Source organism: Sphingomonas sp. SFZ2018-12, from assembly GCF_022496715.1.
Taxonomy (GTDB): domain Bacteria; phylum Pseudomonadota; class Alphaproteobacteria; order Sphingomonadales; family Sphingomonadaceae; genus Sphingomonas.
This window is the reverse complement of record NZ_WTFM01000001.1, coordinates 966,776-1,082,118: the sequence shown is the minus strand read 5'-3', so window position 1 is coordinate 1,082,118 and position 115,343 is coordinate 966,776. Positions and strand designations below refer to the sequence as shown.

The 115,343-nt window shown below is 61.0% G+C and carries 99 protein-coding genes, 1 tRNA gene and 1 pseudogene (2 of these 101 running past the window's edge); 57 read left to right on the top strand and 44 right to left on the bottom strand.

Annotation, left to right across the window (positions count from 1 at the left end):
- The 3 genes from mrdA to GO308_RS04945 form a co-directional block, all read left to right on the top strand.
- Positions 1–1,152, top strand: the 3' portion of a protein-coding gene (gene mrdA, locus GO308_RS04955) for a penicillin-binding protein 2 (protein WP_066673146.1). The gene continues 828 nt to the left of window position 1, outside the view; 1,152 of the gene's 1,980 nt are visible here — the last part of the coding sequence; its start codon lies beyond the left edge, outside the window; the stop codon is at positions 1,150–1,152.
- A complete protein-coding gene (gene rodA / locus GO308_RS04950) occupies positions 1,149–2,267 on the top strand; it encodes a rod shape-determining protein RodA (RefSeq protein WP_066479228.1) in 1,119 nt (372 codons plus the stop codon). The genes mrdA and rodA overlap by 4 nt, the downstream gene beginning before the upstream one ends.
- Before the next feature lie 115 nt (positions 2,268–2,382).
- Positions 2,383–2,458: transfer RNA gene (locus GO308_RS04945), tRNA-Lys, on the top strand.
- 297 nt (positions 2,459–2,755) lie between these two features.
- Here GO308_RS04945 and GO308_RS04940 read toward each other — a convergent pair.
- Positions 2,756–3,367 (bottom strand): S24 family peptidase, encoded by a 612-nt coding sequence (locus tag GO308_RS04940; protein ID WP_063977047.1) that lies wholly within the window; start codon positions 3,365–3,367, stop codon positions 2,756–2,758.
- 119 nt (positions 3,368–3,486) lie between these two features.
- Between GO308_RS04940 and GO308_RS04935 the strand changes: the two genes are divergently transcribed.
- Positions 3,487–4,611, top strand: coding sequence for an IS110 family transposase (locus GO308_RS04935; RefSeq protein ID WP_240884208.1), 1,125 nt, complete (start codon positions 3,487–3,489; stop codon positions 4,609–4,611).
- Between the two features lie 181 nt (positions 4,612–4,792).
- Here the strand turns inward: GO308_RS04935 and GO308_RS04930 are convergent, their stop codons facing one another.
- The 8 genes from GO308_RS04930 to GO308_RS04895 form a co-directional block, all read right to left on the bottom strand.
- Positions 4,793–6,256: an ADP-ribosylglycohydrolase family protein gene (locus GO308_RS04930; RefSeq protein WP_240884207.1), complete on the bottom strand. Its 1,464-nt coding sequence runs from the start codon at positions 6,254–6,256 to the stop codon at positions 4,793–4,795.
- Between the two features lie 112 nt (positions 6,257–6,368).
- A complete protein-coding gene (locus GO308_RS04925; protein ID WP_240884205.1) occupies positions 6,369–6,929 on the bottom strand; it encodes a hypothetical protein in 561 nt (186 codons plus the stop codon).
- Positions 6,930–6,982: 53 nt separating this feature from the next.
- Positions 6,983–9,967, bottom strand: a complete 2,985-nt coding sequence (locus tag GO308_RS04920; RefSeq protein WP_240884203.1) for a DEAD/DEAH box helicase — start codon at positions 9,965–9,967, stop codon at positions 6,983–6,985.
- The gene (locus GO308_RS04915) at positions 9,964–11,787 is read right to left on the bottom strand and encodes a hypothetical protein (RefSeq protein ID WP_240884201.1); all 1,824 of its coding nucleotides are present in this window, start codon (positions 11,785–11,787) and stop codon (positions 9,964–9,966) included. The genes GO308_RS04920 and GO308_RS04915 overlap by 4 nt, the downstream gene beginning before the upstream one ends.
- Positions 11,784–12,986 (bottom strand): DUF6361 family protein, encoded by a 1,203-nt coding sequence (locus GO308_RS04910; RefSeq protein ID WP_240884199.1) that lies wholly within the window; start codon positions 12,984–12,986, stop codon positions 11,784–11,786. The genes GO308_RS04915 and GO308_RS04910 overlap by 4 nt, the downstream gene beginning before the upstream one ends.
- A 37-nt stretch (positions 12,987–13,023) precedes the next feature.
- A complete protein-coding gene (locus tag GO308_RS04905) occupies positions 13,024–16,185 on the bottom strand; it encodes a UvrD-helicase domain-containing protein (RefSeq protein WP_240884197.1) in 3,162 nt (1,053 codons plus the stop codon).
- A complete protein-coding gene (locus GO308_RS04900; RefSeq protein WP_240884196.1) occupies positions 16,178–18,892 on the bottom strand; it encodes a PD-(D/E)XK nuclease family protein in 2,715 nt (904 codons plus the stop codon). The genes GO308_RS04905 and GO308_RS04900 overlap by 8 nt, the downstream gene beginning before the upstream one ends.
- A 57-nt stretch (positions 18,893–18,949) precedes the next feature.
- Positions 18,950–19,942 carry a WYL domain-containing protein gene (locus GO308_RS04895; RefSeq protein WP_240884194.1) on the bottom strand — a complete coding sequence of 331 codons (993 nt, stop codon included), beginning with the start codon at positions 19,940–19,942 and terminating at the stop codon, positions 18,950–18,952.
- 104 nt (positions 19,943–20,046) lie between these two features.
- Here GO308_RS04895 and GO308_RS04890 point away from each other — a divergent pair, with 104 nt between their 5' ends.
- Positions 20,047–22,122 (top strand): AAA family ATPase, encoded by a 2,076-nt coding sequence (locus tag GO308_RS04890; protein WP_240884192.1) that lies wholly within the window; start codon positions 20,047–20,049, stop codon positions 22,120–22,122.
- Positions 22,123–22,143: 21 nt separating this feature from the next.
- Here the strand turns inward: GO308_RS04890 and GO308_RS04885 are convergent, their stop codons facing one another.
- The 3 genes from GO308_RS04885 to GO308_RS04875 are packed head-to-tail and all read right to left on the bottom strand — an operon-like array spanning position 22,144 to position 23,631.
- A complete protein-coding gene (locus GO308_RS04885) occupies positions 22,144–22,836 on the bottom strand; it encodes a HEPN domain-containing protein (protein WP_240884190.1) in 693 nt (230 codons plus the stop codon).
- Positions 22,837–22,884: 48 nt separating this feature from the next.
- Positions 22,885–23,124: an AlpA family phage regulatory protein gene (locus GO308_RS04880; protein ID WP_237229944.1), complete on the bottom strand. Its 240-nt coding sequence runs from the start codon at positions 23,122–23,124 to the stop codon at positions 22,885–22,887.
- Between the two features lie 45 nt (positions 23,125–23,169).
- A complete protein-coding gene (locus tag GO308_RS04875; protein WP_030089677.1) occupies positions 23,170–23,631 on the bottom strand; it encodes a hypothetical protein in 462 nt (153 codons plus the stop codon).
- Between the two features lie 350 nt (positions 23,632–23,981).
- Between GO308_RS04875 and GO308_RS04870 the strand changes: the two genes are divergently transcribed.
- Genes GO308_RS04870 through GO308_RS04785 form a run of 18 tightly spaced genes read left to right on the top strand, consistent with a single transcriptional unit; the run spans position 23,982 to position 42,065 of the window.
- A complete protein-coding gene (locus tag GO308_RS04870) occupies positions 23,982–24,311 on the top strand; it encodes a hypothetical protein (protein WP_011445803.1) in 330 nt (109 codons plus the stop codon).
- 26 nt (positions 24,312–24,337) lie between these two features.
- Entirely contained in the window at positions 24,338–24,625 is a 288-nt protein-coding gene (gene traL / locus GO308_RS04865) for a type IV conjugative transfer system protein TraL (RefSeq protein ID WP_020819170.1), read from the top strand.
- A gap of 11 nt (positions 24,626–24,636) precedes the next feature.
- Positions 24,637–25,209: a type IV conjugative transfer system protein TraE gene (locus GO308_RS04860; protein WP_067402164.1), complete on the top strand. Its 573-nt coding sequence runs from the start codon at positions 24,637–24,639 to the stop codon at positions 25,207–25,209.
- Positions 25,209–25,967 (top strand): type-F conjugative transfer system secretin TraK, encoded by a 759-nt coding sequence (locus tag GO308_RS04855; protein ID WP_240884188.1) that lies wholly within the window; start codon positions 25,209–25,211, stop codon positions 25,965–25,967. The genes GO308_RS04860 and GO308_RS04855 overlap by 1 nt, the downstream gene beginning before the upstream one ends.
- Positions 25,960–27,300 (top strand): TraB/VirB10 family protein, encoded by a 1,341-nt coding sequence (locus GO308_RS04850; RefSeq protein ID WP_240884186.1) that lies wholly within the window; start codon positions 25,960–25,962, stop codon positions 27,298–27,300. Before GO308_RS04855 ends, GO308_RS04850 begins: the two co-directional genes overlap by 8 nt.
- Positions 27,297–28,211 carry a DsbC family protein gene (locus GO308_RS04845; protein ID WP_240884184.1) on the top strand — a complete coding sequence of 305 codons (915 nt, stop codon included), beginning with the start codon at positions 27,297–27,299 and terminating at the stop codon, positions 28,209–28,211. The genes GO308_RS04850 and GO308_RS04845 overlap by 4 nt, the downstream gene beginning before the upstream one ends.
- A gap of 4 nt (positions 28,212–28,215) precedes the next feature.
- The gene (locus tag GO308_RS04840; protein WP_240884178.1) at positions 28,216–29,025 is read left to right on the top strand and encodes a conjugal transfer protein TraV; all 810 of its coding nucleotides are present in this window, start codon (positions 28,216–28,218) and stop codon (positions 29,023–29,025) included.
- Positions 29,025–31,568, top strand: a complete 2,544-nt coding sequence (gene traC, locus GO308_RS04835; RefSeq protein WP_240884176.1) for a type IV secretion system protein TraC — start codon at positions 29,025–29,027, stop codon at positions 31,566–31,568. The genes GO308_RS04840 and traC overlap by 1 nt, the downstream gene beginning before the upstream one ends.
- A gap of 29 nt (positions 31,569–31,597) precedes the next feature.
- The gene (locus tag GO308_RS04830) at positions 31,598–31,990 is read left to right on the top strand and encodes a hypothetical protein (protein ID WP_240884168.1); all 393 of its coding nucleotides are present in this window, start codon (positions 31,598–31,600) and stop codon (positions 31,988–31,990) included.
- A complete protein-coding gene (locus GO308_RS04825) occupies positions 31,987–32,394 on the top strand; it encodes a type-F conjugative transfer system protein TrbI (RefSeq protein ID WP_240884165.1) in 408 nt (135 codons plus the stop codon). The genes GO308_RS04830 and GO308_RS04825 overlap by 4 nt, the downstream gene beginning before the upstream one ends.
- On the top strand, positions 32,381–32,905 hold the full coding sequence (locus GO308_RS04820; protein WP_240884163.1) for a S26 family signal peptidase: 525 nt from the start codon (positions 32,381–32,383) through the stop codon (positions 32,903–32,905). Before GO308_RS04825 ends, GO308_RS04820 begins: the two co-directional genes overlap by 14 nt.
- Positions 32,902–33,549: a type-F conjugative transfer system protein TraW gene (traW, locus tag GO308_RS04815; protein ID WP_346768996.1), complete on the top strand. Its 648-nt coding sequence runs from the start codon at positions 32,902–32,904 to the stop codon at positions 33,547–33,549. The genes GO308_RS04820 and traW overlap by 4 nt, the downstream gene beginning before the upstream one ends.
- The gene (traU, locus tag GO308_RS04810; RefSeq protein WP_144901124.1) at positions 33,546–34,574 is read left to right on the top strand and encodes a conjugal transfer pilus assembly protein TraU; all 1,029 of its coding nucleotides are present in this window, start codon (positions 33,546–33,548) and stop codon (positions 34,572–34,574) included. Before traW ends, traU begins: the two co-directional genes overlap by 4 nt.
- Positions 34,571–35,335, top strand: coding sequence for a type-F conjugative transfer system pilin assembly protein TrbC (gene trbC, locus GO308_RS04805; RefSeq protein WP_240884161.1), 765 nt, complete (start codon positions 34,571–34,573; stop codon positions 35,333–35,335). The genes traU and trbC overlap by 4 nt, the downstream gene beginning before the upstream one ends.
- A complete protein-coding gene (locus GO308_RS04800; RefSeq protein ID WP_240884153.1) occupies positions 35,332–37,059 on the top strand; it encodes a conjugal transfer protein TraN in 1,728 nt (575 codons plus the stop codon). Before trbC ends, GO308_RS04800 begins: the two co-directional genes overlap by 4 nt.
- Positions 37,040–37,891 carry a conjugal transfer protein TraF gene (locus GO308_RS04795; RefSeq protein WP_240884152.1) on the top strand — a complete coding sequence of 284 codons (852 nt, stop codon included), beginning with the start codon at positions 37,040–37,042 and terminating at the stop codon, positions 37,889–37,891. The genes GO308_RS04800 and GO308_RS04795 overlap by 20 nt, the downstream gene beginning before the upstream one ends.
- A 1-nt stretch (position 37,892) precedes the next feature.
- On the top strand, positions 37,893–39,329 hold the full coding sequence (locus tag GO308_RS04790; RefSeq protein ID WP_240884149.1) for a conjugal transfer protein TraH: 1,437 nt from the start codon (positions 37,893–37,895) through the stop codon (positions 39,327–39,329).
- Positions 39,330–39,362: 33 nt separating this feature from the next.
- Positions 39,363–42,065, top strand: coding sequence for a conjugal transfer protein TraG N-terminal domain-containing protein (locus GO308_RS04785; RefSeq protein WP_240884147.1), 2,703 nt, complete (start codon positions 39,363–39,365; stop codon positions 42,063–42,065).
- A gap of 293 nt (positions 42,066–42,358) precedes the next feature.
- Here the strand turns inward: GO308_RS04785 and GO308_RS04780 are convergent, their stop codons facing one another.
- The 8 genes from GO308_RS04780 to GO308_RS04745 are packed head-to-tail and all read right to left on the bottom strand — an operon-like array spanning position 42,359 to position 57,583.
- Positions 42,359–44,155, bottom strand: coding sequence for an AAA domain-containing protein (locus GO308_RS04780; RefSeq protein WP_240884146.1), 1,797 nt, complete (start codon positions 44,153–44,155; stop codon positions 42,359–42,361).
- 11 nt (positions 44,156–44,166) lie between these two features.
- Entirely contained in the window at positions 44,167–44,883 is a 717-nt protein-coding gene (locus GO308_RS04775) for a hypothetical protein (RefSeq protein WP_240884144.1), read from the bottom strand.
- Positions 44,873–46,876: a BREX-3 system phosphatase PglZ gene (gene pglZ, locus GO308_RS04770; RefSeq protein WP_240884142.1), complete on the bottom strand. Its 2,004-nt coding sequence runs from the start codon at positions 46,874–46,876 to the stop codon at positions 44,873–44,875. Before pglZ ends, GO308_RS04775 begins: the two co-directional genes overlap by 11 nt.
- A complete protein-coding gene (locus GO308_RS04765; RefSeq protein ID WP_240884141.1) occupies positions 46,873–49,686 on the bottom strand; it encodes a helicase-related protein in 2,814 nt (937 codons plus the stop codon). Before GO308_RS04765 ends, pglZ begins: the two co-directional genes overlap by 4 nt.
- Positions 49,683–52,451 (bottom strand): DNA methyltransferase, encoded by a 2,769-nt coding sequence (locus GO308_RS04760; protein WP_240884139.1) that lies wholly within the window; start codon positions 52,449–52,451, stop codon positions 49,683–49,685. The genes GO308_RS04765 and GO308_RS04760 overlap by 4 nt, the downstream gene beginning before the upstream one ends.
- Before the next feature lie 31 nt (positions 52,452–52,482).
- A complete protein-coding gene (locus GO308_RS04755) occupies positions 52,483–56,214 on the bottom strand; it encodes a DUF6079 family protein (RefSeq protein ID WP_240884137.1) in 3,732 nt (1,243 codons plus the stop codon).
- Between the two features lie 21 nt (positions 56,215–56,235).
- On the bottom strand, positions 56,236–56,694 hold the full coding sequence (brxF, locus tag GO308_RS04750) for a BREX-3 system P-loop-containing protein BrxF (RefSeq protein ID WP_240884135.1): 459 nt from the start codon (positions 56,692–56,694) through the stop codon (positions 56,236–56,238).
- On the bottom strand, positions 56,687–57,583 hold the full coding sequence (locus GO308_RS04745) for a WYL domain-containing protein (protein WP_240884134.1): 897 nt from the start codon (positions 57,581–57,583) through the stop codon (positions 56,687–56,689). The genes brxF and GO308_RS04745 overlap by 8 nt, the downstream gene beginning before the upstream one ends.
- Positions 57,584–57,991: 408 nt before the next feature.
- Here GO308_RS04745 and GO308_RS04740 point away from each other — a divergent pair, with 408 nt between their 5' ends.
- The 4 genes from GO308_RS04740 to GO308_RS04725 are packed head-to-tail and all read left to right on the top strand — an operon-like array spanning position 57,992 to position 59,570.
- Complete coding sequence (locus GO308_RS04740; protein WP_007688341.1) at positions 57,992–58,633, top strand: S24 family peptidase; 642 nt, start codon at positions 57,992–57,994, stop codon at positions 58,631–58,633.
- 12 nt (positions 58,634–58,645) lie between these two features.
- Positions 58,646–59,071 carry a hypothetical protein gene (locus GO308_RS04735; RefSeq protein ID WP_081096462.1) on the top strand — a complete coding sequence of 142 codons (426 nt, stop codon included), beginning with the start codon at positions 58,646–58,648 and terminating at the stop codon, positions 59,069–59,071.
- Positions 59,068–59,373: a DUF5818 domain-containing protein gene (locus GO308_RS04730; protein WP_073977409.1), complete on the top strand. Its 306-nt coding sequence runs from the start codon at positions 59,068–59,070 to the stop codon at positions 59,371–59,373. Before GO308_RS04735 ends, GO308_RS04730 begins: the two co-directional genes overlap by 4 nt.
- On the top strand, positions 59,373–59,570 hold the full coding sequence (locus tag GO308_RS04725; protein ID WP_230190499.1) for a hypothetical protein: 198 nt from the start codon (positions 59,373–59,375) through the stop codon (positions 59,568–59,570). Before GO308_RS04730 ends, GO308_RS04725 begins: the two co-directional genes overlap by 1 nt.
- Positions 59,571–59,594: 24 nt before the next feature.
- On the opposite strand, the gene GO308_RS04720 is transcribed toward GO308_RS04725, so the two are convergent.
- From GO308_RS04720 to GO308_RS04705, 4 genes are all read right to left on the bottom strand, one after another.
- Complete coding sequence (locus GO308_RS04720) at positions 59,595–59,834, bottom strand: hypothetical protein (RefSeq protein WP_202084600.1); 240 nt, start codon at positions 59,832–59,834, stop codon at positions 59,595–59,597.
- Between the two features lie 70 nt (positions 59,835–59,904).
- Entirely contained in the window at positions 59,905–62,832 is a 2,928-nt protein-coding gene (gene mobF, locus GO308_RS04715; RefSeq protein ID WP_240884132.1) for a MobF family relaxase, read from the bottom strand.
- Positions 62,833–62,869: 37 nt separating this feature from the next.
- A complete protein-coding gene (locus GO308_RS04710; RefSeq protein ID WP_240884119.1) occupies positions 62,870–65,266 on the bottom strand; it encodes a type IV secretion system DNA-binding domain-containing protein in 2,397 nt (798 codons plus the stop codon).
- Complete coding sequence (locus tag GO308_RS04705; protein ID WP_240884117.1) at positions 65,256–65,588, bottom strand: hypothetical protein; 333 nt, start codon at positions 65,586–65,588, stop codon at positions 65,256–65,258. The genes GO308_RS04710 and GO308_RS04705 overlap by 11 nt, the downstream gene beginning before the upstream one ends.
- 439 nt (positions 65,589–66,027) lie before the next feature.
- Between GO308_RS04705 and GO308_RS04700 the strand changes: the two genes are divergently transcribed.
- Complete coding sequence (locus tag GO308_RS04700) at positions 66,028–66,222, top strand: hypothetical protein (RefSeq protein ID WP_240884115.1); 195 nt, start codon at positions 66,028–66,030, stop codon at positions 66,220–66,222.
- Positions 66,223–66,324: 102 nt separating this feature from the next.
- Here GO308_RS04700 and GO308_RS04695 read toward each other — a convergent pair whose 3' ends face one another.
- Positions 66,325–66,561: a hypothetical protein gene (locus tag GO308_RS04695; RefSeq protein ID WP_007688359.1), complete on the bottom strand. Its 237-nt coding sequence runs from the start codon at positions 66,559–66,561 to the stop codon at positions 66,325–66,327.
- Between the two features lie 323 nt (positions 66,562–66,884).
- On the opposite strand from GO308_RS04695, the gene GO308_RS04690 reads away from it, so the two are divergent.
- On the top strand, positions 66,885–67,115 hold the full coding sequence (locus GO308_RS04690) for a DUF6437 family protein (protein ID WP_231467505.1): 231 nt from the start codon (positions 66,885–66,887) through the stop codon (positions 67,113–67,115).
- 115 nt (positions 67,116–67,230) lie between these two features.
- Here GO308_RS04690 and GO308_RS04685 read toward each other — a convergent pair whose 3' ends face one another.
- From GO308_RS04685 to GO308_RS04655, 7 genes are all read right to left on the bottom strand, one after another.
- The gene (locus GO308_RS04685; RefSeq protein ID WP_240885200.1) at positions 67,231–67,620 is read right to left on the bottom strand and encodes a single-stranded DNA-binding protein; all 390 of its coding nucleotides are present in this window, start codon (positions 67,618–67,620) and stop codon (positions 67,231–67,233) included.
- Positions 67,621–67,979: 359 nt separating this feature from the next.
- Positions 67,980–68,405: a hypothetical protein gene (locus GO308_RS04680; RefSeq protein WP_240884113.1), complete on the bottom strand. Its 426-nt coding sequence runs from the start codon at positions 68,403–68,405 to the stop codon at positions 67,980–67,982.
- A gap of 10 nt (positions 68,406–68,415) precedes the next feature.
- Positions 68,416–68,877, bottom strand: a complete 462-nt coding sequence (locus GO308_RS04675; protein ID WP_240884111.1) for a DUF6878 family protein — start codon at positions 68,875–68,877, stop codon at positions 68,416–68,418.
- 122 nt (positions 68,878–68,999) lie between these two features.
- Positions 69,000–69,953, bottom strand: a complete 954-nt coding sequence (locus tag GO308_RS04670) for a DUF2493 domain-containing protein (RefSeq protein WP_240884110.1) — start codon at positions 69,951–69,953, stop codon at positions 69,000–69,002.
- 302 nt (positions 69,954–70,255) lie between these two features.
- Positions 70,256–70,678 (bottom strand): hypothetical protein, encoded by a 423-nt coding sequence (locus tag GO308_RS04665; protein ID WP_240884108.1) that lies wholly within the window; start codon positions 70,676–70,678, stop codon positions 70,256–70,258.
- 11 nt (positions 70,679–70,689) lie between these two features.
- On the bottom strand, positions 70,690–71,631 hold the full coding sequence (locus tag GO308_RS04660; protein ID WP_240884105.1) for a zincin-like metallopeptidase domain-containing protein: 942 nt from the start codon (positions 71,629–71,631) through the stop codon (positions 70,690–70,692).
- Between the two features lie 167 nt (positions 71,632–71,798).
- The gene (locus GO308_RS04655; protein WP_240884103.1) at positions 71,799–73,787 is read right to left on the bottom strand and encodes a ParB/RepB/Spo0J family partition protein; all 1,989 of its coding nucleotides are present in this window, start codon (positions 73,785–73,787) and stop codon (positions 71,799–71,801) included.
- Between the two features lie 256 nt (positions 73,788–74,043).
- Here GO308_RS04655 and GO308_RS04650 point away from each other — a divergent pair, with 256 nt between their 5' ends.
- Positions 74,044–75,126: a hypothetical protein gene (locus GO308_RS04650; protein WP_240884101.1), complete on the top strand. Its 1,083-nt coding sequence runs from the start codon at positions 74,044–74,046 to the stop codon at positions 75,124–75,126.
- Positions 75,127–75,196: 70 nt separating this feature from the next.
- Here the strand turns inward: GO308_RS04650 and GO308_RS04645 are convergent, their stop codons facing one another.
- The 4 genes from GO308_RS04645 to GO308_RS04630 are packed head-to-tail and all read right to left on the bottom strand — an operon-like array spanning position 75,197 to position 78,313.
- Positions 75,197–76,570, bottom strand: a complete 1,374-nt coding sequence (locus tag GO308_RS04645; protein WP_240884100.1) for a Dyp-type peroxidase — start codon at positions 76,568–76,570, stop codon at positions 75,197–75,199.
- A 3-nt stretch (positions 76,571–76,573) separates the two neighbouring features.
- Positions 76,574–77,185: a hypothetical protein gene (locus GO308_RS04640; protein WP_240884089.1), complete on the bottom strand. Its 612-nt coding sequence runs from the start codon at positions 77,183–77,185 to the stop codon at positions 76,574–76,576.
- A gap of 40 nt (positions 77,186–77,225) precedes the next feature.
- A complete protein-coding gene (locus GO308_RS04635; protein ID WP_240884087.1) occupies positions 77,226–78,182 on the bottom strand; it encodes a catalase family protein in 957 nt (318 codons plus the stop codon).
- The gene (locus GO308_RS04630; RefSeq protein ID WP_240884084.1) at positions 78,146–78,313 is read right to left on the bottom strand and encodes a hypothetical protein; all 168 of its coding nucleotides are present in this window, start codon (positions 78,311–78,313) and stop codon (positions 78,146–78,148) included. The genes GO308_RS04635 and GO308_RS04630 overlap by 37 nt, the downstream gene beginning before the upstream one ends.
- Before the next feature lie 155 nt (positions 78,314–78,468).
- On the opposite strand from GO308_RS04630, the gene GO308_RS04625 reads away from it, so the two are divergent.
- From GO308_RS04625 to GO308_RS04600, 6 genes and pseudogenes are all read left to right on the top strand, one after another.
- Entirely contained in the window at positions 78,469–79,092 is a 624-nt protein-coding gene (locus GO308_RS04625; protein ID WP_050746444.1) for a TetR/AcrR family transcriptional regulator, read from the top strand.
- 65 nt (positions 79,093–79,157) lie between these two features.
- A complete protein-coding gene (locus GO308_RS04620) occupies positions 79,158–79,586 on the top strand; it encodes an acyl-CoA thioesterase (RefSeq protein WP_240885199.1) in 429 nt (142 codons plus the stop codon).
- Positions 79,583–80,449, top strand: coding sequence for a 3-hydroxyacyl-CoA dehydrogenase (locus tag GO308_RS04615; RefSeq protein ID WP_240884083.1), 867 nt, complete (start codon positions 79,583–79,585; stop codon positions 80,447–80,449). The genes GO308_RS04620 and GO308_RS04615 overlap by 4 nt, the downstream gene beginning before the upstream one ends.
- 27 nt (positions 80,450–80,476) lie before the next feature.
- Positions 80,477–82,243 carry an oleate hydratase gene (locus GO308_RS04610; RefSeq protein ID WP_240884074.1) on the top strand — a complete coding sequence of 589 codons (1,767 nt, stop codon included), beginning with the start codon at positions 80,477–80,479 and terminating at the stop codon, positions 82,241–82,243.
- Positions 82,244–82,284: 41 nt separating this feature from the next.
- Positions 82,285–82,530, top strand: a pseudogene (locus tag GO308_RS04605) (YHS domain-containing protein); the annotation flags it as partial.
- A 530-nt stretch (positions 82,531–83,060) separates the two neighbouring features.
- Positions 83,061–83,573, top strand: coding sequence for a hypothetical protein (locus GO308_RS04600; protein WP_240884070.1), 513 nt, complete (start codon positions 83,061–83,063; stop codon positions 83,571–83,573).
- A 65-nt stretch (positions 83,574–83,638) separates the two neighbouring features.
- Here the strand turns inward: GO308_RS04600 and GO308_RS04595 are convergent, their stop codons facing one another.
- The 4 genes from GO308_RS04595 to GO308_RS04580 form a co-directional block, all read right to left on the bottom strand.
- Positions 83,639–84,373, bottom strand: a complete 735-nt coding sequence (locus GO308_RS04595; RefSeq protein WP_240884069.1) for an RES family NAD+ phosphorylase — start codon at positions 84,371–84,373, stop codon at positions 83,639–83,641.
- Positions 84,370–84,783, bottom strand: coding sequence for an MbcA/ParS/Xre antitoxin family protein (locus GO308_RS04590; RefSeq protein WP_240884067.1), 414 nt, complete (start codon positions 84,781–84,783; stop codon positions 84,370–84,372). The genes GO308_RS04595 and GO308_RS04590 overlap by 4 nt, the downstream gene beginning before the upstream one ends.
- Positions 84,784–84,836: 53 nt before the next feature.
- Positions 84,837–89,078 (bottom strand): strawberry notch-like NTP hydrolase domain-containing protein, encoded by a 4,242-nt coding sequence (locus GO308_RS04585; protein WP_240884064.1) that lies wholly within the window; start codon positions 89,076–89,078, stop codon positions 84,837–84,839.
- A 75-nt stretch (positions 89,079–89,153) separates the two neighbouring features.
- A complete protein-coding gene (locus GO308_RS04580) occupies positions 89,154–90,050 on the bottom strand; it encodes a toprim domain-containing protein (protein ID WP_240884063.1) in 897 nt (298 codons plus the stop codon).
- A 125-nt stretch (positions 90,051–90,175) separates the two neighbouring features.
- Between GO308_RS04580 and GO308_RS04575 the strand changes: the two genes are divergently transcribed.
- Complete coding sequence (locus GO308_RS04575; protein ID WP_240884059.1) at positions 90,176–90,832, top strand: transglycosylase SLT domain-containing protein; 657 nt, start codon at positions 90,176–90,178, stop codon at positions 90,830–90,832.
- 87 nt (positions 90,833–90,919) lie between these two features.
- Here the strand turns inward: GO308_RS04575 and GO308_RS04570 are convergent, their stop codons facing one another.
- Positions 90,920–92,191: a site-specific integrase gene (locus tag GO308_RS04570; RefSeq protein ID WP_240884057.1), complete on the bottom strand. Its 1,272-nt coding sequence runs from the start codon at positions 92,189–92,191 to the stop codon at positions 90,920–90,922.
- A 719-nt stretch (positions 92,192–92,910) separates the two neighbouring features.
- Here GO308_RS04570 and GO308_RS04565 point away from each other — a divergent pair.
- From GO308_RS04565 to GO308_RS04540, 6 genes are all read left to right on the top strand, one after another.
- Positions 92,911–94,116 (top strand): hypothetical protein, encoded by a 1,206-nt coding sequence (locus GO308_RS04565; protein ID WP_066532715.1) that lies wholly within the window; start codon positions 92,911–92,913, stop codon positions 94,114–94,116.
- A gap of 128 nt (positions 94,117–94,244) precedes the next feature.
- A complete protein-coding gene (locus tag GO308_RS04560; RefSeq protein WP_240884055.1) occupies positions 94,245–96,317 on the top strand; it encodes a ParB/RepB/Spo0J family partition protein in 2,073 nt (690 codons plus the stop codon).
- Between the two features lie 73 nt (positions 96,318–96,390).
- Complete coding sequence (locus GO308_RS04555; RefSeq protein ID WP_066532709.1) at positions 96,391–96,606, top strand: DUF6117 family protein; 216 nt, start codon at positions 96,391–96,393, stop codon at positions 96,604–96,606.
- A gap of 41 nt (positions 96,607–96,647) precedes the next feature.
- Positions 96,648–100,991 (top strand): strawberry notch-like NTP hydrolase domain-containing protein, encoded by a 4,344-nt coding sequence (locus GO308_RS04550; protein ID WP_240884053.1) that lies wholly within the window; start codon positions 96,648–96,650, stop codon positions 100,989–100,991.
- A gap of 1 nt (position 100,992) precedes the next feature.
- Entirely contained in the window at positions 100,993–102,051 is a 1,059-nt protein-coding gene (locus tag GO308_RS04545; RefSeq protein WP_066531873.1) for a toprim domain-containing protein, read from the top strand.
- Positions 102,052–102,356: 305 nt separating this feature from the next.
- Positions 102,357–103,274 (top strand): DUF2493 domain-containing protein, encoded by a 918-nt coding sequence (locus GO308_RS04540; RefSeq protein WP_066531875.1) that lies wholly within the window; start codon positions 102,357–102,359, stop codon positions 103,272–103,274.
- A gap of 268 nt (positions 103,275–103,542) precedes the next feature.
- Here GO308_RS04540 and GO308_RS04535 read toward each other — a convergent pair whose 3' ends face one another.
- Positions 103,543–104,256 carry a hypothetical protein gene (locus GO308_RS04535; RefSeq protein WP_240884051.1) on the bottom strand — a complete coding sequence of 238 codons (714 nt, stop codon included), beginning with the start codon at positions 104,254–104,256 and terminating at the stop codon, positions 103,543–103,545.
- A gap of 22 nt (positions 104,257–104,278) precedes the next feature.
- A complete protein-coding gene (gene grrM / locus GO308_RS04530; RefSeq protein ID WP_171955286.1) occupies positions 104,279–105,352 on the bottom strand; it encodes a cyclophane-forming radical SAM/SPASM peptide maturase GrrM/OscB in 1,074 nt (357 codons plus the stop codon).
- Between the two features lie 641 nt (positions 105,353–105,993).
- Here grrM and GO308_RS04525 point away from each other — a divergent pair.
- The 3 genes from GO308_RS04525 to GO308_RS04515 all read left to right on the top strand — a co-directional run bounded on the left by GO308_RS04525 (position 105,994) and on the right by GO308_RS04515 (position 107,640).
- Positions 105,994–106,158, top strand: a complete 165-nt coding sequence (locus GO308_RS04525) for a hypothetical protein (RefSeq protein ID WP_156443486.1) — start codon at positions 105,994–105,996, stop codon at positions 106,156–106,158.
- A gap of 144 nt (positions 106,159–106,302) precedes the next feature.
- Complete coding sequence (locus GO308_RS04520; protein ID WP_072379954.1) at positions 106,303–106,707, top strand: hypothetical protein; 405 nt, start codon at positions 106,303–106,305, stop codon at positions 106,705–106,707.
- A gap of 612 nt (positions 106,708–107,319) precedes the next feature.
- Positions 107,320–107,640 carry a DUF736 domain-containing protein gene (locus GO308_RS04515; protein WP_066479338.1) on the top strand — a complete coding sequence of 107 codons (321 nt, stop codon included), beginning with the start codon at positions 107,320–107,322 and terminating at the stop codon, positions 107,638–107,640.
- A 49-nt stretch (positions 107,641–107,689) separates the two neighbouring features.
- Here the strand turns inward: GO308_RS04515 and GO308_RS04510 are convergent, their stop codons facing one another.
- A complete protein-coding gene (locus GO308_RS04510) occupies positions 107,690–107,914 on the bottom strand; it encodes a helix-turn-helix transcriptional regulator (RefSeq protein ID WP_072378565.1) in 225 nt (74 codons plus the stop codon).
- A 220-nt stretch (positions 107,915–108,134) separates the two neighbouring features.
- On the opposite strand from GO308_RS04510, the gene GO308_RS04505 reads away from it, so the two are divergent.
- The 11 genes from GO308_RS04505 to GO308_RS04455 all read left to right on the top strand — a co-directional run.
- The gene (locus GO308_RS04505; protein WP_072378573.1) at positions 108,135–108,401 is read left to right on the top strand and encodes a DUF2285 domain-containing protein; all 267 of its coding nucleotides are present in this window, start codon (positions 108,135–108,137) and stop codon (positions 108,399–108,401) included.
- A 157-nt stretch (positions 108,402–108,558) separates the two neighbouring features.
- On the top strand, positions 108,559–108,852 hold the full coding sequence (locus GO308_RS04500) for a DUF6499 domain-containing protein (protein WP_233999622.1): 294 nt from the start codon (positions 108,559–108,561) through the stop codon (positions 108,850–108,852).
- Positions 108,830–109,333 (top strand): DUF2285 domain-containing protein, encoded by a 504-nt coding sequence (locus GO308_RS04495; RefSeq protein ID WP_072378575.1) that lies wholly within the window; start codon positions 108,830–108,832, stop codon positions 109,331–109,333. Before GO308_RS04500 ends, GO308_RS04495 begins: the two co-directional genes overlap by 23 nt.
- A 130-nt stretch (positions 109,334–109,463) precedes the next feature.
- Positions 109,464–109,736 (top strand): helix-turn-helix domain-containing protein, encoded by a 273-nt coding sequence (locus GO308_RS04490; protein ID WP_066531890.1) that lies wholly within the window; start codon positions 109,464–109,466, stop codon positions 109,734–109,736.
- 8 nt (positions 109,737–109,744) lie between these two features.
- Positions 109,745–110,638, top strand: coding sequence for a replication initiator protein A (locus GO308_RS04485; protein WP_066531892.1), 894 nt, complete (start codon positions 109,745–109,747; stop codon positions 110,636–110,638).
- A gap of 239 nt (positions 110,639–110,877) precedes the next feature.
- Positions 110,878–111,324 (top strand): DUF2840 domain-containing protein, encoded by a 447-nt coding sequence (locus GO308_RS04480; RefSeq protein WP_255357981.1) that lies wholly within the window; start codon positions 110,878–110,880, stop codon positions 111,322–111,324.
- Positions 111,321–111,899 carry a S26 family signal peptidase gene (locus tag GO308_RS04475; protein WP_066531894.1) on the top strand — a complete coding sequence of 193 codons (579 nt, stop codon included), beginning with the start codon at positions 111,321–111,323 and terminating at the stop codon, positions 111,897–111,899. Before GO308_RS04480 ends, GO308_RS04475 begins: the two co-directional genes overlap by 4 nt.
- Positions 111,900–111,903: 4 nt before the next feature.
- Complete coding sequence (locus GO308_RS04470) at positions 111,904–112,233, top strand: DUF736 domain-containing protein (protein WP_066531896.1); 330 nt, start codon at positions 111,904–111,906, stop codon at positions 112,231–112,233.
- 120 nt (positions 112,234–112,353) lie between these two features.
- Positions 112,354–112,938, top strand: a complete 585-nt coding sequence (locus GO308_RS04465) for a lytic transglycosylase domain-containing protein (RefSeq protein WP_233999623.1) — start codon at positions 112,354–112,356, stop codon at positions 112,936–112,938.
- A gap of 247 nt (positions 112,939–113,185) precedes the next feature.
- Positions 113,186–114,931: a DUF3363 domain-containing protein gene (locus tag GO308_RS04460; protein WP_066531898.1), complete on the top strand. Its 1,746-nt coding sequence runs from the start codon at positions 113,186–113,188 to the stop codon at positions 114,929–114,931.
- A 49-nt stretch (positions 114,932–114,980) separates the two neighbouring features.
- Positions 114,981–115,343 carry the 5' portion of an antitoxin Xre-like helix-turn-helix domain-containing protein gene (locus GO308_RS04455; RefSeq protein WP_197426237.1) on the top strand. It continues 105 nt past the right edge of the window, so only the first 363 of its 468 coding nucleotides appear in the window; it begins with the start codon at positions 114,981–114,983; its stop codon lies beyond the right edge, outside the window.

The following is a 115,343-nucleotide window of genomic DNA, read 5'->3' as shown; positions in this document are numbered from 1 at the left end:
TGTCGCACCGGCGGCATCCTGGCGATGGCGTCGATGCCGGCTTATGACCCCAACAGCTTTTCGGACGGGATCAGTCGCGCCGAATGGGGCATGTTGTCGCAGGACGACCATTTGCCGCTGACCAACAAGTCACTGCAGGGCCTGTACCCCCCAGGCTCGACCTTCAAACCGGCGACCGCGCTCGCGGTGCTCGGCGCGGGTATCGATCCCGAGCGCACCGTGTTCTGTCCCGGCGGCTATCAGCTCGGCAATCGCCGTTTCGGCTGCCTGGGGCGGCACGGTTCGGTACGCATGCACGAGGCGATCGCGCGCAGCTGCAACACCTATTTCTATACCATGGGCCGCGAGGTCGGGATCGAGGCGATTGCGGCCGCGGCGCGACGGCTCGGCTTCGGGGCGGAACATGCGCTCCCGGTACCGTCGCAACGTTATGGCACCGTGCCCGACGCCGCGTGGAAGCTGCGCAAATATGATCAGAAATGGGGGGTCGCGGACACGCTCAATACCTCGATCGGCCAGGGCTATGTGCTGGCCAGCCCGTTTCAGCTCGCGCTCGCCTCGGCACGCATCGCATCGGGCAAGATGCTGACGCCGCACCTGATCGTCGCCGACCGGAAAGCCGATGGCCCGCTCGGCGTGCCGGCCGAACATCTGGCCATCATCCGGTCGGGCATGGACGAGGTCGTGAACGGCAACGGCACCGCCGTGCGGTCGCGCCTCCCCTTTCCCGACATCCGCATGGGCGGGAAGACCGGCACCGCGCAGGTCCGCCGCTTGAGCGCCGGCGCGCGCGGCGGATTGAACGTGCCCTGGAAGTATCGTGACCACGGGCTGTTCATCTGCTTCGCCCCGGTCGACAATCCGATCTATGCCGCCGCGGTCGTGATCGAGCATGGCGTCGGCGGATCGCGCGCCGCCGCCCCGGTCGCTCGCGACGTGCTCACCTATCTGTTCGACAAGCAGAAGGCGCTCGACATCCTCGCGCCCCTGGAAGCCGAATGGGGGGGCGACATCGGCGCACGCATGGCCAAGAAACAGGCGGCCTATGACGCGGCCCGGGCCGCCGCGCTGGACCCGGCGGCCGCTGCCGCTGCAGACGCCGCTGCCGGTGCGAGTCCGGCCGCGCCGCGCGTCCCGGGGGCGACACCGTGAACGCGCTAACCTATGTCCCGCGTCCGGTTGCGCAGCTACCCTGGCGCGTCATCCTGCTCGTCCTCGCGATCGGCGGTTTCGGGCTGGTCGTACTCTATTCGGCCGCGGGCGGCAGCATTTCCCCCTGGGCCGGACCGCAGGGGATCAAGTTCGCAATCTTCATGGCGATGGCGCTCGTGCTGTCGCGCGTGCCGGTGCAGTGGTGGTCGATGGGCGCGCTGCCGCTCTACGCCGGGCTGATCCTGCTGCTGGTCATGGTCGAGCTGCTCGGCGCGGTGCGGGGGGGCAGCCAGCGATGGCTCGATCTCGGCTTCATCCGGCTTCAGCCCTCCGAGCTGATGAAGCTCGGCATCGTCCTGGCGCTCGCCAAGTTCTTCGATCTTCAGCCACCCGGCGAGGCGCGCAAGCTCACGCCGATCCTGGCCGCGGGCGCGATGATCGGGTTTCCGGCCGCGCTGGTGATGCTCCAGCCCGACCTCGGCACCGCGCTGATGATCGTGGCCGGCGGGTTGACGGTCATGTTCCTGGCCGGCGTGCCGCTGCGGCTTTTCATCGGCGGGGCACTCGGGCTCGCGCTGGCGGTGCCGCTGGCGGTCAATTTCCTGCTCCACGATTATCAGCGCAAGCGTGTGCTTACCTTCCTCAACCCCGAAAATGATCCGCTCGGCACCGGCTATCACATCAGCCAGTCGAAGATCGCGATCGGATCGGGCGGGTTGTTCGGCAAGGGCTTCCTCAACGGGACGCAGAGCCATCTCGACTATCTGCCCGAAGGACACACCGATTTCGTCTTCGCCACCATGGCGGAGGAATGGGGGCTGATGGGCGGGCTGTTCCTGATCGTCGCGTTCCTCCTCCTGATCCGCTGGGGCGTCGGCGTGGGGATTCAGGCCTCGACCCGATTCATGCGGCTGACCGCGGCCGGGCTGGCGACGACGATCTTCTTCTACATGGCGATCAACATGGCGATGGTGATGGGTCTGGCACCGGTCGTCGGCATCCCGCTTCCGCTGGTCAGCTGGGGCGGATCGGCGCAGATGACGGTCCTGATCTGCCTGGGTATCCTGATGTCGATCGATCGCGAAAACCGCTTGGCGCGCACCCCGCGCTGGTAGGTCGCCCGAGGCCGGCACGATAATCTGATTTCGGGCGTTGCATTGCCGATCACGCAATGCTAACGGCCCGCCTTCCGACGACGGAAGCGGCATCCGCCGCCCCCGACCCCGGCATGGACGCATAGCTCAGTTGGTAGAGCAGCTGACTCTTAATCAGCGGGTCCTAGGTTCGAGCCCTAGTGCGTCCACCACTTTCCCCCCTACTTTTCAATCAGATACTAGGATCGCCGGATCGGGCGATTGAGAGCATTTTTGTGCTAGGTAGCTCTCTAGGTAGCAGCGCGCTAATTCGGCACTGCGGCTACTCAGCCTCCGCACATCAGCGTTCACGGTGAAAGATTCATGGCCTGCGCTTTGTCCGACTGCGCGTGAGCGAGTCGGCGTTTCACCTCTCAGCCAGCGCGACTGCTACCCATCTTGCTCCGCACCAGCATCGCACGCTGGGATGGCCGCTTAGAGCCTCAAGCAGCGCGGTGTCATAATGACAGCTAGGCCACCCGAGCTCCGATCCAGATCACCCGGCCGACAATATCGACGCCTTTGCGCTGGATGCCCTGCCAGCTCGGATATGCAGGGTGGTCGGTAAGAACGGTCAGACGGTTCTTCGTTGGGTCGATCGCTATTCGCCTTACGAAGATTTCAGAAGACCCACGGATGGCGTAAAGGCCTTCTCGCACGCTCTCCTGGAAGCGAACTCGGCTAATCATAACCTCGTCGCCATTACGGAGGGTCGGCTCCATCGCCTCACCAACAATTGGCAAGATTGCGACACCGGCGGGCTGATCACACAGCCGACCGAGCCATGCCGCATCAACCAGCCGCCATTGTGAGCGTGAATCGTTACCTGTCCCGTTCAGCAATGGGACTTTTACTATCGAACGCTGCCCGACTGTCGGCCCCTCCTTTCCACCGAGCATCTCTACGGGCACGTCAAAATGCAATGCCAGCAGCGCTATATCGCTTTGGTCAAGGCGGGCTGGAGACCCTCGTTTAATGAACTGCTGGATGTATGCCGAGTTTCGCCCGAGGAGGCGCGAAATCGATGCGTAGGTCTCTCCTCGCTCGCTGATTAGGCCATCCAACGCCTCCCGCGGCTCCATCCTATCGTCTCCTTCGATTTCCTACCTTTCTATCACACGCCGGAGGAACAATCCTAGTCGGACAGCCCCGACAAGGTCAGTAGGGCAAGCAAAAGAAACAAACGTCGTACGGAAGCACAATGCCACGGCACCTGCGCTACTGGGTCGGCCTCGACGCCGGCCACTTGGAGACTGCGGTCTGCCTCGTCGATGCCGAAGGAAACGTTTTCTTCGAGGCAATGACTGAGACCCGCGCTGCTCCGATAAGGGATATCCTTCGCCGGTTCGGCGTTGAGCCTGTCCAGTCTATTACGATCGAGGCCGGTGTCGGCACTCAGATGGTTCGGGATCTCCGATCGTTCGGTTTTCCCGTTCAAGTCGCCGACGTTCGCAAATCAAGCAAATTCCTGGCGATCCGACGTCAAAAGACAGATGCGAATGATGCCAAAGGTCTCGCTGAGCTTGGCCGACTAGCGCAGTCCTTCGGTCCCCATGTTTTCATCAAACCGGTGGAGCACCAGGACATCCGGATAATGATCAACATCCGTCGAACCCTGCTAAAGCATCGAGCCAGGACGGATGCGCTGCTCCAGTCCATATTCAGATTGCACGGTGCCAGTATCAAGCTCCTGAATGGGCGAGGATCGCTCGCAGCTGAAGTCGCTAACCAACTCAGGCTTTTGAGCACCAACGGCGTGACGATCCGCGTCGATTTGGATCCCCTGGTCAGGATGGGAGAAGATCTGCGCTCTCATATCTGGGATATGGATCGAAAGATGCGCACAATGGCCGCCAGCATCCCGGTTTGCGCCAGATTTCAGACGATTCCTGGCGTTGGGACAATCACAGCGCTGTCATTTTACAGCGCCGTCGGAGACCCGTACCGCTTTAGAAGCAATCGAGATGTCGGGCCTTATCTCGGCCTAACGCCCAATCTGTATCAATCTGGCGCCACCGCGCGCCGCGGCCGGATCAGCCGCTACGGAAACAAGCTGACCAGGTCGCACCTAATCACGGCAGCCACCGTGCTGCTTCGCACAATCAAAACCGAAAGTTCATTGCGTACTTGGGGCCTCCGGCTGGCAACAAAGATCGGATTTCTCAAGGCTCGCGTTGCCGTCGCGAGGAAGCTCGCTGTGATCATGATGGCAATGTGGAAGACGGGCGCCTCGTTTGATCCAGACAAATCGAAACCGCGGTTCCTCCAGCCGGAGGAGGCAGGCTTGGACCCCGTACGTATTTCTGGGACCAAGATCCCGTTGTAGGTAATTGGGCCAAGCCTGCCGTCTGATCCCGCTGCCAGGGGCCTTCTGTAAAGGGTCAAACCTTACGCATTATCCGCTAATTCAGCGATAGGGCATCAAGCATGACACATTATGTGCCCATGGGCACCAATGCGGGCCGAACAGCAACGCCGCCGATCGCTGCCATGTATCGGCCGCGACGTTAGTTTGAGAGCGCGACTGCCGGGAACGCCAGTTTACGCGCGAGAGTCTCAATTTCCTCGCGCCATGCCAGCTTTTCTAGCCATGATCGGCGGATCGACGATGCGCCGTAAATTGCGCCGGCCAACTGCCCGGCAATTGCGGCAGTAGTGTCGGCATCGTCACCGAGGTTGGCTGCCAACAGCACGGCGTCGTCAAAGCTCGTCGCGTTTGCCACGGACCAGATCGCTGCTTCGAGGCTGTGCGCTACGAATCCGCTGCTCGCAATCTGATCGCGTGCTTTCCCGCGCCAGCTACCGGCCATGATTGGACCGACCTCAGGTCCATATTCACCCGAGGGAACCGCCAGAGCATCCTCAAAGCTGGCACCTAGGATAGCCGCCCGCAAGACCAGAGCATACGCTTCACAGGCCTCGAGGCACGCATCTGCAGCGTGCGTGGTCATGCTCTGTCGGCGGGCTACTCGTGTCACTACTGCGGGATCTTGCTGTATCCCCCAGATCGCGACTGGCGCGAGCCTCATTAGTGAGCCGTTGCCTGCCGAGTACGGATCGGTCGAGCCGGCAATCGGGTCGCCCGTTTCCTCGAACCGAGCAAGGGCCTGCCGGGTTGCGATCCCGATATCGAAACAACTTCCCGTGGGACTGAATGCGCCGTTCCTCCACCAATCGACAAAACGCAGTTGTGCTTCTCCCGGCTCAAAAGCCGAGCCCTTGGCCGCGCTGGCGAGGAGAGCTTCTCCGAGCGCCAGGGCCATGGAAGTGTCATCGGTCCATGTCCCCGCATCCAAGCCGAACGGCCCTCCCCCGACCATGTCCGTGATGTGGGCATAGCTGTCGCGCGGCTTGAACTCGAGCGTCGTCCCCACAGCATCTCCGACCGCCAGTCCAACCAAACAGCCATAGGACCGATCGTAGATGCGCTCGATCTCTCGCAGGTGATCTTCTTGTGCCTTCGTCTCAATTGCGCCAGGCCTGACGCAGCGAACGTGAGCGATTGCACTGCTAGCGTCAGCAAGGCCAAGTTCGACTAGCAGCCTCGCTGCCACAGTACCGGCCCGGCCGAGCCCGCCGCGGCAGTGGATGAAAATGCCGTTCCCGTTGATTAGCAAGCCGCGCAACCGAGCTCCGGCCGTCCGCCATCTTTGCTCGAATTCCTCGCCAGGTGCCGTGACGTCGGGGATCGGCAGATGAAACCATTCCATCCCGCGCGCAGCAACCGCAGTCTCCAGATCTGCCACCCCCAGCAGCGCGATCTCGTGCTTCTCAATCAGAGTGACGACTGCAGCAGCCCCCCACCCCCGCACCGCGTCCAGATCGGCCGCAAGGTCACGCTTCCACTCAAAGCCAGCGAGCGCAGGCCCTTGCTTTCCTGGACAGAACGATAGCCCAATCCTACCTCGCGCAGCAGCGAGTGTCGGGATCCTGATGGGGTCGGTAATGCTTGTGCGACAGTTTTCGGTCATTGAGTCCCATTAAAGCAACCATCCGACAAAAATGGTCGCAGTTAACCTTCTCAGAAACGAAGCTCTCCGATCTGGTGATCATGGCCGTCACCAAGTTTCATCCCTTTTCGAGCTAACGCCCACTGCGCTTACCCAGAAGAGGTCGCTTCGTGTCCCAAAGGGCTTGCTCAAGAAGCTCGAGAGTCCATTGATCCATCTGGGGTGAGAAAAACCAAAGCGATACCTTCACGTCCATCGGATAACCCCTCGCCCATTGGTTCAGGCGCATCGCATATGTGTCTACCCCCCCGATAAGACCGAGGTGTTGCGCAAACCTAGATGGAAATGACTTTGAGCTGCCTACATACAGTGAGGCGGGATTCGGTTCATCCAATAGGCGACTGTATCGTAGTTTTCGGCCAGAGTGTTCACAATGCGATGCCCGTTGCTTAAACTTGCCCTTCATTGTGCCGTAACCAGAACCATCTGTCAGCTCAAAGCAGTAAATTACGGCTGATCGTGCACTGCATTTTTTTCGCACACGATCCAAAACTTCTTTCATCCCATCTGGATCAGATAGTGCAGACAAATTAAACTTGAATTGCTCATCACCAATCGGGGCGGATTCTTTCAGATTGCCCATCGCACGAGCGAGATTCGACAATGCCAAAGCCCGACAGGTACTGAACTCCATGACTAAATTCCCTGCAAATTATGTGATAGGACATCAGGCAAATTCTATCGAAGCTATGAAGGCGCCCCCGGCGAGAGATTTAATGCGAGCGCTCGGGCAGCATCATGATCAAGACCAAAATGCTCAATCATGCCCTCGAACAAATGAGGTTCAGGCTGTCCAAGCGCGAGACGGTAACGGACCAGCTCTTCGCGCAGACGCTTGAGTTGGAGCTCGACGCGGCTAAACGGCACTGCAAATGTGACACTGACCGGCTTGTGATTGGTAGGCGACCACCAGCGCTCTAACCCAAGGCCCTCCCTCTTTGCCGCCCTTGCAGCGTCGAAAATTGCCTGAAAAGGGCTGGTCCAGGACTCGGCCGTCAGATTGCCGAATTTGTCAGCAAGAGCCCTCCGGACACCAAGACTTGCGTAGCGTGATACCCGGCCCTCTCGTTGTTCAAAATCGACAGGATCCCGGGGCAAGTCCCAATGAATGACTCGGTCACACCATACGTGAAAATCAAGCCCCTCCTGGCCAACGGATGTCGTTGCCAACACATGCGGCCAAAATGGCGAGTTGAAGCCCTTGCGAAGAGTGTCGGAGCGAAGCTTCTCACTGGCCTTCGACCCTGTATTGCGCCGCTCGGCTCCCATGTACGGTGCCGCAGCATGGACTCGAACTGTCCGCGTCCCACGAGTAGTCCTCCGCTGGACGCGCCCTGGCCGTCCAACAAGACTTTGGTTTAGAATATCGAGAGTTTCAGCATCACCTACCAATCGCGTGACTGCCAAGTGCTCGTCCAACGTTGCCTCGAGGCAACCATCAAGCAATGCCTGACGAAGTGCTTCGGGATACCCACCAGGTATTTTTCTGCGCCTTGCGCCCAAGACCACGGACGCGAAGTAGCGCTGACCGAGATATGGCCGAAGTTGTCGCCAACAGAAGTCGAACGCATCCGGAAGGAGATCTGACAGCTCCTCCTTCTGGTGCGGGTGCCTTCGGATAGTTCTTGCAACAATCATTCCCGGTGTGCCGAGCATCCAGTCGGCTAGACTAAGTATCTCACCCTTCGTGATTGAGCGGCTCACATTTTTGCGCTGCCAACCGCGTGGCTTTACAAGGCGTTTGAGCTGCCAAAGTGCTCCTGTAACCTTATCGCCACCACCGAGAATTCCCTCGATATCGAAGGCCAATCGCCATGGCTTTCGAGCAGGCCCAACTGGTGCAACAACATCAAAACCGTGCTGTTCGAGCCAGGATCTAAGGCCCTTTTGCGCAGCGCGGCGCACATCACTGACTTTAAGATGCCCAGATTTTTCAGGGTCAAAGGCTTCCGACAGTTTTGGGAACGGCATAAACATGGCGATGAGTGGCCATGGCGCTTTGGCATCCGGTCGGAGATAACTTTGCGTTCTAGGCTTGCCCGAAGCTTTGCGCGGACCCGAGCGTAACTCTACCTCGCCGCTCAGCCAAGATGCTACAGCGGGTGGTGTGCCGCGATATCTGCTGAAAAGCAGGGCTTTCCCGAACAGACGCTCACTTGAAGCAAGCTCAGCCCACCTTCCTCCCAACGACCACCAGGGGCGTGTCGGAGCGAGCCAAGGCAGCGTAAGCGCGTCAAGACTGAGCGTAGACGAGCCACTCCCGTTTGGATCGACTAGTGACCTTAATTGCGGGTGAGCCGGGCGATGCTTAGTCGATGCGATAGTTATCGATGGAAGGTCTGACCCCAGCGCTTTGCATATCTGATACTGGAATAGTGTCTCTGCAGGGTATGGAACAGATGACCACAGCGGTTGCACCCAACTGCGCGGAACTCTCTTAGCTTTTTTCGATACATCGACTGCATGGGCCAAATGACGGAATGTGATCAGGTCTCCAGCCTCGACTGCCGCAACATTCTCTCGCCGTTCAAATAGCTCTCCACTGATTGCTGTAGCTCGCTCAGTGCGGGCAATGACCGGGCGTAGGGCGGTCTCCAAGTTTTGCTTTGCAACTGCAACGTCAGCAAGCGCAGCCTCGATATCATCGCGTCTAGAAAGGGCATGATGGTGCGCTTCGATTGCCGCTTCGGCATCTTGTGCCAATCCTGCACCGAACTGACCGTGCAGGAAACGAACCAACTGAATGAAATGACTGTAACGCCCGCCTGGGATTTCACCGTGATCCAGCCGCTGAAGACGGTAGGGCGTCGCAGACAGCAGCAAGATAGCAGGTCGGCTCTCGTGACCGTCAATCAGCGCATCGACCAACTTTCGCTGAACGAAATGCCGCTCCTGTGCTAGCGGCTCCGCTCGCGGCAAGCCAGCTGGCACTATGAGATCAGCGTACCGGTGAAATTCATCCAGGATGAGGATGTCGGGGCGAGTGGCTGGGTGCCTCAGCGCGACAAGCGCGAGCGCAGCGCGGCAACGAAGGACCAACTCGGGAACAGAATTGCCCCAAGACTCAAGCAAATTCTGCAATCCAAGATCGAGCGGCTTTCCTGTCAGAGATGTCAGCTCTCGCAGGGCCACCTCAAACGGACGCTTAAGATGGGGAGGCGCAGGCTCGACGACAGCCGAAAATAACCGCCGCTCACCTTGCTTCTCTCGCTCCAGATCGATCGCGCGTAGCCTCTGCCAAAGCTGCGGCGCGACTTCCTTGAGCAACCCGATGATCAGATCGCGTTCAGCGGCGCGACCAGTCCGCTGACCAGGCTTCCACCCAGGCAAGCTAGTATCCGGCGTGTAAGAGTAGACCCGAAAGGAAGATTCCTGTCGATCTGGCTTCTTGCGCAATGCGAGCGAAAGCCGGTCTTCTGGGCTAGGCCAGTCAGGCTGTAATGCCCTAAGTTTTGTGAGGTTTTGTGATGCGATGTCGAGATTTGGGCAAAGATATACTATGTTCAGAGTGCCATTTTTCCGGCGCTGAAGTTCTGCCGCGATAGCTTTTGCTGATACAGTTTTTCCCAAACCGACCTCATCCGCAATGAGGAAGCGCCTGCTCCCATCGTCACGGATCAGAGCATTCACTGCAGCATCGACCGTCATTTGCTGGAAACGCTCGAGGGTCATTTTGCTTCGCCGATTGCGCAACGGATCGCAGTCCAAAGCTGCTCAATCTGGGCCCATTGCGCTATTGCGGCAGCGTCCCGCTCGTCCTCCGAAGCCTGGGCCAACTCTGCACCGAGAGCCTTCAAGGTATCTTCGAGACGCTCTGCCCGCGTCTCAAATTCACTGGGGTTACGCGCCCATGCAGCTAGAACCTCCTCAATGGCCAAGGGCAGAGCATCGCCTGAACCGGCGAAACCGGACCCTGCCCAGCGCCTATGGCCAGTCCACGTTGTTCCCTCTGCACCAACTATCCCTTCAAGCTGCGCACGAACCCAAGCGCTGGCACCGGCGATGCCGATGTAAGCTGCGGTGGCAGCTCGATCGCGTGCTTCCGCATCGTGTTCGGGGAACGAAACGGACTGCGCCCACGTGCGAGGCGGGCAGTCATTCTGCAGGCGCTCAGCGCGGAAGCAGACTAGAACAGTTTCAAGTTTCAGGGGTAGCCCACCTGGTACGAGCAATACCGATCTTTGGCCAGGTTCCCAACTTGTGACCGCATCCGGCCTCGTCAGCAGCCAAGTCTGGAGTCGATGTTCCGAGAGAAACTGATCAAAGGAGGTGTGACTGTTGAGTGTCAACCCTCCACTGCCCCGGACGATTTCCAAACTAGCCCCAACAATGGTCCTGATAGCATCATCAAGCTCTCGCTCCGCCGCACGCTGCTTTTCTGCGTTAGCATCAAGTTCAATATTCTCGAGCTTAAAGGGCGCAGCATCCTCGATGTACGAAATGAGTGCTTTCGAAACTTCAGGTGGAATGTCGAGCTCAAACAACACCTCGGCATTTGGGCCGTCCATTCCGCGCTTGGTGAGATTTGCACTTCCGATCCAAAGTCGGTTCGTGTTGCCCTTCTGTCGCAGAAGCAATTTCGCGTGAATGCCAGCAGGATCGGCTTCTGAAACATCGTCAATGTCTGTGGATGCGTCCGAAGCCTCGACTGATATCGGAACATCGAAGGTCGGCGGCCGATCAACCAATAGCAAAATGTCAGATCGGGCCCGCAGCTTGATCGCGGAATCGGTGGTCGTCAGTAATGAGTTTTGCGTAGAGCCTACGAACGCGGAGCAGCACGCATCATCAACGAATGGACTAATCGCCACCGTGCGCGTTGCGCCTCGTAAGCCAGTGATGAATGGCTTCAACTCACCTGCTCTGCGCCATTGGATGCCTTGAAGTTTTACGTCCTTAGGTGCGTTCCATCGAACCGACCGCAACTCGTCTTTAAAGTCTGCGATCCAGCCAATGGGGGATAATAGATCTTCTGCCATCGAAGCGATGGACGAAGCGATGCTCGGAGATCGAGAACTACGTGCACCCCCAGCCCGGCCGACCAACAATAATCCTGCCTCTCTATCTTGACCACCAGTCAGGTTGCGACTGCCAAGCCAGAGCCTCCATGTTACGAGCTTTTTGGGCCCCAAATAGCGGATGAGTGCGAGTTTTGGGTGGTAAGACGCCCCACGCGGGGGTTGAACCGGGTGAAGACGGCGGTCTAGCATGTGAAGGACGCCGAAATGGCGCACGGCAGGCTTCAACCGATCCGCTTGAAAGACGATGTCAATGCGCGGCGCTACGTCATTCAACGCGTCAACGAAGCTGAGCGGACCGGCTTCAAGCTCTTGCTCACCTGCCCGGCTCAGCGACAAGATTAAAGCTGCAACAGCAACTAAATCGAGCGAGTAAGTTGCAAAAGCCCCGCGATCGAGCGTTTGGTCACCCGTTGGACGCAGCCCCTCGAACACGGAATATGCCGCTTCGCGTTCAAAACCAGACGCTGTCATCTTGCCCCCAGTTGATCGAGAAAGCCTGTAATCCGATCCCATCGATACGATAATGGGACTGGCTCGCGCGGCCACCAGTTCGCCCGCCTGTCGCCGCCACTTCGAGCGAGCAAGGCTCGCCCCGGCTTTTGGGCCTCCTCTCTCGACCTATAAACATCTTCGAGCACCGAAATTTCGCCCGCACCCTTAGACAACCAAGCCTGGGTTGCCTCGATCAGCGGAATCAGCTTGCTTGCCTCAGGGACATCCACGAGGAGTCCTAGCCGATCTAGTTTGACAGCCTGTTCGCCATGCTGCTGGACAGCATCATCAAGCCATCTGCGCATCGTGGTATTTGCATCTGCACTAGCGTCCTTCATTCTTTGGACGAGCGCAGTATGAATCGCTCGAGAAATCGCCGCCAATGATCCCGCACATGCTGCTCGGCGAAGACTAACCTTTTCGTCTTCGTCGCACAGTGAGAGCACCGAAGGGCTGGTAATTGACGTGGGCGTAGCGCCTCCACGTTCAGCAAGCCGATATAGAAGTGAACGGCGTCCAAGCGCATCTCGCGGAACCGCCCAGGCACGGATAATGCGCCCCGCCTCGTCGTTTTCTTTGTCCAGATCGAATGTAAGCGGTTCAGACTGGTTGCGCCAACGCGATGGCACGGGCGGCGGATCGGAGAAGATGGACTTTGCCTGATCGGGGTCGACCTCAGGACGTCCATGCTTCCCGGTTAGATCCGGCCAACGGCTATGCAGCTCGCCTCGGCCTGGCGCGTCTCTGCCAACCGATAGTGGCCGAACGATCCCCCAAGTGCGCATTGCATTCCAGTAGACGGCGCTTGGCTTTACTACGGGAGAGCGACCCACCCGAAGCACGCGCCCGCCGATGATTCCATTTCCATCGTCGTTACCATAGTGGCGAAGCAGTTTGTGGCCGGTTCGGTCCTCAATGCGATCCAACTCCGACTTCTGAAATGCCTCTCCACCAAACCGCTGCTGTAACTCGAGGTAACTCCAGCAGACAAACCAGATGTATCGCAATTTCGTGTGCTGCACCGATGTCCCGGGGAAAAACCGATCGGCATAGCCAAAATGGATCACGCCAAAGCCTAGTTCATCTCGGGTACCGTCAGGACCAAACTCCGCCAAGGCGAGTTCAGCTGTCCTGCGTTCCTTTTGCGATAGCCATACCCAACCAAGTTGTGGTTCCAACGTCCCCCACTCCAATTCGCGTTAACAAGCCCGGACTTCAGAATCCACGACCGACCGTCAATTCACCAGTCTCTGTCCAGAACACGGCCGCCCCATGCACAACCTTGCCTCCCCTTTGGCTGACGGCGTCGATGTAGGCTGCTAGCTGTGGCCAATAGCTTTCGAAGCGGGCTGCGTGGTCAGCAATCGGGCCACTCTTATGGTCAACAATCATGAACCCATCCGTCCCCTCCGCGATAAGATCGACAATGATGCTCTGACGTCCTCCATCTGGCAGTGCGATGTCGATTGGCTGTTCGATATGCAGGCGCGGATAGCCAAGCTCCGTGAGGATCTGACAAAGTGCTTGAGCCTGTTGTCCGAGAAGCTCGACCTCAGCGCCGGATACTCGGCAATGCTGGCTTACCCTGCCCCGCAGATCGGGTCGGCATAGCAGGATCCGCAATGCCTCGTGGACTGCAGTTCCCTTATCCGTTGCCTGTGCGAGATCCGATCCGGTGAGCCGCACACCCGCTGAAATCGGCCGGGTCTCAATTTGCGAAGGCAGCGGCCGAGTGGTGGCGATTGTCTGGGAGGGACTGATGACCGGGGTAAGCTGGCCGATAGCTCGCCTTTCAATGGCAAACCTGGGTTCGCGGTCACTGCTCGCCAACCAGACTGTGCCTTCCATATCGAATGATGCCGGGATCTCCTTGTCACAGACAGTCATGCGTGACGGGAAGTTCGCCGAACCGACAGTGATCTGATTGCCCTGCAATTTGATGCCACAGGCGTCGTTCAAAAGACGGCGTGCCGTAATCGGCAAGGGCGGCTCGACCTTCTCGTCGTCCTGCGGCCATTCGATGATCAGGCGATCACGCGCACGGGTCAGAGCGACGTAAAGCAATCGGCGCGCTGTTTCTTCACTCTCGGGATAGAGCTCATGGAGAAAGCGGGCCGTCGCCTCTGGCGCAGCAAAATCAGGAGCATAGGCAAGTGTCGCCTGTTCGATCACATGATCGAGGTCGTCGAATCCAGGAAACTTTGTGCTGAATGTCCCAGCACGAGGATCAAGCTTGTGGTCCAGACCGCAGACAACCACGACCGGCCACTCCCGCCCCTTCGAGGCGTGCCAGGTTACAATCTCGATGCCATCGGCCTCCGCGCCAGCGGGATTCGGACGGAGATCCTCACCCTTCAAGCCGACCTTGTTCTCGAGCCACCCAAGGAAAACGTTGGCACTCTGGCCATAGAAACCGGAGGCTTCGCGCATATCCCGGTGTGCATCCAAGAATGCCGCCGCTTCAGCCTCGAAGCGAAGAAGGTCCGCTCTCATTTGGGCGGGATCGTCAAGCCGGTCACACCAGTCTCGCAGCCCGGCAACCTGAATCACCTGATGGACCAGTCTGTCCACCGGCGTCGCAAGCGAGTCAGGCCAAAGTCCTTGCAATGCCATGAGTTCTGGTGTCGCAATCCGACCGTCGCAGGCCAGAGCGCCAAGAGCATCGCCGAGCGGCGTTGCGCCCGGGCCGAGCGTTGCCGTGCAGATCGCTGCATGGTTGTCTGCCGGATCCACGGCGAAGCGAAGCGCGAAGCATGCTGCCTGAACGATCTTGCTTTGCCACCAGCCTCCTTCCGCAACGCGGACCGGCAAGCCCAGGGCCCGCAGCGCGGCCGCATAGCTCGCGCAGTGGCTGTGCGTCGGGCACAGGATGGCAACGTCCCGGGGCTCCAGATCGCGCAAGGCCTTGGAATGCCTGTCGACGATGGTCACCCGATCATCCGTCAGCAGGGACAGGAGACGATCAGCGATGAAATGCTGGGGCTTTCCGCCGGAGCGGGCACCGCGCTTGTTGGCCAGCTCGATGACCTCCAGAGCAGTGTCGTGTCCCGAGGCATTCTGCGCGGCAAGCGCCGTATAGTCCTCACCGAAGAGGCACGGCCCCAGTGCGTTCACAAAATCCATGATGCGCGGATCAGAGCGCCAGTTCCGGTAGAGCGGGCTGGTTTCAAATTGCTGTGTAAGGGCGACAGTCAGTCGCGGATCCGCGCCCTGGAAGCCCATGATCGCCTGCTTGGTGTCGCCAACGATCAATGCGCGTTTGGCCTTGCGGGCCAGCGCCCACAGAAAGGTGAACTGGATCGGGTTGGTGTCCTGGAACTCGTCGACAATGACGCAGTCGACCTCGTCCATGATGGCGCCAAGCACGGCGGGCTTTTCATCGAGTATCCGCGCAGCGTTGGTCACCATGTCGCTAAAGTCGATGACGCCGAGCTCGCGCTTTCGGGTCTCGTAGTCCGTCATCGCCGACTGTGCGCCTTCGACGAGAGCGCGCGCATGCGAAACCGCATCCTCGAGCGGTCCGGGGTGAAAAACCAGGTTGTCAGCCGCCAGCATGACCGCAGATGCAAGATCGTCGTAGCCGTCAGGGGTCGGACTGCCGCGCATCGACAGACGCAGGCCCCGCAGCTTCTGCCACAGCCGCCAGTCTGTACCGCCGGATGCGAGCAGCTGCTGAGCCTGCTTCAGAGCGCGGAAGTTCTCGCGGAATGCTGTCTTGGCGGTGGCACTACCAGCATCGTCAGCGAGCGAGCGAGGAAAGGCCTGAAGCAAGGCATCGACAGTCTTCTGGAGCGCTGCAGCCAAAGCCTCAGATTTGCCGATAGGTGCACCGTATCCGGTCCGGATGGATGCCTCGACAAAGTCGGCCATCGCCGAATCGCTGCCTCGCGGACCGAGCGTTCGCAGCAAGGCGATGACGCCGAGCAACTTCTTGCGGAAGCTGTCCTCTGCGGTTTCGTCGGAGGAGAAGCTTCCTTGATAGCCAAGGGCGGCGAGGTTTCGGGAAAGCTCGCTCAATGCGGGATTTTCTTCGATCGAGCGACGGATCAGCAAGTCCTGCTCGTCTTCAGCGATCAGACGCTGCTGCGGAGATGAACCCGATGCGAAGGCGTGCTCGATCAGCAATCGGCGCCCCAGCCCGTGAATGGTGGAGACATAAGCTCTCTCGACAGCCAGCGCTGCCGACAGATTGCTGTCCGCAATCAGAGCGCCCCGGATCCGCTGCCGCAACTCCCCGGCGGCGGCTTCTGTGAAGGTGACGGCGAGGATCTTCTCTGGGCGAACCTTGCCGTCCCTGACCCATTGGGTGAGGGTTTCCTGGATATGGTGCGTTTTGCCAGCCCCGGCGCCTGCGGGCACAATCGAAAGTTCAGTCATCGAGTTCGTCCGGGAGGATTACAGAAGGAGCGGTATCGTCACGCATGAATGCGGTGATCAACGGACTGTCTTCGAGAGCGTAAGTGCCAAGTGCGGCGGCTTTCTGGAAGAATTTGGCGTCTGCCGTGGTGTTCGTTTCGAGCCGGCCAGCCTTGAGGGCGTCGAATCTCGCCGAAATCAGAGCAAGTGCATTCACGGCGATGTCACCTGCGACGAGTTCGACATCAGTGCTGTCAAACACCTCGATGCCATTGAGAAGGACGTTGCCGTCGTTGAGCGTGTGATAGGCAACCGCCGGCTGTTTGGACCAGCCGTTCAAGGTCTCGCCAATGCGAACGACAGCTTCGTGGCTGCGCTCATCGATCCGAACGGTCATGCGCCGATAGAGATCGACCTGGAGGTCCCAGCCCTTCTGCAAGCGCTGTCTGCGGGTTCCGGAGCTGCTCCTCTTGTAATCGACGACGATCGGCTGCCCATCGGGAAGGCGAAGCAGGCAATCCGCTTTGCCATGTACGGGATGGTCAAACAGAGTTCCGGAGAGCCAGAATTCGTTGCCCACGATCTCGGCGTCGAGGGATTTCAGTACCATCGACCAGTGCTTGGCGGACTTGGTGATTTCCGCCTCCAGCGTGTTGCGTTCGACAGCCCAGGCCGACGTCTGCAGGAACGGCGCAATTGCACGAATGCGTTCCAGAAGAAGCTCGGGCACCTTTTCTTCGATCACTTCGTCGGACGGGTGGTCCTTGCCCGGCGGGAAGAGGCGTTCGAATACCTCGTGGGCGAGAGAGCCGCGCAGCATGACGTCAAGCGCTTCCGGCTGCCAAGAGACGTGCTCGGCGCCGAGTTCAGCCAGGACCCAGGCCAGCGGGCTGATGAGGAGCTTTTCAAGCCGGCTCGGGCTCTGCGCTCTCGGGGTGCCATCATCCTTCTTGCGCAGGCTCAGGAGATCGAGATCAAACTCATAGTGCGTTGGCACTTCGACGGGCTCGAGGGGGTCGAGCACTAGCCGCGGCTTCCAGGCCACCAGCCTGTCCCAAATCGTACCTTCACTATGCGTGAGCGGTACGACCAAAGATTCAGGATCATCTATGCCGGTGATGAGCCGGGAGATGAGTGGCAAACTTGACGAGGCGGAGAGAAAGCTGCCGCTGCGATCGCGTTCTGACAGGAGGAATATGACCTGGTCACTTGCGGCTCCAATCTGCCGCGCGAAAAGGTCGAGCGATGCATCGAGCTGCTTGGCCTGGGACGGGAGCTGCAAGCCGATCGTATTTGTGATCGCCTCAACCTCGCTGTCGAGGAAGAACGGATTCCCCGAAGGCGGGGGCGGATAGGCACCGTCGTTGAAGCCGAGGATGAGAAGTTTGCGAAACTGCCGCTTAGGCATTTCATGCGCCAACATGACCGAGATACCGCCCAGGTAGTAAGGTCCACGTGGGCAAGGCGGTGCCTGGTATGCTGCGGCCAATTGGATCGCCTTTTCAAGTTCCGCTTCGGCGGCATCATTGGCGTTGCCGAGGGCGGCCAAAAGGCGCGAAGCTAGCTGCTTCGCCTCAGCGACGTCGGACGCAAGCAACTCGTCCTCACTGAGCAATCGCAGGAAGGAACGGATTTGCTCCTTGAGCTGACCGTTCGTCGTAGGTGACGCTGACCGGATCAGCGAGAAGAGCGCAGCCTGCTTTCCGTTCAAGTCTTGCACCAACATCGGCTGAAAATCGCCGGCCATGACCGCATTTGCCAAGGCCGATCCAACATCCGGGGACCAGCACAGAACGGGGGAACAGTATAGCGAGGCGAGCGCCATGGCGGGGGCAGGCCGCCGCCTGCACTGCAGGAAATGCAGGAGCGCTTCACTCCCAACATTTCTTCGATCCGGCGCAGCAGGAAGCGATGATGCCGTAAGGCCCGCCTTCGCGAAGGCTTCCGACAGGTAATGCGTATACTCCGGCCCCGATGGCAGGATGATGCCGATCTCGCTCGCCGACAAAGTTCGATCCTCGGCAAGCCAGCGCTGGATGATGGCGGCGGCGGCTTCGCATTCCGTGAGTGCATCGCGGACGGAACAAACCGCGAGGCTGTCGTCCATGGGTACCGTTGGCGCCGACGGATCAAGCAGATGCCTTTGGACATGCCCGGCGAGGATCGATTCAGGCGCTCGGCACGTCTTGGGGGCCGAGACCAGGCGGACGTAATCAATATCGCCCTCGTCCAGCTTGCCGTGGTGACTTTCGAGATGCTCGAGCACAGCGCGCTCGAGAGATGTCAGCTGGGTGCTATTCCGATCCCAGATCACCTGAAGCGACTGCAACGCATCGCCTGCCTCACAGGCGAGGAATGCCTTCAATATCGCCAATTCGGACGGAACGATTGCTGGATTACCAAACCAAAGATCCCGTAGCGCCTCGATATGGGTGCGCGCCCTCTCGCCAGTTGCCAGGGCCTCGGTCGCAATGGATCCAGGCTCGAGGTCCCGCGTGGCCATCATCAGATGGCGCAACATTGCGGCAACAGCCGCGGCTGTCTGTTCGGGGGCGACAGTAAAACTCTCCGCCCATGGGGCATCCTTGCTCTGCGCTTCAAGAACCTCGCGCAGCGGCATCTCGGCACAATGAGGCAAGGCATAGAGGCTCGCCAGGAGCTGCGGACTGAGCGGCATGCAGCTCGCAAATGGCGCGTGGCCGATCCGCAGATGGCAGTTCTCAAACATTCAAACTAATCCCCCGACGACTGTCACACCGCGCCCAACACGCTCTCTGCCCATCAGCTACGACAATTTCGGTCGCAACATTTCCTGAGCCGCCGCGAGCCGCTGCTCCATCGTGTCCTGCAATGCCGCTGGCCCCTCGATCACCAAATCGCCCGCCCATCCAAACAGGTGATTGGCGAGCTCAAAGAGCCCTCCGGATCGAAATCGCACCAGCAGCTCCTCGCCATCATCTTCGAATTGCTGATGCGGGTGGAACCGCCATGCCCGCGCTCGCTCGACCGCATGCGGGCGGACCCGCAGCACAATATCGTGATCTTCCTCTTGCCAGATGCCGAAGCTGCGGGACATCCAGGCGTCGAGATCCCAATCATCCGGTGGGCAACCGACGATCCCGCTATCTCGAACGTTGCTCATGCGATCGAGCCGAAATGTGAATGGGGGATCATCCCGGTCAGGCATTTTGCCAAGCAGATAGGTGATGGGGCCATGGATCAGGCCGTATGGGATGACCCGCCGCCATGCTGGCGCAGCAGCCCAATCTGGCTGATAATCGAAATCCACACAATGGGCGGCAAGGATCGCTGACTGGATCGTTGTCAGATCCTCGGGCGAAGCGATGACGGCTGGCCCTGCCGCAACGCGGGATCGCTGCAACCGGGTGAGCAGATCGAGGTCATTGTCCAGCCGGCGCCGCTCAGCGCTGTCAAAGGCGATCTTGATCTTGGAGAGCAGCTTCTCAAGCGCTTCGGTGTTGGCTGTGCCCTCGATCCGCCCGGCTTCGACCACTGCCTGGAGCGCGGCGACTTCGGCAGCGTTTGGCCTAGCATAGGCCCGGCCCGGGCTATCCTTGATCCTGAATCGTTTGATGCGCCCATCGACGGCTTCGTCCAAGTCGAAATGAATGAGTATGACGTTGCGAAGTCGCTCGACAGTTCGGCGATTCACCCCAAGCAATGCAGCCATCTCATCGAGCGACAAGCCTTCGATGCTTTGCGTCAACGCATGCACGAGTTTGAGTGTACGATCGAGGTTACTGAGGCGCTTTGTCATTACAGCCACTGCTAACTGCCTGTCCTGCAAGCGCAAGTCGCATCACGCACAACCCCCAAGTTATACGACCATATTTGTCGCACCTCTGTGTTTGAAATCTCCACATGGAACCAGAACTCAGGGAGATTGCGCGCAAGATGGCACGTCAAAGGGCAGCACAGGCGGAATTCAGCCAGAGCGAGCAGGGTGAAGCAACGCATTTCGCTCACGCTGCTGCGCGCGTTTTGCAGGCGTTGAGTGTCAATCAGGTCAAGCGGTGCGGCGAGGATCTGATCGACTTGATTGACCGCGAGGTGCCTGTTGCTGCGTTAAACAAGCTCACCAATCGGGAAAAGCCTTCAGTGGCGGAAATGCGGGCTGTCGCTCGGCAATTGGCAGCGAAGCGCGCCGTGCCAACCCAGTTGGACAGCGTGTTTGCATGGGTCGGCGAGCTGTTCGGCCTCGATTCCGCTGAGGTCACCATCCTCAGCATCTTTGCCCGCTGGGGAAAATTTGACTGCTGGCGAGAGCTCGTGCGCCGGGCACCCATCTCATGCAGCAACCTCACCCCGAGTGCTGTCGCCCAACTCTCCGGTCTCGCCGGCAACACCGTCGACCGAAAACTGATGCCCGGTGCACAGCTGTTTTCCTCGCGCCTGCTGCATGACGACCGCGACGGAGAATACAGCCTGAGCCCCCTGCTCAGGCGCCTCATTCGGGTCCACGCGGAAAGCCGGACCGAGATGCTACGCTGGCTCATGCCCGAACCGGAGCGAGGGGGATTGCTCTGGCATGACTTCGAGCACCTCGATCCATTGCGGAGTATCGCTCTCAAAGTCCTCACGAGCAAAGAGCCTGTCAGCATCTTGCTGTTCGGGGAGCCGGGCACCGGCAAAACCGAGTTTGCGCGCACCCTTGCCACAGAGGCCGGAAGCGGCGCGATCTTTGCCGGTTTGAGCGACGATTTCGGCAACGAGCCCGATCGCTCTGAGCGCCTCGATCATCTGATGATCTTGCGGGCGATGTGCCGTCATCACCGCGACAGGGTCATCGTCGTCGATGAAGCCGACGATGTCCTGATGATGAGCGAGCGCAAAGGCAGTTCCAAGCAATGGATTAACCGTCTCGTCGAAGCACCGCAGGTTCCCACGATCTGGATCGTCAACCAGCGTTCGCGATTGGACCCCGCCGTCCTGCGACGCATGACCCTTGCGATCGGCTTCGATCGCCCGCGTCTGGCCGTGCGAGAGCGAGTAGCCCAAAGGTCCGCTGAAGCCGCATCGGTTGACCTCAGCGATGCTGAACTGCGTGATATTGCTTGCCTGAAGGCGCCCCCTGCCGTGGTGGCTGCAGGTATGAAGGCTGCCCATCTTGCCAATGGCGGGGCAGATGTCGCGAAGACTGCGATCCATAGCGTCATGCGCGTTCTGGGACAGTCCTGCACGCCGGAAGCGTCCGGCTGCTCAGTCTACGACCCCAATCTGTCGCGTGCGGACACGGATTTGTCTCGCCTTGCTGAGCGCCTTGCCGCCACCCCAGACCGCGGTTGGAGCCTGCTTCTGTCTGGGCCTTCAGGTACTGGCAAATCCGCTTTTGCAAGGCATCTCGCCCAGGTCATGGGATTGGAGATCGAAGAGCGGCGCTGCTCGGACCTCATGAGCCCCTATGTAGGTGAGACCGAACAGAACATCGCCGAAGCCTTTGCCAGGGCGGCAGAGCGCGGCGCACTGCTGTTGATCGACGAGGTCGACAGCTTCCTGTATCGCCGCGAGGCGGGTCAGAGGAGCTGGGAGGTCAGCCAGGTCAACGAGATGCTGGTGCAGCTCGAACACCTCCGCACTCCCTTCGTCGCGACGACCAATCTGGCCGATAACCTTGATCCGGCGACACAGCGCCGCTTCACGATCCGTTCGACGTTCAATGCCATGACACCCGCTCAGGCCAGCCAGCTTTTCAAAGCCAGATTCGGAATCGACTGGCCTTTGGAGTGGCCCATCCACCATGGCCAAACCCCCGGCGACTTTGCTGTCGTTGCGCACCGCGCAAATCTGCTGGCGGAACGAGATCCTGCTGTCCTGGTGCGCTGGTTGCGTGACGAGATTGAAGCACGCGGCGACCGCGCAAGGGGCACGATGGGGTTTCACATCCACTCGGACACTGCGCCACCCCGACGAGCAGAGCGGTTGGACGAAGCAGCATGAAACCGAGAGAAGCGACCTGCGTCAGTCGACCACAGGATAGTTCGGCATCGGCCACCTGTGTTCCGGGTTATCCATCATCAGATCGATGAAGATTGGCAGCAGGCAACCCAGAATTGAGGCACCATCCCTCACTTGATCGCGATTGACATCGCTGTTCCAGGTTGCGCCGCCATGTACCAATTGGTTCCTCAGGACATAGAGCCGATCGAACAAGATCGAGAGGATCCGCGCGGTGTCATGATCGCGCAAGGCATGCTTGATCGCGGTTCGGCTGCGTTCAAGCTTCTGCTCCCAATCCGCGTGGCCAGCGGCCCCATTCTGGTGCTGCCAGAACGGGTGATAGACATAGTGATTGTCCAGCAACAGCCGTATTTCCTGACTGAACCGCTGCCAAACAGCATCGTAGACCCGGTGGCGCGCGTCGAACTTTACCAAGGTCGAGAAGAATGCCTGGAACAGTCCGCGTTCGCCTTCCGGTGCAGAGCTACTGGCTGAAGCCTCAACATCACCGGCATAGGCCGCGTTGAACCCGATCCAGAGAAGAATGAAGCGGACGTCATGGTCCTGATCCTCAGCTTCCGCACGCCGAAGCCAGGATAGCGCGCGATGAACGCGCAGTGCCAAGGGGGTCTGAAAGCCTTCGCGCAGCGAGCGCTGCTTCTCTTTCAAGGCTTCGGGATGGAGAGAATTGCCAAGGGGGTAACGGTAAACCATTGGCACAGCTTAGCGCTGGAAATCCTAACCGAATAGATCACAGCGACATCAGCTTGGAATTTGGGAGACGGCGCGGATCCATTCATCGATCTCGGCTTCAACCCAAACTGCGCATTTCGGCCCCAGCGATCGCGATCTCGGGAACCGCCCCTCGCTCATACGCTGATAGATGGCGGAGCGGCGCAGTCCGACGCGGGCGATCACTTCCGGCAGGCGCAAAAGCCTCGCCGGCGGCGCTGCTTCGGGCGGTTGAGGCATGTGCATTTCATCTGGTGTTGCATGCGGCATTGTTGATCTCATTTGCTTGGGTTCGGTCCCCTCCGAACTCTCAGGCTACCGCGACAGTGACATCGTGATGTCTCGGCCCACGAAATCATCGATGTGCTTGGCAAGCATTCGTGCCACGAGCTGTGAGGTGCCGTTGGCCCACCGAGGCCGCAGATCCTCAATCCGTCGCCCCAGGGTCCGCTGAAGATGGACTGGGAGGCTGGTGAAGAACTCTTCGAGAAATTCGCCCATCTCGCCATGCATCCACTCGCAAGCGAGCTCTTCTTGCCCGGCAAGAGCAAGGATAATGGTCGCGCGGGGGTGCGCTCCACAGGCGGCGAGCACTAGTGCCGCTTCGTCGAGCCCGATAGGCCGCTCGCCACGCGCTACGCGAAGCAGGGTCTCGCGGTGCATCCCACATTCACTGGCAATCCTGTGGCGGGGTTTGCCGCCGGCATCGATCGCATGGGCGAGCACGCGAGCCAGACTTTGATTAGCCGGTCTGGCAACGGTGGTTGGATGGTGCATGGCTGTCTCCTTGCATCTGCACTGATGCGATTCGCAGGCATATCGCGAAGCATCCCATGTAGGAAAATGAAAAGAACATACATGGAACATCTCGTTTAGAGGCGAATCAGTTCCTCTATCCGAGTCGTCGCCAAATCCCGGCTGCCGTGACGGCGTTAACCGACACAAAAAGACTGAATTTACGTCCTTATCGTCGATTTTATGCGTTGAGCTGGAAAAGATGCGTCCGCATCCTTCCACCTCCAGACGGTATTGCCGCTGAACACTTTCCTACGAACATTTCCTAGATGCATGTGGAACACACAGCGAACGCAAGAACGCTGTGACCACCCCTCCAACCGGAGCTTCACATGCAGTCTCTCACCCTCCCCCGGCGCGCCAGCGTCAAGGGTCTCGGCAAGACCCTCAACATTGCCATCCCGGTCGCAATCGCGGCGCTTGCGGCGAGCGCCGCCTATGCCGGCGCTGACACGACCTTCACCCCTGCCCTCACGAAGTTCACCGACTTTCTGGAAGGCTCGGGCGGCAAGATCATCACGGTTCTCAGCCTCGCTGGCGGCCTGATCGGTCTGGCATCCGGGCGTTTTTCGCTCGGCCAGGTCGCCGTTCCGGTGGGTGTCGGCATCGGTGTCGGCACGGGTGTTCCGATCGTCACCTCGGTTGTGACCGCGGTCATCTGAGCGCGGCAAGGGAAGGCGGCGTCGCCATGGCAGACCCTTACATCATTCCTCGGCGGCTCGATGACCCGGAGCTTATCGGCTTCTGGACCATCGACGAGTTCGCGGGAATGCTGGCCCCCTTCACCTGGGGGATCCTCACCCAGCATATCTTTATCGGCATCATAGTCGCCTTCGGCGCCTGGTTCGCATTGCGAAAGGCAAAAGCAGGACGCGCCAGCTCCTGGGTAGCCCACGCCGCATACTGGTATCTGCCTGCAGGATTTCTGGGCCTCAAGGCAACGCCGCCTTCTCACTGCCGACTACTCGCCGGTTGAGGGGCACTTCCATGTATTCCGACATATCCCACGAACGGCAGCAATCGCTGCTGCGCCAGCGGAACCTCTTTGCGCTCACCAGTGCCGGCCTTGGCCTTGCACTGGTCGTCGCCGGGAGCCTTGCCGCCACCCGCGACCGCGAAGTGGTGCTGGTTCCGACTGTTCCCAAAGCGCTCACCGTGAGCAGTGCCGGGGTCGAGGCCGATTATCTCGAGCTCGTCACCCGCGATGCGGCCCTTGTTCTTCTCAATCGCAGTCCGGAAGGCCTCGATTACTGGATGAATGAGATCCTGAAGCTGGCAGATCCCGCAAGCTATGGCCGCCTCAAGGCCGAGCTCGTCCGGATCGTCGAAGAGCAGCGGGGCTCGGATGTCACCCAGGCATTCGTGATCCGGTCGATGACTGTCGACCCGAAAGGCCTCACCTCGGATGTGACGGGCACGCTCAAGACCTTCGTCGGCGCGCAGGTGATTGCGAGTGACGAACGCCGCTTCCGTTTCAGCTGGACTTACCGCGGCCTGCGCCTGGCGCTCTCCGGGTTTGCCCAGCTCCCCCCACAGGACAAATCGAAGGAGGCCCAGTGATGGCTTACCGAAAAGGGACCCATACACGGGGTCTACTTCTGAGCGCGGCCGCGCTGCTCGCCGTAGCAACTACCCCCGCCCATGCGGCCGACCAGTTCAAACAGGGCGCCGATGGCGCGGCGATCGAATGCAGCGTTTCAGCGCGAGAGCTGACCCGCTTCGCATTGGTCGACGACCAGTTCGCCAGCGTCTCGAAGATCTCGACCGGCACACCCTACAACGACTTTGCAGTGACCAACGAGCCGGTGCGCGGCGACATCTATGTGTCGGTGCCGGAAACTTACGCGGCACGGTCGATCAGCTTTTTCACCACCACGAAGAAGGGCTTCGTCTACAAGGTCGCGTGCCGGGTTGAGCAAATTCCGGCGACCCAGGTCTTCATCACCAACCCCGCCATCGCGAAGAACCGGGCGGCGGATTGGGAAAGCCAGACCCCGATCGAGACCAGCGCCGTCAGGCTCATCCAGGCGATGGCCAATGACCGGACGGTCGACGGTTTCGAGGTCCGCCAATCGACTGCCATACCCGCACGGGTCGGCGATCTCGAAGTCCAGCTCATCGCTGATTATCGCGGCGCCAGCCTCACTGGGAAGGTCGTCCGCATTCACAATCGCGGAGCGAAACCCGTGACGCTCGCCGAACGCGATCTCGCACCGCGCGACACGCTCGCCGTCTCGATCGCCGATCCGAAGCTTGAGCCCGGGGCCAGCACGACGGCCTTTGTTGTCGGCGCAAGCGGGGAGACCGGCAATGACTGATGCAACCCATACGCCAAGCACTGCCCCTTTGCAGGCCGAGAGCGCGGCATCGTCCGAACTTTCCGGGCTCAACGCCCGCACCGCGCGCCGTCAGAAGCTGCTGCTGGGGTCGCTGGGAGCACTCGCCCTCATCGGCGGAAGCTGGTTCATCCTTGGCGGCGACGACAAAGACAAGACCGGCGATCCCAATGCGGCGCAGACGATCGACACGGCAGGCCTGGTCAACCGCGACCTGTCGCAGCGCGAGTTCGTCGCGACCTACGGCAACAGGCTCGATGCGGTCACCCGCGAGCAGAAGGCGCTGAAGGATGGGAGCGTCCCGCGGACGGAGATCGAGGCGCAGCTCGCCGCTCTCAAGGCCGAAAACCAGGCCATGCGGGTCGATGGACAGGCCGCGATCGATGCCATCTCGGCAGAGAACGCCGAGCTCAAGACCCGGCTTGCTGCGCAGCCTGCATCACCGGCACCGGCTGTTCTGCCACCGGCTTATGGGCCGCAGGCAGGCGGCTACGACGCGCGAGCCCGTTCGTCCCAGTCAGGAGCTGCGCCCACAGGGGGTGATCCGCAGGGCGGCATGATCTCGTCGCCTGGCGAGGTGAAGTTGATGAGCTTCAGCTCCGACAAGGCAGCGACCAATGGCCTCCGCGTGGGCCGGCCCGATGCGCCACCGGTCGTCGTCGAGGATTCGCCCGATTATCTGCCGCCCAACTCCTACGCTCCGGCACGCGTAATCGTCGGCGTCGATGCCTCGGCAGGTGTCGCCAGCCAGACCGATCCGCTGCCTGTGGTGCTTCGGATTACCGGCCCTGCTCGTTCGGTGATGCAGAACGGAAGGGTGCTGACCACCCGAATTCAGGGCTGCGTCGTCAACGGCGCGGCACGCGGGGATCTCAGCAGTGAGAAGGTCTATGTGAAGCTCGCCCGCATGACCTGCGATCAGCCTGGCGGCAGGGTCGCAGTGAGCGAGGTCAAAGGCTTCATCAGCTTCGCTGGCAAGTCCGGGGTCCGCGGCCGTGTCGTAAGCCGCGAAGGCAGCCTCGTCAGCCAGGCCCTGCTGGCCGGGATCGTCGGCGGCTTTGGGCGCGGCTTCTCGGCCAATGCCAACAGCGTCTTTTCCGGCGTCACGACCAACCCCGACGGCAGTCGCTCCAAGCTATCGGCCGGCGACATTCTCGGCGGCGGGCTTGGCCAGGGTGCCGCCGATGCGGCCGACACGGTCAGCAAATACCTGATCGAGCGCGCCGAACAGTACCAACCCGTCGTCGAGATGCCGACCGGCATCGATGTCGAGATCGTGTTCCTCGACGGCGTCTACGTGAGGAACTCCCAATGATTGAAAATACTCTCCTCGAGCAGGACAATCGTCGGCGCCGCTGGTTGCGTGCCAGCGCCGGACTGGCGGCCATCATCGCCGTGTCGGCTGCGACGGGGTGGGGTGTGGCAAGCCTTGCTGCCCCCGCTGCCGCTCCGGACACGGCAAAGGTTCGAGAGGCGCTCAAGCTGCGTCTGCCCAAGACGCCGATCGACGCAATCAACTGCAAGGGCCTTGGCGGCCTGTGTGAGGTCGCGTCCAAATCGACGCTCTTCTACGTCGATCGGGCCGCAAAATATCTGGTGATCGGCCGGGTCTACGACATGGAAGCCCGTCAGGATCTGACGGCTGCCCGCTTGCTTGCCCTCAATCCGGACTTGTTGGCAGCGGGGGCAGCGCGGCGCAGCAATCCTGAAACGCAAGCGGAAGGCAGCCCGAGCGCAGCCGCAGCGTCAGCCCGGAACACCCCGCCGCGCCATGTCCCGCTCGGCAATCTTCCCGCCAAAGGCGCGATCACCTGGGGTCCTGCCAACGGTCCGCGTGTCGTCGTCTTTTCGGACTTCCACTGCGGCTATTGCAAGAAGCTCGAGGCCGAATTGAAGGCGATCGGAGCGCGGGTTGAAGAGCGGCCGATCTCGATCTTCGGGGCGGAAAGCCGGCGCGATGCCGAACGGGTGCTGTGCTCGCCGCGGCCTGAGCTGGCGCTGCATATGGCCTATTCGGGTCTCGCGCTCGCCAATCCCAAACCCTGCGACACGAGCGGTCTCGATGCCAACGAGGCCTTCGCGCGAGCCCACGGCTTTGGCGGCACCCCTGTGATCGTGCGCCCCGCCGATGGCGCCGTTCTCGAAGGCTTCCGGCCTGCCGCTGTGCTCCGGGACTTCCTGCGCGCTGGCCCCTCCCTGGCCCCCACCCCTGCTCCCAAAGGATAGACCCATGCTTTTTCCGACACGTCTCCTTGCCTGCGCCTGTCTGGCCGGCCTTGCCAGTGGCTGCGCCACGTTCGGCACAAACGTCGAGGGCGATTTCACCTGCCGCGCGCCGAACGGCGACTGCGCACCGGCTCACGTTATCGATGCCAAGGCGACGGACAATCTGTCGAACGGCACACTGCTCCATGCTGACGCGCGGCAGAGGTCAGGCGTCGTGGATGCCGACACCAGCCGCACAGCGGAACGCACCTTGCGCGTCGTCTTCCCCGCTCATGTCGATGAAGCTGGAACGCTGCATGACGAAGCGGTCGCCTGGACCGTCGTCGAAAATCCACGCTGGGCCACCGAGCTGCGCCGCAAGGCGGGCGAGGGCCAGGGCGGATCCCTGATGCGCCAGGTCCGTCGGCAGCTGAAAGCCGCTCAGATAGCCCCAGCACCGGACGGCGCGGAGGGAAACTTGAGCGTAGCTGACGAGGCGTCGCCCTTCTCGTCTGCACGCGACGACGCGGGTCAGGCTGGCGGCATCTCGGACGCCGATGCCACCAGTCCCTTCAACGAAACTTCAGATGCCTCGCCGCTGGTCCTCCCCTCCACGGCGCGCGAGGCCGTTGCCGGTGCCAAGGCACCGGCGGTCGAGGGGTTCGACACGTTGCCTCCCCCGCGTGATCGAGCCCCTCGGCCTGAGGCGGGGCAGAGCACTCCGGTGTTCCCGAGCGCAGCGGCGATTGAAGCCGCAAAGGCCGCAATCCGCCCGGCAGTCAGAAACGGCGAACAGCCGATCGTCAGCACCTCGCAGCCCAAGGAGCCCAAGTGATGGCCGAACAACTCAAGACCGTCGTCGATCGGCTGCTCAGCGGATTGCTGGGTGATGCCGAGCACGCCGACAAAGCCCGCCCGCAGCTCATGGTCGACATGCTCTCCGACTGGCTCCCCTACCGGGTCTACGATCCGGCAACCCGCCTTTACTTCAACGCACGCTCGAAGGGCTTTGTCCTTTCGGTTACGCCGCTGATCGGAGCCGACGAGCGCACCGGGGAAATCCTAGGTCAGTTCTTCTCGGAAGGCCTGCCAGCGGGCGCCTGCCTGCAGGTGCTCCACCTTGCAAGCCCGCGCATCAGCAGGATCATCGCCCCGTGGTTCGCCCCACGGTACATTCAGGGCGGGGTTTACGAGGCGATTGCCCGGCACCGGGCGCGGCGGCTCTATTCGCTCGTCTGGGAGTCTGGCTCGCCGGATGCGCCCTTCCATGCGCGGCATCACCAGGTGATCGTCTCGGTCGGGGTGCCGACCTCCAAGTCGGTCAGCAACGAGGATCTCAAGCAGACCCGCGAGGGCCTGATGGCGATGCTCAAGTCGCTCAATCTCGGCGTGGTCGAAGTCGGGCCGGAAGCGCTCATCGCTGTAATCGATGATCTGACTTCGCCCACCACCGCTCCGCAGGACGATGCGGTGCCCTACAACCCGAATGATCCAATCGCATCCCAGGCAATCCGCCACGACATCGAACTGGTGGTGGCTGAAGACCGCATGCGGCTCGTGACCGAGCGTTTCCGCCCCACTGGCAAGGTCAATGACGGCGTGCCCGAGATCGGGACCGTCTATCCCGATGCCTTCGATGTCCGGCATTTTGCCGTACGCAACATGCCATCGCGCTGGGCTCCGTGGGAATGCGCGCGGCTGATCGGCGACCTGTTCACCGACAAGCTGCGCTTCCCCTGCCCCGCTGCCACCATGCTGTGTCTCGTCTATCCGGACCAGGAGGCGGCTTCGGCGAAGGCCGGATTCAAGTTCATGCGGACGACCAGCCTCGCCGGGACCCGCAGCGCGCGGTTCCTGCCTCGGATCGGCGAACAGGCCGCCGAGTGGCAGCATGTTCAAGCCGAGCTCCAGGAAGGCCGCCGTCTCGTGCGGGTCTTCTACGGTGTCACGACCTATTCGCCGCTGGGCCAGGGCGACCGCCACGAACGCGCGATCAAATCGATCTACAAGGCGGCGGGCTGGGACCTTACCGACGAGCGCTACCTCCAGATCCAGGGGTTGCTCGCTGCGATGCCGCTCACCCTGGCTGACGGGCTCGGCGCCGATATGGAGCGGCTGAAGCGGTTCAAGACCGTGCTATCGACGACCGCTGCCAATATCGCGCCCATGCAGGGCGAGTATCTCGGCAGCGCCCACCCCCACCTGCTGTTCGTCGGGCGGCGCGGCCAGCCCTTCTTCTGGTCCCCGTTCGAGAACGAGGCCGGCAACCACAATGTCGCGATCTGCGGCAAGTCGGGATCGGGCAAGTCGGTACTGCTCCAGGAGATGTGCGCCGCGCTGCGCGGCGCCGGCGCCCAGGTTGTCGTGATCGACGATGGCCGCAGCTTCGAGCACTCGGTCAAGCTGCAGGGCGGGCGCTTTGTCGAGTTCACAATTGCAGCGGGCTTCTGCCTCAACCCGTTCTCGATGATCGATGCGACCCGCGCCGCCGAAGACGAGGACTACCGCCTCGACTGCTTCGGGATGATCAAGGCCATCGTCGGGCAGATGGCTCGCCACAGCGCGAAGCTGACGGATACCGAGCGCGGATTGATCGACCGGGCGGTCAACCTCGTCTGGGCGGAGCACGGTGCGGCTGCCACAGTCACGACCGTCGGCGAGATGCTTGCCAGTCTCGGCCATGACACTGCTTCCGACATCGCAACCGCGCTCGCCCCCTACATGGCGGGCGGAACCTACGGCGCCTTCTTCGAAGGCCAGGCAAGCCTCGACCTCGATGCGGACTTCACGGTCTTCGAGATGTCTGACCTCGCGAGCCGGGAGGATCTGCGCAGCGTCGTGCTCTCAGCCATCATGTTCATGACCAGTCAAGCCATGACGCGAAGCCCAAGGTCACTGCGCAAGCTTCTGCTGATCGATGAAGCCTGGTCGATGCTCAAGGGCGGCTCGATGGGTGAATTCGTCGAAACCTACGCCCGCACCTGCCGCAAGTATGGCGGCGCGCTGGCGACCGCTACCCAGTCGCTCAACGACTACTACAAGTCCGACGGGGCAACGGCGGCGCTTGAGAACAGCGACTGGATGCTGATCCTCCAGCAGAAGCCGGAGACGATCGCCGATTTCAAGGCGAGCAAGCGCCTCGATATGGACGATCGCACCGAGACGCTGATCCGCAGTCTCAAGCGCTCCGGGAGCGACTATTCCGAGGTGTTCATCAAGGGGCCGGAGACCGAGGCGATCGGGCGGCTCGTGCTCGATGACTATTCGGCAACGCTCTTCTCGAGTTCGCCCCAAACCTTCGCCGCCATCGATGCCGAGATCGCGCGCGGGCACCAGCTCGCCGATGCGATCGAGCGCATCGCTCATCCCAACCGCTGACACCCCATCACCAAAGGATCCCTAATTCCATGCCTCTTACCCAAGTCACCCCGTTCGACCGGACCGACCCGTCCGAAGACGAACAGCCCGTCAGCCAGCCAGTCCAGACCTTGCGCTCGCGCATGGCCGATGGCTGCTACATTCTGCTTCGCGGCTGCCTGTTTCTCGGCTCATCCTACCTGATGGCGCTGGGCCTGCCGCTGCTGTTCTTCCTGCTGTTGTCGGGCGGCAATCCCGATGCCTTCTTCGCCCATGTCGCCAATCTCGGTGACCGCTTTCTGGCGGCCGACCTCGCACGGCGCGTGACATTCCTCGGCCAGTGCAAGCTCGTTCTGATCAGTCTCGCGACGCTAGTCGTCGTGTGGCGCATGCCGCGCTTCATCCGCGACCTCGACCGCGAACTTTCGGGAGAAAAGCTGTGAAGAACATTCTGGCAACATCAAGCCTGCGGGGGCGGCTTTCAGCGATCAATCTCACCGCTGTCGTGGTCGGCGCTGGCATGGTCGGTCAGGTTCTGTGGGGTGTCTGGGCGACGGACAAGCTGCTCACCCTGGAAAAACGCGAGGTCGTCACGGTCCAGCTGAGCCGGATCATGGGCGACCTCATCGAAGCCGAAGCGCGTGCCGGTCGGCCGCCTGAAGAAACCAGACTGCGCGTCCAGGCCTACCTCAAGGCCGTGGAAGCCTCGGTACAGAAGCTCGGACGCGAAGGCCGGACAGTTCTGGTTGCCGAAGCAGTGGTCGCCGGGAGCACGCCGGACCTGACCGGGTCTGTGCGTGCCGACGTCGTGCGCCGCATGGGAGCCCTTCCCAATGCAGCCCGCTGATCTCTTGATCCGCTCAGCTTCGGCGCGCCGGCTCGTGCTTTGGGGCGGGCTCGGCGCCGGGGCACTGGCGCTCTCCTCGCTTGCCGCCTTCGCGCAGGGCCATGCGCTCATGATCAATGTGAGCCCCAGCCTGCCCTACTGGGCCATCTGGGTCACGCGGGGGGCACCCGTGCATCGCGGGGACATCATCCTGTTCGACCCACCCACCTCGCCTTTGTTGGTCAAGCATTTCGGGGCGAAGCCCAAGCCGTTCGGCAAGCGTGTGAGCGGTGTTCCGGGCGACATCATCACCGAGCAAAACCGCATCTACTTCGTCAACGGTGAGGCCGTGGCCAAGGCCAAGCTTGAGAGCCGCCTCGGCGAACCGCTGGCGCTTGGACCTACGGGGCGCGTGCCGCTGGGCTGCTATTTCGTCACCAGCGAACACAAGGATGGCTTTGACAGCCGCTATGCCGCGATCGGTTGGATCTGTGGGCCGCGCATACTCGGGGTCGGGAGGCCAATCCTGTGAGGCTCCGCACTTTGCCGGTTTGCGCCACTGCGCTGGCGCTGGCCATCGCACCACAGGCAATGGCTCGCGATTACGGCCAGCACGGCGCGGTATGGCCGGTCATTGAACCGGACCTGCTTCAGCAGATTCATGCCAGGCTCACCCAGCTTGAGAAGACCGGCGAAACGGCCCGTCTCAACGAAGAGCTGAAGCGACGGACAATCGCCCGGGTCAACCGGCCAGAGCCTGTCGCTGGCGTCACCCTCGCCTCTGCGCTGCGCAGCTGGCGCTTCGATCCGACGATCACCGTCCCGCGCGATGTTGCCGACGACAAGGGCCGGCTCATCATTGCCGCAGGCACGCGGGTCAATCCTTTGGATACCGTGCCGCTGCGCGCACCCCTCGTCTTTCTCGACGGGGACGACCCGGCGCAGCTCGCCTGGGCCACCCGCCGCTTTGCCAGCACCAAGGCGAAGCTCATCCTCGTAGCCGGTGCGCCGCTCGAACTCATGAAGGCCCGTCAGCGGCGCTTCTACTTCGATCAGGGCGGCACGCTGGTGAAACACTTTGGCATTCGCGCGGTGCCCGCAACCGTCGAGCAGCAGGGCCGCGCGCTCATCATCACCGAACAGCCCGTGCCTCTAAAGGAGCGTGCGCCGTCATGAGCAAGAAAAAACGCCTTCTGTCATGGCTTTGCGGAGCACTTCTGCTCACCAGCCTGAGCGTCGTGTCCAGTGCTCCTGCCCAGGCTGCGGCCGGCCCCGGGCGCTGCACTGGCAAGTTCGTCAATCCGATCACGGACATCTGCTGGTCGTGCCTGTTTCCGATCTCGATCGGTGGCCTGAAGATCTGGCCGTCGAGTCGTCCCGATCCCAGCAACCCGGCTCTCCCCGTTTGCCTCTGCGGTTTGCGGCCCGGCATCGCCATGGGGTTCTGGGAGCCGGTCCGGCTTGCCGACGTCAGCATGAAGCCATGGTGCTTCGTCAATCTCGGCGGGATGAAGCTCGATCCGGGCTTCGACATCGGCTTCAAGTCGATGGCGGGGCCATCGGCCGTCGGCGGCGCCACGCAGTACAACTCGCAGTGGCATGTCCACTGGTATGCCTATCCCCTGATATACTGGATGGAGATCGTCGCCGATTTCCTGTGCCTCGAGTCCGGCTCGATCGACATCCTCTACATCACCGAGATTGATCCGCTGTGGCAGGACAGCGAGCTAACCGCGATCATCAATCCCGAGGCGGTCCTCTTCGCCAATCCCTTGGCGCTTGCCGCATGTGCAGCGGACTGCGTGGCGGCAACGGCCAAGCTGCCGACCGATGAGCTGTTCTGGTGCGCGGGCTGCCAGGGCACGATGTATCCGCTGAACGGCAATGTCTCGGCAACGATCGGCCATGTGCAGGCATCGCGGCTCGCGCTCGCCCGCTTCTCCTACAAGCTCCACCGCGAACTCGTCGCTTGGGGGACGATGGGCAGCAAAGGGCTTTGCGGCAAGTACCTGATGCCGGTGATGCGCAAGCAGCAGTACCGCTTCCAGGCCACCAATCCCAATCCGCAGACCAAGGGCCGCTATGCCTGCGCGCCCATTGGTGCCTCCACCACCTTCATGTCGGCAGGCCAGGTCTATCCCGCCATTGGCGAGGACATGGGCTACCTGGTCTGGCGCAAGCGGAATTGCTGTGCGCTATGAACAAACTTCCTCATCTTCTTGTCGTCGCATCGCTTTCCAGCCTTGCTGCTTTGGCTGGCGCCTCGGCGCAGACGGCCGAACCGGACCTCGATCTGGCCGCTATCCGGGCGCGGGCCAGTGCTGGTGCCCCCGATGCCGACGCGCTGTCTGCCAATGCCCGCGCCAGAGCCGAAGCCCTTGCGCGGGAGGCGAGGACCAGCTCCGACGAGGCCGAGGCGCACGCTCGCCGCTACACGCGTGAGGCCGCCGCAAACACGAAGCCTGGTGAGGCCAGCACATTCGATTTTGACCGAATGGTGGCCGACGCCGGCGCCATGACCAGCGAAGGCATGGGCGAGGCGCCGAGGTTCATCGCTTTTGCTTCGCTATCGATGCCGCCTGCAGCGCTGCGTGCGATGATCGACGACGTGACCAAGGCTGGCGGTGTTGTTGCCTTGCGCGGGCTGCCCGGCAACAGCGTAAAGGCTCTAACCACGGCATTGGCCAAAGTTGCCAAGCCTGGCGAGCAGCTGGACGGCGTCGGCATCGACCCGCGGCTGTTCCGCGCCTTCGGGATCGAGGCGGTTCCCACCTACGTCGTCACCAGCAGCGACTTCGATCTATGCGACGGGTTCGACTGCCGGACGCAAGTTCCGCCGCACGACCGGATGAGCGGCAATGTCAGCGCAGCTTACGCGCTCGAGACCTTCGCGCGCGGCGGCGGCCCCGGCGCTTTGCTCGCCGCCCAGCACCTCGCCCGTCTTGAAAGGCAGGTTCCATGAAACGATCGGTCCTATCTTTGGCTGGCGTGGGCGGGCTTCTTCTCGCCCTCGCCGGCCCGCTCTACGCCCAGACCACAACCGATGCTGCCAAGGCCGACGGCAAGGCTTTCGGGCGGGACAAGGCAGCCTCGGCGCAAAGCGCGGCAACGACGAACCCGGATGCAAGCCGCATTCCCAATTTCGGCGGCACGCCAAGCCAGTCGGGTTACTTCGACGATCCTGACCGGATGAGCCGCGAAGCGGCGAGCCAGGCGACGACCAACACTGGCTACAAGGCCATGCGGGATTCGATGGACCGGCGCGCCCGGTTTGCGCCGCAGGATCTCGATGCAACGATCGCGCGCAGCAATGTGATCAGCGATGACCCGCTCGCCTATACGAGCGGAATGGCCATCAGCGGCTCGCAGGGGCGCTGCGTGCCCCTGCCGCCTGCCAGCGGAACCGCGGCGCGTTACATGGCGACCTGCAATGTTGGCTTTACCGCGACACAGGAAACACGGACCTGCCCCGTGACGTTGACCGCACGTGTCGAGCAGCCGCAGGTCTACGGCTACTATTGCGTAGGCGGCAGCGGTGTGGACCCGGCTTCGGTCTACAATTGCAACCGCTACCCAGCGCCGCAATGCACTGTCACGCAGTCCTATCCGATCAATCTGTGCGACCCTTATTTCGGGATCTACTGGGGCTGTAACTCGGGCGATCTGAGGGTCGATCTCGTCAGTTGCACGGCGCCGGTCGATGGCGGCACGCCCTACACGGTGACAGGCGAGAACGTCGTCACGACCACGCGCGATGAAAGCCAGTGTGCTGGTCTTGCGGCTGATACCTCGTGCCAGCAGGACACCGAGACGTGCACGGACAGCGATCCGGTGACCCGCATCGTCGATGGCATCGCCGTGACGCAGCCGTGCTGGGCGTGGAGCCGCAGTTACAGCTGCGCGCAGTTCACCGAGGCACAGGACTGCCAGACACTTGAAGCCACTCCCGGCTGCAAGCTGGTGCGCGAAGACTGCCTCGCGGGCGAGCCCTGCCGCACTTGGGAGCGGGTCTATGATTGCCCGGTTCCAGACCAGCCTGCAACGACCGGCCAGTTCATCTGTGACGGCGACGTCTACTGTATCGATGGCTCGTGCGAGACCATCCAGCGCGAGGCCAACGACGAGTTCAAGGACGCGGCCGTCGCCTTGAACGCGATGAACCAGGCGCGCCGCGAATTCGATCCGGACAACCTCACTCTGTTCAAGGGGACCCGCGAAAGCTGCTCGTCCAAGGTCTTCGGCGTGCTCAACTGCTGCAAGGGCAAGGGTTTCCCGCTTATCCCGGGCATCCAGCTGCTTGTGGCGCTGGGCTGCAGCCGCGAGGAGATGCTGCTGCATCAGAAGGATGCGCAGGGCCTGTGCGCCTACGTCGGCACTTATTGCTCGTCCTCCTTCCTTGGCGTGTGCCTGACCAAGCGCAAGGTCTACTGCTGCTTTGAATCCAAGCTCTCGCGGATCCTGGAGGAACAGGGCCGCCAGCAGCTGAACAAGCCCTGGGGCAAGCCGAAGACCGAGCAATGCCAGGGCTTCACCATCGACGAGTTCGCCCGGCTCGACCTCTCGAAAATGGACTTCAGCGAGGTCTACGCCGAGTTCACCGACGCTGCTCGCCTGCCTGACGAGCTGCAGGCCACCCAGGACATCCAACAGAAGATCGAGGACTACTATGCCCGCGCCCGCCAGTAAGGCCGCGTGGCGGCTGCTCGCCGCCTGCGCGATTGCCAATTCCGTTTGCCAGTTTTCTCCGGCGACCGCCCAGCCCGTCGTAAGCCGTACCGATGCGCCGCCCAGCGCACAATCGGCCGAGCGCCAGGATAGCTTCTATTGCGAGGAGCGGCGGCTCGGATACTGGTTCTACTGCGAGCGGCCCAAGACGCCGGAGCAGAATTCGCCCTCGCCAGCACCTACGTCCAGCGCGACCAGCCAACTTGACGCGATCACGGCGACGTTGCGCGAACTGAAGGCCAAGGCGATCCTCGAGCCGACGCCAGCAAATGTGACGGCCTATATCCGCTTCCAGCGCGCCCAGCTCGACCGGGCATCGCTCTTCAGCGACGTCTGGCAGCGGGCGATCTGGCAGGATCCCGAGCTCGACTACACGCTGCAGCGCCCGGTCTCGACGCTTGGCAAGCGCCAGTGGCAGGATTCGCGAAGCGCGGAACGGAACGCCGCGATGGCCCAGCTTTCCGAGCGTTACGGGCTGTTCTACTTCTTCGCCCAGAGCTGCGGCGCTTGCGAAGTCATGTCGCCGATCGTGCAGAGCGTTGCCTCGACCTGGCATATCGCGGTGCGCGCGATTTCGACCGATGGCGGCCCGTCGCGGCATTTCCCGAACTACACGGTCGAGACCAACCAGCGCAGCCGCATGGGGCTCGAGCCCAAGATCACGCCAGCGGTCGTGCTCTGGGACGCGCGGACCGGCCGCCCCATTCCGATCGGCTACGGCGTCATGAGCGCCGACGAGCTTCAGGACCGGATTTACCTCCTCACATCGAAGGAAGCTGGACGTGACTACTAGGATGAAAAGAGCCGTCGCTGCGCTTCTTGCAGCCGCCCTCCCCTTCGCCCTCCCTCTGTCTGGCGCATCGGCCGACGTCGGCAGTTCGATGGACTCGTTCCTGAACGACGTCGGGGGCGCTGCCAACGTCAACGGACCGACCGCGTTCCAGGGGCAATCTGCCGGCTATTACAGCCTCGGCAATGTCTGGACGCGGTTCCCGCAGAAGACCACCAACATCGCCAATCTACAGCTGCCGCGCGCCCGCGCCGGTTGCGGCGGCATCGACATCTTTGCCGGGTCCTTCAGCTTCATCAACGCGAGCGAGATCGTCGCGATGCTGAAGGCAGTCGCGAACAACGCTGTCGGTTTTGCCTTCAGCCTGGCGATCGACACGGTCTGCCCGGAGTGCTCGAAGATCATGCAGGAGTTCAGCCAGAAGGCTCAGCTCATGAACAACCTCAACATCAACTCCTGCGAAATGGCGCAGGGTCTGGTGGGCGGGATTTGGCCGAAGGGCGACCTTGCCGACAAGGCGATCTGCGAAGCGATCGGCAACTCCGAAGGGATCTTCACCGACTATGCCGCGGCCAAGCATGGGTGCGGCACCCGGGGGCAGCGATCGAGCACGACCGCGCAAGGCTCGGGCAAGTATGACGACGTCAATCCCGGGGTGCCGCGAAACTACACCTGGACGATCCTCAAGAAGTCGGCGTTCTTCTCGCCAGGCGGCCGGTTCGACGAAGAGCTCGCCGAATATGCGATGACGCTGCTCGGCACGATAATTTACGTGCCCCCAAAGGACGATGAGCCGGGCAAGTTCGTGCCAATCGTCGGCGAAGCCTCGTCCACCCTCGTGACTTCGCTGCTGGATGGCACGGCGAATGGCAATGTCCTCATTTTCGACTGCGACGAGCCGGAAAAGTGCCTCAACCCGGGCTTCAAGTCGCTGAGCCTGCCGGCATCGAAAGCGCTGCGGCCGCGCGTGGCTGCGCTCATCGGCGGTATGGTTCAGGCCATCCGGGACGACACCGCGATCAGCGAAGAGCAAAAGGAACTGCTGCAAGTCGCGTCTATCCCGCTCTACAAGATCCTGACCGTCCAGGCGGCCTATGGCCGGGGCATGCCGACCGACGACCGGGAGACCCTGGCCGAGATCGCCAGTGTCGACCTGTTGTTTGCCGTGCTCGACCGGATCGTGAGCGAGGCGGGCCGCTCGATGTCGAGCTTCATCGGGGCCGACGAAGCCAAGATCGCGATGTGGCAGAATCAGGTCAGTGTCGTGCGTCAGGCGCTCGCTGACCGGCAGGCCAACACGCACCTCAAGGTCAATGCGGTGCTGCAGATCATCGAGAAGACGGCGTTCATCGAGAACGTACTGGCCGCCTCGATGTCGCCCGGAATGGCCGCATCGCTGGACTGGTCGCGCGGCGTCCAGAACCGCGCCCTCACCCACTGACCGGACCAACCACATCCAGGCGGGACAACAGACATGGTCGAGATTTTCACGGTCGGCGGCGGGGACTATCTGGTCAACGTCTTCCAGGCGGTCGCCGCCTGGACCGGCAACGGGGGCTACAAGAGCCTGCTCCAGGTGGTGATGGTAATGGGGCTTGGCCTGTCTGCCATCACCCTCGCGTTCAATCAGGACTGGCGCGCCTGGATAAACTGGTTCCTAGGCGCAACGCTCATCTACTCCTGCCTCATGGTGCCGCGGCTCGATGTCCATGTGACCGACCGGCTCAATCCGAGCCTTGCCCCGGCCAATGTCAGCAACGTGCCGCTGGGCTTGGCCTTGATGGCGAGCTTTACCAGCCAGGTCGGCGACTATCTGACGGGCTCGGCAGAAGTGGTGTTCGGCCTGCCTGGGGATCTCAACTATTCGAAAAACGGGATGATCTACGGCGCGCGGCTCTACGATGCGACCCGGTCCTTGCGGATTTCCGATCCGGAGTTTGCTGCCAATCTCGACGAGCATTTCCGGCAATGCGTGTTCTACGACGTGCTGCTCGGCCGCTACTCGATGAAGGAGCTCGCGGAAACAGGCGACATCTGGGCGACGATCGCGCCGGGAAGCCAGGCGCGCGCGCAGCGGTTCCTGACCCGGGATACCGCTTCGGGCCAGGTGAGCTCGAACATCGTGACCTGCCGCGAGGCCTACGACACGCTCAATGCGCAGTGGGCCGGCCTCGTCGATGCGATGGGATCGGTGTTTGGCCGCCAGCTTTACCCCAACCAGACGGCCGCGCTCGCCAAGGCGAAGCTCTTTGCCGACCTGCCGGTGGCCTATCAGTACCTGACCGGCGTCTCGGCCAACGCGACCGAAATCTTCAAGCAGACGCTGACTATCAATGCGATGAGCCAAGCCATGCATTCGATGTCCGGCACCAGCGGCGCGGGCAATGTCGACGTCTACGCGCAGACCCGCGCCGACATTCAGACCGAGCGGACCTATGGCTCGATTGCGAGCAACGCCATGAAGTGGGTCCCACTCCTGAACGTCGTGCTGACCGTGCTGTTCTATGCGCTATTTCCGGTGCTCTTCCCGCTCTTCCTGCTCCCCAAGACGGGACCTGTCGCACTCAAGGGCTACGTGACAGGCTTCTTCTATCTCGCGGCCTGGGGGCCGCTGTTCGTGATCCTCCACATGATGCTGATGTACAAGGGTGCGGCCGACATGAGCGCGGTCACGGGCAGCAACGGCCTCAGCCTGGCGAGCTTTACCGGAATGGCCGACGTCAACAGCGATATCGGTCTGCTGGCCGGCTATCTCATCGCATCGGTGCCGTTCCTGGCAGGCGGTGTGGCCAAGGGCGCCATGGCGATTTCTCACCACGCCACGAGCTACCTCAACCCGAGCCAGAACGCGGCCGAGGAAGCGGCCCGGGAGGCGAGTACCGGCAACGTCTCGCTCGGCAACACCAGCTTCGAAAACTCGAGCGTCCTAACCCGCCAATTCGCACAAGGCACGATCGCGCCGAGCTTCACTTACGGCGCGCCGCAGACGCGGACCTTCAGCGAAACCGGGGCAATGACCACGACCTTTCCGGACGGCAGCTACGACCAGATCCCGACTTCCAACTATCCCTTCACGCCGACGCTGGGCCAGGAGTTCACGGCGCGCCTTTCGACGATGGCATCGCAGGCCCGCGCCAACAGCGAGACTTATGCGAATGTCGCAACGGAATCGACCGCCAGCGCTGTCACGAAGTTCCGCGAGCTGAGAAACCAGTTCAGCCGCGGCGCGTCCTTTGAGAGCGCAACCGGCACCTCGAACTCCGACAGTATCCAGACCGCCTTCAGCGAGGTCGATCAGGCATCGACCAATCTGCAGCGGCAGTTCGGGCTGTCGCGCAGGGCCGCCGATGACATCTCTACCGCCTGGTTCCTGGGTGGCGAGGCGGGCGCCAAAGCGGGCATTTCAAATGGAGTAGCTTCGGCCAACGTCGGCCTGAAGGGCGGTGGGACACGCACATGGACAGACAGCGACATCGGCATCGCGTCCGAAGACCGTTCCCGGATCTTTGGGAGCCTGTCCCAGATGTCTGACAGCCGCAATTGGTCGAGCACCCGCGATGGGTTCGTTCGCTCAGTCAGTACCTCATCAAGCTCGTCGATCTCGAGCACCGCGAGCGGCATGAACGCATCTCTGACAGAAGCCCAGAGCTTCACAATCGAGGCTCGTCGGGCCGAGGAGCTTGCCAATCGTCTCGAGAGTCAGGCGTCTTTCTTCGAAGGAAACAGCGCTGCAGGCAGCCTCAATTTGTCCCAAGCCTACCGCGAATGGGGTCTCGCCGAGATCGAAAGCAACCGCGATTTCTATGGCAATGCGCGGTTCGACGATGTCACTTTCCAGCTCAGCCCGGAAGGCCAAGCATTGCAGGCAAAGTTCATCGAAAGCTATGCCGAGCAGCTTCGCGACGGGATCGACGGTCGCCTCGTACTCGTCCCCGGACAGCCCGTATCCCGTCCGGCAGTCTCTGGCGCAGGATCGGTGCGCCGCCGAGCACAAACCGGCGGCGGAGGTTCCGGTTCAGTACCACGGGTGGGCGCCGGCGGTCTCCATGACGAGGTGCAAAGGGCTCAGGCGGCCGGTGGCCAGAAGATTACCGGCTCTAGGGGACGTCTGGACGCGATCACCAAGGGAGCCCAAGGTGCCAGTGCAGAAGCAGCGGATGATGTGAAGGAGTGGTGACCTGCAACGGTCACCACAGTCCGAAAGACGCGCCAGCCAAGTACGAAAAACCAGCTGCAATGACGACTAGGACCGCTATCGTGAGACTGCGCGCCCAAGGATCGGCCCAGGACTTCTTGATCCGATACTCCATTAGGCGATTGTCACGGATAGCTTCGCTCACTTCCGCAAGCCCCGACCAAGGCGATGCAGCATCAACTCCATCGGGAGTCGGCTTTTCAGGGTTGCGATTTTCCATGGCCTTGCATTCCAATGTTGGAAGAGCTTGGATGAGAACATAACAAGATCGACAGTCAATTTGCAAGTGACGAGAACGTAAATGGACGGGCGAATTTGCCAGCCGTCTGGAAGGATTTGCTCGCGATCTTGTGTAACAGTCCTAAAGCAGGATTGCTGAGATCGTCGCGAACGAAGGGCACGATTACGTGTGCTTTTGCACGAGAAACCGCCACATTGATGAGCCTTTCGCCATCTCGGCCTAGCAAAAAATTTGATGTTCCATCGACCGGATCAAAGATCACGAGGGTCCGCTCGCTTCCTTGCGCTCGGTGGACGGTACTGACTGAAATTTCGGGATGCCTTCGTCTAAGAAAATTGCGGATCAGCGTACGCTGAGCTCGAAAAGGCGTCAGAACCATAATGTCCTCCGCATCGACGTACGAGCCAGCCAGATTATCGATAATGATTTCGATGAGCTTGGCCGACTGAAAGCGGATAAAGCCACCGTAGCTTTGCGAATACGTTGCTGGTTCGGAGACCTGATCGAAGCAAACCCTCGGGATCTCGCGCCCATTCACAAAAAAGGGACTGCGCTGCTTCTTCCAATCCGGATCAGCCATCGCCTTCCGACAGACCTTAAGCTCGCCGCTATAGAATGTCGTGCTTACCGCCTGGCAAATTCCAACTGCCATTCGAGATTGCTCATTCAGCATGGTCGTTGGCGTATGCGCGAACAGATCGAATGCCGTTTTCCCGAGAAGGGCCTTTTCGCCCGCCCCAGCGCTTTGAACGATCGGCGACAGCTGACATGGATCACCAGCAAAGATGGTCTGCTGCCCCATTGCCGGGACCATGAGGGCGGCCGGTCCAATTACCTGGCTCGCCTCGTCGCAGATCACAAAATGCCAAGGTCCTGCGGTGTGTAGGGTGTCGTGCCAAGTGATCGCCGAGGAAATGGTAGTCGCCACAAGTCTGGCTTCGGACGCGACGGCCGAGATATCCGCGCCCAGCTCCTTGCGGAGTGCGCTCAATTTATCCTTCCATCTGATGTGCTCACCGACTTTGCTCTTCGGAGGTTCGGATGCCTCAAGGAGCAGGAATTCCGTACTCTTTTCGGCAATACCTGGTGCGAGCAGGTGTGGACGATTTACAAACTTCCGTGGGTCAAAATAGGCGCCTACCCGTTTGGCAGTTTTCGCGATGGCTGGCTTGTCTATACGCCCAAGCCAATCGTCTATGGAAAGCAGTGCCGTGTCCACGGCGACATTCGTTGGCCCCACCAGGAGAATGCGAGATTTCGGAAATCTCTTGAGCAGGTAGGCGCCCAACGCGCCAATCGTATAGGTCTTGCCAGTTCCCGGCGGACCGATTGTGATTGAGCACCGATATGCCGAGTTCTGGACGGCTTCCACTTGCCTTTGACGGAGGTCTGAGAAGCGATCGCCAAGCGGAAGAATTGGCTGGAGCGGTGCTGTATCTTCTTTCGTCTGGCGCAGTCTTTTGGCTGCCAGCGCGCCCATTTCACCGGCCCACATGTCGATCAGCGGTCCAAGGAAATCGCCCGGAAATAGCCAGATTTGACTTCCGATCGCGGGTATCCCGCCTGCTGCGACCTGAATCACGATCCTGTCGTTATCGCTATCGACAAGCTTGATTATGCCTCCAGCTTCAAGCTCGTCGCCCCACTTGGCCCTGACACCTTCCAAGGCATCATCGACGACAACTCGGCGCTGTCCTTTGACCGACCGCACGCCCAAAACAAGGTAACCGTCGTCCCAATCCGCAGACGCAACTTCGACCCTGCCACCCTTCTGAACGAAGGTTCGTTCCGCTTCCAATGCACCTTGGATTGCAGCACGAGTAATCGCCATCGAACAAAACCTTACACCAATGCGACAATGCGATTGCTGGCGCTGTCTACTCGGATAGCGAACCTTTCATCTTGGCTGAGGTTATAGCCCAGTCGATCGCTGAAACTGAACGGGAATAGCGCAGGGCTCGTCGCCACCGTGTTGATGGACATTCCTCGGCCAGCGTGCCTTAGAGCAGCCTCTACCAACCATAGCTCCAGCTCTGGCGTCAGAGAGATGGGCTTGTGCCTTGCCGTGATGATTTTCCCTTGGTTCATCCGGTTGATCGCGCCCCAGTCGGCCTGAGATTGGAGCACCATGTTTGTCATGCGGCGAGTTCCCTCGCGCTCACCATAGACCTCAGCCATGCGCCGATGCACTTCGGCTGACGAGCATTCGCCCTGTAAGCGCAGCAGTCTGCCAACAATTTCGGCAACCGCTCCGAAAAATGGATATGTCGCAATGGCCATGCCCCAGGTCAGTGCCGCCACCGATGCGCTGGGGTCAGACTTGTAGATTGCCACAGCGCGATCAGATAGCGTTGCGAGTTCCGATCTCGGCTCTAACCAAAGCCGGTTCAACACTGTGCGTGTCTTCTTCTTAGCCGCGATGCCTGTATGGCTTGCGTCGATCAGGTCTCTCAGCTCTTCTAAAGTTTCAAAGCCGGACCGCACACGCAGCGCGGCGCGAGCCCAATCCAACTGGATATACCTGTCAAAACCGATTTGGGGCGAGGTGTCACTTATCATTGCTCGAACTCTTTGGCGTAATGCGGACGAAGGGGACGATGAGCTCTTCAACGGACATTCCGCCATGAGCGACTAGGCGATCCCCTACCCCTGTGAAGGCACCTCTCCCCTTTGGATAAACAGGTAGAAAATCGACGGGGAGTCCCGGTAGGTCAAACTTGAAGGTATCAAGTTCGGCGGGTATCGAGGATGCCAGATCGGCGCTCCGATAGACCCTGACCCGCTCGCCCTTTATTTCGGATAGAACGCCCTGGCTCAGCCGGCCAATCCCTGTCGCATCGACGTTTCCGTGATCCGATGTGAGGAAAATCTCGAAGCCTCGATCGAGCAGCAGCGTCATCAGCTGCTCCACGAAACCGGTATCACACCAATCGTCAATCTGACTGGCGATGCCTCGCTTACCCAGAGTTGCACCGTGAACGATCTCATCGACCATATCGACGACGATTCCGGCGATCTTGATGTTAGGGCTGCTAACCGCATCAGCAACCCGCGACAGGTCCTCGCGCCGCTTGACGCCCTTGAGATAGACGACTTCACTCTTGCGAAGCCCGGCATCTTGCCAGAACTTGGCCCACAATGTCGGCTCTGCGGCTGTGCTTTCTATCGTTCCTGCGAACTCTCGTGGCCTGAGCCCCGAAAACACCGTTTGACGTGAGACCGAAGTTAAACTCGGCAACCACGCAAAGCAGGCTCCTTCATCAATCTCGATGGATGACAACTTCTCCGTCAGGCGCCCACGGATCTTGCACCACTGATCGATCGCCAGTCCGTCGAATAGGAGCAATGCCTGGCGCGCGCTGCTACCGTTGCGGCGATAACTGAGATGCCGGGGGACGTGATGTAGCATGGCCGGCGCTTTTGACGCGGGAAGCGAAGGCAAGTCAGCGAAGTGCCGAATGAGCCAGCCATGGAAACGATCGTCAGCTGATTGCTGAAGCCTCTCAATTTGAGGTGAAACATCATCCCCGAGCGATCCAGGAAGCTCGAAAAACTTGCACAGGAGTTCGCCCATACGCTGCGCAAACGAAAGCCATTCACGATGGTGGGCATCCTCTTCGGGCAGGTCTTCTGCAAGCGCAGTAGCGCTTTCAGCAATAAACTGAGCCTGGCCTTGGACGTCCTTCTTGATGCCGACTTGAACCCACGCAGGCGCGTGCCCCGAAACGGCATCGCCCGCAACCGGCTCAAGACATCCCTCCAAGAACAGGGAGTCTACCACCATGCGAATGTCTGGATGATCGAACGGAATAGCCATTCTGGAATCGGAGCCGTCTTCTTGGTTTTCAGAGGCTACTGACGTGACGCCGAACGATTGCAGGTAGGTCAGCCAGGCCGATTGAGCCGCTTTCAAAGCAAATGCTCTGTCTCCAACCAGTTCCTTGATTGGAAGATGAGACAGCCTCTCCCGTGATTGCAGGATCGCAGCCATCCTGTCGGCGAGAACAGGTGGCAAGCTCCAGCCTCGAAGGTGCAATCGGAGTACCTCACGCCAGAAAGTCACCTCATCGTCGATCAGTACCGGGACGATCTTGAAGACATGCGTCAGAATGAAGTCGCTCGTCGCTGCATCGCCTAATGTCTGAGACGCATAGGCTTTCTGAGCATCAAACAGCTTGTCGTAATAATTTGGATCGATCTGGCGCAACACTGCACTACTGAGCTTGTCGAAGAGATCAGCCAAACCGAGCCTGACGATCCGCGCTTGCCGGATGTAGTCCCAAGGCAAAATGTCGCTCTGATTAGATGAGAGATGTAGGATTAGCGCGGGGCTTGGAGGATCTCTCCCTTCGTCCCATGCGGCCCGATAGGTCTCTTCATAGTATGCCCTGAAGACGATCGGGTCGTCGAATGAGACGAGTTCAAACCCGCGATCACGCAAGGATTGGAGAACGTGCTCATCCAACAGCACGACATCGGGGTCGCAGGCGACCCAGAAACGCGAGAGATCTGCGGGGAACTCCTGCAGGATACGGTCGGTCCAAGCACTCATGGCATAACCAATCCAGGCGCACCGACACGCAACATCAGGACGGCGTTCAAGTCAGGCGAATATGCTTCGGCTGCATCGAGCTGCGCCATGCGCGCATCATGATCGGCGCGTAGGCGCTTGCGGCGGTAATCCCGGACTGTCTGCAGTCCGACCCGACCGATCCCTTGGTGCCGTGCCTCATAGGCATATTTGGCACGTTCACGATCTTCCTGAAGGCGAGCGCGATGTTCCTCCGTTAGCTCGCCAAAGATCCGTTCGCCGTGAGTGAGAGCAGCATTTCTCGAGGCTTCAAAAAGTTCGCTGGCATCACTTGCCTCAGCAATACCGGCGCTTTCGATATGTTCCGTCAAGAGGAGATCCCAAATCCGCTTGGCGGTGGGCAGGAACGTTCGACCTTCATCATTCACGAAGACGGAGAGGAAGCGCCGCCGACTGAAATCATCGGCAGACAGGCTGATCTCCCAAAGCGACCACACTCCCCGCACGCTGTCCGGAAGCCCGGTGATGCGGACGATAGACACAGGCTGACCGGAAACGCATCGTGGCAGCTCGCTGATCAGCGCCCGAGCGCGTGGATCTTCAAGCGTCACCCATTCGGTGTCGGGTCGCGCTTCGGCCGTCGTTGCATCGAAGCAAACACTGGCAGACTCACTCCCATCAGCCCAGCGCACTCGCCATACATCGGCTTCTTTGACTGCCTCTCCACCCCGCGCAGGCAGCCCGGTGGTGATGGCACGCTCGAGCCAGAACTGTGCTGGATGGTCTCTCCATTTGCGAGCATCGTCGGGATCAAGCTGGTGCCCATCCGACAGGAGCTCGCTACTCTTCTGGCCTTCTGCAATCGTTGTTCGAAGCTGTGCTACAAGGGCATCACACTCGCCCTCGATATCTTCCGGGTGCTGCAACCCATGGACGAACAACTCGTCAAAAAGTGGCTCTGCCTCGATGGAATCCATCACGTCGGACGCCTTATCGACGCCGAACTCCTCGGCAATAACCGCGAGCTTCGTTTCCAGGACCTCGCGAACGCGATGCTCGACTGTATCTTCAAGGACGAAGTTAATCGCGCGCACGACATGCGGTTGTCCGATACGATCAACGCGGCCGATGCGCTGCTCGACCCGCATGGGATTCCAAGGCATATCAAAGTTCACGATGACGTGGCAGAATTGAAGGTTCAATCCTTCGCCGCCAGCGTCCGTTGAGATCAGCACGCGAACGTCTCGGGAGAACGACAGTTGAGCCCGGCCGCGCGCTTCGAGATCCATGCTCCCGTTCAACGTGGCGACCGAAAAGCCGCGACTTTCGAGGAATTCTGAGAGCATTGCCTGCGTGGGAACGAACTCGGTGAAGACCAGCACCTTCAGCTCAGGATCGTTCTCTTCCTGTTGAAGCCTGTAGATCAGCTCCAGCAGCGCCTCTGCCTTTGCGTCCGTTCCCTGCGCCTCCGTGGCACGAGCTAAGTCGAGCAGCGTATCGACCTCGGCCTTCTCCATCTCCCAGCCATGGGTCTGGATGGCCAGATCCACCTGGGTTTGCCCGTCCAGCTCAGCCCACTCGTTAACGTCGGCAGTTTCGAACAAGGTTGGCTGTAGCTGAGGCTGGTCCAGCAAGGCTTGGCGTTTTTCGAGAGTCGCCCGAATAGCGGCAGTGCTGGACGTCACGAGCCTTTGCATCAGGATCATCAAGAAGCCGATGTGCCGCTGTTTAGCGGCCAATGCCTGATTGTAGCCGTGGCGGACATAGTCGGTGACGGCCTCGTAGAGCTTCTGCTGGCTCGCATGACGGTCCTGCCATGCCACGGGGTGGAGGCGCGTCATGCGCGGCTTGAAGAGCGGCTTGCCGTCGGCATCGATTGCAGCGCGCTTCTCAGTACGTACGACGAATGGGCGCACTCGCTCGCTGGAAACGCTGCTCTCGTCCGGAAAAGAGTCGCGGTCGAGTAGTTGCATCAGTCGATGGAACTGGTCAGTCTTGCCTTGGTGCGGGGTTGCAGACAGCAGCAGCAGATAGGGCGCTGCTTCTGCGAGCGCTGCGCCCAATTTGTAGCGCGCAACCTGGTCTGTGCTGCCACCCATGCGGTGGGCTTCATCAATTATAACCAGATCCCAGGATGCAGAAATCAGGTCCTCGAAGCGCTCCCGATTGTAGGTGCTGAGCTGATCCAGACTCCAGCCTCGCCGGCCTTCGAGCGGTTTGACGGAGTCGAGCGAGCAGATCACCTGATCATGCAGCCGCCAAAGATTTTCCTCGTCGCTTCGCCATTGGCGGAAGGAAGAAAGCTCGGCTGGCTCGATGTACTGGAGGTGCTCACCGAAATGCAGACGCATTTCAGCTTGCCACTGCCTGATCAGCCCCTTGGGAGCCACGACAAGTATCCGCCGTGCCATTCCCCGAAGTTTCAATTCGCGCAGGACAAGACCGGCCTCGATAGTTTTGCCGAGCCCAACCTCGTCGGCGAACAGATACCGGATCCTGTCGCGGCTCATTGCCCGGTTCAGGGCGTATAGCTGATGCGGCAACGGAACGACGCTTGACTGGATGGGCGCTAGAAGGAGGTTGTCCTCCAGAGCATCCAGCAACTTCGCTGCTGCGGCGGTGTGCAGAATCTGATTGACCGTCGGCTGGACGGCGTCGAGCGCTACAAGATCGGTCGATCGGGCGCGAACGACAGCATCCTTGCCGGGTAGCCAAACCCGATAGGCGGTTGCGCCCCAGATCTCCTCCCGGTCAACGACACGGCAGGGCTCGGCATGTCGTTCATGCCAACACCAATCGCCGATGCCATGTCCACCGCCCACATGGTTCACGCACTAGCCTCCATGCGGGTGAGTGCCTGATCGTACCAGAGAAGCAGCTTCTCGTCCTCCTGCAGCGCTTCTTCAGGGATCTTTTGGGCGATGCCAATAATGGTCTTATAATCCTTTGCCCCCCAGGCCGTCTTGAAGCCTGCGCGGAGCACCTCGAGCCGAAACTCCTTGAGCTTGCGGCCAGCCGCAGACTTGTAGCTCTCGAATTCCTTCAGCAGCGACCGCTCGCGTTTCTGTTCCAGATCCTTCGCCTTGCTCGGGTCGGGCGCATACCAGCGGTCCTTCGCCTTAGCCTTCAGTCGCGGGTCGTCCTTCTCCAGACCACGCAAATCCTTAAAGTTTGTAGACAGATAGCTGTGGATCTGGCTCGGCACGTCGCCGTTGCCATCGTAGCGCAGGAAATTGTCGGCAAGCAGCGCCGAGAGCTCCGGCCTTTCTTCGTGTTTCCGCCAACCGGCACCGATCTGGGTGGTGAACTCAGGATGCACTTCCTGATAAGTCGACGGGCGCTTCCGCAGCAAGTCCATCAACCAGTCAATGGCCGAACGTTCGTCGGAGACGAACAACTCCATCTGTGGCGGCTGCTCAGCTTGAGCACGCTTTCTGTCGTATTCAGCAACCTGCTCCGGCAGGAACACCATGCCGTCACGTTCCGGAAAACGGCTGCGCAGCCCATCGAGGAACTCTTCGGTGGAGAGCGGTACAGGGAAGTCGTGGCGGACGAACCAGGCGACCATCCTGTCGTAGATGCGGCGAGGATCGCGTTCCACGACCATCTCAAGGACGCCGTTCTTGATCTTGGATACCGGTAGCTGACGCAGATGGGTCTGGACGAAATCCCATGCGGATTCTGGCGCGGCACCGTGTTCCGACAGCCTCTTCTCCAACCCGCCGTTCGGCTTGTAAGCGGAGATGACCAAATCCTGCTTGACCGCGTTAGGAGATACCAGCTGCTGAAAGCTTCCCTGCTTCTTATCCAGCGCATTCACTTCGGCAACAACGAAACCAGCTTGCTGGAGGCCAACTTGAATTGAGTTCCACACCGCCGCTCGGCTATTAGAAAATACCACAGTCATCCATCGACCAGGCTTAAGGACGCGGAAATACTCTCGGAATGCCTGAGTCATGAGATGCTGATATTCTGCTACCGCCTTCTCCCTAACTCGATCTACGATTGCTTCAGGGGTGGGATCTGTAGTGACACCATGCCACGACTCAACAAGAACATTCAGATCAGCATAATAAATATTCTCGCCAAATGGCGGGTCTGTAAACACATAGTCTATGCTGTTATCGGAAACAGGCAGAGCAGTCGCTGAACCCGTGGTTACTGCAGCATTTCCCCTTATCGGATGATACTTTTCGAACGCCGAGACCAGCCGCTTGAGCTTGCCATCTAGAATGTACCAAGGACTACATTCTGAGATTTGAGATGCGACGTAGAATACTCCACTAAGATACTGATTAACTTGAGAAAAATGCGTTGGCGTGTATCTTGCAAGAATAGACATTCCCCAGATTGCCTGCTCAACCATAAATATGAGGATAGCTCTAATTCGAGGGTCAGTATGCTCTTGAGCCAGCCGCCAGAGTTCGCTCATGCCGTGTGCTGCACGCGGCAAGTACATATGATGAATAGCCTCGGTGCGCGTCGTCCGCATCCGACCAACTCGAGTCATTTGGCAATCAGGAAGAAAGTTAGTTGGCATTTGAACGGGCAACTGAATTTCAGCAATTCGAGACAGCAGTTCAATGTCCCTCTTGTCGGGCTTTTTCTCGTAGATCTGTTTTCCGATCTTATAGACAATGAGCGATGGGACTCGCTTTGGACGCTGTGCTACCGTACCGTTAGCTGGATCAATGAAACTTTCAAAAACGAGCTCCATCTGCTCCTTTGTGGCTTCAGCTCCACAGTGAGGGCAACCTATCGTCTTGGAGACCTTCTTCGTTTCTACGTCTAACGCGGATTCTGTAAAAACGATCTCGCCAGCGCAGGCATGACAACTAAATGCGTCACTCCAGACGGTATATTGAATCTTCGCCTCGGTTCGTCCGTCGCTATGCAGCGTACGGTACATCCAGCCTATCTTCTGGTCGACTTCCTTAAGCAGCCGACCCCCTTCTTTCTCGAAAACTTCAACATCAAATGGAATATTATAATTTGCTCCAATAAACGTCGCTGCCGGCGAAAGGTCATTTAAGATTACTCGCCTTGCGCCCCACTTGGGCGCGGCCATGCCCGCCTTCTTCCACTCCATCTCCACCTGATGTCGATAGGTGGCCGGGGCCGAACCGCACCACTGTGCGGCCACACCTGTCATCCCCGATCCCGCAAAGCCGTCCAGCACAACGTCCCCCGGTTCCGTAAAGTGTAGGATCGATGGCACGATGGCGAGATGTGGAACTTTTGTGTGGTAGGAGTGAGCTTTGTAAAGCGCATCTGTTTTGCCAACCGACACGTCGATCGCCATTGGCTCGCGCGTGTAGTCCTGGCTTGGGTCGTAAACCTTGCCGTGATGTTTCACGAAATCGACGAGCCAAGGATTAGGGCATGCCGTGTAGTAAGGCGGGTCAGACATCGCGAGGATCGCTTCGTCCGATCCTCGCGGAAAGCCTTCCTGCTGTCTGAACGACGGGTCTTTTAGCTTCTCAGCCAGCAGCCCAAGGAAGTATTCCCGCCGAGCGCCCTCACTTGGGAAGGTCATGCCAAGGCACTCAACCGTTTCGCCCTTCTTCTCGCGGTCCATCTTCAATTGGTCGCTCATCAGTTCGTATCTCCGGAATGGGGGCGCGTGATCACTCGACGACAAAGCGCAGCTTGGTCGTGTCTTTGCCCTTGCAACGGCCGTTTAGGAACGCCTCGAAGCGTTTACGAAGATCCTCCGGCGTCGCGGGCGACCCTCCTTGCAGCAGCGCTTGTCTGATATCCTCACCACTCACGTTGATCTTCTCCAACCCAGACAGCGCCTCCTGAACAGCGGCGACAAACTCAGGCGTCACTGGCTCCGGCAGTGCCTTCGAAGAAATGAAGCCATTGACGATGCCACGGGCAGCAGGCTTGAGAAGATCAAAGTTTTCCTGGATGATTGGGTCATCGAGGTTGTCGAGCAGCGTCTGCCTCCAGCCGTCGATCAGCCGATCAAGTTCATCGTCCATCTGCTTCAGAACATTCGCAGCCGGTAGCAAATCTCCTTGCTCATTCGCAGGCCGGAAGCCGCAGTGCGGGCACACCGGGCTGGCCGATAGATCAGATTCTAGAAGCGATGCGCAGCTTTTGAGCTTGTCCAGCTTCTCTTCAAAGGTCGTGAGCTGGCTGGTCGGCATCAAAGATATACCAGCCAATGCCCGCATCGCGATAAGCCGCGGGTCCTTCCGCAACGCCGACTTCGTGTTCTCTTCTGTGCCCCCAAGGCGCGCCTTGCTGTGCTGTCCTACATAAGCGGAGATGTAATCTTTCTTCAGCTTGGCTAGCGTTTGTCGGTATTCGGCAGCGTGTTGCGAAGCCCCGTCACCAGAGAGCTTTTCGAGAACTTTCTTTCGCGCATCCTGAGCCTGCACAACCCACGCGTGGTCCGCCGTCAAGATCATCTCGGCCTGCGACAGATAGCTGGCAGTGGTGCCAAGCTCAGCGACCAGCTCCAGCATACCTTCAACGGCCTGCAGGACCTCGAGGTTCTTGTTCTGGCTGCTGATATCGTCAGAGCCGACGCGAAGGTTTTTGAGCTTCCCGACCGTGTTGTAGGGTGCCAGGCTTTCCGAGAAGGCCTTGAGCGCATCGAGCTTAGCACGCCAGTCACGGATCTCTTCTTCCCGCAACAGCGGCTGTCCCCAAAAGCTCAACCGACCTGGCATGTCCGTAGCGACGCTGAGTACGCGCCGCGTCAATCTCCCCACCTCCTCCTGGAGCACCTTGACCGGCTCGTCCGAACCTTGCGTTGCCTGCTGCGCAAGACCGGGAGGCAGGCCCAGCATCTCGAAGAGCGAGCGCAGAACGGCGACGTTGATCTCTTTCGGCGCCTCGACATGCTTAAACTGCTTCAGCTCATCGATTGGCCGTTCGGCAAGCAGCGTGATCTTTCCGGAGTCGATCTTGTCGCCCGTGACCGCCAGTACGATGTCGCCAGCGTAAACAAGTCCACCCAACACAGCGACGAGAAGATCAGGCTCAAGCCGGAATTTGATCGGGGCAAAATACTCGACTTCAGCTTCGCCGTTCACGAGCTCAGACCGATTCAGGACTTGGCCATGCCCTTTCGATTTCAGCCGAGCCAAGACCTCCTGCGCATACCGAGACTGGGTTGGATCGATGCGATCTCCGTCGAGCATCTCAAGACCGTCGAGAATTACGACGGCATCCTTCGTTCGATTTCCACCGGCTAAGGCGCGCAGTGCATTTCCGATCAACTGCTTGCGGTTGGCTTCAGTGACCAGCGCCGAGAATGTCGGGTATTCAGGGGCTACTTCGGCAAACTGATTGCTCAGCGCCAAGCCCGAGATAACATTCACGACGTCACGGAAATTGATGCGCTCGTCAGGCCCCAGGCGCGCCTTGTCACGCAGCGAAACACCCTTGGTCCACTCCTGCAGGGTCTTGCTCTTGCCTTGATAGGTGACCTCAAAGGCCGCCATCTGCTTTTCCTGCAGCCACTTGCTCATGTCGCGCAGGGCGTCCTTGGCCTTATCGAGGTACACTGTCTTCGCACCGCCGCTGGCTGTCGAAGCGAGCTCCTGCGCCGCAGCGTAGTAGGAGAGATGCCGCTTGATCGCCTCATCTAGGCCCTTCAAGCGGAAGAAGACCTCATCCCCTTTGGTGTCGTCTCTGAACCGCGGAGGCTCGAATGGCTGGATGAAGTAGATATAAAAATCGCGCTCAGGCTGGGCCGTCGGCCGATCGTTCGGTGCGCCAAAAAAGAGATACCCGCTGCGTTCGACACGGCGTTCCTGCCATTCGATCTGGTATTGCCAGATCTGATGCCCGGTCACGTAGGCCGTGTCGTCGGTCCGCTCCATAAGCTGACGGATCGCGCTGTAGTAAGCACGGTCGAGCGCATCGTCAGACAGAGCCTCCGCACGCTTCTCGATCTGGGCATCATAGTCGACGTCCTTTTTCAGATCGAGGTAGTACTGCTCGGTATCGGCCGCCTTGGAGATAAATTGGCCGTTGACCGTCTTCAACGTCTCCCGCAGCACAGTCTGCACGAGCGAAAGGAGATCTGCTTCTGGCTCGCCCCCCATGTCTTCGATGCCGGGCTGGAACAGGCATAGCGTATCGCGAAGCTCTTCAGCCGTCGGACCGACCGGAACATAAATGTCTCCACCGGTGGTCAGCCTGTGGACAGACAAACCATCGATGATGCGCAAAGCCATCGGCTTGTATGCAGGCCTGGTAAATGCCTTCGAGACACGCTCCGAAAGCACTTCGGAGACTTTCAGGACAGGCCCAATGTTGGGGTCTGCGCGCAGAACCGAGTTGGACGTCACGGTTTCCCAGAACTTGTCATAACCGATCAAGCCCGGCCGATCTTCCGGCACCTGGTCCTTGAGGATGGCCTGGATCTGATCGCGGAGCGTCACAAGAGCACCGCGCTTCTCGGTGAAGACCAAGCGCTCGAAGGTTCCGATGTAATCAGGGTGGACCGGGAAGAGCCTGACATACTCGTCCATGCGCTCATTCATTGAGCCATAGAATTTCGCGAAAGGCGTCAGGTACGAGCGGATTTTGTCCTGCTGGTCTGCGGTCTTCTTGAGAAGACGCTCGGCCACCACGAAACTCACGTCCTGCCGCGCCAGCAAGACCTGGGTGAAGCGATCTTTAACCCGCCGCAAGCTGTCAGCGACGTGCTGGAAACGACTGCTATCGAAGATGGCTTCCTGGACACCTGCTACGAAGCGGAAACGCAGGTGCTTCGCAACTTCGCCAATCTCGCGAAGGAATGAAAGGTCCAGAACGAGGTCGTGATCCTTGCGCGATCTCAGATACTCGAGGAACTCGTCCACGACCAGCAGTACGCCGTGATTGGGATGGACATCGGCGAACGCCGCCATCATCTCCTCGAAAGCAGCCTTGTTGTTGATGACCTTGTCGGCGGCAGGGAAGGAGAAGCTGACCCCCTGCTTGTCGAGGAAAACCTCAAGCTGCTGCGTGATGATGTCGCGCAACGACATCTGGCTGGAAATCTCGATCCGGTGAACCTTGAACTTGCCAGCGATCGCGCTTGCCGCGTCAGCCACCTTGGGGTGGCGGATCATGGACACATAGTCGGCATCTTCAGCGACGAGCGAGAGCACGGACATCAGGTGAGACTTACCGGTGCCATAGTTTCCGACGACCAGGACACCCTTGTGGTCGACAGCCTCGTCGAACGAGAGCTGAGGAATCATCTGCATGGCGATCCGCTCGGCCATGTCATCCGAGATGACATAAGTCGAAACGAGCTTCTTGGCTTCGTCAGGACGATTGGCATCCAGAAGCTGGATAACCGACTCGATGGGCTCAAACTGAATGAGATCGCCATACTGCATGGTCATCTCGGAAATTCCCTTCAACGCTCAATTCAACTCGAATACGACGGCACCATCGATTGGCACCTCGCAGTGTTCACGATGCCCGGTGCGGGCATAGGTCAGTCGGCCCTCTTGAAAACGACCAGGCCATGCCGCCACTATGGGGCGAGCGTGGGCAAGCTTTTTTAAGACATCAACAGGGGCAATGCGAAGATCTTCCTCGAAAAGAATTTCGATATTGTCGAAGATCACGCACTTTTGAGAACCAGTCTCATCGATCAGTTTCCGAAGCAACGGCATAACTTCAGAACTACGCTGAAGCGACGGAATTGGGAGCAGCTTGCGCGACAACTGCGTCCCAACATTGATCAAGGGCATGCCTTCGCTCTCGGCAAGGCGCGACAGGATCTCTGTTTTTCCGCCTGCACTATTCGCGACAACAAGGATCAGCTTACTTTTCAATGTCGCTGCATCTTCAGCAAGCTGTTGCAACCGCTCAAGCATATTGCGGTCCCTCTGGCTGAGACACGCCATCGCCATGCCTTCCCGAACGAATTTCGGCCGCGTTCAAGAGCACAATCTGCTGGTCCTGGGGTCTACGTGCTGCCGGATCGGTGTCTAATCCAAGGCGCTTCAGTGCGTAGTAGAGGAGAGCCCTTCGGACCGGGATGGTCGTCACGCCCCTTTCCATTCCGTAATCGAGCTCGATCGCCTTGCGCTGACCGGCACTCAATTCGGGATGAGGCGCGATCTGGAGCTCAACCTGCTCTTCCCATTCGCTATCGCCCGAAGGCCTAGCATCTGCCGGCTTCGATGAGCGCGTATCGGTGATGCGCGAGAGAACAAAGTCTTTGAAGGCGCTACTTCGTGGGCAATGCGCGCGAGCATGCCACCTGAAGCCGTCAAACACCAAGGCATGAGGTTCGATCCACCGCCAAGCAGGCTCAGGGGAAGACATCGATTGGTAGAAGGCTTCGATCGCCTCGTGCCGCTTGATCGCCGTCACGATGGCCCTCAGAATTTTGGGCGAGACACCCCGGGCGGGAGTCGGGGCACAGGCGAAACTCGGCAAGCCCCCGATCCAGCTATCGTCGGCGGCAATGATTCCATCCGAGAGCGATCTGAGCTGGGAGAGATATTGGGCTGCGTCGGGCTGGTGGAAGACGGGGGTGAACGACGAGCTACGAACGTAAGTCCTGGCGCTCTTGTCGTAGACCATGTTGGCTTCAGCGAGGCCAAGATATCTGTTCAGATCCGTCGAAGCCTGGTTGATCGAAACGCCGAAAACGTCAATCAGGTCACTGCGGTTGACATGCCCTTCCCAGAAGAGCCTGAATTCGATGAATTCGAGGCGGCTCTCCACCCCGCGTCGCAATCCCGAATCGTTGTCCATCCCCAGATCCCCCAAGAAACTGGGCTAAACCAGTTTCTGTATGGGTAAGCGTAGTGGATGCTTGATGGCGACGCAACGAGATTCGGAAAGCTGCTGGCCCCGGTTTGGCTAATCTACCTGCGGCTAACTGTCTCTGAGCTAGCAAGAAATTCCGACACCTTCTGGCAGGTCTTGTGGCGCGGCCTGCGCCCGTCCCGAAGGTCGTGAACGAAGCGAGGATCTGCCACGACGTGCCGACCGAAGGTGCTCGGCGACGTCCTTGTTTGCGCCAGATATGCCTCGATCTGCTCCAGTAGCTCCATCACCATAGACTCGCTTTAAGCTTGCGTTCTTGTTATGTTCTTACTAGGAAGGCTTCCTAGAGTCTAGGATCGATTTTCCTAGGTGCCCGCGATAGGACTGGCAGTCATGGACGACGCACGGAGAGCCCTGGACGAACTGATCCAGCAACGAGGGGTGAATTACTCCTCAGTTTCGCGCCTGTTGGGGCGCAATGCCGCTTACATCCAGCAGTATATTCGGCGCGGCAGCCCGAGGCAGCTGGACGAGCAGGACCGCTCGGTTCTGGCGCGATTTTTCGGGGTCGATGAGAAGGTTCTTGGAGCCCCTGCCCGCCGCTCAGGCCCGGTGGTCGAACTGGTCCATGTGCCTTTGCTCAATGTCGAGGCATCGGCCGGCCATGGCGCTCTGGCCGAAATGGAAGCCAAATCCGCGCAGTTCGGCTTCGACGAGAAGTGGCTTCGCCGACTGACCGCGAGCAAGGCATCGAGCCTCTCGATTATCGCGGTCCATGGGGACTCCATGGAGCCCACCCTCCACGATGGCGACGAGGTTATGGTCGATCTCGGGGATGGCCAGTCGCGGCTGAGAGACGGGATCTATGTCCTGCGGATGGACGACATGTTGAGCGTAAAGCGCATTGCCCTCGAACCGCAGGGCAAGCGGGCGTCGGTTCTGAGCGACAACCCGGCCTATCCAAGCTGGCGCGGCCTCGAGAAACGCACGCTCAATATCGTCGGACGGGTTCTCTGGTTCGGACGGGCGCTCTAAGGTGGTTCTCTGATGCTTGCCCTCCTTGCCGCTTCGATCGTCGCTTCCGGACAGACCTTTACCTGCACACCGACTCATGTCTGGGATGGAGACGGTCCGGTCTGGTGTGCGGAAGGCCCTCACCTGCGGATCGCCGGCATCGCGGCCCGGGAAATGGACGGCACCTGCCGCACCAATCAGCCCTGCCCGAATGCCACGGCAATTGAAGCGCGCGACGCCCTTGTACAGCTGATGGGTGGCGCGAAGGGAACAATTTCGACCGGTCATGTGGTGGTCAGAGGTCCGCGGCTGACATGCCGCTCTGAGGGGTCCGCAGGCGGAAACAGGACCGCTGCCTGGTGCCGTCTGCCGTCAGGTGCCGATCTGTCATGCGCCATGATCAAGACCGGCAAGGTCCTGCGCTGGGATCGCTACTGGAAAGGCCCGGCTTGCCGGTGAGCAGCACCACGCATCTGACCGGCATCGTCGAATGGGCGGCCAACGGACCAGTGCTGCGAACTGACGGTGGCGGGACTTGGGAACTCGACAACACCCGCCAGGTACGGAAATTCATCGGCGCCCGCGTCGAAGTGGTCGGGGAGCGTTCAGGGTTCAACGGATTTGCCTGCGACCAGATATGGCCTGCCGGAAAGCCTCGACCGACTGCATTCAAACTCCGGCTCGAATTCCTTCTTGCCGCAGCCTTCGTCGCCTACGGTCTCTACGCGACGGTTGGCGGGGTCGTCAGCGTGCTTGGCTGATGCTGAGCGACTGGGAGCTCTGGGCCTGCGCCAACCATGTCCTGCAAACCCATGCAGACAAGGCAGCCTTGCACGTCGCCGAACAGATTGGGGCTCTCGCACTTGCTGGCGATGAGGCAGGCATTCGGACATGGCAGGCTATCGCCCAGCGGATTGTCCAACTGAGCTCCAACGCCCAAGATCGACCACTCCAGTAAACCTCATCGACAAGACCTGTAAGTTCATCCGATCGGCGAGAGATCGCCCGGAAACAAACACGACTGCGCGGCCGGGCCGCCCTGGCTGTCGCCTTCGATGGTGAAGCCGCGCATGCGTTCGACCAGATGACGAGCAAGATCGACCCTGGCGCTGCGCTGGGCGCGTGGATCATCGGCATTGAGCCGGACGAGCGTGTGCTCCGGCGCAACAGCCAGCGCGACTTCGAGATGGGTAAGAAGGATATCGTCGGAGATTCGGGGCATGGGCCAATGAGAACAAATAAAGAACTTTACGTCAACCGGTCATGTGCTGACGCATGGGGACAGCGGGACGCTAGATGCCGATTTCGAACGGCTTGGTGATCGACCGGTCAAGCTCTGGCGGCTTGCGTTCCGGTGCAGGAACCACACGATCCTTGGCCTGACCTTTGGCTGCCGCATCGCGGAGGAGATCGACCGTTTCCAGCGCCGAACGTTTCATGCCGGCATTGCGCTCGACCGCCGCTTCGAGCTTGCGAGCATTATCGACATAAAGCGTGAGACCATCGCGCAGCCGTGTAACTGTCACCAGGAACGTCTGCTGGTTGGCCAGATTGCGCTCGCGGCTGTCCATGACCGCAATGCCGCGATCGGAGGTCAGCCCCTGCGCCATATGGGCATTGAGCGCATAGGCAAGATCAAGACGTCGCAGCATCGGGTCGCCCTGCTCCAGCCTGTGCTCTGCGCCCAAGGATGTCTTCACCACGACAGTCTCTTTGTCGACTGCGACAATCCGGGCCTGGTCGGCATTGAGCAGGCCCCGCTGGTGATCGGTCTCGGTCCACCGGATCTTGTCGCCAGTGTAAATGTCGAGGGCGCGAACTTCGAACAGGCGCAGCGGATCCTGCTCACCTTGCGGCCGGATCTGACCGGGACGAAACTCGAACTGGCGGCCACGCTCGTTTTCCAGCGTGACTCGCTCGCGCGCCACATCGGTTCCGACCACCCGGTATTCGCCTGCTGGGAGGCCCTGGGTGCGCTGACGCCGCGCTACATCGACCACCATGCCGGGGGCATAGGTGCTCGCATAGCGCAGCTCCTCGCGGGTTACATTGACGCGGGACATGGTCTGGAGCCGCATGGTGTCAGGACCGAGCTCCCCGCTGGATTTGAGGCCGGTCTGCACAGCCTCGTTCACGGCACTGCGCAAGTTTCGGCCTGAGGCATAGATCGCGGTTGCTTCGCGCTCGGCGGTCGAGAGCGACAGCCAGGCTGCTGCGGCTTCGACAGCAACGTCATTCCCCACCTCGATCACTTGGGGTGCTAAATGGCGCATGGCATCCTCGATGCGCCCCTCTTGCGCTGCCTGTTGTGCATCTCGAAGGCCCTCTGTCCGTGCGCGGAGATTGGTGCTCATTACCGCCGTCTCGATCCCGGCCTGCTGCATCACATCGAACGGCTTTCCGGCATCGACGGCACCCAACTGCTTGCGGTCGCCAATGCTGGCAAAGCGGCCGAGTTCGAGCAGGTTTGCCAGCCGAACCAGCTTTTCCTTGTCGGCATTGCCAACCATCGATGCCTCGTCGAGCAGCACAACACTGCCGCGCATCTCAGCCCGCGCCTCGGCGAGACGGTCCGCATCGGCCCCTTCGAGGAGATCGCGGTGCCGGGCGAGGAACCGCGAGACCGTCATCGAGGGAATACCTGTATCGCGCTCGAGCATCTGGACCAGCGTGTTCTGCACCGCGAGCCCGAGCACGGCTCTGCCCTCCTCGCGCAGGATATCTGCGACAGGTTTGAGGACCGTGCTCTTGCCTGCCCCCGCGACGCCCTGGATCGCGACGATGCGGTTGTTCGAGCCAAGCAGCAAACGCCCTGCCCCTTCCTGTCCGGCGTTCAAGGTTAGGCCGTATTTGATCTGGGACAGGGCCTGCAGACGGGAGCCGGCAAGGTCGGGAGAAACAATCGCCGGCGCAGTCCCGCGCCCGTCTTCGACCGCGGCAATGATGCGCCGTTCGAGGCTTATAGCGTCGCGTGTCGTCAGCAGTTCCCGGTCGGCACCCCTGCCCTTCTCCAGATGTCCCTGTCGCAGCAGCTGGTCGACGCGCTGCTCGATGTCTGCAAGTGAAGTCGGGAGCGCAAAGCCAAGCGCTGCGCGGTAGATCTCGGCCCGGGTGAAAGCCGCCTCCCGCTCGCCCAGATGCCGCACAGCCGAGGCGACTGCATGAATTGCGGCGACCTGCTCGACACTGCGATTACTCAGCCGGGCAGGTATCAGTGGGTCACCTTCGCGCAGGCCAAGGCGCTCGGCAAAGGAGGTTGCAAGGTCCTGAACATTGCGGACAAGCGCGCGCATCGTTGGCCTCAAGCCGGTCACATTGCCAAGATCCTGCACACTGCGAGCATTGGCTCTTGCAATCACCGCGGCGGGATCAAAACCCAGCCTCACGGACGCGTCCTGCCACTGCTGCGTCAGCGCATCGCGATCTTCGATCCGCCCTTTGTCGGCCCGGGTCATCAAGGTTGCAGCATCGAGCACGCCTGGCCCTGAGAAATTCATCTGGGCGGCCGCTTCCAGGATTTCCGCTCGCCGGGAACTGAAGGCATCGCGGACCGCCTTGGGCACACCTACGGCCTCGAAATTGCCATGCTTGCCGAACTCGCCGACCTCGTAGCCGAGCTTCTCGACGCTCAGGCGAAATCGCGCCATCGTCATCGCATTGAGCAAGGTATTGTGCTGCCAGAGCTTGTCATTGCGCAGCGCCCGCCATTTGCCGTCGGCCCCTCTCGTCACATTGGCAATGACGGCATGGAAGTGGGCGTTGGGCTCCTGGTTGCGATTGGTATCGTGCTGGAAGAGCGCGATCGCAAGGTTGCCGGTCTGGACGGTACGCTCCTTTCCGCGAACCTCCATCCGGGTCTCGGCAAGGTTCTTTTCGGCCCAGCGCAGGGTTTCCCGGACGGCCGACGCATAGGCATCGAGGATCCGTTTGTCGCCGCCGACCAGAGAAAGGACCGACCAGCTTTTCGGCATCGAAAAGGTGAGGTCGGTCCCCGCCCGGTGCGCCCGGTTGTCACTGCCGACGCGGCTTCCGTCAGGCAACATCCCCTTGAGGATTGCCTCGAACTGCCGCGCGTCTACGGCCCCTTTGAGCGCGAGCGCCGCAGCGCCCTCCCCTAGCCATTCACCCGAGCGATCGGCATCCGCCCGCGTGTAGTAATTGTCGGCAGCGAAGTAGTTGGCCGCGCCGCCGGCGGTGCGGACATTGGCTACCGACAGCATCGATCGGTCCCCAACGCCAAGGCAGTTGGCGACATGCTCACATCTCCATGTCGCCAAGTTCCGGACCAGTGATCGGCGGAGGCTCGTGCTCCCGCAAACCATCCTCGATCATCAGCTTGCGCGCGGCAGCATCACTCGAGCTTTGGCTCTTCGGGTTATCCGGCTTGCCCTGTTGCAGCCCTTCCGTTCCGGGCGTGCTGGCCTGAGGCGTGCCCTTAGGCGAAGCCGACTGATCCCGCGCCGCTGCGGCTTCGCCTGTCTGGAGAAGTGGGCGGGCGGAAGGTCCAGCCTTTCGCGGCGGAGCATCGGTTCTGGTATTCGACCGGTCCGTCTTGGCCTTGCCCGCCTTGTCTTGCTCGGAACGAGTTGCCGGTTCTCGCTCCTTCGACGTCTTGCCGGGTGTGCGTTCCACTGCTCGCCCAAGATCCTTGGCAGGCGCTTCAGGCTCCTTTTTCGAGGCAGCTCGCGCACCCTGGTCGAAGGCGAGCTCGCCCTGCTTCGGGACGACCGGCTTGCCGGCGCCGTCGTCGTTCGACGAGGGATGCTCACCTCCTGTCGGCGCTGCCTTCTGCTCTGCCTGCTCCGCCGCCGGATGGATCTCCGTGACCCTTGCCTTCGGGCTGTCCTTGACCCTGGCGATGAAGGTTTCCGCCCGCTTGGGTCGGTCGATGGGCTTCAGCTTGACCGGTGCGGCGGGAAAGCCATCAGGGAACTTGATGTACCCCGACAGGCGCGGCAGGTTCATCAGCTGGTCGGGCAGCAAGAGCGGCTCGATGTGCTTGCGCGGGGTGAGGCTGACCGCATCGCGGGCATTGTTGTAGCCATAGGTGTAGCCCTCCTCCATGTCCCTGACCTGGCGATGGCCGATGAAGTCGGAGCACCAGGTGGCGGTCTCGCGGTCGGCGGTTCCAAGGATCAGTTTGGTCCGGGCGAGCGATGCCAGCGTCATCGCCATGTTCTCGCCGTAGACCTCCTTGAGCTTGGCATAAGCGTGAAGGCCAAGGACAATCGCGCCGCCGAAATTGCGCGCTGTCTGCAAGCCTTTCTCGAGGGCCGGCAGGCGGTGCAATGCACCCAGCTCATCGACGAAAAACCAGCACTTGAGATCGCGGGTGCGGGGCATCGTCATCAGCATGTTCATGGCGGTATCGAGCCAGAGCGTGAGCAGCTGCGCGCAGACGCTCATGTCGACATAGCGGGCAGAAATGAACAGGATCGAGCCTTCACTTCGGGCGCTATCGGCCCCGTCCTCGATCCACTGACGCACCGAGAAACGAGGACCGGCAGTGGGCAGCAGCTTGAGCGCCTTGGCGTTGACGTTGAAAACGGCCCGGATCGATTCTGCCATGCGGGCAGCTTCCGGCGCGGTCAGCGGATCGGCGATCGTCCCTCGCATCATGGCATGAACGCGCGACAGGTCTGCGGTCATCAGCTCACGGGCCAAGGCGTCGTTGGTCGCTCTGCCATCGGCCACGAGTTTGAGGCAGAATTCGACGAACAGGGCCCGTGCAGCGATCACCCAGAACTGGGCTTCACCGCCCCCGTCGTGGGGCACGAGGGCGTCCGCAGCGGCCCAGAACTCACCTTCGGAACGGCATTCATCGAAGAGGCTCCACTGGGGGCAGCGCGCATCGAGCGGGTTCAGAATGATGTCGCAATGGGCAGCATGGAAGTGCTCGATAAAGGCCCCGGTCAGATCGAAGACCACACAGCGCTGGCCCTTGGCTCTTGCCTCCGCAATCATGTCGGAGATTGCTACGGTCTTGCCCATACCGGTCGTGCCAATGAGCATCGCATGGCTTTGTTCGAGCCGCCAGGGATAGGAGACCGTGGCGATGTGCGATGGCCGATAGGGAAAGACCCGGGCGATCTCTCGCGGCAGGCTGAGCCGCCATTTCCAGCCCAGCGCGGTATCAAGCTCACGGGTGCGCTCGCGCCGGTTGTGTGCGGTCAATTCGTCGACGAGTTCGGGGAGCGTGACGAGCATCGCGCCGCGCTCATGTTTGCGCTCTTTGGAGCGGTCACCGAACCGCTCGGCGAACCAGTAGAAGACGGCAAAAGCGGGGACCAGCAGGAAACCGGATCGCCACAAGGCTCTGGTCAGAAGCGCCATGAGCTTCTCCCACGCATGGACCACCGGGGGGTAGTGGTCGAGCTGCGCAATCGGAAACTGGATGGTCGCGCCGAAGGCGGTCTCCAAGGTGATCCGTTTGGCAGGATCGAACTCCATGAAGCCGTAGATGGCGGCATAGATCCGCATCCAGACCAGGTAGACTTCGTGATCGGTGAGGCCTGCCGAAATGGTCCACCAGGAGGTCCATGAGATCACAAGCGCGGCAACGATCAACGGGCCCTTGAGACCGGCCGCGAACATGAAGCTGAAGTGTCCGAGCAGCTGGCTGCCGCGCGTGAAATTGACGAGGTTACGCTTCATCGGAAGCTCCATCGCCGCTAGCGGTGGAGAGACCCAGCTCCTTGCATTTGCGCGCGTAAGCCTGGTGCGCCCGACCGCGCAAAGCGTGATCGGGGTGCCCTGCCAACAGCGCATCCACACCGACCATCAGGAACACCGAGCGGCGGGAAATGCGCTCAATGGAAGCGTCGAGCCGCGAGGGAAGCTCGTCCTCTGTGCAGGCATTGGCGAGCAAGGCGCGAACCCACTCGCTCATGCTGATCCCCTTGGCCTTGGCAGCCTTGCGGATCAGCGAGCTGAGCTCGCTGGAGATGTAAACCTGGAGACAGATTGGCCGTGTCATGCACGGACTCCTTGTGGTCAGGAGCCCGATTCACACTGCGAAAGGCAGGATCGAAGCTAAGTCAGATTCAAGAACATGTCAAGAACATCGAGAGCTGCAGAATTCCGCCACTTCCGGCCTGGCCTTGGTCAAATCCACATAACTGCCCTCGCCCCCGTCACTTTTGACGGAGAAGCTGCCATTTCACAAAACTCGATCTATTCCTTTGTGATTGCATATTTTTTCTGCCCACCTTTCCTGCGACCCGTCGCGTAGGGTGTGCCCAACTGTCCCCAACTGCGAGGACAGGAACCGGCTATTGATCCTGTAACGGATGATGCGTTTTGCGATCCCCATTCCCAGGGTCCTCGGCAAGTAGCCGATCTGCGGATCGCGATAGGCACAGACGGGATCGACGCCTATGATGCAGCCAGTATTCCGGGTCGAAAGGAGGCGCTGCATGGGCCAGGTCACATTGAGTGCGACACCGAAGGGCAACGGCTTCCAGGCGACAGTCACTTACCCGAACGGGGTGTCGATCAGTTCTTCCGAGGCTTTCCCGACACAGGCAGAAGCCATTGAGGCCGCAGCGATGAAGGTTCTGAGTATGCCGGAACGGCTCGCCGATCTCGACCGTCCCGATACCCCCGACTGACGCTGGTAACCCGCCTCTCCGTACCGGCCGAGGGATGCCGAAACGGTTTACGAGCAAAAAGAAAGGAGGAAGCCCTGACGGACTTCCTCCCAAACCGGCGGGTCAGAATTCATCGCTGAGACGGCCCGGCACGGTGTCGATGACACGGTCCAGCATGGCCTTGGGCAAGGCACCGTAATCTCCTTCATCGACCGCGATGTATCCTGCCTCGTCATCGGTCAGGACGTACTGTGTGAAGTAGCTGTGAAAGGACCGGGCATGGGCCTGATCCAGGGCTGCAACGAAGGCTGCCTGATCGGCGGCGGGACCAGCAGCGGCAATGTTCAGTGAAGCGTACATGATCTTTCCTCCTGATGTTTGATGCGTCGCATCAGGAGCTGCGAAGGATGTGGGTGACGGGCTGGGTCAGGGACCGCGATAGCGGCCGCGAAGCGGCGATGGGGGCAACGATTTTTGCCGGGCTTGCCCGGTAAAAATGGTGGGGCCCCGTCGTCCTTGACGCAGCCCCAAAGCCCGCATCAGACTTGGTCTTTCTGCGAGAGAGACCTCTCCAACGCCTGCGCAGAAGCGAGACGCCTGCCCCACAAACCATTTTCCTACATGCCCCCGCAGTGCCAAGATCGGGAGCGGAGGGGACCAACGGCCTGCAAGAAGGAAGCACCATGGCCAGGTCCAAACCTACTGCACGCGATGCGCTGAGGAAGCTGCGTGAACAGCGTGCTCAACTCGAGAACGAGGAGGCTCGTCTCCGCGAAGAGGCAGCGACCGAACTCGGAAAGCTGCTGATCGAGTGCGGCGCCGAGACGATCGAACCAGCGCAACTGCGTCAGATCGTGCGAGGAGCAATGGCACTCGGAATCGAGGAAACGCTGAAGCGGATTGCTCCCGCGTAAAGCCCATCCAGCGGCGGCAAGGGGTTCGATGCCCCGCGCCGCCGCATCGCACCCGTACAAAAGAAAAGGCCCCGATGGCGTCTGCCACCGGGGCCTTGTCGTGAGGCAAGGACATTCAGTCCTCATCGATATCGGCAGCACCTTCGTTGCTGCCGGAGCGGCCCTTGGTGAGGAAGTCGACCTTGTCGGCGATGATCTCGCAGCCGTAGCGCTTGGTGCCGCTCTGATCTTCCCACTGGGTGTAGTGGATGCGCCCTTCGACCGTCACGAGCTGGCCCTTGGTGCAGTACTTGGCGACGTTCTGGCCGAGGCCGTTGAAGCAGGTGATCCGGTGGAATTCGCTGTCCTTGGCGGTGTAGCCGTTTTCGTCCTTGTAGGTCTTGCCATCCTTGCGGGCGGGACGGTCGGTCACGACCGAGATCGATGTGATGCTGGTTCCGCCCTGGGTGGTGCGGGTCTCGGGGTCGCGAGCGATGCGGCCAACGAGGATAACGAGATTGGTCATGGGCTTTCTCCTGATCGAGCATTCCGGGTCCATCCCGGCTGCAAAACCCGAGCAGAAGCGCCCCATGGCGAAGCGCACCGAAGGGAAACCCGGAACTGGTTCGGGTGGTGCGGGCAGCCGGGCACGCAGCATCGCGCCGAAAAGTGGGAACCGGTTTTCGGCAACAGCGATGCGTAAAATCGTGCCCGGCAACTCGGCCGGACCTGATCCGGGTTGCGCGTCTCGACGGGGGGTGATTCAGGGACAGGTTTGCATCGAAGCCGGGTGGAGCTGGATGCCTTGAACAGGTCTGCCCTGCCTCGTTTCCCTCCGGTCTTGGCCGGATCATCCACCCCGCCCCTCCACAGGAGAACCCCCTCTTAGATCACGGTACCGACCGCTTGAGCAGGTGGCACGCTCCTGGGCGCAACTGCTTCACCGCGGCCAGGCATATCAATCGTCACCCCTTCAGCGCCGTCGAGAGGGTTGCCGCGGAGCATCCAGGCCTGTGGCGTGATCAAGCGCGCCCAGTCCGCAAAGGAGGGGATCGAGCCCAGGTCTTCGCGTACGTGCTGTTCGCCGACCAGACGCACCGGAACGACCCGGCCATCGGCATTGACGAGGGTCTCGCCGAACAGGGTTTCGAGCATGAATATCCCCTCGGCATGGTGCCGCAGCGCGCGGTGCCGTGGGTCTGCCAAGATTGCCTTCGACTGGTCGAACCACTGGTGCAGAGGGAGATAGTCATCGACCGTGCCGCCCCATTTCCGGACCGACGAGAGGGCGTGGTAGTAACAATGTGCCATGCAGGGTCTCCTAGAGCTCGGTCGAGTGATCATCGGTGGCGATGAAGCGCAGGCTGCAGTCGAGCACGAAGGTCGCTTCAGCAACATCGATCACCAGTTCGCCGCAGGCACCGTCGTTGATCTCCCAGCCAGGATGGTGACGTTCGAGCGCCAGATAGGTCAGCTGCTCGAGAGCTTGCCCGAGTGAGTGCACCTCCGCGGAACCGTCACCATCCGAGTTGCCTGCTTCGTCGTCCAGAATGGTGACATCGGGGCACGCGATCGCGGCACCAGCGGCATCGAGGCACGCGCATTCCTCAACAGCACCGCTGTCGCCGCAGCCGTCAAAGCGGATCTCGACGCGGGCGATTCCGGCTTCCTGCAAGCGCGGGAGAATGACGGTCTTGAGCTGCTGAATCTCTTCGACCACCTGGGTCTGTCGCTCGGCCTGCCGAACGGCAAAGTCGGCCATCACGGCTTCGATATCGATCATGGAATGCCTCCTGGTAACTGAAGCCAACGGCCATTCGCTGGCTCCAAACGACAGGCGCGCGCCTTTCCTCTGACGGACGACGCCAGCGCCGACCCGGCGCTGGCGCGAGGACTGGCATGACCTCAGTCAGTGGCTGCCGAAGTGCTCTTCGGATTGGTGCCAAGGGGCCCGCGCCGATCGACCACGGTGATCCGCCGGGCCTTGGCTTCGATGACCAGACGTTCGAGCACGCCATTGCCCGGAAAGGCGATGACGTAGCGCGGATCGAGGGAGAGCATCCGCTCGTTACGCTTGAAGCCAGCACGAGCGCCCAGCCGCATGTCGAGCGAGAACGTGACCTGCGGGATGCCGCGCCGTTCGGCCCAGCTCGATGCCAGGCGGTCGACGCCCTTGGTGTCGCCACCATGGATGAGCACCATGTCGGGCACGCGGTCGCGGACCTTGTCGAGCGTTGCCCATACGTTGTTGCCGAAGGTCAGTGCATCGTCCTCGTTCGCATGACGGGTGCGCCCGCCAGCGAAAACGACAGGGGTTCCTTCGGGCACCGCCGCACGGCGCTTGGCCTCGGCACGGGCGCGCAGAAAGTCGCGCCCTTCGACGAGCGCAGAAGTCATCATGGCGCTGTGATTGAAGCGCGAACTGGAGACCGGCTTCCAGGAGGAACCAAACTCATTGAGGTACAGGGCTGCTGCGACTTCGCGCATCTCTTCGAGCGCCAGCATCGCGCTTTCGGCGCACTGCGCCCGCTCGACCTGGGTCTCAAGGTCATGGGTGTGAACCTCGGATCCATCGGCCGTAGCAATCAGCGCGCGGACCTCGTCGGTCGCCCGGTCAAGGGCCGTCGATTTGCGTTCCGCCGAGCGGTGAAAGATGTTGACGAAGGCCCAGCCAAGATCCTCGGCGTCGGCTTCAAGAGCGGTCCCGGACACCATGGCGAAAAGATCGGACCAGACTGCTTCGAGGGTTTGGACGACCGCCTCCCGGACCGGGAAATCGCTAGTCGATAGGGGAGCAGGACCGATGGAGAAGCCGGCAAGATCGAGCCCGGCGAGTTGATCGGCGAATGACGTGTGCATGGGATATCCTCCTGACTGACGTGACACCGACGCACCCGGTCATGGCTGCGCCAGCGAGAGCCCGTCAGGGCCAGCTTCAGGCAGGATTTGCGCACCCGTCAGGGGAAACCCGGCTTGGCGGGCTGGCGCGGGCAGGCCTTGAGCCCGAAGGGCCAAGGCCAACACGGGCCCGCCCAAGCCGGGTTGCGCAAGACTGGCGGCTGGTCCAGGGCCTCTTTCGCATGGCGACAGACCATGAGCGGCCGGCAAAGCTCAGTCAGGGATGGCAACCCAAAGCACGGCGCCCTGCCAACTCGTGGAGCTCAAGCTGCGCGCTTGGTGTAGACCCCCTCGCCGTTCGACATGTGCCCGAGGCAATCATAGTCGCCGAACAAGGCATCGAAACGGGATGCGATCTGGGACAGCCAGCGCTGTGCCCGCGGTGAGCGGGCCGTGCGCCAATCGGCGTCCCAATAGGGCCCGTCATCGCGCTCGACGATCCAGACGGCCACAAGCCCGCCGTAGACCGATACGCCAAAATCCGCATAGGCATTGCGCATGAGGATCCGGTCCTCCCGACCGCGCCAGCCGTCATGCGGGATTAGCGACGGGAAGGCTCGGCCGGCCCGCTTCCGCAGGTCTTCGCGCAGCCACTCGTATTCTAATTCCCAGTCGTCGTCGCTTTCGACATCAAGCACCGTGAAAGCAACGATGGCGCCGTTGGGATAGCTGACAGATCTGCCCATGACACCCTCCCTCAGGCCGCAAGCGCAGCGTCGTCGGACCTGTCATCAAACTGCTCGGGACTGACCTTCCCGCCGAGCTTCAGCAGCAGGCTCGCGGCTTCTTCGGCCTTGGCCGCAGCGGTCAGAATGGCGCGGTCGTCGTCCTTCAGAAGCCTGAGCCAATGCTCGATATAGCTCGCATGGCTGTCGAGATGCGTGACCGGCAGCCCCAGCTCGGCGCCCAGCATGGCGCTGGCGAGTTCGGCGACGAGTTCCTCGGCGGCATAGGCCGCTGTGCCGAAGCGGTTCTTGAGGTCCCGGCCCAAGCGGTTGGGATGGCCGGTCCAGTGCGACAGTTCGTGAGCGAGCGTGGCGTAGTAGTGATCGAACCCGCCAAACAGGCTGACCGGCGGCATCGTGACGCGATCCGCAGTCGGTTCGTAATAGGCTTCGCAGCCTTGGTGGCGCAGGTTGACGGGGATGGCAGCAAAGAAGACGTCGAGCTCGGCTTCGCGCCCTTCAGGCTCGACCAGTTCCAACGTTGCGGCAGGATGGAAGCGCTCAGGCAGACCCTCGACCTGATCGGCATTGAAGACCGGATAGGCCTTCAGCACCCGGCGGGCTTCGTCGGTCTTTTCGCCAGTGTCGGGAGCTTCGACCTCCTTTGTGTAGCTCTTGTAGAAGATCGCGATGGTCGACTTCTCGCCTTTGCGGACCTGAGCGCCGAGCGATTTTGCCTGATTGTAGGTCATCCAGAATGGCGAGGCGTAGCCGCACATGTCGGCGACCATCCAAAGCCAGAACACGTTCATGCCTCGGTACGGAATCCCACAGGCCCGCAAGGGCCGGGAGACCGGGACACCGCGCCACGGCTTGATCCATGGCTTCGTGCCTGCTTCCAGACGGGCGATGATTTCCTGGGTGATCCGGGTGGCGGGCGACAAGCCGCCGCTCTGCCCCTTGCGATAGGCCATGATGGTTCTCCTGATTGATGCATCTGGACAGTCGGCGACGGGTTCGCCGGTCAGTGCCACAGGGTCCCGAGCCCCCTCTGCTCTCCTTCCAAAAAGGAAGCGGCCCTCCGGCCTAAGCCGAAGGACCGCTTCTCGAGGTACGAGTGGCCTTGCCTGTCAGGAGGAGGTCAGGCGGCCAGCTCGTGGGGGGTATGAATTTCGCCGTCGACACCAGACTCAGCGTCAGCTGCGTCGATCTCGGCTTCGCCGGCCTCCAGGGTAGTCGAGGCGAACCGCATGACCTCAGGCACCCAGGCCAGAGCCTTTTCACGGACCTCGACCTCGGTGATGTAGGTGCCGGCGAAGACGCGCTCGGCGCTCATCGCGAGGTCACCCTTCTTGACCGAGGCGAAGCGCGAAGAGAGTTCGAGACCGCCAACATCGGTCAGCGCGTCGAGGATCACCTGCTTCGAGACCCGGTCGAAGTAGTTGGCCGCCGTCGGCCGCCACCACTGCGCCATATCGATGCCGATCAGACTGCCGAGATGATCGTGGAATGGCAGTTGGCGCTCACCGGTCATGTTGAGGCTCGCCTCGAGCGACCGGGCGACGACGTAGCCGAGCCAGGCCGCGCGGCTGTCATCGTGCAGCGCCCGAAACAGATCGAAGCGGGACGTTGCATCAGGCCCGGCGCGCCAGCTTTCGTCGAGGCCGGACCTGAGCTCGGCAAGCGCGCTGCTCGTCAGCGCATCCTTGGCTTCGAAGCCGATGATCGGGCCTGCCGGGACAGGCGCGCGCAGTGTGGTCGAAGGGCGCGCCCGCCAGTCGTGGGTATCGGCATCGGCGAGAGTGAAGACCATGATGTCAAGCGCCAGCCCGGGATCGGATGCAACGTGAAGTGCCAGAACATCGCGGCGCTGCATCGCGAGTTCGTCGACCAGACGTTTCGACAAGGTGGTCCGGCGCCTGTCCGAACCTTCTTCGCCTGCAACGACTTCGATCCCGTCATCGGGTTCGGCGGGTTCAGCCTGACGCTCGGCGTAGAACACCGGCTGGAGAACCGGCGTGCCATCGCGGGAGAGCACCAGCACCATTCCTGCATCGGCCTTGAGCTCCGGCGCGATGACGGGCGGGCGGGCACGAATCTCCTGGCATTCGCGTTCGATGGCCTCGATCGCCGCTTCGGCGGCTGCCACAGCCTCCTCGGCACTGTCCTCATCCTCGAGGATCGCCGCATGCTCGTCATAGGAGGCATCGAGTTCGTCGAGCCTCGCCAATTCTGCGTCGGTCAATGGCGCCGGTTCGGCAGGAAGCCGGACCAGCCCTTCGACCAGATCGTGGCTGGCATAGGGATCGAGCGTCGGCTTGACCCAAGCGAGACCCTGCTCGGCGGCGAGGGCTTTGGCCTGCTCTTCCATCTTTGCCGCCGCGAGGCTCTCGAGCAGCGCAACATCGATCCAGGATTCGCTGTCGTCGTTGTCGAACAGCTCGCGCTGGATCCGGCCGCCGGCAGCGATATAGGCGTCTCGACCAACGAGCCGAGCACGCGGATCGCTGCCCCGGACAGTCCCTGCCAGAACCAAGCGCCGGATGCTGTCCGGATTGGGGGCATAGTAGGCCGACGAAACCTGCTCGAAGACGCGGGCCTGGATGTCCTGATCTGAGGTAGCGCCAAAGGCTTTGGCGATGTCGAGCGTGATCTGGCCAGAGGCCAGCGCCTCGAACACGACCGGCGCAAGCGTCGCGAGACGCAGGCGCCCCTCAACGAAACGGACCGTCAAACCGAAGCGGCGGGCAACGTCCTCGACGGTCGCACCGCCTGTTACGAGCGCGGCAAAGGCCTGGACTTCGTCGGCCGGGTTCATGGCGAGGCGGTGGAAGTTTTCCGCAAGGCTGGTCTCAACCGCGGCTTCCGCACTGTCTTCGAGCACGAGGCAGGTGACTTCGTGATCACGAGCGAGGATCTTTTCGTCCACTAGCGCCAGCATCGCACGACGACGGCGCTCGCCCGCTTCCACCTCGAACTTGCCTTTGGCAGCGGGTCTAACGATGAGGTTCTGCAGCAGACCATGCGCAGCAATGCTGGCCTTAAGCTCGGTATCTGCTGCCGGATCACTGTGACGGCGGACATTACGAGGCGACTGAACGAGCTTGTTCAGTGGGATCGATTTGATCATGGGACACACTCCTGACTGTGAGCCAAGTGCATCGACCATCGACGCCCAAGCGGCTCAATCAGGGCAAAGCCCACTCCCCTCTAATGCGTTTGTCGCGGGTCTTTCAGTAGACGATGGCGATCGCTGAGACAACGCGGCACAAAACTCAATCCGCCAACTACAAATCGCCCAATGCCGAGTGCCAAAATTGTTGCTTATTCAGCTACCAATTTGCACTTCAACACGTATCGACAGTCGGGAAGAGCGATGAAACTGCATGCCACTCAGTGACGCCGTATACGTCGGTCGCCCCGACGCTATTAATCTCGAGCCAGATGGCGTAGGCATTGTCGATCTTGACGATGCGCTTTCCGCTGCCGCCAGCGACGCGACCGAGATCACCATTCTGGGTGGCTACTACGATCATGTTTGGCTCCTCGACTTGCTCCGAAAGCTGCCACGGGCGCGGCGGCGGGACTGCCGGGTGCGAATCGCAGTCGGTTCCGACGCGACCATAACCCTACCAAAAGTGTGGGAGCACATGCGCGGGGTCCAGAGGGAGCTGCGACGGATCGGTTACCGCTCGATCGAAATCGCCATTGTTGGACGGTCTCCAGTTCACTTCCACACGAAGCTTTTTCGTTTCCTAAGGACTACCCGCCCCTATTGGTTCATCGGTTCGGCGAATCCCGGCAGCGACCGCCACGAGTTGATGCTGCGACTATCCGGCCCTCACGAGGAACTCTCGAACTATGTTCAGGCGGTCTTCGATGCTGCACAGTCGGTCGATGATCCCGTGGCTCGTCGGCAACGCCCATCTACGATGCGTGACTTCTTCCTGGACGGGGTTCTCTGCCACAAGCCTCCGCACCAGCAGCTCTTCACATTCGAGGCTTACAAGCTGTCGCCCGAAGATCGTCGGCGAATTGACATCCGTATCGGCGATGTAAGTGGAGTAGAACATGCCAGTCCCCGCACGGAGGGCTTTGGGTTCGGTCTGCGCAGCGCGATTGGGATGATGGAAACGGATCCTAGCGAAATGGAGGATGTCGCAAGCCGTGTACGCTTTCGCGACTACGGAATGGATACGCTGTTCGGTCTCTGGATGCCGTCCGCTTACGCCGCGATCATCCAGGCTTCCGTGACGGAACGCGAAACGGCCATCGGGGAGAGGCTCCGTGCGATCGGTCGTCGGCTCGCCGACCCAGCCGGACAGCAGGCGGCCACCCAGGATCCGAAACGCCTGCGCTCAAGCGGTCCGGATGACCGAAGCGTCCTCGCCGATCATGCCTTAGAGGCAGTTTTTGCAGACGTCAGGATTACCGATCGGGCCAGGCGCGACTGGCAAAGATCATGGTGAGGCCGAGCGCAGCGATCCTGATGAATTGCACGTTCATCTTCACAAAGGCCAACGACTGACCGGCGGGTTCCTAACCCCAGCTCCCGGCCGCCAGCCATTTGAGCGCGGACAGGCTTGGCATGAACAGATATTCGCCGCCCTTCATGACATTGAAAGTCTGCACACCGTCGATGCGCTTGCGCGCCGGCGCCTGCGGGATCGTGAACCGGCCATCATCCTCATGCAGGCCAACGATCGGATCGCGCTCTTCGCCAAGGTCGACGAAATTGCCTCGGTTGATCCACTCCTGCTGCATGAACTCGATCGTGTCGTAGGCACGCGCGCTGATGAAGATGAAGAACAGGCCGCGATCGCCGTTGGCATCGTCCTCAGGCCCCACATCCTCGGAATAAACCGGCCCGAAGGTCGAGGAACGGCGAATGATGCGGTGGATGTTGACGTCGGTGAGCAGCGTCAACTCGGAATCGCGGGGATTGAGCCGTCGCATATGGCAGCCGAGCGGCACGACGCGGCCTTTGGGATCGTCCTTGAAGGTGAAGTCGTTGTTGCGCTGCGAATCGGCGCCGAGGTCGGGATCGTCGTGATCGTGCGCCAGCGTCAAGGGTGCGCCGGAGCGCCAGCGCCCGAACATCTTGGCGGCAAGGCGCTCGCGTTCATCCGGCGTGTCGCCATGTGCCTTGAGGAAGGCGTTGAAGCAACCGACCCGGCTGTTATACTTGCGCATTACGACGAAGGTGCCGTTCCTTCCGAGAACCGCAGGCTCGGGCATGCCGAGCGGCTGGCCGTTCTCGCTCTCATAGCCGAGGATGAATTCGCCGGCCTTGATCGGCCGCTCCTCGCCTGGCAGCGGATCAACGCCGCTGCCCTCCACTGCGGGCTGGGAGATCGAATCCCGGAAACCGAACGGGTTTTTCGCGCCGTCTGGCGCGCCGAAGCGATGCTCGCCGAGCAAGGTGACGCCGCTGCTCCGGTCGAGTTCGGTGCGCGCCGTCGCCAGCGCCTTGTCGAGCGCATCATCGTCGACCGCGTAGATGGTCAGCGCGAGATGGCAGTTGTCCGGCTTGAACACCTCTTCCCAGTTTTCAGGCGCGTTGGGCCCGAAGTCGCGAAGCTGCTCCGCGCGTGCGGCCATGCCCTGCTGGAAGGGGAGCGGGAATGTCTTGAGCTGCGCTTCGGGAACGCCGAGCGCCTTCAGCCCCTCGAAGCTGAGTGCGGCCCCGATCCAGAAATCAAGATCCTCGCTCCAGTTGTCGGCAGATGCGATATGGGGCGCGAGCCGGCCGAGAAGATCGCGCGCGCCCTCCGCCTCGTCGAAATGGAGCATGGCGTGGATACCGACATAAGGCTCGGGCCGGCTTCGCAGGATCAGCGCCTGAATGTCGTGCAGATCGAGCGTAACGCTGTCGCGCCGGAAGCGCTCTTTCAGTTTCTGAAGGATCGCCATGGCTCAGCCCACCTTGTCCAGGAATTCGTTGACGGCATGCTCCATCCGCTGAAGGCGGCGCACGTCGACGACGGTCACCTGCGGGTTGGCGACGAACCAGCCGGCAGCGGTGATCTGATGCTCGGCGATGAAATCCTTGACCTTGGGGCTTGCGATGCCAGGCCAACCTTCGACCGAAGCGAAAAGCAGGTCCATCAGGTCGGGGATCTTGGTGGCGAAGTCGTTGATATAGGTGTCCCAGTCGCCGTCATAGGCGGTGGCGAACAGGATGCGTGTGTCGTTGTCGAAGAACACGAACCGCATATTGTGGAGCGTGCCGACTTTCTGCGCGCCATCGAAATTGCCGTTCACCAGCCCGAAGATGCGTTTCAGCCGGTCCGCGCCGCCTGGCTTCAAGTTTGCGATGGCGGTGAGCTCGGAGACATTGCCGGACTGCGCGCCGACGCGACCGGCCGAGCCGGCTGTGCCCTTGAGGTCGGGATTATGCTTCGTCACCATCTGCTCGAGGGCGAGCTTGGCGAGCTGTGGCGCATCGCCAACCACTTCCTCGATGCGGCGGCGGATGGCCTGCAAGCGGGTTTCATCGATCAGCGGGGTTTCTTCGGTCTCGGCCATGGCTGGCCTCCTTTCGTGATTGCGTGTGACGATCGGATCGTCAGTCCGGAATGACGTCGATGCTCGCCGGCTCGGCGCGCGGTTGCGCGTTCATTTCGTGGCGGTAGCGGGTGGATCGTTCATAGGCGGCGATGCGCACCCGCATGATCGATCCGAGCGGCTGATGATCGCGGATACCGTGCCAGGGATTGAACGACAGCACGTCATCGCCATAGACCCGCCGCGCCGGCGAATAGGCGTCCTGCGGCGGGATGCGCAGCGTGGCGATCGGCTGGTGTGGCGACAGCTCTTCGGGCCAGAGCACCGCCGCGTCCTCGACAGGCATCTTGTCGAGATCAGCGCAAAGTTGGGCGCGCAGTTGATACTCAGCACCTTGGTCGCGGAAATGCTCGACAACCAGATCGCGCATGGTGGCATCCTCCACCGTGCCGACGTCCTTGCCGGTGAGCGCGCGGACATTGTCGGAAAGCGGCGCGGCGCTGATCTTGGCGATGTAATCGCCAAAGCGGATCGCCGCCATCGAATGATAGGTTTCGCCCAGCAGATGGTTATTGTCGCGAGCGAGCCCGCGCAGCGTGGCGCCGGGCTCGACGCCGACCGCTTCGACTGCCGCCTCCACGCCGCGCGCGACCCCAGCCATCGCTCGCTGGAGAAAGGCCGGGTTCTGGGCATTCTTCTCCAGAAGGCTGATGAGCTGGCGATATTTACCGATCGTGCCGAAGCTCAAGGTCGGGATGTTGACGAGCAGGAAATCCTGGTTGTGGCCCTTGTCTTCGGGGAGAAGCCGCTCGCCATCGACACCGATCACCTTGATCGCCATGCCACGCGGCGCGGGAATGGTATCCGAGTGGATGTCGCCCGGCGCCGAAGAGAGGCGGATCACCACCGGATAATTGGCGGGTCGGGCGAACAAGCCCTGGCGCAGATGCGAGGGCAGTTCGTGAACGATCAGTTCGCCCTTCAGGAACCCATGGCTTTTGGCATGGGCGTCGCGCACGGCGTGGCGATGACGCTCGAAGGCCCCCGGTTGGTGTTGGCCATGATCTCGAGGATCTCGGCGGTCAGCCGCTCCTCGTCCTCGCCGAGAACCTCCACGTCCGGGGAATAGCCAATGTAGGTTTGAGCCAAGAGCGCTCCTTCACACTGAGATTTCGTTGCCCAGGAACGATTTCGGGTCGAAATCGCCGTTGATTTCGGATATCAGTTGATATCTGGTTTCACTGAGAACGCGGAACCTCCAAAAAGGTTTCGCACGTCTCGCCCGTTGGTTGGAGAACGAACCCATGCCGCTTACGCGCAAGGACACGCAGCGCCAGACGCGGGACCGGCTGATCGCGGCCGCGCATTCCTCGATTATCGAGGAGGGGGTCGCTGCCATGTCGATTCGCAACATCTGCAGCGCTGCAGGGCATTCGCAGGGCGCCTTCTACTCGAACTTCGCCAGCAAGGATGATCTGCTGGTCGAGATCCTGCAAAGCCATATCCAGGACGAGGTCACACTGCTTCGCGACCTGGTCGCGCACTGCTCCGGCGACGATATCGAGGCGACGCTGCAGGTGCTGGCCGCGCGGCTCGCGAAGTTGGCCGACGAGGCACAATGGTCACTGCTCTCGATCGAATTGCAGCTCCATGCCCGGCGCGATCCGGCTTTCGCCGAGCGGCACCGGGAGGGCAAGGCGGCCTGCTATCGGATGTTCGGTGAGCTCGTCGCCGATCTGACGCAACGCTTCGCACTTCGTCCGGCCTTGCCGCCGATGCAGACCGGTATCGGTCTTTACGCGCTCTGGATGGGACTGGCGGTGCAGGGCGATGTCGAAGGCGCCATGCCGCGCGACGAGATGCTCGTCGGCTTCTTCCGCGCCATGGCAGGACTGGGTTCGTCGCATGAGGAGCAGGCGTATTCGTGAGCGGGATCGTGTCAGATCGTCGACGCATCGGCTGCGATGAGCACGGACACCCACTCGTCGGCGAGGTGGATGAGCATCGGCGCTTCCATATCCGCTTCCGCGCCCGGGACGCCGACATCGACGAACTCGGCCATGTCAACAATGCGGTCTGGGTGACCTGGATTCAGGATGCGTCGGTGGCGCATTGGCTGTCGGCCGCGCGGCCGCAGGATCGCGACCGGTTCGTCGCGGTCGTGCTGCGCCATGAGGTCGACTATCGCGGCAATGTCCGGGCGGGAGACGAGGTCAGTGCGATCACCTGGGTCGTCCGAGCGCCGCGGGGTGCCCGCTATGCACGATGTGTCGAATTCCATGCCGAAGACGGCCGGACGATCGTCGCCTCGCTGACCCAATGGGCCCTGGTCGATCGGGAAACCGGCAAGCTGGCCCGCGTCCCGGTGGAGGTGGCGGCTCCGTTTCTAAGTGACGATACCGCGCAGAAGGAAATTGGATGAGCGATATCAGGAAAGTGGCGGTTCTCGGCACGGGAGTCCTCGGGAGCCAGATCGCCTTCCAGACGGCCTATAGCGGCTTCGATGTTGTCGCCTACGACATCAGCGAGGAAGCGCTCGAACAGGCGCGCGCACGGCTGGCGGCGCTCGTCGAAACCTACACGAACGAGGTGTCGGGCGCGGCTGGCGGCAAGGCGGCCGAGGCGCTCAAGCGGATCGCTCTGCTGAGCGATCTCGGCGCGGCCGTCGCGGACGCGGACCTCGTGATCGAGGCGGTTCCGGAGGTTCTTTCGATCAAGCAGGCGCTCTACGAGAAACTGGCGGGGCTCGCGCCGGACAGGACGATCTTCGCCACCAATAGCTCGACCCTGCTGCCGAGCGACCTGAAGGCTTACACCGGCCGACCGGACCGGTTTCTGGCGCTGCACTTCGCCAACAGCATCTGGAAGTTCAACACCGCCGAGGTGATGGGCACGGACGACACCGATCCGGCCGTGTTCGATGCCCTGATCGCCTTCGCCTCCGCCATCGGCATGGTGCCGATCCCGGTGCGCAAGGAGAAAGCGGGTTACGTCCTCAATTCGCTTTTGGTGCCGCTCCTGGACGCGGCCGCCGATCTGGCGGCCGGCGGCTATGCCGAGCCGGAAGATGTCGACAAGGTCTGGCGGATCGCCACCGGCGCGCCGATGGGGCCGTTCCAGATCTACGACATCATCGGATTGAACACCCCCTACAACATCCTCTCGCATGGCGACGAGCATGCTCAGTCGCTCGCCGCCTGGCTGAAGGAAAACTACATCGACAAGGGCAGGCTCGGCATCGCCTCGGGCGAAGGCTTCTACAGCTACAAGCCCTCCGCAGACTGATCCCAACAAGAAGAACAGGAGTTCGCCATGCACTATAGCAGCGGAAACTATGAAGCCTTCGTGCGTCCCCGCAAGCCCGAGGGCGCCGACAAGAAGACGGCCTGGTTTGTAGGTTCGGGGCTGGCGGGGCTTGCCGGCGCGGCCTTCCTGATCCGCGACGGCGGCGTTTCCGGCGACCGCATCACCATCCTTGAAGAGCTGGAAATCCCTGGTGGCGCGCTCGATGGTCTGGACGTGCCCGAAAAGGGCTTCGTCATTCGCGGCGGCCGCGAAATGGAAGAACATTTCGAGTGCCTGTGGGACCTTTATCGCTCTATCCCCTCGCTGGAGATCGAGGACGCCAGCGTGCTCGACGAGTTCTACCGGCTCAACAGGGACGATCCCAACTTTTCGCTCCAGCGCACGACGCAGAACCAGGGCCAGGACGTGCCCGACAAAGCGCTGTTGACGCTAAACGACAAGGCCCAGAAGGACCTGCTCTCGGTCTTCCTCGCGACGCGCGAGGAGATGGAGAACAAGCGTATCAACGAGGTCTTCGGCGAAGACTTCCTCAAAAGCAATTTCTGGCTCTACTGGCGCACCATGTTCGCCTTCGAGGAATGGCATTCCGCGCTGGAGATGAAGCTCTACCTGCACCGCTTCATCCATCATATCGGCAGTCTCGCCGACTTCTCCTCGCTCAAGTTCAACCGCTATAACCAGTATGAATCGATGGTCCTGCCGCTGGTGAAGTGGCTGACCGATCACGGCGTCACGTTCCGCTACGGCGTCGAGGTCACCGATGTCGATTTCGACATCCAGCCCGGCCGCAAGCAAGCGACCCGCATTCACTGGAAAGAGCGCGGCGTCGAAGGCGGCGTCAATCTCGGGCCAGACGATCTCGTCTTCATCACGATCGGCTCGCTGACCGAGAATTCCGACAATGGCGACCACAGGACGCCGGCGAAGCTCAATGAAGGACCGGCGCCGGCCTGGGACCTGTGGCGCCGCATCGCCGCGAAGGATCCGGCCTTCGGCCGCCCCGACGTGTTCGGCGCCCATATCCCGGAGACGAAATGGGCCTCCGCCTCCATCACTGCCCTCGACGCCCGCATTCCGGCCTATGTCGAGAAGATCACCAAGCGGAACCCCTTTACCGGCAAGATCGTCTCCGCCGGTATCGTCACGGTGAAGGACTCGGCGTGGCTGCTGAGCTGGACGGTTCATCGCCAGCCGCATTTCAAGAAGCAGCCCAAAGATCAGATGATCGCCTGGTTCTACGCGCTCTTTGTCGATTGCCCCGGCGACTTCGTGAAGAAGCCGATGCAGGAATGCACCGGTGAGGAGATCACCCAGGAATGGCTCTATCACCTCGGCGTGCCGGTCGAGGACATTCCCGAACTCGCGGCATCCGGCGCCAGCACCGTTCCCACGATGATGCCCTATATTACCGCCTTCTTCATGCCGCGCCAGGCGGGTGACCGGCCGGACGTGGTGCCGGAGGGCGCGGTCAACTTCGCCTTCATCGGCCAGTTCGCGGAATCGAAGCAGCGGGACTGCATCTTCACCACGGAATATTCGGTGAGAACCCCGATGGAGGCCGTCTACACGCTGATGAATGTCGAGCGCGGCGTGCCGGAGGTCTTCAACTCGACCTATGATATTCGTACACTTCTTGCTGCGATCGGTCCGCTGCGGGACGGCAAGGGCATCGATCTTCCCGGACCAGCCTTCCTGCGCAAGCTGCTGATGAAGAAGCTCGAAGGCACAGAGATCGCCAAGCTGCTCGAAGAGTTCCATCTGATCGAGGAGTGAACAAAGGCCGGAAGGCACGCGCGGCGTGTGAAAGGTGATGAATGGCCGACGACGATCAGAAGAGCGAACGCGCCGCCGAGGTGACTGGGGCGCACGGCCATCATCACCATCATGAGCCGGACGGCGAAACGCCGTCCGGTCACGTCGACCATGATCCAGTCTGTGGCATGGTGGTCGATCCCGCCAGGACCGCTCACAAGGCTGAGTATGAAGGCGAGCGTTACGCCTTCTGCTCGGCCGGCTGTAAGGCGAAGTTCGACGCCGACCCCGTGCATTATGCAGCACGGGTAGCGCATGCCGAGCCGCACCATGAGGGTGCTGCTACCTTAGCGCCTTTCGGACTTGTCAGCAGATGATAAAAGACCCGCACTGGCTGCAAGGCAAAGCCTAGATATTGCCCAGCGGCGCTGTGCTTGGCAGGTTTCATCTCCGCATTCATCCGCTTACCCCCTTGAGCGCCATGCTGTTGAAGTTGCCTTGCAAGGTCAAGAGAACATGGCTGATCTCGGTGCGGGTCTTCCCGATGTAAGTTGTGACTATCTGCTTTCTTCGACGGCGATGGAACTTCGTACTGTTGAATCTCCCGAACAACGACAGAAATGGCCCTTGCGGAATTGACTAGGCCATTGCTGGTTGCCTCACATTGGTGCGGATTGCTGTCGAGCTGCTCCAGCAAGTTAGAATGGCGTGTCTGGGTAGGCGCATCCGTTATGGTGCTGGCGTGGAACGGCCTCACTTGGGCGGTAATTGACATCGCCGCTGCGAGACCAAATGTGTCGGTGGACGTGCCGAACAACGAACACTATCCAGTTCCGCGATGTTCTACCTTCATTGCACGAAGAAGCTGCTCAATCGGATCAAGCCGGATATCGTTACCGCTGGGCCAAGCGACACCGCCCTGGGCAATTGGTATGCCACGGTGATGTTCTGGAAGCCGCAGGTGGCTTTGCTGGTTTCTGAGCGTACGCTGCTTCCCGTGCTTTTGCCGCTGGCCCCGGCGGCCACGCTTGCTCCGAGATTCCCCTCACAATTGGCGTTGGTTCTGAAGGAGCATGGCGTCCCTTCTGAATTCATCGCCCAAGAAGTCTGGCGGATGGACAAGGTCCAATACGCAAAAACTGCGAACCGGAGCGTCGTCGGCATCCTCAATGAGTTCGTGAAGCAGGCTGAATTCTGGCTGGCCGCCTATGCATACGAAAAGGGCGATGATGACGACCTCCTGGCAATCTCCGCCAAGCTAGCGGAAACACCATGTAGCCCGCTGTACAAGGGACCGGTTTCGCCAGACAGAGCGCTTCATGAACTCGTGAAGGCTGGTGCACAGGCATGAACGCTCTGGCCGCCAGCTGCGCTCGAAGAACCTACCGCACTCGGCCGGAAACCCAGCTCGTTCGGTCAGGCGGGATCGGGCGGCAAATCGACAATCCGGAAGACAGCGCCCGATCCCGCATCACGAACCAGATCAACCCGCGCGCCATCCCAGTGATAGTCGAGGTGCCGCCCCTGAAGCGGATTTGATGCGCAGTCCGGGTAGAATAGCGCGACGCATTCCCCGCCGGGGTGCCGGATGCTCGGGTAAGCAATCCCGTTCGATCCCGCGCCCCTGAGGTGCCGCGCGAGCGCTTGAGATGCAGCGTAGCTGTCAGGATCGAGCGCCGAATCCGGCTTCCCCGCCACGGTTCGGAGATCATGTAAGTCTACATCGACCGACATGATGATTTCGCGGAACTGCGAGGTCCATCCCGGCGCTTCCCGGGTTCGTGCCATGAAGCGGGCATGGTGGTGGATCGTCTCGAACAGCGCGGTCTCGAACCGGTCCCCAACGTAGAGCACGCCGTAGCTGCCATCGGTAAAGCGACTCGGTCGATCGGTGCTAACGTGGGTGAATGGCGCCATGAGGTAGGAGGCTCCGTTACCGCCGACTCGTCGGTCGACCGGAACGAGGTCGAGATTGCCAATCGTCGCCATGATGCGTGGATTGGTCTTCTGCTCTGCCGAGATCAGCAGCGGCCAGTCCGCGGGATCAGCGATATCCTCGAACAGATCGATCGGCGGAAAGGCGCTGCGGATGATTCTGACAGCGCCCTTCCACTCAACTCGAGAAACGGGGATATCTGCCGCTTCGCTCACCAGCCGCCGCGCTCGGCGTCGAGATAGCGACGCACCCGCATGATGTCGGTAAGCTCGCCTCCCAGCATCACGTCGAGTGCACTGACTCCACCGAACGCGTCGTTGGCTGCCCTGATCCAGGCATACCCGCGGGTCGCCTCCGAGAAGATGATTCGGAGCGCTTTATGAATCCCCATGAGGTTGGAAAGACGCGCTCGCCCATCGCGCGAAATACGCCCAGGGCCTTCAGCCTTCCATCGACGATAGGAGCGCACCGGCATGTCGAGCAGGGTTGCCGCCTGCTCATCGGTCAGTTCCCATTTGGCGAACAGGTTGAGGGCTGCCCGGAACATGGCAGCTGCCTCGTCCTGGGTAACTGGATCGGGCCGGAAGGCGGTAACGGCAGTATCGACGGGTTGCAGAGCCAGCATGGCGTTTCTCCATATGGCATCATATACAGCAACGGATGCCATATGGCAAGAAGCTATGCCGATGCTGCCAGTCTGGCAATCACGCTCGCTGCGCCTTCGATCGGCACGAAAAGCCGGGTCTGGTAGCGGATGATCTCGGTAAAACAGCCTTGGGCCTTGTACCAGTCGAGGCGGGCTACGCTCCAACCAGTGAGCTCAATTCGCTGAGAGCCATTGACCAGGCTGCGTTTGACCATGAGCTGCTCGCGGCCCGCAAATTCCATGGCCCGGCCAGTCGCAAGAACGGTCCGCACGATTTCATCGGCGGACAGCGTCAGCTCGCGCTCGAGACCCAGCGCCCGGCACAGCTCCGGCACAGAATGAACGGGAACCTCGCGGCCGAGGAGCGAACGGCCATCCGCCGCCGAGATGCGGCTCACCCTCACGAAATCCGAAGGGAGCTTGTCCCAGACCGGCAGCAGGAGGCCCGTCGCAAGATACAAGCGCTCGCGCTTGTGGCTCGACCGCGCTTCCTCAACCTCGGCTGCCCAGGCCTCGCGAAAAGCGTCGACGGAAATTGCCTCCCAGCTGCTCTCAGCGAGCTGATCCTCGGTGATGTGCGTGCGCTTCAACGGGCGCAGCAGTTCTAAGCGGGAAACGCGGGTGCCGTCATCAGCAAGAATACTGCGGGCAGGCACGAGCAAGGCAACCCGGCCTGAGCGAGCATTTCGAACCGGCCGTTGCCGCTGCCCAGCGAGGCCGTGAAGCTCCTCGAGCCGCTTCAACGTCAGCGGCTTCAGGGCTCTGGCGATTTCCAGCTCCAGCAGATGGGTAGTCGCGCCCGATGCCGGATCGGTGCGCAGCAGCGTGTCGGACAGGACCGCGAAGTCCTCGACTACGATGGTCTCGAGGCCGAGATCGAGTGTGCCGGCCTGACGGGCGGCATCAATGCGCGCTTCGACCAGCCCGATGAACTCATCGAAGATCGCGTTCTGCAGGGCAATGGGTAGCGCCAGGATACGATTGAGCCAGCGCTGGATCGACGGCAGGTCATCGATCATTGACCCATCGGGCGCTTCGATCTTGAGGCCCGTCAGCTCCTGAAAGCGCCCGAGGCTGACCGCTTCAAGCTTGCCGGTGAACAACAGCCCGAACCAGCGATGGAGCGCCTCCTTGGCGTAGATGCTTTCGAGATTGTCGGCCGGATCGAACAGGTTCTGCCCGCCGGTCTGGCGCTGCCCGCGGGTCAACGCACCGAGACTGTCGAGCCGCCGCGCGATTGTCGAGATGAACCGGCGCTCACCACGTACATCGGTGGTCACTGGTCTGAACAGCGGCGCAGATGCCTGATTGGTACGATTGGTCCGGCCGAGCCCCTGGATTGCGGCGTCAGCTCGCCAACCCGGCTCAAGCAGGAAGTGGACGCGGCGAGACTGGTTCTTCGCAGCCAGATCTGCATGGTAGCTGCGTCCAGTTCCCCCGGCATCGGAGAATACCAGGATGCGCTTGGCGCCGTCCATAAAGGCCTGGGTCTCGGCGACATTGGCGCGCGGCGAGCGGGATTGGAGTTTCTGGCGACCATCGCGGTCGACGATGAGCCGACGGGTGCGACCGGTGACTTCCGCAACCTGGTCAACGCCGAAGCGTTCGATTACAGCATCGAGGGCTGTGGCGATAGGCGGCAAGGCACAGAGCTGCTCGATCATCCGGTCGCGCGCGGCAAGCGCAGAGCGACAGAGCACAGGAGCGCCATGCTCGTCACTCATCGGCTCGGAGCGAGGATTGCCGTTTTCGTCGGTGAACACCGCCATCAGGCGGACAGGAAAGCTCTTGGCGAGATAGTCGATCACGTATTCCCTTGGGGAGAGGTCGATCTCGAGAGCTTCGCGCTCCTCGACAGACAGGTCGGCAAGTCGTCGATCAAGCATCGCTTCTGCCGTCGAAACCAGCTGGACGACCACAGCGTGACCATCAGCAATCGCCGTATCGATCGCGGGCAGCAAGCTGGGGAGCTTCATCGACAGAAGCAGCTGCGCAAAGAAGCGCTGCTTGGTTCCCTCGAAGATCGATAGCGCTGCGGACTTGGCACCAGAGTTGAGCGTCCCTCCGGTTTCGCAGTCGACGATCCGCGTCGCCTCCAGCGCGTCGCGCAGGTTGGCGTGAATGATCGCCCAGGCTTCGGCGTAGGCATCGTAGATCGCGATCTGATCCTCGGTCAGGCAATGCTCGAGGATCTCATATTCGACACCGGCGAATGAAAGGGCCCGGGCTGTGTAGAGTCCGAGCGACTTGAGGTCCCGCGCAACCAATTCCATCGCGGCGATGCCGCCGTCGCGAATGTCGGCAACGAAAGCCTCGCGATTGGCGAAGGCGGTCTCCGGACCCCAGAGCCCGAGGCGCGTCGCATAGGCCAGGTTGTTGACGTCGGACGCACCGGTTGCCGAGGCGTACAGCACGCGCGCCCGGGGCAGGAGGTTCTGCAGACGCACCCCGGCAATGCCTTGCTCCGATCCCTTGACCTTGCCGCGCGATCCTTCACCGCCGGCAGCGTTGGCCATGGCGTGCGCTTCGTCGAACACGATCACGCCGTCGAAATCCTCACCGGCCCAAGCGAGGATCTGGTCAAGGCGCGTTGCGTCGTTTCGACCCGAACGCAAGGTCGGATAGGTCACGAAGAGGATCCCCTCGCGCATCGCGATGGAGGTGCCGAGTTTCCAGGACGCCAGAGGTTGGATGTCGATCGGGAGGCCGCCAAGCGCAGCCCAGTCGCGCCGGGCATCTTCGAGCAACGCCTCGTTCTTCGAAATCCAGATATGGCGGCGTTCGCCGTGCACCCAGCGATCGAGAATGACGCTTGCGACCTGGCGGCCTTTACCAGCGCCGGTGCCGTCCCCAAGAAAATAGCCCAGTCGATAGGTCTGGCCTTCCGCGGATGCCTTGAGAGAACAGCCCTTGTCCTCTGGCTCGAACCGGCCGGGTAAATCGCGCGCATGGGCACTTGCAGCATAGATCAGGGTCTCCGCCTGAGCAGCCGACAACAGTCCCTTGGCAATCAGCCCGTCGGGAAGCTGCGGCACTGCGTCAGCCATCGGAGCAGCGATCGACCCCATGGCGACGGACTCAACAAGCGGCGTCGGATGCTCGGCCGCGCCATCGATTACGATCCTGCTCGGGCGATAGGGCAGATAGTGGCCAACCTGAGGGGCGACCGGCGCAGGGGTTTCAAGCGACTGGTAGGTGAGCGACCCGATGGCGGAGGCTGAAGGAGTGATCCTGGCTGGTGCAGGCAGCGGCCTGCGCGGCACCGCCACCAGGCGAAACGGCGCACGAGCCGGGAGGCTCGATTGCTCGGGAACGGCATCCAAGATGGCGCGATCCGGCAAGGCATCGACAATATCGACCAGCTGGCGAAAGTCGTTTGTGCGGATGGCGACAGGCTCATTGGAGTCTTCCACCTTGTCGAAGACCAACAGCCGCGTGGTAATGCCCGTGCCCTGCCTGACGAACGCGCGTTCGACGGCGGCATTGAGCCTCAGCGAAACTGGCCCTTTCGCCCCGGCCAAAAACCGCACGCAGTCGAACCATTCAGGCATGATCGCGACAAGCCGCCCCCCGGACGCCAGACGGTTCCAGGCCGATCGCAGATGCCTCGCCCCAGTGCGGCCATCGTGGCCCCGCTCGATCCCGTGAGAATAGGGCGGGTTCATCAGCACGACGCTGGGGCTGATGGCCGGATCGAGCAATTCGTCGATCAGCTCGGCATCATGTCCAGTCACGCGGGCATCCGGGAATACCGCAGTCAGGCAGTCGCGGCGTAGCGGTGAAATTTCGTTCAGGACTAGGCGGGCTCCGGCTTTGGCAGCCCAGACCGCGAGCATGCCCGTTCCGGCCGAGGGTTCGAGCACAAGCTCGTCGGTACCCAGCGCGCAAGCCCGGGCAGCGAGCCAGGCGAGGCACGGCGGCGTTGCGAATTGCTGCCATTCGATCTGCTCGTCGCTGCGATTGGTCTGGGTCGGAACTCGGGCATCGAGACCGCAGAAGAATTGTTCCGCCTCGTCGATCGGGCTCGTGGGCTGGATTTGATCTGATGCTTGCAGGTGTTGAACCTGCGCCAGCTCGAGCGCAGCGTGAGCATCACGGACTGACCATGCCCCGAGTGCATCGGTTCCGCCGAAGTGGTCCGTCATGATGCGGTTGATGTCGCTGCGCGAAAGCGCGCTGCCTGCTGCCAATTGCAATGCCATTGCTTTGGCTGCCGTCACGACAAGCGGCGGAGATGGTGGATCGAATGCGAAGGCGAGGGAAGTGTTGGACATGGGAAACCTCCTGACGAGGTCCTGCGTCTCGCAGGCCTCAATCAGCCGAAGGCCCCCTCCCCTCTGGCTCGCTGATCAGGTTTTCCGAGCGAGCCTCGCCTTGAGTTCATCGTTCCAGTCGAAACCGGTCAATGCTGGCGCTCGCGAGTGGATCACACGGCCCGATGCAGAATAAGCCTTTCGCGCACGCTGATCTGCGAGTTCGCCTGCGGGATCATTGTCGATGAACAAGTGGAGTTCGCGCACACTCTCTGGAATCGCGACGAGGCCGAACCGCTCGTTACCGAGCGTTGCCCAGCAAGGGACGCCAAACATCTGCATGGCCGAAAGGGCGCTTTCGATACCTTCGGCAAGGCCCAACCGGCCTGCGGCTGGCCGGGCAAGTCTGACTGCACCACAGCCGAAGCTTCCCAATGCACGCTTCGGCCGATCGAAAGCGGCGAGCTTTGCGCTCGGCGCGTCGAGAAATGTCCTGTGGATCGCGATTATGCCCATGTCAGTCGTGACGGCCGCCAACATTGCAGGGAGGAACTGGACCGCACCACGTGGTCCGAGCGGCGTGCGCTCGAGATAACGGAGCTGATCAGAGGCACGCAGGATCCCGCGCAGCGCGAGGTATCCTTCGGCAGGGCTGTCGGAGATCGCCGTCGCCGAGTGCCACAAACGCCGCGCATTGGAATTGAAGGCCCTATTTTCCTGTTGATCAGCGGCCACGGCACTAGAGCCATCGAACAGGTCACGGCTGCGAACACCCTGGCGGTCCAGTGCCGCTATGACCTCCTCGTTCGAGCATCCCGCGAAGCAATGGAACAGGATCGCTTTGCGACCCAGTGTCACGCTCAGTGAGGGAGTGCGGTCGTCGTGCGCGGGGCAGCAGCACATGCCTTTGCCCCGACCCCATGTACCCTGAAGGCTTTCAACGATCGTGCGGGCGCGGCGTTCGAGTTGATGAACTTTGTCTAACGGGGGCATCGACCTTCTCCGGTTGAGGTGCCCTCCCCGCGCAGCCTCCGCTCTGCACTCGCGCCAATCCAATTTTCCTACATCGCTTGTTCTTTATATGTTCTCACTCGATTCGGCTAGACAAGGATCGAGAAATGACAATGAAAGCTATCTTGGTCGCAGGCTTCGCGATAACCTCTGCTACCTCCGCCAGAGCCCAGGATTTGTCCGCGCCAGCCACAATCGAAGCCCCCGCCAGTCACTCCGAAGGCATCCGAATTGCTGAAACATCGAACGGCTTCCAGCTGGTCGAGCATGGGCTGTGGTCATCCCGTCAGGCGGGCCCGGCATCGGGTTTCATTGTACCACAAAATGGCCGGGTGAACCTGCCATACAGATACGAACCCAAGGCCAAACCTGGCCCCGCCGACTTCAGGCGAGCAAGCTACCTTCCCCACATCTATGCGGCGGAAGCGAAGTACTCATTGCCCGCGGGCCTGCTCGATGCGCTCGTATGGACAGAATCTCGATATAACCCCTTCGCCGTCAGCCCTGCAGGCGCAGCAGGTCTTGGACAGCTGATGCCAGCGACGGCAAAAGAACTCGGGGTCTTCAATCGCTTCGATCCTATGGCCAACATCTTCGGCGCGGCGCGGTATCTGCGGCAGATGCTCGACAGGTTCGGCGTGGTTCACCTCGCGGTGGCTGCCTACAATGCGGGTCCCGGCGCAGTGGAACGCGCAGGCGGCATTCCCCGGAATGGCGAGACGCCCGGATATGTCCAAGAGGTCCTTCGACAATGGCGTTTCTAAAGATCGACCCACGATGGCCATAGCACGGCCCATCATCCTGCGGTTTCTAACTGGGCGGATTTGTAGCGGTTGCGTACCCCAGTGAGATTAGCCGTCTTTGACTTCGACGGGGTACTTGGCTGCAATCTGCATTACCTCCTTACCCCACAGCGCCAACGCCTCCCGTTTCTCGTTGGTATACTGGTGACGGTGATAGACCCCAGCGACGCCAGCCATAGCTGATCCTGACTGGTGATTGAGGACCGCCTCAGAAACCACCAACGGTATGCCAAGACGCTGGAGGCCGGTCGCTACCGTCCGTCGAATATCATGCATGGTGAAGTGTCCGGCCTCGTAGCCGAGCTTCTCGTCCACGCTTGCTCTGATCCGTTTCCAGGCCTTGGATAGTCCGCTGACACTGTTCGTATTGGTGACCTTCGAAGCCAACAGGATCTGGGATTGCTTGTGAGCGTCATCGGGGTCAATCCCAGCCGCCATGAATATCTCGGTGATGACTGCCAGGGCCTGGGCGGATAGCGGCACCACATTCGCTTTGCCGTTTTTCGCTCGGTCGCCTGGAACTGTCCAGACTTTCGCCTTGAAGTCGAACTCATCGCACGCCGCATCAAGCACTTCACCTCTGCGTTGAGCCGTAAGAATAAGCATCTGCACGAGATGGCCGAACGGATAGCCATCCTCAACAGCAGATTGCCACAGCGCAGCAAGCTCACGGTCGCTGAGTACACGGTCGCGAGGCTCATTCCGCTTCGGGCGCCACGCATCCCGGCAGGGGTTGGCTGGCATATGCTCAAGTCTGGTGAGCGCCCACGTGTAGAAGGTCGAAAGATGGCGATACACGATGCGCGCCATCGTCAGGGTTTCCTTGCCCCGCTCGAACGCAATTTTCTCAACGAAGCGGCTCACGTCACTTCGGGTAATGGAGTCCGCGAGCCGGTCTCCAATCTCGGGCTCGATGTATTTTCGGAACACTCGATCGAACTCCCTCGCGCTCCGCTTTTTGCCCTCGATCTGCTGAGCAAGGTACGTCTCGTAGAGTTCCGCGACTGTCCCGACCCCTTTTGATCCCTTTCTCTTTGCCCCCGCCTTTCTGGCGATGCTCTTGCCCTGCTCGACATCGACAAGCAGATCGCGCGCCTTCTTTCGGGCATGGGCCAGTGTAAAGCTTGGCCCATGGCGTCCGATTGTCACATTCAACCATTTGCCCTGAACCCGCTTGCGCAGAATGTACGTCTTGATACCACTGGCACCCATGCGGAGCCTAAGGCCGGGTACGATACCATCGGCGAGCTCAACCTGACCCGCAGTCGGCGCCTTCAGCCCTGCGATCTTCGCATCCGTCAAACCTACTTTGTTCGCCATATGCACCTGCTACCTTAGGTAGCTTTTTGTAGTGGATACTGGCGAACATTTCAAGAACAATGCGGACTATGAATCGCAGATTTCCGCCATTCTTGGACCCATGCGGACGCGCTAGGACCCTCTGATCATGGCTCTTAATCAGCGGGTCCTTGGTTCGAGCCCAAGTGCGTCCACCAAAATTCTCAACGACTTAGTTGCAAATATACACCCCTCCCGAGGGGCTGTCGAGAGCCACGTAATCGCCACGTAATCAACGTGTTTCGTAGCCTGGCGTAGAGGCTTGATTTTCGATGTGCGGGAGGACGTTTCCTCCCTGGTCGAAGCCGCTGCGCGGCTTCTTCACACCCACCTCAGCGGGGACACCCCGCAACGCCCCGAAACGAAGAGCGGGGCTGCTGACGCGCTCTGTCCCGCAGGGCTGCCTGCCCTGCTCCTGAGGGCGCGGTGCCTGACGCATGGGCCCCCGCACGCACTCTGATCCGGCGGACATCGTCCGAAGTGCAGGCCGAGAAAGCCGACAGGCCCCGGCTTTCCGCCTGCGCGAGCGATGACGCGATGCTCCGCCTCGTTCAGGGTGCAGTTTCTTGCTTTGGCGATCTCGCTGGCCGCTCGCGCGGTTGTAAGCGTTGAGGGGGGAGAGTGAGAGTCTGGCGGGCTTCGCCGTGACGGGTTGAGGGTCGAGAGAGAGGCTCCCGGCCAGCCGTCATGGAGATCTTCCCATGGATATGCAGGTTCTCGATACGCGCCGCGACTCAAGCGGCGGTTACAAGGTCGATGTCTCGCGCGGCTCGCGCGTGGGTCGGGTGTCGTCGGAGTGGTTCTCGCGCCCAGATGATGAGAGGTTTCTGTCACTGGGCGATCTGGCCCGATCAGTGCGCGGTCGGTCTGACCGGAGCCGGACGCGCGTGGTCGAGACGGCGCTGATCCATGTCGAAGCAAACCGCAATGATCCGGAACGCCTGGCTCTCATGTTGCCAGGTGCCGAGGCACCGGTGACGCCAACTCACTGGAGCTTTGGGCAACTGGCCAGCCAGGTAGGCGCTCCTGCTGCCTATCTGCGCCAACTTCCGGCGCCGCTGGCCGCGATCAATCTGCAATACGGGCTGACCTCCAACCGAGCCGAGCAGATCAAAACGCTCGAAACAGACGATCCAGTTTCCGGGGGCCGGCTCGAACTGCGCGCCGTGACCGGGCCCGACTATGGCCGGATCTACGACCACGAACTCGTCGAAGCCGTGCAGAAGATCGCTGGCAACGGCACCGGCGACACACGCTGGAAGGTTCCGGGCGTGCTCGACTGGTCGACCGGGGTCTACAACCCTAACGTCGACATCTCGAAGGATACGACCACGCTCTATGCGTCGGATCGCGACGTCTTCCTGTTTCTGGTCGATGATTGCAACCCGATCGAAGCCGGGCGGCTGCCCGACGGATCGCCCGATCTCTACTTCCGCGGGTTCTACTGCTGGAACTCCGAGGTCGGCGCCAAGACGCTCGGCATGGCGAGCTTCTACCTGCGCGCGGTCTGCCAGAACCGGAACCTGTGGGGGGTGGAGGACTTCGAGGAGATCAGCATTCGCCACAGCAAATATGCCGCGAACCGCTTTGCCCATGAAGCCGAACCGGCGCTGCTGAACTTTGCCAATTCCTCGCCGCAGCCGTTCATCAACGGCATCAAGACCGCGCGGGAGCGAATTGTCGCCCGCAGCGACGAAGACCGGCAGGATTTCCTCCGGGCGCGCGGATTCTCCAAGGCTGAAACCGGCCGGATCATCGAGACCGTCCTCGCCGAGGAAGGCCGCCCACCGGAATCGATCTTCGATTTCGTTCAGGGCATCACCGCGCTCGCGCGGTCCAAGCCGCATCAAGACGCCCGGCTCGACATGGAGGGCAAGGCCAAGAAGCTGCTCGACCGGGTGCATTAAGCCAGCAGGGCTCAGCCCGTTACTCATGCGTTGCGCTGCCTTCTCAGAGTGAGAGGGCGGCGCTTCGCTTCGTGACGGGTTCGGGCCTGAGAGAGAGTCTTTCGGGCGGCCCGTCATGGAGAAACCCCATGACCAAGACATTGCCCAAGCTCGTGCTCAGCGCCTCGCGCGACATCCCGTTTTCGCAGCTGGTGCTGAGCCAGAAGAATGTGCGGCGCGTGAAAGCAGGCCTTTCGATCGAGGATCTGGCCGAGGACATTTATCGCCGGACCCTGCTCCAGAGCATCAACGTCCGCCCCTTGCTCGATGCCGACGGCAAGGAAACCGGCATGTTCGAAGTACCGGCCGGTGGCCGCCGTTTCCGAGCGCTCGAATTGCTGGTGAAGACCAAGCGGATGGCGAAGGATCAACCGGTCCCTTGCGTCGTGCGCGAAGCCGGGATTGCCGAAGAGGACTCGCTCGCTGAAAACGTCATGCGCGTCGCGCTGCATCCGCTCGACCAGTTCCGTGCCTTCAGCGCGCTGATCGAAGCGGGCCTGTCCGAGGAAGACATCGCCGCGCGGTTCTTCGTCTCGGTGTCGACCGTACGCCAGCGCCTTCGGCTCGCGTCGGTCTCCCCCACCCTGCTCGAGGTCTATGGCGAGGACGGCATCACGCTCGAACAGCTCATGGCCTTCTCGGTCACCGACAACCATGCGCGCCAGGAGCAGGTCTGGGAACAGGTCAATCAGGGGCACCATGTGCCGGCTTACCACATCCGCCGCTTGCTGACCGAAGATGCGATTTCTGCAAGCGACCGCCGCGTCCGGTTCATTGGCATTGACGCCTACACCGAGGCTGGTGGCTATGTGATGCGCGACCTGTTCTCATCGGACGAGGATGGCTGGTTGCAGGATCCCGCATTGGTCGAATTGCTTGTGAACGAAAAACTCTCGGAACTCGCCCAGGAAATCGGTGCCGAAGGCTGGAAATGGGTCGAGGCCGCCGTCGACCTGCCCTATGGCTGCGAGCGCGGCAAACGCCGGATCGTCGGCACGACCGTTCCGTTGACCAACGACGAGCAGGCACGGCGCGATGTGCTGGTCGAGGAATATGACCGCATTGGCGACGACTACGGCGATGGCAGCGACCTTCCCGACGAAGTCGATGCGCGGCTAACCAAGATCGATGCCGAATTGACCGCCTTGAACAGTCGTCCCACGGTTTACGATCCGGACGACATGGCGCGCGCCGGCGTGTTCATTTCGCTGACCCACGATGGTCGCCTGCGGATCGACCGCGGCTATGTCCGTCCTGAAGATGAACCCGTCGCTGAAGGCCAGAATGACGGTACGAACGGTGCCAACGCAGACGTGTCCGATGGCGCGACAGTCACCGTGGCAGGGCAAGCGGCGCCAATCGGTGGTGACGACGACGAAGATGAGGCGATCAAGCCGCTGCCTGACAGGCTCGTTTCCGAACTCACCGCTGAACGCACGCTCGCGCTGCGCGATGCACTCGCCAACGCTCCGCAGGCGGCGTTCCTCGCCCTTCTCCATGCGCTCGTCCTATCGGCGTTCCGTCCCCACGGGACTCATGGCTGTGTGCGGATCGGCGTCACCCAGGCCTGGCTCGGCAATGTCGCACCGAACTTGCGCGAGAGTGTCTGGAGCCAGTCGATCCAGGCGCGGCAAGAACATTGGGGTGAAAGGCTGCCGGATGAACCACACGCGCTGTGGGACGCCCTCGCCGCTATGCCGCAGGATGAACAGATGGCACTGCTCGCCCACTGTGTCAGCCACGGCGTCAACGCACTGTTTGAGCCGAGCAAGGGCTATGACGGACGCATCTCGGCGCATGGCGTTGCGCAGCGCATTGCAGCGGCTGATGCTCTGGCAGCAGTCGTCGGGCTCGACATGGCCGAGGCTGGCTGGACGCCAACGGTCGACAACTACCTCGGGCGGGTGACCAAACCCCGAATCATCGAAGCGGTCCGCGAAGCCAAGGGCGATGCGACCGCCGCCCTGATCGAACATCTCAAGAAGGGTGACATGGCGCGCGAGGCCGAACGGCTGCTGAGCGGCACTGGCTGGCTGCCTGAACCCCTGCGGTTGCCGGTTATCGAAGCAAATGAAGCTGAAATCGCCGACCTGCCCGATTTCCTCGCGGATGAGGCCGACCAGGCGGACGCCGACGACGCCTTCGCGATCGCTGCCGAATGAACTTCGCTCGCGCGGGGCGGCCTCGGTCGCCCCGCGTGTCTTGTCACCCCCTCACCGAAGAAGGAGCTTTGCCATGGCAATTCCTGACCATGCCCGCGCCAATTTCGAGACGCTGCTGAAAGCGGCACAAGCAGGCGAACTCGCGTTGATGGAATGCACCGAACTTGCCAGCGGCGAAACCCGCTACGTTCTTTGCGCAGTTGGCCGCGACCACGGCGACTACGTGATGACACCGTTCGGGCACCTCGCACCGGACAATCCCTACGAGGCCTACGCTCCGCCCGCCTGATCCGGCCTACACCACCCCAACTTCATTAAAGGAATTCCGACATGACCAACTCGCCTTTGGCGGGTGCCTCCGCGCGCCCGCTTGCCGCTGCTTGCCCGCAGCAAACCGCTACCGCGATCATCACCGCAGCCCATGACCTGCTCGGCCACCTTGCCGCCGGTCGCCGGATCGACACGCCCGCCATTCGCACCGCCATGCAATCCGCCTTTGGCGCAAGCGATGCGACAGGAGCCTGGGACTGGAAGATCGCCTACGAAGCCGTCGAGGTCGCGCAATTGCTGTTCATTCGTCGCTACGGCCCGGCGATCCATGCCAGAACCGCCGATGCGTTCGAACGGCTCACACTGGTCGAACGGATTGCCCGGCTTGCCCCCACGCAAACCCGGCGCAGCGAGGAGATGCAGGCCTACCAGCAATTCTCGACACCGCTGGGACTGGCATGGGTGGCCGGGTTTGCTGCGGGCTTTCTGCCGGGCGAACTGGTGCTCGAACCTTCTGCAGGCACGGGACTGCTGGCCATCCAAGCTGAACTGGCAGGATGCAGATTGGCAATGAACGAAGTCGCCGACGTGCGTGCCGCCCTGCTTGGCAACCTGTTCGCAGGCTCGCCCCTGTCCATGCACGACGCCGCACAGATCCACGACCGGCTCGATGCTGGCGTGGTGCCGAGTTGCATCATCATGAACCCGCCGTTCTCGGCAGCGCTGAATGTTGATTCACGTGTGGCCGATGCAGCCATCCGGCATCTGTCATCAGCAGTGGCGCGGCTTGCCGACGGTGGACGGCTCGTCGCGATCACGGGGGCCAACTGCGCGCCAGATCACAAGGCATGGCGTGATGGTTTCGTCCGGATGCAGGACAACGCCCGGGTCGTGTTCAGCGCGGCGATAGCGGGCAGCGTGTTCGCACCGCACGGCACCTCGGTCGAAACCCGGCTGACCGTTATCGACAAGGTTCCCGCAGACAATCCAGCACAATTTCCGGCATCGCGAGGCATGGCTCCCGATCTTGCGACCTTGCTGCGCTGGTTGGCCGACAGCCTCCCGCCACGTCAGCCCATCTCCGCATCAGCTCTTCAGCCACTGGTAGCTGCCCGCAATTCACAAGCGATCAAAGCCAGCCCAAGGCCTAAACTGGCTACAGCCCCGATCCCTGCAATATGCGGCGTGCCGCTCGACTATGATGTGATCGACTGGTGTCCTCCAACCGACGGCAAGCTCTCCGAATCGCTCTATGAGCCCTACTCGCTCCAATCGATCCGCATCGCTGGCGCTCAGCCACATCCGACGCGCCTCGTCCAATCCGCGGCGATGTCCTCGGTCGCGCCGCCCAAGCCGAGCTATCGCCCGCATCTGCCCGCTGGTCTCGTCGAACAGGGATTACTGTCGGATGCCCAGCTCGAATCGGTCATCTATGCGGGCGAGGCCCATGCCGACCATCTCGCCGGCAGCTGGTCCGTCGATGCAACCTGGGACAGGGTGGAAGCTGCGCCCGATGACTGCGACACGGCCGTCCGGTTCCGCAAGGGCTGGTTCCTCGGCGATGGCACCGGCGCTGGCAAAGGGCGTCAGGTCGCAGGGATTGTGCTCGACAATTGGCTCAAGGGCCGAACGCGCGCGGTCTGGATTTCCAAGTCCGACAAGCTGCTCGAAGATGCGCAGCGCGACTGGAAAGCTCTGGGGCAAGAGCCCTTGCTGGTCACCCCGCTCGCCCGGTTCCGTCAGGGCACACCCATCCGGCTCGAGCAGGGCATTCTTTTTACAACCTATGCCACGCTACGCTCCGACGCGCGCGAAAACCGGGTTTCGCGCGTCCAACAGATCGTCGATTGGCTGGGGACCGACTTCGACGGTGTCATTGTCTTCGACGAAAGCCATGCCATGCAGAATGCCGGTGGCGGCACATCCAAACGGGGCGATTGCGCCCCCTCGCAGCAGGGACGTGCCGGACTGCGCCTGCAGCATGCGCTTCCCAACGCCCGCATCCTCTATATCTCCGCGACGGGCGCGACGACGGTCGAAAACCTAGCCTATGCCCAGCGGCTTGGCCTCTGGGGTGGTGCGGACTTCCCGTTCGACAAGCGCACCGATTTCATCGCAGCCATTGAAGCAGGCGGGGTCGCAGCGATGGAGGTGCTCGCCCGCGACCTGAAAGCCCTCGGCCTCTATGCCGCCCGTTCGTTGTCCTATGAGGGCGTCGAATATGAGCTGATCGAGCACCAGCTCACCCCTGACCAGGTCCGCATCTACGATGCCTATGCCGGAGCGTTTCAGGTCATCCACAATAACCTGGACGCCGCGCTGGAAGCCGCCAACGTCACGAGCAGCGAAGGCACGCTCAACCGCTATGCCAAGTCGGCAGCCCGTTCCGCATTTGAATCCGCCAAGCAGCGCTTCTTCAATCACCTGATCACGGCGATGAAGACGCCAACGCTGATCGCCGAGATCGACCAGGGCCTTGCCGATGGCCACGCCGCCGTGGTGCAGATCGTCTCGACGGGGGAAGCGCTGCTGTCGCGCCGCCTCGCCGATATCGATCCGGGCGAGTGGAACGACGTTCAAATCGACATCACGCCCCGCGAATACGTTCTGGACTATTTGCTCCACAGCTTCCCGACCCAGCTTCATGAAAGCTTCACCGACGGTGATGGCAATCTCGCGTCGCGCCCGGCCTATGACGAAAACGGTAATGTCGTGCAGTGCCGCGAGGCTATTGAACGGCGCGACCGGCTGATCGAGCAACTGGCATCGTTGGAACCGGTGCAATGCGCACTCGATCAGATTGTCCAACGGTTCGGGACAGATATGGTGGCCGAGGTGACCGGCCGTTCGCGCCGGATCGTCCGCAAACTCGATGCCAATGGGGACCGGCTCGCCGTCGAGAACCGGCCAGCCCATGCCAACCTCGCCGAAGCGCAGGCGTTCATGGAGGACCGCAAGCAGATCCTTGTCTTCTCCGATGCCGGTGGCACAGGACGCAGCTACCATGCCGATCTGGGCGCGAGAAACCAGCGGCTCCGCCATCACTATCTCCTGGAAGCAGGCTGGAAGGCCGATGCCGCGATCCAGGGCCTGGGCCGCACCAACCGCACCAATCAGGCGCAGCCGCCGCTATTCCGGCCGGTGGCCACCAATGTCCAGGCCGAGAAACGCTTCCTCTCAACAATCGCGCGGCGGCTCGACACTCTGGGTGCAATCACGCGCGGACAGCGGCAGACCGGTGGTCAGGGGCTGTTCCGCCCCGAGGACAATCTCGAAAGCTCCTATGCCCGCGATGCCCTGCGCCAGCTCTATGTGCTGATCTATGCCGGAAAGGTCGAGCAGTGCTCGCTCGCCACCTTCGAGAGCATGACCGGCCTGTCGCTGACCGACGGAAGCGGGTGCCTCAAGGACGAACTGCCGCCAATCACGACCTTCCTGAACCGGCTACTGGCACTCACCATCGAGATGCAGAATGTGCTGTTCACGGTGTTTGAGCAGTTGCTCAGCGCTAAGGTCGAAAGCGCAATTGCGGCGGGCAGTTACGATCTCGGGCTGGAAACGCTCACCGCAGATAGCTTTACCATCACAGCCAGCGAACCGATCTACGTCCATCCGGCCACGGGCGCAGAGACCCGGTTGCTCAGCATTGCAATGCAGGAGCGCAACCAACCCGTGCCGCTAGAACGGGCGCTCGAACTGCTGCGAAAACCCGGCGCGCGGCTGTTGGTCAATGCCCGCTCGCGGCGCGCTGCAGTCCAGCTGCCCGCCCGCAGCCTTATGCTCGACGATGGCGAGGTTGAGCGCCGCATCCGACTGATCCGGCCGATGGAGCGGCTGAACTTCGCCCTGACCCACCTTCCCGAGACCCACTGGGAGGAGGTGGACGAGCGGACATTCCGGGCAGTCTGGCAAGACGAGGTGGCACAAGTCGATGAGTTCACGACAAGCGAACTGCACATCGTCACCGGCCTGCTGCTGCCGATCTGGAAACAGCTTCCCGAGGAATCAACCCGTGTCTACCGGCTCCAGACCGACGATGGCACCCGCATTGTCGGCCGCAGGGTGTCGGCAGCATGGGCAGCGAATGCGACAGCCAGGCCAGACGTGCCAATCCTTTCTCCACCACAGGCAATCGCATTGCTGCGTGAAGGGCACGCGGTGCTCGACCTTGCCGATGGGCTGCAACTGCGCCGGTCTCGGCTAATGCAAATGAATCGGATTGAACTCACCGGGTTCGGATCGACGGCGGTCGACCGGCTCAAGGCCATGGGGCTGTTCTCCGAGATCATCAGCTGGAAGCTGCGTCTATTCGTCCCTGACGACATGGTGACAGGGTCGGCAGTGATCGAGCGGCTGTTCGAACGGCACCCTTTGACGCGCATCGCCGACCGGAAGGCGGCCTGAAATGGCCAAGCTCTCCACGCGCGCGGCAGAGTTGTCGGAGCGGCTTGCACAGAATGTGCAGGCCGTTTGCCGCCATTATCTGCCCGCAGGCAGGCGTGAAGGCCGTTACTGGATGGTTGGCGATGTCGCCGGAACGCCCGGGCGCAGTCTCTATGTCCGCCTTTTCGAAACCGAGCGCGGCGCGATCGGCAACTGGGTCGATGCCGCAACCGGTGAACATGGCGATCTCGTCGACCTCATCCGGCTCAACCAGCGGCATGGGCGTCTCTCCGAAACCATTGAGGAAGCCGAACGCTTCCTTAGCCTGCCACCATCGGCTTCGGACGATCAGCGCAGTGCCGCGTCATTCGCCATGCCCGCGCGCGCAGGATCCACGACCGCTGCCATACGCCTGTTTGCCGCCTCGAAACCACTGACCGGATCGATCGCGAGCACCTACCTGCGATCACGTAGCATCACACGCGTATCGGACCTGCCAGCCCTGCGCTTTCACCCGCGATGCTACTACAGACCAAATGAGGACGATGATCCAGAAACTGCAGCCGCTTTTCCGGCGCTGATCGCAGCAGTCACCGACAACGACGGCGTTCAGACCGGCACCCATCGAACCTGGCTCGATCCATCCGGCTGCGCGAAGGCCAAAGTCGCATCGCCGCGCAGGGCGATGGGCAACATCCTCGGCAACGCCGTAAGATTCGGAACTGCGGATGATGTCATGATCGCAGGCGAAGGCATCGAAACCATGCTGTCGTTGCGCGAAGTTCTGCCAACCATGCCGATGGCAGCCGCAACATCGTCAGCACACCTCGCAGCGATCTTGTTCCCGCCGACACTCCGGCGACTCTATATCGCGCGTGACCGCGATGTGGCAGGCGACGCGGCGTTTGGCACCCTGACCGACCGCACGCAGGCAGCCGGGATCGAACTTGTATCACTCATGCCGGACCTCGCTGACTTCAATGACGACCTTAGCCAGCATGGCGTTGCTGCACTGACGGAACGGGTCCGCCATCATCTCCGACAGCAGGATCAGACACGCTTTTCCGTCGACATTGGCTGAGCCGATACGGGGTTGGAAGATGGGGCGATGGCCGCGTGCATGGGATTTGAGCCAAGACCTGGCCCAGCCCGGCCTTCTTCGAGCGGCGTCCGAGAGACCGGCTGCCGCGAGGCCGCAATGGCGGTCATGCGGCTATTTTCCGGCGGCGCATCCGCGCCTTTCCATCGCGAACCAAAATAGCCGCCCGCCCGCCATCCTCCGCTGCGCTTCGGTCCATGCGGATGCAGCCTCGCGTCAGCCGGTCAGAGGGACGCCCATGAAGGCCGGGCAAGGTGCCCGGTCCGAAAGCCCCAAGGACCAACGCAATGACCATCACGCCCGATTCAGAACCCGAACACGAAACTTCAGCCACAGCCCATCTCCTCGATGAAATCGCCCTCTACGGCTATCGCCCCTTCTCCGATGAAGCCGATCCGCGACCGCTTCCCGAAGAACGCATCGCCGCTGGCGCCGTCGCCGACATGTTTGATGCCCTCATCGCCACCATGATCGACACGCGGATCGAGCCAGATCTCGAGGACCTATGCTGGTCGCTCGCCAACCTATTTCACCGCGCCGAAAGCCGGATCCAGCGCGAGCTCGACGACAATGAAGACGCCCAGAAGCGCAGCCAGCGCGAGCAGGATGGCTCCGAGGTTAGGTCGGTCGAACTTGAGCGCCTCATCCGCGAAGGCATTGGTCTGATCGAACGCCGCAATGCGATGGAATTTATGCGCGATGCCGCCGGAGACCAGTTCGAATTGCATTTCCGCAAGGCCTGGACCCCGCGCACCGGGTCACTCGTCAACCATCGCACTATGACCGCCGCGATGATCGACAGCCGGGATTTTCTTGCCGCCAAGCGCCGTTCGGAAATCGAACCCATGCTGCCCACCGGCACACGCATCGCGTTCACCTCCGGCCCTGCCTATCAGGATCACAACCGCATCTGGGCTGTGCTCGACAAGGTTCTCGCCAAATATCCCGACATGGTCCTGTTCCACGGCGGCAATCCCACCGGCGGCGAACACATCGCTTCGCTCTGGGCACGGGCACGCAAGATCACCCACATCCCGTTCCGGCCCGACTGGGAGCGGTTCAAGAAGGCCGCACCGTTCCGCCGCAACGATCAGATGATCGAAGCGCTGCCCAAGGCTGTGGTCGCCTGCCCGGGCAATGGTATCAATGCCAATTTGGTCGACAAGGCCCGCAAGCTGGGGATTTCTGTGTGGGTGATTGAATGATCGCCTCGCCCCGATCTATGAAAATTCGCACTTAGCGGCGGAGCCGAAAGCGGGCTTCAGCGGCGCAGGCCACGTCCTTGAGCGGCTGTGATACTAAGGTACCGAAGGGAAAGCGCATAATCCGGCAAATTCAATTCGCAGCCTCATTTTAGTCCAATGACCAATCATTTTCTGATGATTGGAATGCGCCACGAACTGCAAAGCTTGCACCGAAGTTGGAGACGCCTACCGTGCTCGCGTCATGCAAGAGTAGGTCAGTTGGAGCAATCTAGGCAAATCCAGGAGGTATTCTGAGTCGGCAAAGCCGCATCCCAAAATCTGGCGCTCGATCGCGGATTTGATCCGTATAGCTGTACCTTAGCTTTCCGCTATAATAGTATTTTTCATAGTCGTCAGTCATAAACTCGTCGGTTGGCGTAAGGCCGAATATGAAATACCTGTCATCAAATCCTATATTAATACATAGTCTATAGAGAGAACCCCTCCTATCTAAAATTGGTATGACTTCCCATGTATCCAAATGAAGCCCAAGGTATTTATCCGTTCTGTAATTGACGGTCGTCGTAATGCAATTTGGAGGATTCTCATTTGCCCCATTGTAGCGCAAATCAATATCACCCCAAATTTCCTGAATGTAAGGCCAAAGTACAGATTCATACCATATTTCGACAGCCGCATTCTTCCTTACATCTTTAATATTCTCTCGTGTGACGCAGCCAAATGTCCACAACGGTTCTGTCACATCTTTCAAATCCATCATTGCAACAAATGGACTACTGCTCGACGGAGCTAGAGAAATTTCCAGCCGGTCGTCAGGCATCGGCAACCTCCATTCCCCTGCGGGGATCAGCGCGCCATCCTCATATGGAACCTCGCCGGAAGGGCAGGCACCCCAGACTTGCTCCACCCCATCGGCAATCGCAATGAAATCATCCAAATTGGATCTAACGAATTTCGGCAGCAAAATGGATACCTGGCTCATGTAGAATTACCACCTGACCTATTTAATCAAATGACTTCATAATTTCATCGACAATGACAATTTTTCCAAACCTACAATATTCTGTCTGCGTGGCTTCAAACGATGCGGTTTCTGCAATTTTATTTGATGGAGACCCTCCACCGCAGAAAAAGAAATAATCGCAACTATCTCTGCACGCCGTTACGCCTTGATTTATTTGTGAAATATCTTGGATTAATTTTGGATTTCTTAGTATGTACTCAAAGCTGTCAGAGAGGACGTTTCCGTAGACGAACGATTGCTCCCCATCGATGGCTATTAATTCCGGAGAAAATGTCGAAATCCCACCGTCCGTGTTGACAGTCACAATCGAGAACGCTCGATTGGTTTGATTGGAATTTATGAAATCCACAGATTGCTCTCCGTGAGCAACAAGATCAAGAATTCCCTTAAATTCCCTAATTTCTAGGGACCTGTTATCATCGACCCATATTCGGAAAAGAGTCTTCCAAAATTCTCTGTAACGAGCTTCGTCACAGGCGTAAATTGATGAGTCTTTGTTTATGCCATCTTGCTCATCTATATTGAATCCGACGGACGTCGGGCCTATAGACTTAAAAAAGCTATAGATTTCACCCGGGAATTGCAAGGAATGACTTGTTAAAACTGCAATTATATGAAATGGAATGCCATTTTCTTTAAGAAGCTGTATTCCGGCAATCGCAGGCGCGTATGCACCAGCTCCAGATCTATATTTTCTATGCAAATCCGTAAGAGCTTGCGGGCCATCTATACTTACACCAACTTTTACGTCATTCTTTATGAAGAAATCACACCAAGTCTTATTTATCAATGTCCCATTTGTTTGCACGTTTAGCTTTACAGACACTCTTTCATTCGAAAGGCGTCGGGCTTCATCCGCAGCATGTTGGAATAAATCAAGCGGCGCCGTAAGCGGCTCTCCAGCGTGGAAAACCAATGTAAACGGCCTATCTTGGGCAGCGCTTTCGAACACACGCTCAAGCGAAGCTGTTATGACTGGTTTGGTGATTTTCTTTTTTGAAGATCTATGAGGTAGGTAGCAATATGAGCAATCAATATTGCAGAACTCGGTCATCTGCAATATGAGCAAATCCACGGGATTGACGTGATTTACCATGATCTAGTAGCCGCATGATTCCCAGTCTTTAAAGTTCGTGAAATCGCGCCAATCATTCCAAGGCCTGGGGTTACTATCTTTCCATTGCGTGAAGGCGTGAATTTCTCGATCTGTGGGGTGAGATTTGCGAGGATCTTCACCTCCTTTGCTTTCAGAATCTATTAACCCTTGCTCGACGAGTTTTTGCTTAAAATGCGCGATCCGTGTGTGCATATTCATGCCAACCCCCTCATTTACTGAGTCAAGCTGGTAGCCTAGCACCACTGCCTAGGTTTGCAAGTGATCCAATAGCTGGGGCTCACTTCATCATTGCTGTCGTTGGGCTTGCTCTGAGTTTTCAGCTGAAGACATCTGTCCCATTTGGAATGCATTCGAACATGCGTGCAGAAGACGACCGATTTGCCACCTCGGAAACCACACCGCTCTCAAAGGCCAATCCGTTGGCCGACCCCAAGCCTCCTTCAATCAACCCGTAAAGGGTCCGCTACGCTGCGCGTGCGGCCACTGCGGCTGCACCTTCGTGGTGATTGCGGCTTTGCGCCGTCTGTCCGGGGCCTGTCGAGCGGGGATGGTCCCTGCTCCGAGACAGGAGCTCGAACATGTCACTCACCATCGCACAGCGTCACGCCTGGAGCCTCTCCCGTACCATGATGGTCTGCGTCACCCTGTTCCACGCCGGTAACGGCTACGCCGCCGTTCCCACGGCTGAATTCGACGGCGATGCCGACAGCGTGATTCACGAATATGACCCGTTCAATCCCTGACCGCGTCAGATTGCGTTGCGCCGCATGGCTGGATGCCCTTCGGGTATTCCAGCCGTCGCGCATCTCTGCTATGAATTTCCTGCACATTGCGCTGCGGTGGAGGTGGAGAGCGCGTCCCTTGCCCTTGGTTCCAAGGAGGACGCCATGCTGATCGGCTTTGCCCTGATAATCGTCGCAGTATTCCTGTGCTGCGCGCTTCTGTTCCGCCTTTCGATCTACGCGCTTCCGCTGTTCGTCGCGTTTCTTGCGGGTTCGGCGACTTACCGCACCGATAGCGGCATTCTCACTGCGCTCGCCGCCGCAGCCATATCCGCGATCATTCTGCTTGCTGCAGCCCAATTAACACTGGCGTTCGCTAAGTCCGACCTGACACGTGCTGCGGTCGGCTTCGCCTTTGCCGCGCCCGCAGCCATTGCGGGCTATCACGCAGTCCACGGCATTGCTGCGGCGAGCATGCCGCCAAGCGCATGGCAACACGCTTTGTCATTGCTTGGCGCTGCGATAATCGCGGCTGCATCCTGGACTCAATGGAGCCGCGCCCGTCCCTAGCTTTGCCATTTTCGAAGGCCCGCCTGGCAGGTGCCTGGCGGGGCTCGCACGGCCAAATCGGCCAGTTCGAGGCAGGCGTTGTGTTCGAGTGGCAGTTTCTGCATCCCTCTTCTTGGGTCAGCTTGGTCTGGGCGTTTGCGCGGTCGGAGCGAGGCCGAGAATTCGCAGCCGGTTTTGAGCTGGCCAGTGGCGGACCGATTGCGCTGATCTCAATAAGGCCCGGATTGGCTCATGGCCGTTGCCGATATCTGCGATTGCGGTGACGACTAGCAAGCACACCGGGTGATGACACCTTTCTCATCGCATTTCGGTCTTGGAAGTCCGGGAAGTGCCATTTCTCCCGGTCAAGTATGACCCGAGCCCAATGCCGCCTCTTCAATGGCCTTGGTTGGCAGGGGATGGCTTCGCCGCTTGATCCCTTGCTGCAACGCCGTCTGCGCCAACTTTCTTCCCCTGGGCGTGCCGCCCATTCCTCGCGAGGCAAGAAAGCCGTCTGGCCGTCGTCCTCCACTGCGTTTCGGCCGTTCCGGTGCAGCGGGCGCAAGCCCCTGCCTTCAACCAGCCATCGAGGCCGCGATGGGCGCGGGTTCGACCAACTTGAAGGAATGCATCATGGCCAACATCGGAACTTTCACCAAGACCGGCAACGAATACAAGGGCGAGATCGTCACCATGTCGGTGCAGCAGAAGAACGTCCGCATCGTCCCCGAAGCCAGCGACAACGAAAATGCGCCGTCGCACCGGGTTTTCGTCGGCCGCGCGGAAATCGGCGCCGCCTGGACCAAGACCTCGAACGAAGGCCGCGAGTATCTCTCGGTCAAGCTCGACGATCCCAGCTTCACCGCTCCTATCTTTGCCAACCTATTCGATGACGAAGACGGCAAGAGCTTCAATCTGATCTGGTCGCGCGCGCGCCGCACCAACGGCGACTGACCGCACAGCCAGCCCCGCCCGGCACCTGCCGGGCGGGGCATCGCCTTTGTCATGGATCTGCTGACGTCGTTTTTACAAGGAGTTCTGAGGCTTCAATGCCGAGCGCTATGGAAAGATGCTCAAGCTTGTCGACCGAGGCACTGTAGCGTCCACGCTCAAGGCTGCTGACATAGGTCCGATCGAGATGGGCCCGATGTGCAAGCTCCTCTTGCGACAGGCCAGCAGCCAACCGATAGCGTTTCAGATTCGCAGCCAGGACCTCGCGCAATTTCATTGCACGAACTCACCACCGTTGCAGAGTATTTAACCACGAAGTATACTCTTCAAGACTGGAATTCGGCTGGGTTCAGCAGGCTGGCAACGCGCACGGGTTATCCGCGAGACGGTACAATTCTCTGCCCGTTGTCGAACAAGCCAAGTTTTTGCCATTTTGGTGGGTCTTGGTGCTAAGAGACTGTGGATGCAGAAACGAGTCGGAACCAAAGGCTCGGACCATGATGATCGTTCCCTTTGAAGACAGCCCGCCTCACTCGAATACGGTAACGCCGTACGACGAGCGCCATTTTGTCACGTATTTACGGCTACTTGACGCCGCCGACGAAGGTGCGGAATGGACCGAAGTTGTGCAGATCATCTTTGGGATCGATCCTGCCCTGGAACCGGACCGGGCGCGTCAGTTCCATGAGACCCACCTCGAACGAGCACGCTGGATGACGTCCCACGGCTACCGACATCTGCTCGTTAAAAGGCAAAGAGGCTGAATTCTCGGACACGGATTGGACCCCTTGCCCTAAACGCTCCGTCAGGATTTCTGCGCCTCCGGGCATAAGCATCCCCAGATTTTGATACTTGCGGCTTACCGTGGGTTAACAAAGACTTGAAGCTTGGCCTTCTTGCCTGTGCTTTGCAGGGGTCTATATGCCCGGTGGTTCGTCATGGCGGTCACCATCGACCGCAGATCAGTATCGCGATCACGACCATGCGGACTTCGCGCAGGAATTCCTGCATCGTAATGCTGATTACCGCCGCGATTATGCCGAAACCCAAGAGCGCATTGCTCGCTTCCCATCAGTCGAACACCATGAAAAGGAGGGCCTGTCCCGGCGATGGGGCTTGAGCTTTCCCCACGGACCCGCAAGCAAACCCCCGCGAGTGCCCGGCACTTTGGTCGCCCAGCGCATCGCCCGACGTGATCATCGTCGAAACCGCTAACCCGGACCTCCCGCTGATGTGGCTGTCGAGTTGGAAGCCGCTGGGAAGGGCATCGACATCCGACGGCAAGCATATCGTTTACACGAGGGGCAGTTGCAGACTGCGACTTTGCGTTCGATACCGAGCCGCCCTGCCCGTTCCCGCCGTCTCGATACCCTGCGATGAGACCTACGAACTGCGCATCGCAGCTGTCACGCGTATGCATCTGATAACGCGCGCCTCCAGCGCCGCATCCCACGGCGCTCACGTCATCACGCACAATCAACGGCTGCGGTTGAGCCGCTTCCTTGCCATTCACGACGCGCTAGGGGCGGGTGCGTCTTCACGTGACGTCGCCTACGGCCTGATTTTCCCCAATCACTGTCCTCTTGTCGGAGCGACCTGGAAAGCCTCGAGCGAGCGGCGGCAGGTTCTTCGGCTGATCGCCCAAGCGCGTAGCCTCGTCTCCTGCGGATATCGCGATATTCTCTTACACCGCTGACCGAGACATTCGGGGTGACAGATTGCGGCACCCCCATTCGGTCACTCCCTGCCCATGCCAATCCTCCGCCAAAGCTCGCGAACCCCAGCGACAGCCCGCTGCTGCTGCCAACCTTCGCCGGAGCCTTGCCATGGATGCCAGACCCACCCCCGTGACTGCACGATTTTTGCGGACGCCTGATGCTGCAGTGCACCTCGGGCTTTCGGCCCGCACACTCGAAAAGCACCGCTGTTTCGGGACGGGGCCGGTCTATCGCAAGCTCGGTGGCCGGATCGTCTATGCCGTGAGCGATCTCGACGCATGGGCAGAGCAAGGGTTGCGGCGGTCAACCAGCGATCCCGGCAAAGGCATCGTCCACCCAGCCAAGCGTCTTGATGGCTACACTCCGCCGGTCCGGCGCTGAGCCACGCCATGCGACGCCTGTCCGCCTTCCCAGCCAAGCCAGCGCAGCTTGACCTGTTCGTGTCCCAGGGCCGCGATATTGCCGCGCGCGACGCGCAGGACCTGATGGCCTGGCCGTTCTTCAGCCTCGCCAAATCAAAGCGAGTCCGTCCGATCGATTTCCGGATGGGCGATGTTTCGATCCTCGTCGAGGCGACAGCCGAACATGGGATGGCGACTATCTGGGACGCTGATGTCCTCATCTGGGTAGCGAGCCAGATCGTCGAAGCGCGCGATGCCGGTCGGCCCACCTCGCGGCTGATCGCCGCTACACCTCACGAGATCCTTGCCTTCACCAGGCGGGGCACTGGCAAAGCCAGCTACGAGCGGCTGAAGGCCGGGCTGGATCGCCTGCAATCGACCACCATCGCGACCTCTATCCGCCAGCGTGACGCGCGGCGGCGGCACCGCTTTTCGTGGATCAATGAGTGGAAAGAGCGTCTCGACCATTCGGGTCGCGCGCTCGGGATCGAGATGATCATCCCTGACTGGTTCTACGAAGGCGTGATCGATCAGGCGCTCGTGCTCACCATTGATGCCGACTACTTCGCACTGACCGGTGGTCTGGAGCGCTGGCTTTACCGCCTCGTGCGCAAGCATGGGGGCAAACAGCGCGGAGGCTGGAGCTTCGACTTCCAGCATCTGCACATGAAGTCAGGTGCGCTCTCGCCGCCGAAACGCTTCGCATTCGAGCTGCGCGACATCGTCCGCCGCCAAGCGCTGCCGGGATACACGCTCACCATCGAACATGCACTCGGCCGCGAACGGCTGCACTTTGTCGCTGTCCGGCCCGACCCGTTCGACGCCGCAATGCGCCGTCTCGGTCTGCGGACCACCAACCATCACCCTGTGGATATGTCATGATGCAGCACGGACTATCAGGAACCGCCACACTCGGACCATCAGGAACCGGAAGTTCGGACTATCGGGAACCGAAACGTCGTTCAAAGCCCCGGAAAACTTCAGCAATTTGCGCCCTTAACTATCCTAACAAAGAATCCTTCGGATTCTTGCTAACGGCTGCGAGCCTGTGGACAAAAAGCGGTGCGACGCCCGAAAGGCCTGCCGACACGAGGATCGGCAATGACCCACAGCTGACCCATGTGACACTGGTCTGGCGCGAGGGCCAGCATGAGGACTGGATCAAATTCGGTAGGCCCATTGCCGAACGGATCGTCAGCCGTAGCGAGCGGATCGAGAGCTATATGGCGGGCCAGGTGTTCGCCTTGGTCCGCTGGGCGTCCAACGACTATGGCACCGTCCGTTCAACCTTGGACGTCGTACAAGCTGTCTGCTTAGGCGAGCATTGCGCAACCGTGCCGCAGGTCGACCCCGGCGGAGAGCTGCTGCTTTCGGTCCATGGCTGGCCCAAAGTCGCGCAAATCTTCCGGCTGATCGATGCCATCGAAGCGTCAGGCATAGACGCCTGCGATGTTGCTCCGGAACATTGGCGACACATCCACAACAGGATGGCGGGCCGACTTACACCGCGTGAATACGGCCCCGCGCGGCACCAAGCCTGGCTCCAGCGCAAGGCACTTCTGTCATGAAACGCCGCAGCATGATATTTGCAGCCGTCGTAGGTTGCGCAACGCTCACGACGTTGGCCGTGCCAGTCGCGCGCTTCGCCGTGTGGAATGCGACCGCCTCGGTCCCCACCGGGCTCTACGCCATCCGTGGCAGGGCGAGCCTGCACGTCGGCGAGCGGGTCGCCATTGAGCCGCCGCCCGAACTGCGCCGCTTGCTCGCCGAACGGCATTATCTCCCGACAGGCATGCCGCTGCTGAAGCGCATCGCAGCTGTGCGCGGCCAGCGCGTCTGCCGTGATGCTTTGAGCATTACGATTGACGGCCAATATGTCGGCGCGGCGCGTCCGCGCGACCGTCTGGCGCGCCCATTGCCAACTTGGGCGGGATGCCATGTGCTGCGCACCGGCGAGCTATTCGTAATGAACCCGGCAGCGCCCGACAGTTTCGATGGGCGCTATTTCGGCGTGCTGCGTCCGACCCATGTCATTGGTCGCGCGGCCCCAGTCTGGACCGATGAGGCGGGCAACGGCGACCACGTCTGGTTTGCCGACCCGCGCGCCGCCGACACTTCCTTACCCTCAACCCAAGGAGATTGAACCCATGCGTATCGGAACTTTTCGTGCCGCCGACGGCGGCTACAGCGGGCAACTGCAGACGCTGTCGCTCAGCATTGAGATCTCACTCGTCCCGGCAGACCCATCGGACAGTGAGAACGCTCCGGACTTCCGTGTGGTTGCTGGCGAAGATGAAGACGCGCGCGAAGTCGGCGCAGGCTGGAAGCATGTCGGAGAGAAGGCGGGCGACTATGTCAGCTTGCAGATTGATGATCCTGCGTTCGCGCAACCGCTACGCGCCAACCTGTTCAAGGGCGATGACAATGGCCATGTTTTGGTGTGGTCGCGTCCAGCGCGGCGCGAAAAGGCGAACTGAGCCATGCAGCTACGCCGCCTGGGCTTCGCCACGTGGGCTGCGCTCGCTATGTTCGGTGCCGCGCCTGCCTTTGGGCAGGACACTGCCGAACCGGCAGCGCCGCGCACCGTCGACATTGCAGTGCACGTCGCCGAGGCATCGCTGCGTTTCGGCATCCCGGAGCAATGGATCTATGCGGTCATGCGGGCCGAGAGCGCTGGCCGGATCGGCGCGGTATCGTCGGCCGGAGCGATGGGGCTGATGCAGCTCATGCCCGGAACCTGGGCGCGCCAGCGCGCTCGTTTCGGTCTCGGCAGCGATCCGTTCGACCCGCGCGACAACATCTTGGCAGGCACCAGCTATCTTCGCGAAATGTACGACAGTTACGGCGCCTACGGCATGCTCGCCGCGTATAATGCAGGCCCCGGGCGCTATCAGGAGTGGCGCGATCGCGGCCGCCCGCTTCCTGCCGAGACCCGCGCTTATGTCGCAAAGATCGCACCTATCCTGCAATCGGACAACACGGCCACTGTCGTCGCCAGCGCGCCAACTGTGCAGCCACAGCGCATTGCGTGGACACAAAGCCGACTATTCGCGGCGCGAACTGCCGCGGCTGAGGCAACACCGAGCGCGGACATCGGCAAAGAAGCGGCGGCTGCGCCCCCTGCTCCGCTGCGTCCGCACGGCGGCCTTTTCGTTCCCGTCTCGGGGAATCGCGACCAGTGATGGGCCTCCTGCGCATCTGGCGCGTCATGGCGTGGCCTGGCGCAAAATTGTGCGGAAGCGGAGTGACAGGAAAGGATGGGTCAGGAGGATGGCAAGATGAAAGCGGAGCCAGCCGCCGAGGTGTGGGGCCGCAGAATTGCGGGATTTTCACAGCCAGCCGCCCTGCCCCATGGCTGGCTCCAGTCTCGATAATTGTCGCAATTCCGCCGTTCAACGAGCCAGCCGCTGTATCGCATCGCTTGACCTCATGAGTGATGACGATCTGGAAATCAGGCCTGGGCGCATCCGAGATCGCAGTTCCGGCCAAGGCAAAGCGCGCACACTCAAAGCCCAACTGCGGGCACTTGCCAACCGGTCAGGCTGCGGCGGCCGGGCGGGTGGTTCCGCATCGCGACGTAGCACAGGTCGCCTTGCCCGAGGCCGCATCGCAAGCCTGCAGGCAAGCTCCCGCGCAAGTCAGCGCCGTGTGATCGTCAAGGCGAGGATCGTGCGGCATCGCGGGGCTCGCTTCACTGCCGCGCCGCTGGCAAAGCACCTGACCTATCTCAAGCGCGATGGCGTGACCCGCGACGGGAAGGATGCGGCGCTGTTCGGCAGCGGCGACGAGACCGTCGACGGCGGAGCCTTCGCCGAGCGCTGCGCCGATGACCGTCACCATTTCCGTTTCATTGTTTCGCCCGAAGACACGGCCGAACTGGCCGATGTGCGGAGCTTTACCCGAGACCTGCTGAGCCAGATGGAAAGGGATCTTGGCACAGGTCTCGACTGGGTCGCCGTTGACCATTGGAACACCGACAATCCCCACATCCACATTCTGGTACGCGGCAAGGCCGACGATGGCCGCGACCTGGTTATCGACCGCAGCTACATCAGCGAGGGCATGCGGGCTCGTGCCGCGCAGCTGGTGACCATGGAACTGGGCGCACGGACCCAGCAGGACATTGATCGAAGCTTGGCCCGCGAGGTGCAGGCCGATCGCTGGACCGGTCTTGATCGCCAGCTGCAAACGCTTGGTGACGGCCTCGGCGGCGTAGTCGACCTGCGCCCCGATCCGCAGCGGATCGCCAACCCGGCCAACCAGCATCTCATCGGCCGCGCCACAAAACTCGAACGCATGGGCCTGGCAGACAAGATTGCGCCTGGCTGCTGGCGGTTGAAGCCAACACTCGAGCAGACTTTGCGGGAGCTTGGCACCAGAGGTGATATGATCAAGAGGATGCACCGCGCCATGACCGGGCACGGCCTTGCCGCTGAAGCGGGTCGATTTGCCCTTCATGATGAAAGGGCGAGCGAGCCCGTCATCGGGCGACTGGTCGAGCGCGGCCTGCACAATGAGTTGACCGGTCAGGCCTACGCCGTGGTCGATGGCGTGGATGGCAGGGTCCATCATTGCAAATTCTCCGACATCGACATGACCGGTGATGCTGCGCCGGGCGCAATCGTCGAGCTTCGCTCCTGGACTGACCGGCGCGGCCGCGAGCAATCCTCGCTCCTGACCCATTCCGATCGCGATCTTGCTACCCAGGAGCGCAGCCGCGGAGCCACCTGGCTCGACAAGCAATTGATTGCATCGGAGCCGCTGCCGCTCGGTCCAGGCTTTGGCAGCGAAGTCGAAGCAGCGAAAACGCGCCGGCTCGATTATCTGGAAAGCGAGGGTCTTGCCCAGCGGCGCGGTGACCGCTTCGCCCTGTCCCGCAATCTGCTTGGCACCTTGCGCGAGCGCGACCTTGCCGACGCTGGTGCAGCACTTTCGCGTGAACATGGCTTGCCACACCGCCAAAGCCGATCATCCGGTGAGATGTCAGGCGTCTATCGCCAACGCATCCAACTCGCTTCGGGCCGCTTTGCGATGATCGACGATGGCCTTGGGTTTTCGCTAGTCCCCTGGTCAAAGCAGCTCGATCGGCATCTCGGGCACTATGTGAGCGGCCAGCCGCGGTCTGGTGGTGGCATCGAATGGACACTGGGCCGAAGCAGGTCGATCGAGATATGATGTGGCAAGCTGACCGGTACCAGTCCAATCTTGACAAACGCACCATGTGATGCGTATGTTCGCGTCAGGAGAAACGACCATGGCAAGCGCAGCAATCACCCATCAAACGGCCCCGGCAGCAGCAGGCCTGCAGACCTTTTCGAGCGACGGCGACCGCAAGCGTCTGACCGGCGCGGCGGTCAAGGCCGTGTTGCGGCTCGTCGATGCCTGGGGTGGCAGCAATGCCGAAGGTGCCGCGCTGCTCGGCGTGTCCGAGAGCACATGGGACCGGATCAAGGCCGGCAAATGGGATGGCACCTTGAGCCAGGACCAGCTGACCCGTGCCTCGGCCTTGATCGGTGTGTTCAAGGGGCTGCACCTGCTGTTCGCCGATGCGATGGCCGACCGTTGGCCGCGCCTACCCAACCGGGCG

Coding starts and splice junctions, on each gene's coding strand:
- GO308_RS04940 (WP_063977047.1), bottom strand. CDS start 3,367: ATGGAGCCGCGGGAGGCGTTGGATGGCCTAATCAGCGAGCGAGGAGAG.
- GO308_RS04935 (WP_240884208.1), top strand. CDS start 3,487: ATGCCACGGCACCTGCGCTACTGGGTCGGCCTCGACGCCGGCCACTTG.
- GO308_RS04930 (WP_240884207.1), bottom strand. CDS start 6,256: ATGACCGAAAACTGTCGCACAAGCATTACCGACCCCATCAGGATCCCG.
- GO308_RS04925 (WP_240884205.1), bottom strand. CDS start 6,929: ATGGAGTTCAGTACCTGTCGGGCTTTGGCATTGTCGAATCTCGCTCGT.
- GO308_RS04920 (WP_240884203.1), bottom strand. CDS start 9,967: ATGACCCTCGAGCGTTTCCAGCAAATGACGGTCGATGCTGCAGTGAAT.
- GO308_RS04915 (WP_240884201.1), bottom strand. CDS start 11,787: ATGACAGCGTCTGGTTTTGAACGCGAAGCGGCATATTCCGTGTTCGAG.
- GO308_RS04905 (WP_240884197.1), bottom strand. CDS start 16,185: ATGACTGAACTTTCGATTGTGCCCGCAGGCGCCGGGGCTGGCAAAACG.
- GO308_RS04900 (WP_240884196.1), bottom strand. CDS start 18,892: ATGTTTGAGAACTGCCATCTGCGGATCGGCCACGCGCCATTTGCGAGC.
- GO308_RS04895 (WP_240884194.1), bottom strand. CDS start 19,942: ATGACAAAGCGCCTCAGTAACCTCGATCGTACACTCAAACTCGTGCAT.
- GO308_RS04890 (WP_240884192.1), top strand. CDS start 20,047: ATGGAACCAGAACTCAGGGAGATTGCGCGCAAGATGGCACGTCAAAGG.
- GO308_RS04885 (WP_240884190.1), bottom strand. CDS start 22,836: ATGGTTTACCGTTACCCCCTTGGCAATTCTCTCCATCCCGAAGCCTTG.
- GO308_RS04880 (WP_237229944.1), bottom strand. CDS start 23,124: ATGCCGCATGCAACACCAGATGAAATGCACATGCCTCAACCGCCCGAA.
- GO308_RS04875 (WP_030089677.1), bottom strand. CDS start 23,631: ATGCACCATCCAACCACCGTTGCCAGACCGGCTAATCAAAGTCTGGCT.
- GO308_RS04870 (WP_011445803.1), top strand. CDS start 23,982: ATGCAGTCTCTCACCCTCCCCCGGCGCGCCAGCGTCAAGGGTCTCGGC.
- traL (WP_020819170.1), top strand. CDS start 24,338: ATGGCAGACCCTTACATCATTCCTCGGCGGCTCGATGACCCGGAGCTT.
- GO308_RS04860 (WP_067402164.1), top strand. CDS start 24,637: ATGTATTCCGACATATCCCACGAACGGCAGCAATCGCTGCTGCGCCAG.
- GO308_RS04855 (WP_240884188.1), top strand. CDS start 25,209: ATGGCTTACCGAAAAGGGACCCATACACGGGGTCTACTTCTGAGCGCG.
- GO308_RS04850 (WP_240884186.1), top strand. CDS start 25,960: ATGACTGATGCAACCCATACGCCAAGCACTGCCCCTTTGCAGGCCGAG.
- GO308_RS04845 (WP_240884184.1), top strand. CDS start 27,297: ATGATTGAAAATACTCTCCTCGAGCAGGACAATCGTCGGCGCCGCTGG.
- GO308_RS04840 (WP_240884178.1), top strand. CDS start 28,216: ATGCTTTTTCCGACACGTCTCCTTGCCTGCGCCTGTCTGGCCGGCCTT.
- traC (WP_240884176.1), top strand. CDS start 29,025: ATGGCCGAACAACTCAAGACCGTCGTCGATCGGCTGCTCAGCGGATTG.
- GO308_RS04830 (WP_240884168.1), top strand. CDS start 31,598: ATGCCTCTTACCCAAGTCACCCCGTTCGACCGGACCGACCCGTCCGAA.
- GO308_RS04820 (WP_240884163.1), top strand. CDS start 32,381: ATGCAGCCCGCTGATCTCTTGATCCGCTCAGCTTCGGCGCGCCGGCTC.
- traU (WP_144901124.1), top strand. CDS start 33,546: ATGAGCAAGAAAAAACGCCTTCTGTCATGGCTTTGCGGAGCACTTCTG.
- trbC (WP_240884161.1), top strand. CDS start 34,571: ATGAACAAACTTCCTCATCTTCTTGTCGTCGCATCGCTTTCCAGCCTT.
- GO308_RS04800 (WP_240884153.1), top strand. CDS start 35,332: ATGAAACGATCGGTCCTATCTTTGGCTGGCGTGGGCGGGCTTCTTCTC.
- GO308_RS04795 (WP_240884152.1), top strand. CDS start 37,040: ATGCCCGCGCCCGCCAGTAAGGCCGCGTGGCGGCTGCTCGCCGCCTGC.
- GO308_RS04790 (WP_240884149.1), top strand. CDS start 37,893: ATGAAAAGAGCCGTCGCTGCGCTTCTTGCAGCCGCCCTCCCCTTCGCC.
- GO308_RS04785 (WP_240884147.1), top strand. CDS start 39,363: ATGGTCGAGATTTTCACGGTCGGCGGCGGGGACTATCTGGTCAACGTC.
- GO308_RS04780 (WP_240884146.1), bottom strand. CDS start 44,155: ATGGCGATTACTCGTGCTGCAATCCAAGGTGCATTGGAAGCGGAACGA.
- GO308_RS04775 (WP_240884144.1), bottom strand. CDS start 44,883: ATGATAAGTGACACCTCGCCCCAAATCGGTTTTGACAGGTATATCCAG.
- pglZ (WP_240884142.1), bottom strand. CDS start 46,876: ATGAGTGCTTGGACCGACCGTATCCTGCAGGAGTTCCCCGCAGATCTC.
- GO308_RS04760 (WP_240884139.1), bottom strand. CDS start 52,451: ATGAGCGACCAATTGAAGATGGACCGCGAGAAGAAGGGCGAAACGGTT.
- GO308_RS04755 (WP_240884137.1), bottom strand. CDS start 56,214: ATGACCATGCAGTATGGCGATCTCATTCAGTTTGAGCCCATCGAGTCG.
- brxF (WP_240884135.1), bottom strand. CDS start 56,694: ATGCTTGAGCGGTTGCAACAGCTTGCTGAAGATGCAGCGACATTGAAA.
- GO308_RS04745 (WP_240884134.1), bottom strand. CDS start 57,583: ATGGACAACGATTCGGGATTGCGACGCGGGGTGGAGAGCCGCCTCGAA.
- GO308_RS04740 (WP_007688341.1), top strand. CDS start 57,992: ATGGACGACGCACGGAGAGCCCTGGACGAACTGATCCAGCAACGAGGG.
- GO308_RS04735 (WP_081096462.1), top strand. CDS start 58,646: ATGCTTGCCCTCCTTGCCGCTTCGATCGTCGCTTCCGGACAGACCTTT.
- GO308_RS04725 (WP_230190499.1), top strand. CDS start 59,373: ATGCTGAGCGACTGGGAGCTCTGGGCCTGCGCCAACCATGTCCTGCAA.
- GO308_RS04720 (WP_202084600.1), bottom strand. CDS start 59,834: ATGCCCCGAATCTCCGACGATATCCTTCTTACCCATCTCGAAGTCGCG.
- mobF (WP_240884132.1), bottom strand. CDS start 62,832: ATGCTGTCGGTAGCCAATGTCCGCACCGCCGGCGGCGCGGCCAACTAC.
- GO308_RS04710 (WP_240884119.1), bottom strand. CDS start 65,266: ATGAAGCGTAACCTCGTCAATTTCACGCGCGGCAGCCAGCTGCTCGGA.
- GO308_RS04705 (WP_240884117.1), bottom strand. CDS start 65,588: ATGACACGGCCAATCTGTCTCCAGGTTTACATCTCCAGCGAGCTCAGC.
- GO308_RS04700 (WP_240884115.1), top strand. CDS start 66,028: ATGGGCCAGGTCACATTGAGTGCGACACCGAAGGGCAACGGCTTCCAG.
- GO308_RS04695 (WP_007688359.1), bottom strand. CDS start 66,561: ATGTACGCTTCACTGAACATTGCCGCTGCTGGTCCCGCCGCCGATCAG.
- GO308_RS04690 (WP_231467505.1), top strand. CDS start 66,885: ATGGCCAGGTCCAAACCTACTGCACGCGATGCGCTGAGGAAGCTGCGT.
- GO308_RS04685 (WP_240885200.1), bottom strand. CDS start 67,620: ATGACCAATCTCGTTATCCTCGTTGGCCGCATCGCTCGCGACCCCGAG.
- GO308_RS04680 (WP_240884113.1), bottom strand. CDS start 68,405: ATGGCACATTGTTACTACCACGCCCTCTCGTCGGTCCGGAAATGGGGC.
- GO308_RS04675 (WP_240884111.1), bottom strand. CDS start 68,877: ATGATCGATATCGAAGCCGTGATGGCCGACTTTGCCGTTCGGCAGGCC.
- GO308_RS04670 (WP_240884110.1), bottom strand. CDS start 69,953: ATGCACACGTCATTCGCCGATCAACTCGCCGGGCTCGATCTTGCCGGC.
- GO308_RS04665 (WP_240884108.1), bottom strand. CDS start 70,678: ATGGGCAGATCTGTCAGCTATCCCAACGGCGCCATCGTTGCTTTCACG.
- GO308_RS04660 (WP_240884105.1), bottom strand. CDS start 71,631: ATGGCCTATCGCAAGGGGCAGAGCGGCGGCTTGTCGCCCGCCACCCGG.
- GO308_RS04655 (WP_240884103.1), bottom strand. CDS start 73,787: ATGATCAAATCGATCCCACTGAACAAGCTCGTTCAGTCGCCTCGTAAT.
- GO308_RS04650 (WP_240884101.1), top strand. CDS start 74,044: ATGCCACTCAGTGACGCCGTATACGTCGGTCGCCCCGACGCTATTAAT.
- GO308_RS04645 (WP_240884100.1), bottom strand. CDS start 76,570: ATGGCGATCCTTCAGAAACTGAAAGAGCGCTTCCGGCGCGACAGCGTT.
- GO308_RS04640 (WP_240884089.1), bottom strand. CDS start 77,185: ATGGCCGAGACCGAAGAAACCCCGCTGATCGATGAAACCCGCTTGCAG.
- GO308_RS04625 (WP_050746444.1), top strand. CDS start 78,469: ATGCCGCTTACGCGCAAGGACACGCAGCGCCAGACGCGGGACCGGCTG.
- GO308_RS04615 (WP_240884083.1), top strand. CDS start 79,583: ATGAGCGATATCAGGAAAGTGGCGGTTCTCGGCACGGGAGTCCTCGGG.
- GO308_RS04610 (WP_240884074.1), top strand. CDS start 80,477: ATGCACTATAGCAGCGGAAACTATGAAGCCTTCGTGCGTCCCCGCAAG.
- GO308_RS04600 (WP_240884070.1), top strand. CDS start 83,061: ATGTTCTACCTTCATTGCACGAAGAAGCTGCTCAATCGGATCAAGCCG.
- GO308_RS04590 (WP_240884067.1), bottom strand. CDS start 84,783: ATGCTGGCTCTGCAACCCGTCGATACTGCCGTTACCGCCTTCCGGCCC.
- GO308_RS04585 (WP_240884064.1), bottom strand. CDS start 89,078: ATGTCCAACACTTCCCTCGCCTTCGCATTCGATCCACCATCTCCGCCG.
- GO308_RS04580 (WP_240884063.1), bottom strand. CDS start 90,050: ATGCCCCCGTTAGACAAAGTTCATCAACTCGAACGCCGCGCCCGCACG.
- GO308_RS04575 (WP_240884059.1), top strand. CDS start 90,176: ATGACAATGAAAGCTATCTTGGTCGCAGGCTTCGCGATAACCTCTGCT.
- GO308_RS04570 (WP_240884057.1), bottom strand. CDS start 92,191: ATGGCGAACAAAGTAGGTTTGACGGATGCGAAGATCGCAGGGCTGAAG.
- GO308_RS04565 (WP_066532715.1), top strand. CDS start 92,911: ATGGATATGCAGGTTCTCGATACGCGCCGCGACTCAAGCGGCGGTTAC.
- GO308_RS04560 (WP_240884055.1), top strand. CDS start 94,245: ATGACCAAGACATTGCCCAAGCTCGTGCTCAGCGCCTCGCGCGACATC.
- GO308_RS04555 (WP_066532709.1), top strand. CDS start 96,391: ATGGCAATTCCTGACCATGCCCGCGCCAATTTCGAGACGCTGCTGAAA.
- GO308_RS04550 (WP_240884053.1), top strand. CDS start 96,648: ATGACCAACTCGCCTTTGGCGGGTGCCTCCGCGCGCCCGCTTGCCGCT.
- GO308_RS04545 (WP_066531873.1), top strand. CDS start 100,993: ATGGCCAAGCTCTCCACGCGCGCGGCAGAGTTGTCGGAGCGGCTTGCA.
- GO308_RS04540 (WP_066531875.1), top strand. CDS start 102,357: ATGACCATCACGCCCGATTCAGAACCCGAACACGAAACTTCAGCCACA.
- GO308_RS04535 (WP_240884051.1), bottom strand. CDS start 104,256: ATGAGCCAGGTATCCATTTTGCTGCCGAAATTCGTTAGATCCAATTTG.
- grrM (WP_171955286.1), bottom strand. CDS start 105,352: ATGACCGAGTTCTGCAATATTGATTGCTCATATTGCTACCTACCTCAT.
- GO308_RS04525 (WP_156443486.1), top strand. CDS start 105,994: ATGTCACTCACCATCGCACAGCGTCACGCCTGGAGCCTCTCCCGTACC.
- GO308_RS04520 (WP_072379954.1), top strand. CDS start 106,303: ATGCTGATCGGCTTTGCCCTGATAATCGTCGCAGTATTCCTGTGCTGC.
- GO308_RS04515 (WP_066479338.1), top strand. CDS start 107,320: ATGGCCAACATCGGAACTTTCACCAAGACCGGCAACGAATACAAGGGC.
- GO308_RS04510 (WP_072378565.1), bottom strand. CDS start 107,914: ATGAAATTGCGCGAGGTCCTGGCTGCGAATCTGAAACGCTATCGGTTG.
- GO308_RS04505 (WP_072378573.1), top strand. CDS start 108,135: ATGATGATCGTTCCCTTTGAAGACAGCCCGCCTCACTCGAATACGGTA.
- GO308_RS04500 (WP_233999622.1), top strand. CDS start 108,559: ATGCCCGGTGGTTCGTCATGGCGGTCACCATCGACCGCAGATCAGTAT.
- GO308_RS04490 (WP_066531890.1), top strand. CDS start 109,464: ATGGATGCCAGACCCACCCCCGTGACTGCACGATTTTTGCGGACGCCT.
- GO308_RS04485 (WP_066531892.1), top strand. CDS start 109,745: ATGCGACGCCTGTCCGCCTTCCCAGCCAAGCCAGCGCAGCTTGACCTG.
- GO308_RS04475 (WP_066531894.1), top strand. CDS start 111,321: ATGAAACGCCGCAGCATGATATTTGCAGCCGTCGTAGGTTGCGCAACG.
- GO308_RS04470 (WP_066531896.1), top strand. CDS start 111,904: ATGCGTATCGGAACTTTTCGTGCCGCCGACGGCGGCTACAGCGGGCAA.
- GO308_RS04460 (WP_066531898.1), top strand. CDS start 113,186: ATGAGTGATGACGATCTGGAAATCAGGCCTGGGCGCATCCGAGATCGC.